This is a genomic window from Streptomyces sp. NPDC091972 (genome assembly GCF_044756385.1).
GTDB lineage: Bacteria > Actinomycetota > Actinomycetes > Streptomycetales > Streptomycetaceae > Streptomyces.
Genome location: NZ_JBIVSV010000002.1, coordinates 269,443 through 384,785, shown reverse-complemented (window position 1 = coordinate 384,785; position 115,343 = coordinate 269,443). Strand labels below are relative to the sequence as shown.

Genomic DNA, 115,343 nt, shown 5'->3' with positions numbered 1-115,343 from the left:
GGCCTTGCCGAGCTGCGCCTTGAAGGCGGCGAACGACCCGAACGACTCGGCGATGGCGTCCGCGAGCTCGCCCACGCCGTCGGCCTCCCGCGGCTCGCCGCCCCCGTCACCGGACATGTTCCGCCAGTAGATCGAGTGCAGGATGTGCCCGGAGAGATGGAAGGCGAGGCTCTTCTCCAGCCCGTTGACCGCTCCCCACGCCTCCTTGTCCCGTGCTTCCGCCAGCTGCTCCAGGGTGTCGTTCGCGCCCTTCACATAGGCCGCGTGGTGCTTGTCGTGATGCAGCTCGACGATCTCGGGGCTGATCACGGGCGCGAGCGCCGTGTAGTCGTAGGGCAGCTCGGGCAGCGTGTAGACGGGCATGCGGGGGTCCCCTCCGACCTCTTATTGCGAAGAGCTTGCAACTACAAGCTAGCAACAAGAAGGCGCTTCTGTCGCGCGTACCCCACGCCCGCCAGCACCAGAGTCATGCCGCCCGTCCAGTACAACTGCACCCGCGTGCCCGGCTCGCGGGCCATCAGGACGAGGATCGCCGCCATGCCCGCCAGGGCGAACCAGGTCAGATACGGAAACGCCCACATGCGGACGGCCGGCTGCCCGGCGGCCTCGCGCTCCAGCGCCCGGCGCAGCCGCAGCTGGGAGACGGCGACGAAGCCCCAGACGACCAGGACGACCGCGCCGATCATGTTGAGGAGCCAGGGGAAGACGTCGTCGGGGCGCCAGCGGCTCAGGACCACGCAGCCGAAGCCGAACGCGCTGGAGGCGAGCACCGCGACACGCGGCACCCCGCCGGAGACCCGGCCCAGGAAGCTCGGCCCCATGCCCCGCTCCACCAGGGAGTAGGCGATCCGGGAGGAGCCGTAGACGTTGGCGTTCATCGCGGACAGGAGCGCGATCAGCACGATCACGTTCATGAGCTGTCCCGCTCCCGGGATGCCCAGTTCGTCGAGGGCGGCGACGTACGGGCCCTTCTCCACGACCGCCTTCGCGTCCCAGGGGACCAGGGTCACGATCACCGCCATCGAACCGACGTAGAACAGCGCGATCCGCCACATCGCCGTACGGACCGCGCCCGCCACGCCCCGCGCCGGGTCCTCGGACTCGGCGGCCGCGATGGTGACCGTCTCCAGGCCGCCGTACGCGAAGACGGACGCGAGCAGGCCGACGACCAGGCCCTCGCCGCCGCCCGGGAAGAAGCCCCCGTGGCCGGTGAGGTTCGCGGTGCCGGGGGCGGCCGTGCCCGGCAGGAGCCCGGCGATCGCGAGCACCCCGAGGACCAGGAACAGGACGATCGCGCCGACCTTCAGGGCCGCGAACCAGAACTCGAACTCGCCGAAGCTGCGCACCGCGGCCAGGTTCGTGCCGCAGAAGACCAGCATGAACAGGGCCACCCAGGCCCACTCGGGCGTGCCCGGCAGCCAGCCGGTCACGATCTTCGCGGCGCCGATGCCCTCCAGGCCGACGGCCGTGCACAGCAGCACCCAGAACGACCATCCGGCGGTGAAACCGGCCCAGGGGCCGATCGCCCGCTCGGCGTGCGCGGAGAAGGAACCGGAGGAGGGGTGGGCGGCCGACATCTCGCCGAGCATCCGCATCACCAGCATCACGAGGAGTCCGGAGAGCGTGTAGGCGAGGACGATCGACGGTCCGGCGGCGGCGATCCCCGCGCCGGAGCCGACGAACAGTCCGGCGCCGATGACCCCGCCGAGGGCGATCATCGACAGGTGGCGCTGCTTGAGGCCGTGGGTCAGGGAGGCGTCGGACCCCTGCGGGGCCTTGACGGCGGTGCTGGGCATGGGCGCGGTTCGTCCAGTGCGTGAGACGGGCAAAAACGCCCACAGTCTGGGCGGTCTCCCCAGGTCAGAGGGGAGACCGCCCACGATGCGGACGCCTCGCGCACCTGCGGTGACTACGCGGCTACGGCCGTGTAGTGCGAGGCGTCGCCCTCGATCGACCAGCTCTCCTTGCCCTCGACACCCACCGGGACGTCCCCGGCGACGGTCACCCGGTGCAGCCGGCGCGGCAGACCGTCGTAGTTGTCGACGGCGTAGTGCTGGGTGATGCGGTTGTCGAAGAGCACGAGCTGGTTCTCCGACCAGCGGTGGCGCAGCAGGTTCTCCGGCCGGGTCACGTACGACTGGAGGATGTCGAGCAGCTTGCGGGACTCGCCCGCCGACAGTCCCACGATGCGCTGGGCGAAGCCGCCGATGAACAGCCCGCGCTCACCGGTCAGCGGGTGGACCCGGACCACCGGGTGGGCCGTGCGGTAGGTGATCGAGGTGAACTGGGCGCGCCGGGCGGCCTGTTCGTCGTCGACGGTCTCCTCCGGGACGGCGTAGTCGTAGTCGTTGGTGTGCTCGGCCCACAGCTCGTCGGCGAGGCGCCGCAGGGGCTGCGGCAGGTCCCGGTAGGCGGCCGCCGCGTTGGCGATCAGGGTCTCGCCGCCGTACGGCGGGATCGTCAGGCTGCGCAGGGTGCTGGCCTGGGGCGGGTTGAGGACGAAGGTGACGTCGGTGTGCCAGTGGTTGGCGGCCCGGCCGCCCTCACTGTCCACCGGCAGCACGTTCGGGGCGCCGTCGACGGCGGGCACGGTCGGGTGGGCGGTGGTGAGTTCGCCGAAGTGCCGGGCGAAGGCCTGCTGGCCCTCGTCGTCGAGGTGCACGTCACTGAAGACCAGGGCCTTGTGGGTGTTGAGGGCCTCACGCAGGGCCGTGGCCGTCTTCTCGTCGAGCGGCGCGGCGAGGTCGACGCCGGACACGTGGGCGCCGATGCGTGCGGTGATCCTGCGGATCTCGATACCGGACATGAGGGGGTCCTTCCTAGGCGTAGGCGGGCTGGACGTGCTGGTTGGCGGGGCGGGGGAGGCCGTAGCGCTCCCGGAGGGTGGTGCGGGGCCCGTACTCCGTGCGGAGCAGGCCGCGGGTGCGCAGGATCGGGACGACGTGGTCGACGAAGGCGTCGAGCCCGGAGGGGAGCACCGCGGGCATGATGTTGAAGCCGTCGGCGGCGCCCTGCGTGAACCACGTCTCGATCGCGTCGGCGACCTGTTCGGGGGTGCCGGCGAAGGTGAGGTGGCCGCGTCCGCCACCGAGGCGTCCGATCAGTTGCCGCACGGTCAGCCGGTCGCGCCGGGCGAGCTCCACCACGAGGGTGTAGCGGCTCTTGGCGCCCTCGACGGCGGACTCGGGCGGCAGGTCGGCGGGCAGAGGGCTGTCCAACTCCAGGGTGCCCGAGGGAAGTTGCAGCAGCCGCTCCAGGTTGGCCACGCCGTGCCGGTGCACGATGTGGTCCTCCAGTTCCTGCTCCTTCGCGAGCGCCTCGGCCTCCGTGGCGCCGATGACGGGGACGATGCCGGGCAGCACCTTGATGCGCCCGGGGTCGCGGCCGGCCCGTGACGTCCGTGCCTTGAGGTCGGCGTAGAAGGCCCGCGCGTCCTCGATGGTCTGCTGGGCGGTGAACACCGCCTCGGCGTACCGGGACGCGAACTCCTTGCCGTCCTCGCTCGAACCCGCCTGCACGAGCAGGGGGTAACCCTGCGGGGTGCGCGGCACGTTGAGGGCGCCCGCGACGCTGAAGTACGTCCCCCGGTGGCGCGGCGGGTGGATCTTCGCGTCGTCGCCCCAGACGCCGGCCGCCTTGTCGCCGAGGACCGCGTCGTCCTCCCAGCTGTCCCAGAGCTTCAGGGCCACGTCGAGGAACTCCGCGGCCCTGGCGTACCGCTCCGCGTGCGCGGGCTCCGCGTCCAGGCCGAAGTTGCGGGCGGCCTCGGCGCCGGCGGTGGTGACGATGTTCCAGCCCGCCCGGCCGCCGCTGATGATGTCCAGCGAGGCGAACTTGCGGGCCAGGTTGTAGGGCGAGTTGTAGGACGTGGACGCGGTCGCGATCAGCCCGATGTGCTCGGTGGCCGTGGCCAGCGCGGTCAGCAGCGTGAGCGGCTCCAGCGCGCCGGCCGGCCGCTGGGCGAGGTTGCTCCAGAGCTGCGGCCCGTCGGCCAGGAACAGCGAGTCGAAGGTCCCGCGCTCGGCGATCCGGGCGAGGTGCACGTAGTGGTCGAGCGAGACGTGCGCCAAGGGGTCGCTCTCGGGGAGCCGCCAGGAGGCCTCGTGGTGGCCGGTGTTCATCAGGAAGGCGTTGAGGTGGAGCTGTCTTGCGGTCATGCGTGGTCCTCCGTGACGCCGAGCGCGGCCAGCAGTCGTTCGCGGTACTCGCCCAGCAGGGGGTCCCGGTAGGAGCGCGGGTGCGGGCGGTCGATGGTCAGGTCGAGGCCGATGCGGCCCTGTTCGAGCACGAGCACGCGGTCGGCGAGCACGATCGCCTCGTCCACGTCGTGGGTGACGAGCAGGACGGACGGCCGGTGGCGCTTCCACAGCTCCCGCAGCAGCGCGTGCATCCTGATCCGCGTCAGGGCGTCGAGGGCTCCGAACGGCTCGTCCGCCAGCAGGAGTTCGGGCTCGCGCACCAGGGAGCGGGCGAGTGCGGCACGCTGGGCCTCGCCGCCGGAGAGCTCGTTCGGCCAGGCGCGTTCGCGGCCCTCGAGGCCCACCTCGGCGAGTGCCTGCCGGCCCCGGTCCACGCCGTCCGTCCCCAGCAGGACGTTGTCCAGCACCCGCCGCCAGGGCAGCAGCCGCGAGTCCTGGAAGACCACGGACACCCGTTCCGGAGCCGTGAGCTCCCCGCCGCCCGCCACCTCGTGGTCAAGGCCCGCCACCGCCCGCAGCAGCGTGCTCTTGCCGGAGCCGCTGTGCCCGAGCAGGGCGACGAACTGTCCGGGCGGGATGTCGAGGTCGATGCCGTCGAGGACGGTCCGCCCGTCGAACGACCGGGTCAGGCCCCGCAGCCGTACGGCCGGCCGGGTCAGTTGCTCAGTGTGCGGCGCCATGACAGCACCCTCCGTTCGACGAGACGGACCGCGCTGTCGGAGACCAGGCCGAAGACGCCGTAGACGACGAGACCGACGAGGATCACGTCGCTCTGGCCGTAGTTCTGGGCCTGGAACATCATGTAGCCGAGCCCGCTGGTGGCGTTGATCTGCTCCAGGACGACCAGGCCCAGCCAGGAGCCGGTGACGCCGAGCCGGAGTCCCACGAAGAATCCGGGCAGCGCGCCGGGGATGACGATCTGCCGTACGAAGGCGAACCTCGACAGCCCCTGGACCTCGGCGAGTTCGACGTAGCGGTGGTCGATGCCGGCCAGCGCGGCATGGGTGTTCAGATAGATCGGGATGTAGACGACGATCGCGATGATGGCGACCTTGAAGGACTCGCCGATGCCCAGCCAGAGGATGAACAGCGGGATCAGACCGAGGGTGGGGATCGCCCGGTTGAGGTTCACCGTCCCGTCGATCAGCGCCTCGCCGACCCGGCTGAGCCCGGCGGCCAGGGCCAGCAGGACACCGGCGGTCAGACCGATCGCGAAGCCGGACGCGGCCCGCTGGAGCGAGGTCAGGACGTCGGTGGGCAGCGTCCCGGCGGTCCACAGATGGGCGCCGGTCTCCACCACGGTCCAGGGCGCGGGGATCGCGGCCGGGTCCAGCCGTCCCGCGGCGGAGGCGGCCGCCCACAGGGCGAGGAGGAGGACAGGACCGACGAGCCGCGCGGCGGGCAGCCGCCTGCCGGGGGAGAGCCGGCGGCGCCTGCGGACCTCCGTGCCCGCCTCGGGAGCGGCGACGGCGACCGTCGTGGTCACGGCGCTCACCGCCGGTACTCCGCCGGTGCGGACTTCGCGGCGATGCCCTCGAAGCGGTGGTCGAACAGCTCGCCGACGTCGAACTTCTTCACGAAGCCGCCCTCCGCCAGCAGATCCGCGGTCTCCTGCTCCCACTTGATCGCCTCGTCCCAACGCGGAGGGAAGAAGGGCTTGTTGGCGAGCGCGGTCACCGCCTTCGCCTGGGCGGGGGTCAGGTTCTGCGTCTTCACGTAGAACTCCTCGTTCCAGATGTCGGGGTTCTCGTACGTCCACACCTGGCCCTTGGCCCAGTACGGGATGTACGCGGCGACCGCGGCCGCCTTCGCGGGGTCGCCCAGCACCGAGGTCGGCGCCCACAGCAGGTTGAGCAGGTCGACCACGTCGGTGGTGATGGCGTGCGCCCCCTTCGCCTCGTACTGCTGGAGGTAGGCGGGTGCCTGGCTGTTGGCGAGCGGCGCCACGTCCACCTGGCCGGACTGGAGCGCGGTGAAGAACTGGTTGCTGGTCAGCGGGACGAGCTTCACCTCGTCGTACGAGAGCCCGGCCTTCTTCAGCGCCCGCAAAAGGACCACGCCCTGCGCCTGTCCCTGGGAGAACGCGAGCTTCTTCCCCCTGAAGTCCTCGACCGTGCGGATGTCACTGCCCGGCTTGGTGGCGAAGAGGTAGTTCGGCTTGCGGGTGATGTTGATCGCGACGATTTTCGCGTCGTATCCCTGGAAATGCGCCTGGATCGGCGGGATTCCCGCGTTGTTGGCGACGTCCAGGGAACCGGCACGGAAGGCGTTGATGACGTCCGGGCCGGCACTGATATTCGCCCAGCTCGATACCTTGAAAGGTGGTTCACCCAGCTTTCCGAGTTTGAGCTGGAGTTGCTGGGTGCCGGAGTACGAGGCGATCTTCAGGCTGGTGCCGGCCGGGACCTTGGCGGCGAGCGGGGCGGAGAGGGCGTCCTTGCCGTCGGCGGCGGCACTGCTGCCGGCGCAGCCGCTGAGGCCGGCGACACCGGCCGCGGCGCCGAGGACCGAGGAGAGGAACAGCCGCCGGTCGATGCCGGACGACCCGGCGGCGGACGTGCGGAAATTGCGCATGGGAAGACTCCCTGAATCAGTGCAGGAGAAAGTCACGAAGAAATGCGTTCATGCAGGGGAAATGAGCGCGTCACGCGGGGCAACGTGTCAGCAACAAAGGGCGCGACAGTACAGGTGCGGGCTCATGAACAGGATGTTCCCGGTTCCGCGGAAGCCCTGTCAACATTCGGAGTTTCTGAATTAAATAGCCTCAGGTGACGCGGCCAGCGGATCCCGGTACAGCACGTCGAGCGCCACCGCACCGCCGGCCACCGCGAGGACCGAATCCGGGAAACCCGACGGAACGACGGACGCCGCGCGGTCGTCGCCCACACCCTCGCGCAGGGCCGCCAGGCAGTCCTCCCGGTGCAGGATGCCGACCTCGGTGACCACGACCGTCTCCGGGTTCAGCACGTCGAGGAGCAGCCGCGCGGCCCGCCCCACGGCACCCGCCCGCTCCGCCAGCAGCCGCGCCGCCACCGGGTCGCCCGCTGCCGCCGCGGCGACCACGTGCATCGGGTTCACGCCCTCGACGATCCCCGCCCGCCGGGCCCGCCGGCACAACGTCCGCTCGCTCAGTTCCACCTGGAGGCATCCGGTCCGCCCGCACTCGCAGGGCTCGGTACCGCCCGGTACCGGGAGATGGGCGATCGCGCCCGCCTGGGAGCGCGGCCCGTGGTGCACCTCGTCGTTGGTGGCGAACGCCGCGTCCACCACGTTGCCGACGAACAGGTGCAGCACGCTCCGGCTGCCGCGGGCCCGCCCGAACAGCCGCTCGGCGTTGACCAATGCCCGCGCGTGCCCGTCCACATGGACCGGCAGACCGGTGCGGACGCCGAGCAGCTCCCGCACCGGCACCTCGTGCCAGCCCAGCAGGGGGTGCTCGACCACGGTCCCGGAGTCCCGGTCCACCCAGCCGCCGGCCGCGAAGCCGACCCCCAGGCAGCGCAGCCGCGGGGACCGGGCGAGGAGCGCGGAGAGGGCGTCGGCGGCCCGTGCCAGGACCGCGTCGGCGTCGGCGCCGTCGGCCCCCTCGTGCCGCAGCTCCCGCGCGGCCACCACCCGGCCGCGCAGATCCAGCAGCGCAACGGTCGTGTAGGGGACGGCCACATGGATCCCGCCCACGACGAAGCGTGACTGGTCGAGGTCCACGGGCACATGGGGGCGGCCCACGCCCTGGGAGCGCCGGGGCGTCTCCGACTCACGGATCAGGCCGAGTTCGGTGAAGCGCGAGCAGTAGTCCGTCACGGACGCCGGGGACAGCCCGGTCAGCCGGGCGATGGTGCTGCGCGCCACCGGCCCGTGCTCCAGCACGGACCGCAGGACGACGCTGGCGCTGCTCCGGCGCCGGGACGTGGAAGGGGAAGGGGGACGGGAGGGGACAGGGGGTGCCACGGAAGGGGGCATGGAGGACCGTCCTCGGAACGGGGGCCGACACGTCTCGGAGGATGAGGCGGGCCGGAGCCCGCCTCACACCGGACGGCGACAGACGGCCGTGCCCACGCGTCGCAGGTCGACGTGGCGACGCGAGGAGAAGTACCGGGACTGGGCGACCATGTCCGGAAGGGTAGGCCAGGAACGGTGAATCCGACCAGACCACTGGGGTTCGTTTGGTGGTTCCCCACAGCGGGATCGATGGCGCGCGCTGTATCCCGCACCACCTCACCTCAGTGACAGGCATCACGCCGTACCGGGTGTGGCTTCCCCTCTTTGTCCGGAGTCCACCAAGCCGCCGTTCGAGGCTTTGTCGACCGTTGACGGTGGTCGGCTCGAGGGCGCCGGGATAGCGTCACGATGTCCCCCGCCGTTCACACCCTCGCGGAGTCCCCATGAGCACCGCCGTCGCCCCCGCCCGCACCGGTCAGGTCCTCGCCGACCTGATCCCCGCCTCCCGCGTCCGGGACGTTGCGCTCGTGGTGGGCGGCGCCGCGCTCACCGGGCTCGCCGCCCAGCTCTCCGTGCCCGTGCCGGGCTCCCCGGTGCCGGTGACCGGCCAGACCTTCGCCGCGCTGCTCGTCGGCACCACCCTCGGCGCCCGCCGCGGTGTCGCCTCCCTCGCGCTGTACGCGCTGGCGGGCATCGCCGGGCTCCCGTGGTTCGCCCAGGGCACCTCCGGGTTCTCCGTCTCCTTCGGCTACATCCTCGGCATGATCCTGGCCTCGGCCGCCGTCGGCGCCCTGGCCCGCCGCGGCGCCGACCGGAGCGTGTGGCGGACGGCCGGTGCCATGCTCGCCGGCGAGGCGATCATCTACGCGATCGGCGTCCCGTACCTCGCCTACGCCGCCGACATGTCGCTGTCCGCCGCCGTCGCGGCCGGCCTGACCCCCTTCCTCCTCGGCGACGCCCTCAAGGCGGCCCTCGCGATGGGCGTCCTGCCCACCGCCTGGAAGCTCGTCAAGCGCTGACGTACAGGCGCCGACCTGCATGACGGAGGCATGACCTGACGGGTTTCGTCAGGTCATGCCTCCAGTCGTTCTCCCTCGCGGATCAACCGGTGCGCCGCGGCCGCCGTTGCGACCACCACAGCCCGGCCACGCCCGCCGACATCAGTGCCGCGCCCGCGGTCCCGAGGGGCAGCAGGTCACGCGCCACGCCGGTCTTCGGCAACTCGCGCGGGGTGTCCCCGCCCGGTGCCACCGGCTTGTTGTCGGTGCCCAGCAGCAGCGGGGTGGCCGGGGCGTTCGGCGACGGGTTCGTCGTACCGAACGGAACCGGGCCCTGCTGCCAGAACGTCTTCTTCCCGTCGCCGGTCTGTACCGGCAGACAGATCTTTCCGGTCTTCTTGAGATCGAATGTCGCATCGACGGCGTACGACTTCGACTTCCCGGCCGCGAGATTGTCGATCGGGCAGGCGAAACCGCTGTTCGAACCCTCCGGCAGATCCTTTTCTTCGATCGGAGAACAGCCTTGAACGTTTGTGACCGTCATGCCGTCGAATCCGACGACCAAAAGCCTGATCTTTCCGCTGTCCTTGCTCCCGTCGTTCTTCACGGTGGCCGTGAGATCGGTCTTCTGCGAGCTGTTGTCGACCGAGATCGTCCCGGGCAGTGTCGTCGTCAGCTCCACACCGGCCGGCGCCTTGTCGACGGCCTTTCCCCCCTTGCTGCTTGCCGGTCCCTCCTCCGCGCTCGCGGTGAAGGAAAAGATCATCACCGTCGAGAAGGATGCCGTGACCAGCGATCCGGCGATGGTCGTCATACGACGAGAACTCATGTTCGTCCCCCTTGGCTGCGCCTGAATTCGCAGTACTTGAAGAGGTACCACAAGATTTCTCCGCACTATGCTGGTACGGCGCGAAGTGTGACCATTGTGTTCCACTCGGGGCGTCGTTGAGGGGGTGCAGCGGATTGCCGGGGAATGCGGGAGAGACGGGAAATGCGAGGCGCGGCGGAGTTCCAGGGCTCCTGGTGACAGGACGCTATCGCCTGGTCGAAAGCATCGGCCAGGGGGGAATGGGGCGGGTGTGGCGGGCCGCCGACGAGATGCTGGACCGGCAGGTCGCGGTCAAGGAGATGCGGATCGACGGCCTCGACGCGGAGGACGCCCGGACCCGCCGTGAACGGACCCTGCGCGAGGCCCGGGCCACCGCCCGGATCGACCACCCCAACGTCGTGCGGGTCTACGACGTCGTGGACGAGGGCGAACGCCTGTGGATCGTCATGGAGTTGGTCAAGGGCCGTTCCCTGGAACGGATGACGGCGGAGGACGGCCCGCTGGACCCGCGCGAAACCGCGCTGCTCGGCCTGGGGCTGGTGCAGGCCCTGCGCCAGGTCCACGCGCGGGGCGTCCTGCACCGGGACATCAAACCCGGGAACGTCCTGGTCGAGACCGGCGACCGCACCGGCCGGCGCATCGTGCTGACGGACTTCGGCATCGCCGCGATGCAGGACGCCGAGGCGCTCACCATGGTCGGCATGCTCGTCGGCTCCCCCGACTACATGGCCCCCGAGCGGATCTCCGGGCGCCCGCAGGGGCCGCCGTCGGACATCTGGTCCCTCGGGGCGACGCTGAGCGCGGCCCTGGGCGGCCGTTCCCCGTTCTCCCGCGACACCACCCTGGCCACCCTGCACGCCGTCCTCTACGAGGAGCCCGAACTCCCCGCGGCGGCGGGTCCGTTGACCGACGTCCTGACCGCCCTGCTGGAGAAGGACCCCTCGATACGCCCGGGCCTGGACGAGGTGGAATCGGCCCTGCGCGAGGTCGCGCTCCCCGCGCCCACGCCGACTCTTCGGATGGAGGCGGGCGAGGAGGCGCGGGCGGGGGAGGAAGCTCGGGCGGGGGAGGAGGCGAGCGGTTCCGGAGCTCCCGGGACCGCGGGGGCTCCAGGAACGCCGGGCGACGCGGACGCCCCAGCGGCGGAGGCCGTGGCCGAGGAGACCGGGTCGCCGGGCGTTCCGGGAACAACGGCCGCGGCGGACACGTCCGATGCCGCGCCGAAGGCCCCGGAGCCCTCGTCCCTGCCGTCGACACGACGGGAGTCACCCACGACGGCCTACCTGGGACCCCCGCTCGTGCGGGCGGTACGGGACCCGAGGGTGCCGGACCCGCCGGGCGAGGCCGTTGCCGAGAGCGCGGAGACGGGACCTGAGGGGACCGGGGCCGTGGCCGAGCACGCCGAGGCGGCCGTACGACTGCCGGCGGGGGACCGTACTGTCGGGGAGCCGTCGGACGCCGTGCCGCCGACGGGGGACGGGGGCGCCGCCGAGGCCGGGGAGCCGTCGGACGCCGTGCCGGGGCAGGGCGGGTCGGCGGAGGAGGAGGGAGCCGGGGAGACGGGGCCCGACGAGCGCGGTGCCGAGGATGCGGGCGGCGCCGGGGATGCCGGCGGTGCCGCGGAGGAGGGCGGCGCCGGGCAGGAGGACGGCGCCGAGGGCGTCGGCGCGCAGCCCGCGTCCCGCTCCACCGCAGGGACTCGTACGACTCGTACGCCCCCCACCCCCCATGCCGCCTCGGCCGATCACATCGCCAGTGCCTCCACCGAGGCCGTCTCCGAGGAGCCGTCGGAGGTGCGGTCGGAGGCGCCGTCGGGGAACTCGGTGGGAGCCGTGCTCCGGGCAGGGGCCACCACGACCAGTACGCCCCTCGCGAGCGCCCCCACCCAGGACTCCCTCACGGCCGGCGCCCCGACCGAGCACTTCCCGGTGCCGGACGCACCGACGCGGGACAACGCCACGCGGGCCGCCTCCGCCCCCACCCGTGTCGGCCAGGCACCGACCACCCCGCGGCGGCCCCACCACTCCGGCGTCTCCCTGATCCGCGGCGATGGGGCCGTACCCGGTCGGCAGTCCGAGGCCGCCGTCGGCCACGGCTCCGGCAGCGACACGGGTCCCGACCCTGCCCCGGTGCTCGGTCCGCACCCCGACCGCACACCCCCGGGCGAACTCCCCGGCCCGGTCCGCCCCGCCACCCCCCACCGCGGCCGGCGCCGCACTGTCCTGGCCGCCGCCGGGACCGTGGTCGCCGCGGCTGCCGCCGTGGTCGCGGTCATCCTCGCCACCGCGTCCGACCCGCCCGGCGACGACAAGGCAGGAGGGTCCTCGTCCGCCTCCGCCCCGGCCTCCGAAGCCGGGGCCTCCACCCCCGGCGGCACCCCGTCCGCCACTGTCGAGGGCACCTCCCGCCCCCGTTCGCTGCCGCCGGGCGCGCACGAGGAGGCCGGCGGATTCGCGTGGGCCACCCCCACCGGCTGGCGGCGGGACGTGAAGACGGGGGCCGAGGTCCACTACACCTCTCCCGACGGGAAGCAGGAGCTCGCGGCCAAGTCCTCCCTGGCCCGGGGCGACTTGATGGAGACGTGGCGGACCTCCGAGCAGAACGCCCACCAGGGCCAGGACTACCGCAAGATCCGCCTGGAGGAGACGACGTTCCGCGATCACCCCGCGGTCGTCTGGGAGTACACCTTCACCCTCGACGGCGTCCCGTGGCACGCCCGGCTGCTCGGCTTCAACGCCGGCGACAAGTCGTACCAGATCAACACCTGGTACCAGCCGGACATCGAGGAGCAGGCCCTGGACACGTACGAAGAGGTGAAGGAGAGCTTCACCGTCCTGTGAGCCGTACCGTCCGGTGAACACGGGAAGGGCCCCGCGGCACACGCCACGGGGCCCAGCTCACACGTCTGTTCAGCCGACGGAGACCTTGTCCGTCGTCTCGCCCGCGGGGGCGGCACCCGCCCGACCGCGTCCGGCCTTCTCCTTCACCACGGCGATGACCAGCACCACCGCGGCGACGAGCAGCGACAGCAGCACGGTCTCGCGCCCGTCGTGCTCCGTGTCGGTCAGCATGTACCCGAGGACGAACACGATCAACGCGGCCGTCGCCCAGGTCAGATACGGGTACAGCCACATCCGCACGACCAGCTTCTCCGGCGCCTCGGCCTGGATGATCTTCCGCATCCGCAACTGCGAGAAGCAGATGACCAGCCACACGAACAGGGCCACCGCACCGGAGGAGTTGACGAGGAAGAGGAAGATCTTGTCGGGGGAGAGGTAGTTGAAGAACACGGCGACGAAGCCGAACACCACCGACGCGAGGATCGCGGCCATCGGCACACCCCGGCTGTTGACCCGGGCGAACGCCTTCGGCGCGTCTCCCCGCTCGCCGAGCGAGAACGCCATCCGGGAGGCCGTGTAGAGGCCGGAGTTCAGGCAGGACAGCACCGACGTCAGCACGATGAAGTTCATGATCTGACCGGCGTGCGCGATCCCGAGGGAGTCGAGCGCGGCGACGTAGGAGCCGTCGTCCTGGATGGACTTGGCGTCCCAGGGCAGCAGGGTGACCACGACGAAGATCGAGCCGAGGTAGAAGACCGCGATACGCCAGATGATGCTGTTGGTCGACTTGGTCACGGCCCGCTGCGGGTCCTCCGACTCACCGGCCGCGAGCGTGGCGATCTCGCTGCCCATGAAGGAGAAGACGACGAGCAGCACACCGGTGAGGATGGCGCCGGGCCCGTTGGGCAGGAAACCGCCGTGGTCGGTCAGGTTGGACAGGCCGGCCTGGTCGGCGTCGACGCCCGGCAGGACGCCGAACACCGCGAGCAGGCCGATGACGATGAACGCGCCGATGGCCACGACCTTGATCCCGGCGAACCAGAACTCGAACTCGCCGTAGGAGCCGACCGAGACCAGGTTGGTGGCGGTCAGCACCACCATCACGATCAGCGCCCACCCCCACTGCGGTACGGCGGGTATCCACCCTTCGAGGATCTTGGCGCCGGCGGTCGCCTCGACGGCGAGGACGACGACCCAGAAGAACCAGTACAGCCAGCCGATGGAGAAACCGGCCCAGCGCCCGAGCGCGCGGTCGGCGTGCGCCGAGAAGGAACCGGAGTTCGGATTCGCGGCGGACATCTCACCGAGCATCCGCATCACGAGGACGACCAGCGTGCCGACGAGGGCGTACGACAGCAGGATGCCGGGTCCGGCGGTGGCGATACCGGAGCTGGAGCCCACGAAGAGGCCCGCTCCGATGACACCGCCGATGGCGATCATCGAGAGGTGACGGTTCTTGAGTCCGGCCTGGAGACCAGTCATACGGGGAATTCCTTCGTGCCTGGTGTGGGGATTTCCGTACGAGCGGTGTACGGGTCGGTCCAGTGAAACGGAGGCAAAGGAATTCGTGAACCTTTGAATCCAGATCGTTACTTGAGGTTTCCTTGAGGTTCCAATGCCGTACTGACGGTTTCCCTGTCTGACACCCGGGGCTGCTGCCCTGAAACAGCCGTGTCACACTCGTCCCATGCGCGTGTATCTCGGCTCCGACCATGCGGGCTTCGAACTCAAGAACCACCTCGTCGACTGGCTCAGGGCGGCCGGCCACGAGCCGGTCGACTGCGGCCCCCACATCTACGACGCCCAGGACGACTACCCGCCGTTCTGCCTCCGCGCCGCCGAGCGCACCGCCGCCGACGCCGACTCCCTCGGCATCGTGATCGGCGGCTCCGGCAACGGCGAGCAGATCGCGGCGAACAAGGTCAAGGGCGTCCGGGCGGCTCTCGCCTGGAGCGAGGAGACCGCGGCGCTGGGCCGCCAGCACAACAACGCCAACGTCGTCGCGGTGGGCGCCCGCATGCACTCCACCGAGGAGGCGACGAAGTTCGTCGAGACCTTCCTCGCCACCCCGTTCTCCGGCGACGAGCGCCACCAGCGCCGCATCGACATGCTGTCCGCCTACGAGACCACGGGCGACCTGCCGGAGATCCCGGCGCACCACCCCCAGCAGTAGCACGCAATCCAGCCCCTCCGGCGTTTGAGGAGCGGGGGTCCGGGGGCGGAGCCCCCGGAGGACGGGACGGGCAGGGGCGGCGGGGGCGAAATACCCATGGCCCGCCCCACCGATGTACACGGAAGGAACCACCGTGCCTGAGGGGCACACGATCCACCGACTGGCACTGGACTACGCGGACCGCTTCTCCGGTACCACCCCCCGTGTCACCAGCCCCCAGGGCAAGTTCTCCGACGCCGCCGCCCTTCTCACCGGCTCCGAACTCACCCGCACCGAGGCCCACGGCAAGCACCTCTTCCTCGGCTTCCGCGACACCGACTGGGTCCACATCCACCTCGGCCTCTTCGGCAAGGTCACCTTCGGCGCGGCCCCCGCACCCCCGCCCACCGACACGGTCCGCCTGCGTCTCGCGAACACCACGGCCTACGTCGACCTGCGCGGCCCGACGACCTGCGCCCTGATCACCCCCACCGAGAAGCAGTCGATACACGACCGCCTCGGCCCGGACCCCCTCCGCGAGGACGCCGACCCGCACGCCGCGTACCGGCGGATCTCCCGCAGCCGTACGACGATCGCCGCCCTGCTGATGGACCAGAAGGTCATCGCCGGGGTGGGCAACGTCTACCGGGCGGAGGTCCTCTTCCGGCACCGCGTCGACCCGTACCGCGCGGGCCGGGACATCACCCCCGCCGAGTGGGACGCGATCTGGGGCGACCTCGTCGGCCTCATGCGCGAGGGCGTGCGCAACAACCGCATCGACACCGTCCGCCCGGAGCACACCCCGGAGGCGATGGGCCGCCCGCCCCGCGTAGACGACCACGGCGGCGAGGTCTACGTGTACCGCAGGGCCGGCCTGCCCTGCCACGTCTGCGGCGGCGAGATCCGCACCGCCGATCTCGCCGCCCGCAACCTGTTCTGGTGCCCGGCCTGCCAGAGCGGTTGAGACCGGGGCCCTAGAAGCCGTGCGGCAGCCAGGGCGCCACCGCCGACCCGAAGCCCACCGCCGCCTCGGCCAGCGCCCCCCGCCGCACCTCCCGCACCAGCCCGGCCCCGGCCAGCGCGGCGAGGCTCACCCCGCCGAGATAGGCCGCGCCCAACTCCCTTACGGACAGGGCGAGATCGGCCGGGTCCGTCGTACGCTCGCACGAGGCGCCCTTCGCGTCCCCGCTGAGCCGCCAACGCCCGCTGTTCCAGGGGCAGAAGGTGTCCTCGACGTCCAGCACCACGTCCACCTGCGTCTGGTAGGTCCGGGCCTCCAGGGCGGCCCCCACGTCCACCAGCCGTACGTGCAGCGAGTCCCGCACCAGCAGGGAGCAGCGCCGTACGTCCGAGACGAGGTACTGCCAGGCCTCGTCGACCGGCCGCCGCCGGGCGTCGATGCGCGAGGTGAGGTCGAGGTCGAACAGGAACCGCCACAGCGCGCCGTGGACGGCCGGATCCAGCGCCTCCAGGTCGGAGAGCACCACCGTGCCCTTGGGCCCGGCCGGCTCCCAGTCCGCCTTGACCCGGTACCGCGCGAAGCCGACGACCTCGCCGTCCCGCTCGGCGACCACGCACTGCAGCGGAGAGGCACCGCCCCGGTCGCTCTCCGGGTCGAGCAGCCCCAGCCGCTCCCAGCCGGGGATCCGGGCGACCATCCCGGGCCGCAGGGGCACGAGCCGGGCGTACACCGCCTCGCACGCGTCGAGCACGTCGGCGGGCGCCGCGTAGCGCAGCCGTACGTCGTCGGTACCGGGCGGCAGGGACAGCCGCACCCGGGTCGTGTCGATGTCGGCGTTGAGGTGGTAGGTGCCGACGCCGTACCCGAAGCGGCCGTAGATCGCCGGTTCGGAGGCGGTGAGCACGGCCAGCGGCTCGCCCCAGGAGCGCACGTCGTCCAGTTGCCGGCGCATCATCGAGGTCAGCAGCCCGCGCCGCCGGTGCGTGCCGGCCACGCCGACCATGGTGACGCCGGCCGCGGGCACGGCGGCCCCGCCCGGCACGGTCACCCGGAAGCTGAACGCCCCCGCGGTGCCCACGCACCGCCCGTCGTCCCAGACGCCGATGGAGCGCTCGTACTCGGTGAGCTCACGCCACAGCTCCCGCTCCTCGGCCGACTCCGGAACCCCGCCGAAGGCGCGGATCAGGCTGCCGTACCACTCGTCCCAGTCGTCCTGCCGAAGCACCCGCAAGTCAGTCCCCATGAACCATGCCTACCAGGGCACCGCGGGACGGGCGAGGGAATTACGCCCGGCCCGTCGTGAGCCGGCGTGAGCACGGCCCTTGAACCGCTGTGAAGTTGGCCCTCGCACGGGGGACAAGTCGTACCTCCTGTGCCAAGCAGGGGGTTCGACGGATAAGGTCCCGAACTAATGGCAGCAGGACGAGAGCGGCGCGCGGAAGCCGAGACGTTCACGGCCCGGTTGAGGATGCAGTGGCACCGGGTCCGCGTCGGCCTGCGCAGAAGCGCCGTGGACTACTTCCGGGGCGACGGCTCGGACTGGGTCGCGCTGGCGGGCCTGCTCCTGACCGTCCCGGTGATCGCGGCCGTGACCATGATGAACTCGGTGTGGTGCTCACCGGCCGCGCTGGTCCTCCCCATCGTCGCCGGCGGTCTGCTGCTGCGCCCGGCGAGCCTGCTCGGCCTGTACGCGGCCGCGGCGACCGCGCTGATCGTGGAGTCGGTGCAACTGGGCCCGTACACCGAGGGACCGTCCCGGGTCACCCCGGGCGTGGTCCTGGTCGTGGCCGCCTGCGGGTTCTTCGGCCTGCTGATCGCCCAGTTCCGCAGCCGGGTCGGAGTGCCCTGGCGACGCGGCGGCACCATGCTGTTCGACCTGCGCGAACGCATCCGCGTCCAGAGCAAGCTGCCGCACCTGCCGCACGGCTGGCACCGGGAGATGGCGCTGCGTCCCGCGGGCGGCCAGTCCTTCTCCGGTGACTTCGTTGTCGCGGCCCGTACCAACGGCGGCCGGACCCTGGAGGTCGTCCTCACGGACGTCTCCGGCAAGGGCATGGACGCGGGATCACGCGCCCTGCTGCTGTCCGGGGCGTTCGGCGGCCTGCTCGGTTCGCTGCCCCCGCACGCCTTCCTGCCCGCCGCGAACGGCTATCTGCTGCGCCAGGACTGGGACGAGGGGTTCGCGACCTCCATCCACCTGGTCCTGGACCTGGACTCCGGGGACTACGAGCTCTACTCGGCCGGCCACCCGCCGGGGCTCCAGCTCAGCTCCGGCAGCGGCCGCTGGGAGGAGAAGGCCGCGGAGGGACCGCTCCTCGGCGTCTACGACGGCGCCCAGTTCGACCCCGTGAAGGGCTCGCTGCGGCCCGGCGACGTCCTGATGCTCTTCACCGACGGTCTGGTGGAGACCTCCGACCGCGACATAGTCGAGGGCATCGACCGGCTGACGGGGGAGGCCGACCGGTATGTGGCCGGCGGTTTCCACGGCGCCGCCTGGCACCTGATCGAGGCGGTCGCGAAGGACGTCAACGACGACCGGGCGCTGCTGCTGATCTGCCGCGAGGGCCCGACGGCCCAGGCCGTCCCGCACTAGCCGTCCGCCGTGGCGGCCGGAATTCACCCCCGGTCCGACCGCCGACCGACCTGTGCCGGGGAACGGAACGCACGGAGGCCCCCGGCGTCACCGCGGAGCCGGGCCGCACCCCGGAGGCCGTACGGCTCCAGGTCCTGGACGTGCGGCAGGGCCGACTGCCGGCACAGCCGCGCCTCGTGGCGACGTACGGACACGGCCCCGGGGGGACAGGCGACCCTGGCCCGCGCCGCGCCGCGGCACGACACACTGGAGCCATGACCGACGAGTTGACCCTGGCCGAGGTCGAGGCCCTCGCCCGCGCCGCACACGAGGGCCAGACCGACAAGGCCGGCCGCCCCTACGCCGAACACCTGCGGGCCGTCGCGGAGGGCGTACGCGCGCGGGGCGGCGACGACGACCAGATCGCGGCGGCCTGGCTGCACGACTCCGTCGAGGACGACGCCCTCACCGAGCGGTGGCTCGACGAGGCCGCGCTCAGCAGCCGTACGAAGGACATCGTGCGGGCCGTCACCAAACGGGCCGGGGAGCCGCCGGAGGCGTACGCCGGGCGCATCCTGGCGACCCCGGGCGCGCTGCTGGTGAAGGAGGCCGACCTGGCGCACAACGCGGACCCCGCACGCCTGGCCGTCCTCGACGAGGCGACCCGGAGACGACTGACCGAGAAGTACGCGGGGATGCGCGCGCTGCTCGGTCTGGACGGCGGGTCCGTCTAGACGCCGGCCCTCTCGCGGGGAGCCGCCTGCTGCTCGCGCGCCCGGGCCGCGTCGGGAGCGTCCCTCTTGAACGCCCAGTCCATGTCGGGCTCCATCACGCACCGGAAGACCCGGCGCACCGGCGCGGCGCACAGCAGGGTGACGGCCACCGCGGCCAGAGCGCTCACGAAGAGCTCACCGGCCGGGCGGTGCAGCCAGGCGTGGTCGAACCAGCCCGCGAAACCGGCCCCCTTGATCAGGAAGCCGTGCAGGAGATAGCCGTACAGCGTGCCCGCGCCGAGCGTGGTGAACCACGTCCGCCGGCCCGGCACCCAGGCGAAGAAGCAGGCCGTCAGCAGCAGCGAACTGCCGAACATGGCCAGCACCATGACGGGCCCCGTCCACCAGGGCGCGCCCATCTCCTGGACGGCGTTGCGGTGGTAGAACCACTCGGTGTTCATCCGCGGCACCGCCCACCAGCCGACCGCGAGCGCGGCCGCGAACACCGGCACCGCGGCGATCCGCATCGAGCGCCGGCGCACCATCCGGAAGTGCTCCGGCTTCATGACCAGGCCCAGCACGAAGTACGGCAGGAACTGCAACACCCGCTGGAGGTCCAGGTCGTCACCGATGTCCGGGGTGACGGACGCCAGCATGGCGATGCCGAGCGCGAGCGGCAGCGGCCACCGCACCAGGTTCCAGACCGGCGTGGTCAGCCGCCAGACGAACAGCGCCACCAGGAACCAGGTCAGGAACCACGGGTCCAGGAGGCTGATCTCCATGCCGGGGTCGTGGTCGGCGTAGCGCTTGAAGAGGGAGTACGCCGTCTCGAAGACGACGTACGGCACCGCGACACCGGTGACGAGCCGCTTCAGCCGGTCCGGGCGCATGTCGAAACTGCGCGAGAAGAACCCGGAGATGAGGATGAACGCCGGCATGTGGAACGAGTACACCACCGTGTACACGCCCTCCAGGATCCGGCTGTCGCCCTTGAGCGGCTCCCAGGAGTGCGCGACCGCCACCAGGACGATCGCCAGGTACTTGGCGTTGTCGAAGAAGGCGTCACGCTGCTTGGCGGGCGGCGGGTCCTGCGGCGAGCGCGGACGGGGTACGGCGTCGGCGGCGGCTGGAAACATCTGAGGCACCCTAGTCCCGGCTGTGTGTTTCCGTGAAACTGGCTGTCTCGTTGCCGTTTGTTCACTTCTGACCCGCCCTCAACAGACCGGTATTGTCCGGATAAAAGCGCCCGAACAGTCACACGGTCACGCTCCTCGCACTCCTGTGCCGGTGCTTCGCGTTCCCTGCGGACGGGATGTGCGGACGCGGTGACCGTGGACCGAGAGGAACCGGCCAGGGGGTGCCGCGCGTGTATCGGCATGGCCAAACGTTGGCTCACCGGCCGCATATGCGGGCCGCGTTGGTGGCACGATGGTTCTGGCGGGGGTCGCGGGGTCGCGTCCCCGGGCCGGGAGAGCGGGACCGACCGAGGGTGTGATCAGTTGTGGCCATTTCGCTGTCAGTGGTGCTGCTGTTGGGGATCATCCTGGTGGTGTTGATGCGGGGAGGCTCCATCAAGGCCGGCCCCGCCATAGTCGCGGTGCTCTTCGGCTTCTTCCTCGCCTCGACCGGCATGGCCGACGACATCCAACGCTTCCTGGACTCGATAGCGGAGACCATCAACTCGATCCAGTTCTAGCCCCGGACGCGGGGCAGGCGCAGACACCGAAAGGCCTCCGGCCCGATCCCCTGAGGGACCGGGCCGGAGGCCTTCTCGGAGCGGGCGACGGGAATCGAACCCGCGTAGCTAGTTTGGAAGACTAGGGCTCTACCATTGAGCTACGCCCGCACAGCACGCGCCGCGGTCCGCTGACCGACGGCACGCAAGCATCGTACCGGGTCGTCACCCCTCGTCGCACACCCCTTCCGCCCGTGCGGCGCTCGGAGAGGGCTCGCGGGGGATCTCCGGGGCGCGTGCAGCCCTCCGCCCGGCCCCCGCACGCTCCGCGCACCCGGAAGCCCCACCGGTGTCTGCGGCCGCCCGCCGCCGGTCCGGCTCGGGTGCGGCCCGCCCTCGCGTCACCCGGACCGTCGGCCCCCGACACGGCCGGGCACGGCCCGCCGGGTCGAAGGGGGCCGCTTCCCTCCCGTCGGGGGCCGAGCGGCCGGCCGTACGCGACGCGCCCGGTGACCGAGCGGGACATCGTGCCCGGGCGTTCGCCGTCCGACGGCACGGCAGGCCCGCGCTTCGCCGTCCGGCGCCCGGGGCTGCCCGGAAGGACGGTGTCCCCGGCGCACGCCGGGGCGCTGAGGGCCGGGGCTCGTGAAATGCGGCAACCCCGCAGCCTGGGGGCATGTACCCTACGTGTCGCACCAGACGGGGTGTGGCGCAGCTTGGTAGCGCGTCCGCTTTGGGAGCGGAAGGCCGTGGGTTCAAATCCCGCCACCCCGACCACCTGCGCGATCAGCACGCGCGCCCGAGTCCGTGATCGCCTTTGGGGCGTGTCGCCGCTGCCGTTACTATGCAAGCTGCACGCCCGTGTGTCTCTCCTACTAGAAGTCCTCCGGGCGGCTATCCGCCGGAGCCGTTCTGGCCCCGGCAGAATCCGAGAAGTCAGCCACAAGGAGACCGAACCGTGAAGAGCGCCGTGGAGACCCTGAACCCGACTCGGGTTCGGCTCAGCATCGAGGTGCCCTTCGAGGAGCTCAAGGACAGCCTCGACGCGGCGTACAAGAAGATCAACCAGCAGGTCACGGTGAAGGGCTTCCGGAAGGGCAAGATCCCGGCCCGCGTCATCGACCAGCGGTTCGGCCGCGGTGCGGTGCTGGAGGAGGCCGTCAACGACGCGCTTCCGAAGTTCTACACCGAGGCGGTCAACGAGGCCGAGATCGACGTCCTGGGCCAGCCCGAGGTCGACATCACCGAGCTGAAGGACGGCGAGACGCTGAACTTCACCGCGGAGGTCGACGTCCGCCCGTCCATCGAGATCCCGGACTACTCCGGCATCGAGGTCGAGGTCGACGCCGTCGAGGTCACCGACGAGGACATCGAGAAGTCGGTCGAGCAGCTCCGTGAGCGCTTCGCCTCGACGTCCCCGGTCGAGCGTGCCGCCGAGGACGGCGACGTCGTGACCATCGACCTGGAGGCCAAGGTCGACGGCGAGGTGCTGGAGGACGGCGTCGCCAGCGGCGTCTCCTACACCATCGGCTCCGGCGAGCTGCTGGACGGCATCGACGACGCCGTGAAGGGCCTGGAGGCCGGTGGCGAGGCCACCTTCACCTCCGAGCTCAAGGGCGGCTCCGCGGCCGGCAAGGAGGCCGAGGTCACCGTAAAGGTCACCCAGGTCGCCGCCCGCGAACTGCCCGAGCTGGACGACGAGTTCGCGCAGCTCGCCTCCGAGTTCGACACCCTGGAGGAGCTGCGGGCGGACAGCCGCAAGCGCCTCGAGAACATGAAGCAGTACGACCAGGCCACCCAGGCCCAGGAGCGCGTCCTGGAGAAGCTCCTGGAGCTCGTCGAGGTGCCCGTCCCCGAGAAGCTGCTCGAGGACGAGATCAACACCCGCAAGCACAACCTGGAGCACCACCAGCTCGGTCAGATGGGCCTCGACCTCGCGAAGTACCTGGAGATCCAGGGCAAGACCGAGGAGGAGTTCGACGCCGAGACCAAGGAAGCCGCGGTCAAGGGCATCAAGACGCAGTTCGTGCTCGACGAGCTCGTCAAGCGCGAGAAGCTGAACGTCAACCAGGAGGAGCTCACCGAGCACCTCATGCGCCGCGCGGCCTCCTCCGGCATGTCCCCCGACCAGTTCGCCCAGGCGGTCGTCGAGGGCGGTCAGGTTCCGCTCCTCGTCGGCGAGGTCGCCCGCGGCAAGGCCCTGGCCGTCGTGGTCGAGGCCGCCACGGTCAAGGACACCAACGGCGAGGTCGTCGACCTGGACGACGACGAGGACGAGACGGCCGAGACGGTCGAGGCCTCCTCCGAGGAGACCCCGGCCGAGGCCGAGGAGAAGACCGAGGGCTGAGCCCACGGCACCTCCACGTCGTAGGAAGGGCCCCGGAGACCATGTCTCCGGGGCCCTTCCGGCACCCGGCCGCGGGACCGGGCCGGGAGCGCGGTGAGCCGCGCGGCGGGCCACCGATCGCGCGCGCCCGGCCGCTGCCCGGCGATACCACGGCGCTACGCCCCCGGCGAACACCCCCCTTACCGGGATTCCCCAAGGGGACCAGCGCGTTAGGGTCCATGAGTACCAGGGCAGGGAAGTCCCGCAAGCTGCCCAGCCCCCGGACGGGAACACGTGAAGACGGCCCGGCGCCGTCGTAAGACGAGCAGGTGGATACGTGACGAATCTGATGCCCTCCGCCGCCGGCGAGCCTTCCATCGGCGGTGGCCTCGGCGACCATGTCTACAACCGGCTGCTCAACGAGCGGATCATCTTCCTCGGCCAGCCGGTCGACGACGACATCGCGAACAAGATCACCGCACAGCTTCTGCTCCTTGCCGCCGACCCGGACAAGGACATCTACCTCTACATCAACAGCCCCGGCGGATCGATCACCGCCGGCATGGCGATCTACGACACCATGCAGTACATCAAGAACGACGTGGTGACCATCGCCATGGGCCTCGCGGCCTCCATGGGCCAGTTCCTGCTCAGCGCGGGCACCCCGGGCAAGCGCTTCGCCCTGCCCAACGCCGAGATCCTGATCCACCAGCCCTCCGCCGGCCTCGCCGGCTCGGCCTCGGACATCAAGATCCACGCCGAGCGGCTGCTGCACACCAAGAAGCGCATGGCCGAGCTCACCTCGCAGCACACCGGCCAGACGATCGAGCAGATCACCCGCGACTCGGACCGCGACCGCTGGTTCGACGCGTTCGAGGCCAAGGAGTACGGCCTCATCGACGACGTGATCGCCACGGCCGCCGGTATGCCGGGCGGCGGCGGCACCGGGGCCTGAGCCCCATGCAGGGGCCACGACGCCCCCGCACAGCCCCTCAGCCGACCGCCACAGCCCCTAGGAGACAGACAGTGAACGACTTCCCCGGCAGCGGCCTCTACGCCCGCACCGAGGCCGAGTACACCGGCCCGCGCGCCGAGTCCCGCTATGTGATCCCGCGCTTCGTCGAGCGCACCTCGCAGGGCATCCGCGAGTACGACCCGTACGCGAAGCTGTTCGAGGAGCGCGTGATCTTCCTCGGCGTGCAGATCGACGACGCCTCCGCCAACGACGTCATGGCGCAGCTGCTGTGCCTGGAGTCGATGGACCCCGACCGGGACATCTCGGTCTACATCAACAGCCCCGGCGGCTCCTTCACGGCGCTCACCGCGATCTACGACACCATGCAGTTCGTGAAGCCGGACATCCAGACGGTCTGCATGGGTCAGGCGGCCTCCGCCGCCGCGATCCTGCTGGCCGCCGGTACGCCCGGCAAGCGCATGGCGCTGCCCAACGCGCGCGTGCTGATCCACCAGCCGTACAGCGAGACCGGTCGCGGTCAGGTCTCCGACCTGGAGATCGCCGCCAACGAGATCCTCCGGATGCGCGCCCAGCTCGAGGACCTGCTGGCCAAGCACTCCACCACGCCGATCGAGAAGATCCGCGAGGACATCGAGCGCGACAAGATCCTCACGGCCGACGACGCCCTGGCGTACGGCCTGATCGACCAGATCATCTCCACCCGGAAGATGAACAACGCCGCCGTCCGCTGACGCGGACCCGTAGGATATGCCGCCCCTTGGTACAGCGCACGTCAAAGTGAACCCTGCCAAGGGGGGCCCGAACGGGGGGCCCGGCAAGGTACCGTCGGACATAAGGCAGCACCAGGAGCCGCTGGACCTAGGCGTCTCCCAGGCGAAGGGGAAGCACACCGTGGCACGCATCGGTGACGGCGGCGATCTGCTCAAGTGCTCGTTCTGCGGCAAGAGCCAGAAGCAGGTCAAGAAGCTCATCGCAGGGCCTGGTGTGTACATCTGCGACGAGTGCATCGACCTCTGCAACGAGATCATCGAGGAGGAGCTCGCCGAGACGAGCGAGGTGCGCTGGGAGGAACTGCCCAAGCCCCGCGAGATCTACGAGTTCCTGGAGGGCTACGTGGTGGGCCAGGAGGCGGCCAAGAAGGCCCTCTCCGTGGCGGTGTACAACCACTACAAGCGCGTCCAGGCCGGCGAGAACGGCGGCGGCAACGGCCGTGACGACGCGATCGAGTTGGCGAAGTCCAACATCCTCCTGCTGGGCCCCACGGGCTCCGGCAAGACGCTCCTCGCCCAGACCCTCGCCCGCATGCTGAACGTCCCGTTCGCCATCGCCGACGCGACGGCGCTCACCGAGGCGGGCTACGTCGGCGAGGACGTCGAGAACATCCTGCTCAAGCTGATCCAGGCGGCCGACTACGACGTCAAGAAGGCCGAGACCGGGATCATCTACATCGACGAGATCGACAAGGTCGCGCGGAAGAGCGAAAACCCGTCGATCACGCGGGACGTGAGCGGCGAGGGCGTGCAGCAGGCCCTGCTGAAGATCCTGGAGGGCACCACGGCCTCCGTGCCGCCGCAGGGCGGACGCAAGCACCCGCACCAGGAGTTCATCCAGATCGACACGACGAACGTCCTGTTCATCGTGGGCGGTGCCTTCGCGGGCCTGGAGAAGCTCATCGAGTCCCGGGCGGGCGCCAAGGGCATCGGCTTCGGGGCGACGATCCGCTCGAAGCGGGAGCTGGAGGCCAAGGACCAGTTCGAGGACGTCATGCCCGAGGACCTGGTCAAGTTCGGCATGATCCCCGAGTTCATCGGCCGCCTCCCCGTCATCACCTCGGTCCACAACCTGGACCGCGAGGCGCTCCTCCAGATCCTGGTCGAGCCGCGCAACGCGCTGGTGAAGCAGTACCAGCGCCTGTTCGAACTCGACGGTGTGGAGCTGGACTTCGAGCGCGAGGCGCTGGAGGCCATCGCCGACCAGGCCATCCTCCGCCAGACCGGCGCGCGCGGCCTGCGCGCCATCATGGAGGAGGTCCTCCAGGGCGTCATGTACGAGATCCCGTCCCGCAAGGACGTGGCCCGGGTCGTCATCACCGCGGACGTCGTCCACTCCAACGTCAACCCGACCCTGATCCCGAGGGACGCCCGCGGCCGGGGTTCGGGCGAGCAGAAGACGGCGTAGGCCCACCGCACACATCGAAGGGGCCCCCGGTCGACCGACCGGGGGCCCCTTCGTGCTCGGGCGGCGGAGGCCGTCAGGCCTTCACGCGCACGTCGTTGCGGAGCTTCGCGGTCAGTTCGGCCGCCTCCTCCATGGACGTGCTCTTGCCCTCCGCCAGGCCGGCGATGTCGAACGACAGCACATAGGTGACGGTGCTGTGATCCGCCCAGATACAGAACGGCATCGTCACGGTCTGTCCGGACTCGCTGGTCCTGACCTCCTGGCACTTCAGGACGCCGTTCTCGAAACCGGCGGGCGTGAACGCCTTGGGGCTGCCGACGAGTTCGCCCTCGCTGGAGTCCTTGGACGCCTCCGTCTTCATCTGGCCGAACATCGAGTCGATGACCTTCTCCGGGTCGTCGATGCTGCCGTACACACCGGCGAACGTCAGGTTCTTCGAGGTCAGGCCCGAGCCCGCGGTGTAACTCGCGCTGACGTCCTTGGGGTTGTCCACGCCCCAGGACTCCGCGTCCTTGATGTCGTCGTCGGTCATCCCCCCGGCCCCGGTGTCGGAGCCCTTCTTGTACTCCCCGTCGAGGACGGTCTCCGGCGCGGTCAGCTTGTGCGCCCCGTCGTCCGCGATGTCCGAGCCGCCGCCGCCCGATCCGTCCCCGGCGATCACCAGGTACGCGCCGACCGCGATCGCGGCCACGACCGCCACCGCGCCGATGACGATGCCGACCTTCTTGCCGTTGCCGCCGCCCGGCGGCGGAGGCTGGGGAACGCCGTAGGGCGCCTGGCCGTACGGCGGCTGCTGGCCGTAGGGGGCCTGCGGCTGGCCGTAGGGCGGCGGGGCCTGCGGCGGCACCCCGCCCTGCTGCGGGTAGCCGTATCCCGGCTGCGGGGGCTGCTGCGCGCCCTCCTGCGGGTAGCCGTACCCCGGCTGCGGGGGCTGCTGTCCGGGCTGCTGGGGAGGCTGCTGGGGGTAGCCGTAGCCGGGCTGGGGCGCCTGCGGGGGCTGGCCGTAGGGGCCCGGCTGGCCGTACGGCCCGGGCTGCGGCGGCTGCCCGGGCTGCTGGGGCTGCCCGTACGGGCCCGGCTGGTTGTGACTCATCTCTGGGTTCCCCTCCAGATGCTTATGTGTTCCCGACATCCTGGCCCAGGCTCGGGCGGCGCACCGCATCGGGGCCCCCACCGTTACAGAACAAACGCGTTTCGGGACACGCCCGGGACACCCCTAAACTGACCCCGTGACCGAGAACGCTCAGCAGCAGCCCACAGCGCCCAGCACCGAACTGCCGACCCAGTACGCGCCGGCCGAGGTAGAGGGGGCGCTGTACGAGCGCTGGGTGGAGCGCGGTTACTTCGCCGCCGACGCGAAGAGCGACAAGCCTCCGTACACCATCGTCATCCCGCCGCCCAACGTCACCGGCTCGCTCCACCTGGGCCACGCCTTCCAGCACACGCTCATGGACGCCCTCACCCGCCGCAAGCGCATGCAGGGCTACGAGGCGCTGTGGCTGCCCGGCATGGACCACGCCGGCATCGCGACCCAGAACAAGGTCGAGCAGCAGCTCGCCGAGGAGGGCAAGTCCCGCCAGGACCTGGGCCGCGAGGAGTTCGTCGAGCGGGTCTGGCAGTGGAAGGAGGAGTACGGCGGCAAGATCCTCGGCCAGATGCGGCGCCTCGGTGACGGCGTCGACTGGGACCGTGAGCGGTTCACCATGGACGAGGGCCTGTCCAAGGCTGTCCAGACCATCTTCAAGCGCCTCTTCGACGACGAGCTGATCTACCGCGCCGAGCGGATCATCAACTGGTGTCCGCGCTGCCTGACGGCGATCTCCGACATCGAGGTCGAGTACCAGGAGGACGACGGCGAGCTCGTCTCCATCAAGTACGGCGAGGGCGACGAGACCCTGGTCGTCGCCACCACCCGCGCGGAGACGATGCTCGGTGACACCGCCGTCGCCGTCCACCCCGACGACGAGCGCTACCGGCACCTCGTCGGCAAGCGGATCAAGCTGCCGCTGACCGACCGCTCCATCCCCGTCGTCGCGGACAGCCACGTCGACCCGGAGTTCGGCACGGGTGCCGTCAAGGTCACCCCGGCCCACGACCCGAACGACTTCGCCATCGGCCAGCGCCACGGCCTGGAGTCGATCACCGTCATGGACGAGCGGGCCGTCATCACGGTCCACGGTCCCTTCGAGGGCCTCGACCGCTTCGAGGCGCGCTCGGCGATCGTCGCCGCACTGCGCTCGCAGGGCCGGATCGTCGCCGAGAAGCGGCCCTACGTCCACTCCGTCGGCCACTGCTCGCGCTGCTCGACCACCATCGAGCCCCGTCTGTCCATGCAGTGGTGGGTCAAGGTCGGTCCGCTCGCCAAGGCCGCCGGTGACGCGGTCCGCGACGGCCGGGTCAGGATCCACCCCGAGGACATGTCGAAGCGGTACTTCGACTGGGTCGACAACATGCACGACTGGTGCATCTCACGGCAGTTGTGGTGGGGACACCGCATCCCGGTCTGGTACGGCCCCGACGGCGAGGTCGTCTGCGTCGGCCCCGACGAGCAGCCGCCCACGGGCGAGGGCTGGAAGCAGGACACCGACGTCCTCGACACCTGGTTCTCCTCCGGCCTGTGGCCCTTCTCCACGCTCGGCTGGCCCGAACAGACCGCGGATCTGCGGAAGTTCTATCCGACCGACGTCCTGCTGACCGGCCACGACATCATCTTCTTCTGGGTCGCGAGGATGATGATGTTCGGCCTCTACGCCATGGACGGCGAGGTCCCCTTCAAGACCATCGCGCTGACCGGTCTCGTCCGCGACGAGCGCGGCAAGAAGATGTCGAAGTCGTTCGGCAACGTGGTCGATCCGCTGGACTGGATGGACAAGTACGGCTCCGACGCCGTCCGTTTCACCCTGGCCCGCGGCGCCAACCCCGGCACCGACGTCCCGATCGGCGAGGACTGGGTCCAGGCGTCCCGGAACTTCGCCAACAAGATCTGGAACGCGACCCGCTTCGCCCTGATGAACGGCGCGACGGTCGACGGCCCGCTGCCGTCCCCCGAGCAGATGTCGGCGACGGACCGCTGGATTCTCTCCCGTCTCAACAAGACGGTCGCCCAAGTGGACGCGTTCTACGAGGACTTCCAGTTCGCGAAGCTCTCCGACGCGCTCTTCCACTTCGCGTGGGACGAGGTCTTCGACTGGTACGTCGAGCTGTCGAAGACGACCTTCCAGGCGGGCGGCGAGGGAGCCAAGGTCTCCCAGCGGGTCCTCGGCGAGGTCCTCGACGTCACCCTGAAGCTGCTCCACCCGGTCGTCCCGTTCGTCACGGACACCCTGTGGACCACGCTCACCGGCGGTGAGTCGGTCGTCGTCGCCGAGTGGCCGGGCGACAGCGGATTCCGCGACGGCGCGGCCGAGCGGGAGATCGAGACTCTCCAGTCCGTCATCACGGAGGTCCGGCGCTTCCGTGCCGACCAGGGCCTCCAGCCGGGCCAGCGGGTTCCGGCCCGGCTGACCCTGGACGGCACCGACCTCGCCCCCCACGAGGCCGCCATCCGCCAGCTCCTGCGCCTCCAGCCGGAGGGCGAGGACTTCGCGGCCACGGCGACCCTCCCGGTGGCGGGCGCCACCGTCGCGCTCGACCTCTCCGGCACGATCGACGTGGCGGCCGAGCGCAAGCGCCTCGCGAAGGACCTGGCGGCGGCCGAGAAGGAGAAGGCCCAGGCCAACGCCAAGCTGGGCAACGAGGCGTTCCTCGCGAAGGCCCCGGACAACGTCGTGGACAAGATCCGCGGCCGCCTGGCCAAGGCGGAAGAGGACATCGAGAGGATCCAGCAGCAACTGGAAAGGCTGCCTCAGCAGTAGGACACCTGAAGGGGCGCGGGGAACTGCGCGATCAGTGACAGACTCCCCGCGCCCGCCGAACGGGACCAGCCGTCCCTCCCGGTGGGCGCAGCCCTAAACTGGCCCTGTGAGCGACACCGACCCCTTCGACGAGATCATCGCCAACGAGACCGACCGTGACCCCGACCTCGCGGTCATCGAGGCCGGCAGCCGCACCCTGCGCACCCAGGGCGGCCCGCCGGAGGCCGACGTGCCCGCACGGCCCGCGGACCCCGAGGTCGACAAGGCTCTGCGCGAGGTCGAGGCGGAGCTCGCCACCCGCTGGGGCGAGACCAAGCTGGAGCCGAGCGTCAGCCGCATCGCCGCGCTGATGGACGTGCTGGGCGAGCCGCAGCGGTCGTACCCCTCGATCCACATCACGGGGACCAACGGCAAGACCTCGACCGCCCGCATGATCGAGGCCCTCCTCGGCGCCTTCGAACTGCGCACCGGCCGCTACACCAGCCCCCACGTGCAGTCGGTCACCGAGCGCATCAGCCTGGACGGCGCCCCGATCTCGGCCGAGCGGTTCATCGAGACGTACGAGGACATCAAGCCGTACGTCGAGATGGTCGACGGGCAGCAGGAGTACCGGCTGTCCTTCTTCGAGGTGCTGACCGGCATGGCGTACGCCGCCTTCGCGGACGCGCCCGTCGACGTGGCCGTCGTCGAGGTCGGCATGGGCGGCTCCTGGGACGCCACCAACGTCATCGACGGCGATGTCGCCGTGGTCACCCCCATCGACCTGGACCACACCGACCGGCTCGGCGGGACCCCCGGGGAGATCGCCGTCGAGAAGGCCGGGATCATCAAGCAGGACGCGACGGTCGTCCTGGCCCAGCAGCCGGTCGACGCGGCGCAGGTCCTGCTGAAGAAGGCCGTCGAGGTCGACGCGACCGTCGCCCGCGAGGGCCTGGAGTTCGGGGTCGTCTCCCGGCAGGTCGCCGTCGGCGGTCAGCTCCTGACCCTGCGCGGCCTCGGCGGTGAGTACGACGAGGTGTACCTGCCGCTGCACGGCCCGTACCAGGCGCACAACGCGGCCGTGGCGCTCGCCGCCGTGGAGGCGTTCTTCGGCGTGGGTGCCCAGCGACCCGACCCCCTGGACATCGACACCGTCCGCAAGGCCTTCGCCTCCGTCTCCTCCCCGGGCCGCCTCGAAGTCGTACGGCGTTCCCCGACCGTCGTCCTGGACGCCGCCCACAACCCGGCGGGCGCCCGCGCCACCGCGGAGGCGGTCGGTGAGGCCTTCGACTTCAGCCGGCTGATCGGTGTGGTGGGCGCGAGCGGCGACAAGAACGTACGGGGGCTCCTGGAGGCCTTCGAGCCGATCTTCGCCGAGGTCGTCATCACCCAGAACTCCAGCCACCGCGCGATGGACGCCGACGAGCTCGCCGCGATCGCCGTCGAGGTGTTCGGCGAGGAGCGTGTCCAGGTCGAGCCGCGGCTGCCGGACGCCCTGGAGGAGGCGATCACGCTGGCCGAGGAGGACGGCGAGTTCACCGGCGGCGGGGTGCTCGTCACCGGGTCGGTCATCACGGTCGGCGAGGCCCGGCTGCTGCTCGGAAGGGGCTGAACCGCGCCATGCGTACGCTGTGTGCATCGACCCTGATCGGCGAGTTCTTCGTCATCGGCTTCGCCGCGCTGGTCGCGATGAAGGACCCGGACCTCGCGACCGCCACGGTGTGGACGGTCAGCGGCATCGCCATGTTCCTGTGCCTCGCCCTGTGCGGGGTGGTGACCCGGCCCGGCGGCGTCGCCCTCGGCTGGGCGCTGCAGATCGCCCTGATCGCCTCCGGCTTCGTGGTGCCGACCATGTTCTTCATGGGCGCGGTCTTCGCGGCCCTGTGGTGGGCGTCGGTGCACTACGGCCGCAAGATCGACGAGGCCAAGGCCAGATTCGCCGCCCAGGCCGCCGAGGCCCCTCAGGCCGCCCAGGACCCCCGAACCGCCCAGGTGGACTCCACTACACCTGACGCTGTGTGACGAGCGCACCGACACGCCCTGTAATCTCGTCCCACCGCACATGTCAGCAGGTTAGGAGCCCCTCGTGAGCCAGCGCACCCTCGTCCTCCTCAAGCCCGACGCCGTCCGTCGTGGCCTGACCGGCGAGATCATCAGCCGTATCGAGCGCAAGGCCGGCTGGCAGATCACCGCGCTGGAGCTGCGCACCCTGGACCAGGAGACGCTGGAGCAGCACTACGGCGAGCACAAGGGCAAGCCCTTCTACGAGCCGCTGGTGGAGTTCATGGCCTCCGGTCCGGTCGTGGCGCTGATCGTCGAGGGCGAGCGGGTCATCGAGGGGGTACGCCAGCTGGCGGGTCCCACCGACCCGATCGCCGCCGCGCCGGGCTCCATCCGGGGGGACTTCGGGGTCATCGTCCGCGAGAACCTCATCCACGCGTCCGACTCGGAGGAGTCCGCCGAGCGCGAGGTGAAGATCTTCTTCCCTGGCCGCGCATAGGTCACGTGCACAGGTCGCGTGCGTAGGTTTCGTGGCAGTTTCTGAGGGCGTGTCAGCTCGCACTCCCGCCTGACCTGGGGCGGCCGTACTTTTTCGGCCGTCCTTCGGCATATGCGTGCCGATCGGGGGAACGAGTGGCCCTTATGGACCGTCTCCACAAGCGAGGCGGTGTTTGATCTGCTGACAATGGCGAAGACCCTCGCGCAGTGTTCGTGCAGGCGCGTCTACGATGGAAGCCTTCACGTCACAGCACCCACTTCGCCGACCTGAAAAGCCCTCAAAAGCTCCCAGGAAGGCCAGACGAATCCTGATGGGGAACTCAATGTCGTTCATCGGCCGTGACATGGCTGTCGACCTCGGGACCGCCAACACGCTGGTGTACGTCAGGGGTCGCGGGATCGTACTCAACGAGCCGTCCGTCGTCGCGATCAACACGAACACCGGTGGAATCCTGGCTGTCGGCGCCGAAGCGAAGAAGATGATCGGGCGGACCCCCGGCAACATCGTTGCCGTGCGGCCGCTGAAGGACGGCGTGATCGCCGACTTCGAGATCACCGAGCGGATGCTGCGCTACTTCATCCTGAAGATCCACAAGCGGCGGTATCTCGCGAGGCCGCGCGTCGTCGTGTGTGTGCCCTCCGGCATCACCGGCGTCGAGCGCCGCGCCGTCATCGAGGCGTCGTCCCAGGCCGGCGCCCGCCAGGTGCACATCATCGAGGAGCCCATGGCGGCCGCCATCGGCTCCGGCCTGCCGGTCCACGAGGCCACGGGCAACATGGTGGTGGACATCGGCGGCGGCACCACGGAGGTCGCGGTCATCTCGCTCGGCGGCATCGTCACCGCCCAGTCCATCCGCGTGGCGGGCGACGAGCTGGACAACGCGATCATCCAGCACATCAAGAAGGAGTACTCCCTCCTTCTGGGTGAGCGGACCGCCGAACAGATCAAGATCACGATCGGTTCGGCGTACGACCTGGACGCTGACGAACACACGGAGATCCGGGGCCGGGACCTCGTCTCCGGACTGCCCAAGACCGTCGTCATCTCGGCCGCCGAGGTCCGCAAGGCGATCGAGGAGCCGGTCAACGCCATCGTGGACGCGGTCAAGACGACCCTCGACAAGTGCCCGCCCGAGCTCTCCGGCGACATCATGGACCGCGGCATCGTCCTCACCGGCGGCGGCGCCCTGCTGCGCGGGCTCGACGAGCGGCTGCGCCGGGAGACCGGCATGCCGATCCACATCGCTGAGGACCCGCTGGACAGCGTGGCGCTCGGTTCCGGGAAGTGCGTCGAGGAATTCGAGGCGCTCCAGCAGGTGCTGGACGCCCAGCCGCGCAGATGACGCAACTCCTCGATTCCGCCGTACGAGATGATCTCCTCTCGTACGGCGGATCGTTGATATAGAGGCATAAGCTCCCACGAAACGCCACTCCGACAAGAAGGGCACGGCCGCCGCACGTGAGGGACACACGAGAGAGCCGGCTGCTCCTGGTGCTGCTGATCGCCGTAGCGTTCGCGCTGATCACGGTGGACATCCGCGGCGGGGAGGACTCGCCGGTCGACGGTGCCCGCCAAGGTGCGGCCGCCGTGTTCGGCCCCATCGAGGACGGGGTGTCCTCCGCGGTCGACCCGGTCGGCAACGCCGTCTCCGCCATCCGCGACTCCGGCGAGCGGCACGACCGGCTCGCCGCGCTGGAGAAGGAGAACGCCGCCCTCAAGGCGCGGCTCGGCAGCGACGACCGCAACACCAGCCGTCTCAAGCAGCTCGACAAGATGCTGAAGATCGCCGGGGCCGGGCAGTACGGCATCAAGGGCGCCCAGGTGATCGCCATAGGAGCGGCCCAGGGCTTCTCCTGGACCATCACCATCGACGTCGGCGCCGACGACGGCATCCGGCGGGACATGACCGTCCTCAACGGCGACGGACTGGTCGGGCGCGTCACCACCGTCGGCCCGAACACCGCCACCGTGCTCCTCGCCAACGACCCCGACTTCACCGTCGGCACCCGCATGGAGGCCGGCGACGAACTCGGCTTCGCCTCCGGGCAGGGCGACCGCCCGCTGCGCGTCGAACTCCTCAACGGCAAGGCCGAGGTGAAGAAGGGCGACCGCCTGGTGACCTTCGGCTCGCAGGCCGACAAGCCCTTCGTGCCCGGCGTCCCGGTCGGCGTGGTCTCCCGCGTCGACCCCTCCGGCGGCGACCTCACCCGCACCCTCTACGTCACGCCGTACGTCAGCTTCACCAAGCTCGACATCGTCGGCGTCGTCGTCGAGACCCCGAAGAAGGACCCGCGCGACACGGTGCTGCCCGCCAAACCGAAGCCGACGCCCACGCCGACCGTGACGGTCACCGTCACCCCGTCCGCCAATGCGCCGGTCGACGGCGAGATCCAGCAAGACCAGTAGGAGCTGTAGTCATGCGCGTCAACCGGATCCTGCTGTCCTCCGCCCTGATCGTGGTCGCCCTGGTGATCCAGGTGAGCGTCCTCGCCCGCCTCCACCTCCCGGGCGCCGTCCCCGACCTGCTGCTCCTGACCGTCCTCGGCCTCGCACTCGTCTACGGCCACGTCGGCGGCGCCCTCGTCGGCTTCGCCGCCGGCCTCCTCGCCGACCTGGCCCCGCCCGCCGACCACGCGGCCGGCCGCTACGCCCTGGTGCTGTGCGTCATCGGCTACCTCGCGGGCCTCGCCAAGCCGGAGAACGGCAGGCTCAAGTCGGCCACCGGCCCCATGGTCGTCGTGGTCGCCGCGGCCATCGGCACCACCCTGCTGTACGCCGGTGTCGGCGCCCTCGTCGGCGACACCGCCGCCCGCCATGTCGGCCTGCCCAGCCTGCTGTTCACCGCCGCCCTGTACGACATGCTGCTCGCCCCCTTCGTCGTCCCCGGCATCATGGCGCTCGCCCGCCGCGCCGAGAACGACCCGCTGGCCGAGACCGGTTCCGCGGCCAAGTCGGCGGACATCTCCTCGGGCTGGCTCTCCTCGGGCACCGGCCTGAAGATCGGCGGTCAGCGCGGCGGCCTCGGCAGCCTGAAGACCAAGGCACGCACCCGTACCGCGCGGGTGGGCCGCATCAAGGGGGTCAAGCGGCTGTGACCCCACGGCAGTCGGCGGACCCCGTTCACAGGTTCGCCGTATATGACACAGACACACACTGAGAGGGGGCGGCAGTGACCAACATCCCCGAGACCGGACGGACCCCACGGGTCCAGATCCGGCTCGTCGTCATCCAGATCCTCGTGCTGTCCCTCCTCGGCACCCTCGGCGGCCGCCTCTGGTACCTCCAGATCCGCGAGGGCGACGCGTACGCCAAGGAAGCCTCCGGGAACCACGTCCAGCAGGTCGTCGAGCCCGCCGTGCGCGGCTCGATCCTGGACGCCCGCGGAGTGGCCCTCGCGGACAACGAGACCCGCCTGGTGGTCTCCGCCTCCCGCACCGACCTGCTGAAGATGAAGGACGACGGCAAGGCCGTCCTCACCAAGCTGGCCAAGGTCCTCGGCATGTCCGCCAAGGACGTCATGCTCAAGGTCCGGCTCTGCGACGCGAAGACCCCCCAGCCCTGCTGGAACGGTTCGCCCTACCAGCCCATCCCGATCACCGACGAGGCCACCCCCAAGCAGGCCCTGCAGATCCGCGAGCGCGCCGAGGACTTCCCCGGCATCACCGCCGAGCCGGAGGCCGTGCGCCGCTACGCCGCCCCCGGCAAGTCCAACGCCGCCCAGGTCCTCGGCTACCTCTCCCCGGTCACCGACGAGGAGATCACCAAGGCCCAGGACACCGACTCGCCCTACCTGCGCTCCGACCAGGTGGGCCGCTCGGGCCTGGAGCGCCAGTACGACAAGGAACTGCGCGGCAAGGCCGGCGTGACCCGCTACGAGGTCGACAACCTCGGCCGGGTCATCGGCCAGGCCGAGGCCGACGAGGCCCAGCCCGGCGCCAACCTCGTCACCAGCATCGACGCCCGCGTCCAGCGCGTCGCGGAGTACGAGCTGAACGACGCGATGAAGGAAGCCCGCAAGCAGTTCGACGACAACACCGGCGAGAACTACAAGGCCGACTCGGGCGCGGTCATCGTCATGGAGGCCAAGACCGGCCGCATCGTCGCGATGGCGTCCAACCCGACCTACGACCCGAACGCCTGGGTGGGCGGGATCTCCGCCAAGGACTACGCCAAGCTCACCGGCAAGAAGTCCAATTACCCGCTGCTGAACAGGGCCATACAGGGTCAGTCCGCGCCCGGCTCCACCTTCAAGGTGATCTCCACGGCGGCCGCCGTCGAGGCCGGCTACGACTTCGACGGCCGCTACCCGTGCACGAGTTCGTACTCCGTCGGCGGCCAGGTCTTCAAGAACTTCGAGTCGGAGAACTTCGGCCCCATCAACCTCGGCCGCGCGCTGGAGGTCTCCTGCGACACCGTCTTCTACGGCCTCGCCCACCGGGAGTGGCAGCGCGACGGCGGGATCAACCCGAAGAAGGGCGAACCCAAGGACTACTTCTTCAAGGCCGCGCACCAGTTCGGCCTCGGCAAGGAGACCGGCATCGACCTGCCCAACGAGGTCACCGGCCGCGTCCCCGACCGCCAGTGGAAGCAGTCGTACTGGAACGCCAACAAGGACGCCTGGTGCAAGACCGGCAAGAAGGACGGCAGCTACGTCGAGAAGATCGCGTACGAGAACTGCCTCGAAGGCAACAAGATGCGCGCCGGTGACGAGATCAACTACTCCATCGGCCAGGGCGACACCCTCGTCACCCCGATCCAGATGGCGACGATCTACGCGGCCATCTCCAACGGCGGCACCCTGTACAACCCGACCGTCGGCAAGGCCGTCGTCAGCGCCGACGGCAAGAAGGTCGAGGAGATCAAGCCCACCTCGCACGGCAGGCTGCCCATAAGCCGCGCCACACTCAGCAAGATGGACGAGGCCCTCGCGGGTGTCGCCACCCGCGGTACCGCCGCCTGGCGCTTCGCCCAGGTCGGCTGGCCGCAGGACAAGATCCCGATGCACGCCAAGACCGGTACCGCCGAGGTCTACGGCAAGCAGACGACGTCCTGGTTCGCCACGTACACCAAGGACTACTCGATCGTCATGACGATCTCCCAGGGTGGTACGGGCTCCGGCGCCTCGGGCCCCGCCGTCCGCAACATCTACGACGCGCTGTACGGCGTCTCCGACGACGGCACCATCGACAAGAAGAACGCCCTGCTGCCGACCCCCCAGAAGAGCCTGCCGAAGGTCCGGACGGACGGGACCATCAAGTCCCCGAAGATCGCCAAGGACCCGGCCAAGGACCAGCGGGCGAGCCAGGAGGGCGCGCCCGAGCCGGACGAGACGCAGCAGGGCGCGACCGTGAACACGTCGACCGGCGGGAACCGTGACACCCGCAGGCGGCGCCGCAGGAGGGGAAGCCGGAGGATGCTCACATGACCGGGGCGAACAGCTTCCAGGTCTCCGGGTACGGCCCCGCACGCGCGGGCTGGACCCGGCTGCTGGCCCGCGACTCGCTCGCCCGCCGGCTGGACTGGCCGATACTGTTCTCGGCCCTGGCCCTGTCCATGATCGGCTCGGTCCTGGTCTTCTCGGCCACCCGCAACCGCACCGAGATCAACCAGGGCGACCCGTACTACTTCCTGATCCGGCACGTCATGAACACCGGCATCGGGTTCGCCCTGATGATCGGCACCGTGTGGGTCGGCCACCGCACCCTGCGCACCGCCGTGCCCCTGCTGTACGGCGCCTCGGTGTTCCTGATCCTGCTGGTCCTCACCCCGCTGGGCTCCACGGTCAACGGCGCCCACTCCTGGATCGTGCTCGGCGGCGGCTTCTCGCTCCAGCCCTCGGAGTTCGTGAAGATCACGATCATCCTCGGCATGGCGATGCTGCTCGCGGCCCGGGTGGACGCGGGCGACAAGCCCTACCCCGACCACCGAACCGTGCTCCAGGCCCTGGGCCTGGCCGCCGTACCGATGCTGATCGTGATGCTCATGCCCGACCTCGGGTCGGTCATGGTCATGGTCATCATCGTGCTCGGCGTGCTGCTCGCCTCCGGCGCCTCCAACCGCTGGGTCTTCGGTCTCCTCGGCGCGGGGACCGTCGGCGCGCTCGCGGTGTGGCAGCTCGGCGTGCTGGACGAGTACCAGATCGCCCGCTTCGCCGCCTTCGCCAACCCGAGCCTCGATCCGGCGGGCGTCGGCTACAACACCAACCAGGCGCGGATCGCGATCGGTTCGGGAGGACTGACGGGCGCGGGCCTGTTCCACGGCTCGCAGACCACCGGCCAGTTCGTCCCCGAGCAGCAGACCGACTTCGTCTTCACCGTCGCCGGTGAGGAACTGGGCTTCGTCGGCGCGGGCCTGATCATCGTCCTGCTCGGCGTCGTGCTGTGGCGGGCCTGCCGGATCGCCCGCGAGACGACCGAGCTGTACGGCACGGTCGTGGCCGCCGGGATCGTCGCCTGGTTCGCCTTCCAGTGCTTCGAGAACATCGGCATGACCCTCGGGATCATGCCGGTCACCGGTCTGCCGCTGCCGTTCGTGTCGTACGGCGGATCCTCGATGTTCGCGGTGTGGGTGGCCATAGGGCTGTTGCAGTCGATCAGGGTGCAGCGGCCGATGTCGGCGTAGGCGGGATGCCCCGGGTGGCCGCGGCCCCCTGCCACAACCGTGGTCCGACCACTAGATTCGAATCATGGCGGACACGAAACGGGAGATCGAACGCAAGTACGAGTCCGACGACAGCGGCCTGCCCGACCTGACCGGAGTCGCCGGCGTCGAGGCCGTCGTCGACAAGGGTGTCGTGCACCTGGACGCCACCTACTACGACACCCCCGACGAACGCCTCGTCGCGTCCTCGGTCACCCTGCGCCGCCGTACCGGTGGATCGGACGCGGGCTGGCACCTCAAGCTCCCCGTCTCCGAGGGCGTGCGCGACGAGATCCGGGCGCCCCTGTCCGACACCCTCCCCGGCGAACTCGCCGCCCTGGTCCGCTCCCGCGTCCGGGACGTCGAACCGGTGCCCGTGATCCGGCTGCGTTCGGACCGCGACGTGCGCCACCTCCTCGACGCGGACGGGCAGCTGCTCGCCGAGGTCAGCGTGGACGCCGTGCACGCCGAACGGCTCAGCGGCGGCGTCGGCGACGCCCAGTGGACCGAGATCGAGGTGGAACTCGCCGACGGCGGCGACCCGGCCTTCCTCGACAAGGTGGAGAAACGGCTGCGCAAGGCGGGCGTACGGCCCTCCCGGTCGGCCTCGAAGCTGGCCCGCGCCCTCGCCGAGACCGCGCCGAAGAGGAACCGCCCGGCCGGCAAGGACCCGGTGACCGCCGGCGACCACGTCCTCGCGTACGTCCGCGCCCAGCGGGACGCGATCGTCGCGCTCGACCCCGCCGTCCGCCAGGACGTCGAGGACTCCGTGCACGGCATGCGCGTCGCCACCCGCCGGCTGCGCAGCGCCTTCAAGTCGTACGGCAAGGTCCTCGACCGGGCCGTCACCGACCCGATCGGCGACGAGCTGAAGTGGCTGGCCGGCGAGCTGGGCGTGGACCGGGACCGCGAGGTGCTCAGCGAGCGCCTCTCGGCCGCCCTCGACGAGGTGCCCGGGGCGCTCGTCTCGGGGCCCGTGGCCGAGCGCCTGAGCGCCTGGGCGGGGGAGCGGCCCGGCGGGGCGAGCGCACGGCTGGTCGGGGTCCTGGACTCCCGGCGCCACCTCGCCCTGCTCGACGCCCTGGACGCGCTGATCGCGGACCCGCCGCTGCTCGGGGCGGCCGGGAGGAAACCGCGCAAGGTGATCGCCAAGGCCGTGCGGAAGGACTTCCGCAAGGTCGCCGGGCTCGTCGGCCGGGCCCTGGAGCTGGAACCCGGCACCGACCGGGACAAGGCGATGCACGAGGCCCGCAAGAAGACCAAGCGCACCCGCTACGCGGCCGAGGCGGCCCGCCCGGCCCTCGGCAAGCCCGCCAAGTCCATGGTCAAGTCCATGAAGGCGCTCCAGAACCTGCTGGGGGAGCACCAGGACGGCGTGATGGCCCGCCGGACGCTGCGCGAGCTGTCCGCGGTCGCCCACGCGGCGGGGGAGAGCGCCTTCACGTACGGGCTGCTGTACGGGCGCGAGGAGCAGCGGGCGGCGGCGGTGGAGGCCGAGCTGCCGGGCTTCTGGGACGGGATCAGGGGGGCGGCGGACGCCCTGTGACCTTCCGGGCGTACGGGGGGTGGCCGTGGCCGCGTTAGGCTAGATGGTCCCCCCTGTCCGTCCATGGAAGTGCGAGATGTCAGCCGAAACCGCCGCGTCGGTGTTCCCGCAGCTCGAAGCTCTGCTCCCGCATGTGCAGAAGCCGATCCAGTACGTCGGCGGTGAGCTCAACTCCACCGTCAAGCCGTGGGAGTCCTGCGACGTCCGCTGGGCACTGATGTACCCGGACGCGTACGAGGTCGGTCTGCCCAACCAGGGCGTCATGATCCTCTACGAGGTCCTGAACGAGCAGGAGGGCGTCCTCGCCGAGCGCACGTACAGCGTGTGGCCGGACCTGGAGGCGCTGATGCGGGAGCACAAGGTCCCGCAGTTCACCGTGGACAGCCACCGGCCGGTGGGCGCCTTCGACGTGTTCGGCCTGTCCTTCTCCACGGAGCTCGGCTACACCAACATGCTCACCGCTCTGGACCTGGCGGGCATCCCGCTGGAGTCCAAGGACCGCGGCCTCGACGACCCGATCGTCCTGGCCGGCGGCCACGCGGCCTTCAACCCCGAGCCGATCGCGGACTTCATCGACGCGGCGATCATCGGCGACGGCGAGCAGGCCGTGCTCGACATGACGCAGATCATCCGCGACTGGAAGGCGGAGGGCCGGCCGGGCGGCCGCGAGGAGGTCCTCTTCCGCCTCGCGAAGACCGGCTCGGTCTACATCCCGGCGTTCTACGACGTCGAGTACCTCCCCGACGGCCGTATCGCCCGCGTGGTCCCCAACAAGTCGGGCGTCCCGTGGCGTGTGTCCAAGCACACCGTCATGGACCTGGACGAGTGGCCCTACCCGAAGCAGCCCCTGGTCCCGCTGGCCGAGACGGTTCACGAGCGCATGTCCGTGGAGATCTTCCGCGGCTGCACCCGCGGCTGCCGCTTCTGCCAGGCCGGCATGATCACCCGCCCGGTCCGCGAGCGCTCCATCACGGGCATCGGCGACATGGTGGAGAAGGGCCTGAAGGCGACGGGCTTCGAGGAGGTCGGTCTTCTCTCCCTGTCCTCGGCGGACCACTCGGAGATCGGCGACATCGCGAAGGGCCTGGCGGACCGGTACGAGGAGGACAAGATCGGCCTGTCCCTCCCCTCCACCCGCGTGGACGCCTTCAACGTCGACCTGGCGAACGAACTGACCCGCAACGGCCGCCGCTCCGGCCTCACCTTCGCCCCCGAGGGCGGCTCCGAGCGCATGCGCAAGGTCATCAACAAGATGGTCTCGGAAGAGGACCTGATCCGCACCGTCTCCACCGCGTACGGCAACGGCTGGCGCCAGGTCAAGCTGTACTTCATGTGCGGCCTGCCCACGGAGACCGACGAGGACGTCCTCCAGATCGCCGACATGGCCACCAAGGTGATCGCCGAGGGCCGCAAGGTCTCCGGCCAGAACGACATCCGCTGCACGGTCTCGATCGGCGGCTTCGTCCCCAAGCCCCACACCCCCTTCCAGTGGGCCCCGCAGCTCTCCGCGGAGGAGACGGACGCCCGCCTGGAGAAGCTCCGCGACAAGATCCGCGGCGACAAGAAGTACGGCCGCTCCATCGGCTTCCGCTACCACGACGGCAAGCCGGGCATCGTGGAAGGCCTCCTGTCCCGCGGCGACCGCCGCGTCGGCGCGGTCATCCGGGCCGTCTACGAGGACGGCGGCCGCTTCGACGGCTGGCGCGAGCACTTCTCCTACGACCGCTGGATGGCCTGCGCGGACAAGGCGCTGGCCCCCTTCGGCGTCGACGTCCACTGGTACACGACCCGCGAGAAGACGTACGAGGAGGTCCTCCCCTGGGACCACCTGGACTCCGGCCTCGACAAGGACTGGCTCTGGGAGGACTGGCAGGACGCCCTCGACGAGACGGAGGTCGAGGACTGCCGCTGGACACCGTGCTTCGACTGCGGGGTGTGCCCGCAGATGGACACCCACATCCAGATCGGCCCCACGGGCAAGAAGCTGCTGCCGCTGACGGTCAAGAACGCGGCGCCGGCGCCCGCCGGGAGTGGTCACTCCCACTGACGTGAGCGAGGCGCCGCGGCGCGCTTCGGGCCCTCTGGGGCGGCGGCGGGGGATCGTGTGGGAGACGCTGTGAACGCCGTTGGCCGCGACCGGTTCCCCGTTCCGGTCGCGGCCTTGGCTGTCTGTACCTGCGGTCAGCAGCCACCGGACGTGGTGGGTGCGCCGGTACCGATCTGGAGCGTGGCCGGGGCTGCGCAGCAGCCGCCGCTGTCGGTGCTCTGTGCGGCCGCGGGGTCGTCGTAGAGGCCGGCGCCGCCGCACACCCCGGTCTCGGGCAGGGTCAGCTCGACGCGTTCGGCGGCCTCACGGTCCCCTGCGATCGCCGCGGCGATGGACCGGACCTGCTCGTACCCGGTCATGGCGAGGAAGGTCGGGGCGCGCCCGTACGACTTCATGCCGACCAGGTAGACGCCCTGTTCCGGGTGGGAGAGCTCGTTGACGCCGTGGGGGTAGACCGTGCCGCAGGAGTGGACGTTGGGGTCGATGAGCGGGGCCAGCGCGGTCGGGGCCTGAAGGCGTTCGTCGAGGCCGAGGCGGACCTCGGAGAGGAAGGACAGGTCGGGACGGAACCCGGTGAGCACGATGATCTCGTCGACCGGGTCCAGTCGGCGGCCGTCCTCGGCGACGAGGGTCAGCTTGTCGCCGGCACGCTCGACTGCCTGGGTACGGAAGCCCGTGACCGCGCCGGCGTGGCCTGCCTCGACGGCGGCCTTGGCGCGCAGGCCCAGGGCGCCGCGAGCGGGGAGCTGGTCGGCTTCGCCACCGCCGTAGGTGTTTGCACTGATGCCTCGGCGCCGGCGCAGGACCCATACGGTGTGCGTACCGGGCTCGTCCTCGGCCAGGTCGGCGAGATGGGCCAGTGCGGTGAAGGCGGAGGCGCCGGAGCCGATGACCGCGGTGCGCTTGCCCGCGTACCGGGCGCGGACGGCGGGATCCCTGAGGTCGGGGACGCGGTAGGAGGTCTGGTCGGCTGCGCTCCTCTCACCGAGGGCGGGAAGGCCGTCGGCACCCATCGGGCCGGGAACGGCCCAGGTGCCGGAGGCGTCGATGACGGCGCGGGCGGTGAGGCGCTCCTCGCGTCCGTCGGCCGTCCGGATGTGAACGGTGAACGGCTGCTCGTCGCGGTCGGCGTCGACCAGACGGTCCCGTCCCGCTCGCGCTACGCCGGTCACCGTCGCGCCGTAGCGGACCCTGTCGCCGAGGATGTCGGCGAGCGGCTGGAGGTAGTGCTCGGCCCAGTCGCCCCCGGTGGGGTAGGCGGCGCCGTCGGGGCGGGTCCAGCCGGTGGGGGCGAGGAGCTTCTCGGCGGCGGGGTCCGTGATCTCCGCCCACGAGGAGAACAGGCGGACGTGCGCCCAGTCGCGTACGGCGCTGCCGGCGGAGGGGCCTGCCTCTAGGACCAGCGGTTCGAGGCCGCGCTCCACCAGGTGAGCGGCTGCTGCCAGACCGACGGGGCCGGCTCCGATGACCACGACGGGTAGCTGACCGGTGGTGGGCGCGTTCACGGTGTTCCCCTTTGATTCGACGTCTGTCGATGTCCTGCCCGGCCAGGATCGCACCTGTATCGACAGGCGTCAACATAGACATCTGTCGAATCAGAGGGGTGGCGGGGTCTCGGTGCCTGATCGGCCGCCCTGATTTGATGTGTGTCAACATAGACGCATGTCGAACATGAAGGCCCTGCCGCTGCTTGAGTCCGAGGCGCCGGAGGGGGTGGCGCCGTGCTGTCCGCCGCTGACCGAGCGCCCGTTCAGCGCGGAGGAGGCCGAGACCGCCGCGCGGATGTTCAAGGCGCTCGGTGACCCGGTGAGGCTGAGGCTCTTCACCGCGGTCGCCTCGCACGAGGGGGGCGAGGCATGCGTGTGTGACATCTCCGACGTGGGTGTCTCGCAGCCGACCGTTTCTCATCATCTGAAGAAGCTCAAGGAGGCCGGACTGCTGACTTCCGAGCGGCGCGGCACCTGGGTGTACTACCGGGTCGAGCCCTCGGTGCTGGCGGCGATGGGCAGGTTGCTGACGATCGCGCCGGCTGCGGCCTGACGAGTGGCGCGGAAACCTGACAGTGAGCGCGCCGGAGGCGGCGGGGCCGGCCGGCCCTTGCCGATCACCGGCACCTCCCCACTCGGGGCTACAGGCCGAAGGCGCCTCCTTCGGCGAGGATGAGCAGGCCGAGGGCGATCAGGACCAGCGGGAGCACGATGTGTCCCCAGCGGCTGAGGGCCTTGGCGATGACGGGGCGAGTGGCGAAGAAGCGGCCCGCGAAGCACCAGACGGCCACCAGGATCAGGAAGACGCTCGTGTACACGCTCATGCCGCCGACGCCTGCGGTGGCGAAGACGGGCACGTAGACGCCGATGTTGTCGCCGCCGTTGGCGAAGGTGACAGCGGCGACCTCCAGCGCCTTCGCCCCGCCCTCGGCCGTCTGCTGCTCGTCGTCCTCGTCGTCACGGTGCTTCCATGCCTGCCAGGCCGCCTTGAGCCCCAGGGCGAGAGGCAGCAGGCCGAGGTACGGGATGGCCGACTCGGGCAGAAAGGTGGCGCCGAAGGCGGCGGCGATGGCCACGGCGAGGATGGCGGCGAAGCCCAGGTACTGGCCGAGGACGATCCGGCGCGCGGAGCCGCGGTGCCCGGCGCCCCGGGCGAAGAACAGGGACAGGATCAGGATGTCATCGACGTTCGTGACGGCGAACAGCCCGGCGGCCTGCCCGATGATGCCCAGGTGCACAGGAAGATTCCCCTCTGACGCGGCTGCCGGTGACCGTACCCGGCGTCACTCGGCCCGCCGCGGGACTTTCCGGAAATCCCCGTCCTTGGGAGGTGTGCGTCACTCTGCGGCGTTCTGCCTCGGCGGGAAGATGAGGGCGACCAGCGCCAGTCCGATCACTCCGCCGATCAGTTGCATGCCGATGAAGCCTGTCAGGGAGCCCGGAGCGATGCCCGCGAAGGTGTCGCTGAAGGTGCGGCCGATGGTCACCGCCGGGTTGGCGAAGGACGTGGAGGAGGTGAACCAGTAGGCGGCACCGATGTAGGAGGCGACCGCCACCGGAGCGAAGCGCAGTTGACCGGTACGGGCCAGGCCGAAGACCAGCAGGATCAGGCCCGCCGTGGCGACGGTCTCGCCCAACAGCAGATGTCCTGCGGACCGGTCGTGCGTGGACCATTCGACCAGCGGCTTGCCGAACATCGCGTCCGCCAGGACGGCGCCCGCGATGGCACCCGCGATCTGCGCGGGGACGTAGACGGCCGCCTCGCGGACGGTCACGCCTGCCCCGCCCCGTCGGCCCGTCCACCACTCGGCCAGCGTGACCACGGGGTTGAAGTGCGCGCCTGAGACCGGACCGAGCAGGAGGATCAGGACGCCGAGGCCGAAGACGGTGGCCAGGGAGTTGGCGAGCAGCTGCACCCCTGCGTCCTCCGTCAGTTCGGTGGCCTGGATGCCGGAGCCGACGACGACCGCCACGAGGGCGGCGGTGCCGATGAGTTCAGCGGCGGCGCGCGCGGCCAGCGGCCTGCGGGGTGGGTTGGCGCCCGGAGCGGGCTGCGGCCCGGCCGCTGGTGTCGGTGACTCGGCGGCGGCCTCGTGCGTGGCGGTCAACGAAGACTCCTCGTGCGGTCGCCGGGGCGGCGGGATCAGGGACAGGACCGCTTGTTGTCGGCGGCGGTACGAGCGGACTCGGCCAGGTCGGCGAACCGGCCGGCGAGCGATGCGATGACGTCCGCGCGCAGCTTGTAGTAGGTGAACCGGCCGCACGGCTCCGTCTCCACGATCCCTGCCTCGCGGAGCACTCTCAGATGGTTGGAGAGGTTGGTCTGCCTGGCGCCGGTCTCCGCCACGAGGTGAGTGGTGCACAGCGTCTCTCTGGCGAGCAGCGTGACGATCCGGAGCCTGAGAGGATCGGCCAGGACCCGGATCAGATCAGTGTCGACTGACGTCAGCATGCGCTGATACTTTCATATCAGTGCTGACTGATGCCACTGGCCGCTGGTGTGTGCGGACCGTCCTCCGCTGCCGTGCCGGCGCGACATCGAGAGAGATCGCTGATGACCGACAAGCCCTCCGTGCTCTTCGTCTGTGTCCACAACGCCGGCCGCTCGCAGATGGCCGCGGCGTGGCTGAGCCACCTGGCCGAGGGGCGCGTGGAGGTCCGCTCCGCCGGGTCCGACCCGGGCGACGAGGTGAACCCCGCCGCCGTTGCGGCCATGGCCGAGGTGGGTATCGACATCTCCGCCGAGATCCCGAAGATCCTGACCGTGGAGGCGGTCAAGGAGTCGGACGTGTGCATCACCATGGGCTGCGGCGACACCTGCCCTGTCTTCCCCGGCAAGCGGTACCTGGACTGGCAGCTGGACGATCCGGCCGGCCAAGGCGTGGACGCGGTCCGCCCGATCCGCGACGAGATCGAGCGGCGTGTCCGCGCGCTGCTGACCGAGTTGACGGGCTGACGGATCCAGTCGGGACGCGCTGGTGGGGTGTGAGGGGCTGAATCGGTGACGGCCTGCGGGGCGGCTCCGCGGTCATGACGCCGGTGATCTCTTCGGCGAGCCGTTGACCGTGCTACGTCCGGGGACGGAACGGATACAGCATGTCCGGACCCGGCTGGATGACGCCGTAGCTGCTTTCGGGGACTTCGTTCCAGGCGCCGGGGAGGTCGCCCAGGGGCTCGGAGACGACCAGGCGGGTCTCGTCCCCGATCTCCTGGAGGAACGTGGCGTCCGGGTGGAGGGCGCGCAGGGAGTCCACCGCGGTGCTGTAGAAGAGGGACCGCGACGCGCCCTCGCTGGAGTAGCGGAAGGCCCACAGACGCTCGCCGTCGGAGAGGGCGACGGTCATCTGGAGGGGATGCTCGACGCCGTGCCGGCGGCCGGTCTCCTCGACCAGGCCGGCCATGCGGGCCACGGCACCCGGCGGGTCCTCGGTGAGGCCGAAGGTCAGGGCCAGGTAGAACATCAGCTCGGAGTCGGTGGACCCCTCCATCTCGGGGAAGAGGGCGGGGTCGACGGCCAGGGCCAGGTCCCGGCGGAGCCGGTGGAACTCGCTGATCATGCCGTTGTGCATCCACAGCCAGCGGTCCCAGCGGAAGGGGTGGCAGTTGGTCTGCTGGACGGCGGTTCCGGTCGTCGCCCTGATGTGGGCGAAGAACAGACCCGAACGGACGTGGTGGGCGACTTCCTGGAGGTTCCGGTTGTTCCAGGCGGGGCCCACGTCCCGCAGCACCGCCGGCGTGGGGAGGTCCTGTGCGTACCACCCGATGCCGAAGCCGTCGCCGTTGGTGGTCTCCACCCCCATGCGGGAGTGCAGGCTCTGGTCGATCAGATTGTGCTGGGGATCGAACAGGACGCGGCTCAGCAGGACGGGCGTGCCCGAGTAGGCGATCCAACGGCACATGCGCGCACCCACCTTCCTCGGACGGGAGCAAGGGCGGCGACACTCCTGGGACCAGTATGGACTGCCGGGGCGCGGGGGGCAGGGCGAGGAGCTCGCGGCGCCCCCCGCCCCGGGCCCGCTCAGCGTGCGTCGGCGGCGCCGGGGCCGTAGCGCGCGGCGATGTCCTTGGAGGTGGCCCAGCGGCTGTAGGTGGGGGACTGGGGCCAGCCCTCGGGGGAGTCCTGCCACTGCTCCTGGCGGCCGTAGGGCAGGAGGTCGATCAGGGCGAAGGTGTGGGTGAGCTGCTCGGTGCCGCGGCCGTCGGTGTGCCAGGTGCGGTGGACGGTGTCGCCGTCGCGCAGGAAGACGTTGACCGCGTAGCCTCCGCCGGGCGGGGCGCCGACGTCCCCGCCGAAGGGGCTGTTCGCGGTGGAGTACCACGGCATTCGGTTGCCCACCCGCTCCCGGTAGGCGAGGGCCTCCTCGATCGGGCCCTGGGTGACGACGACGAACCGGGCGTCGTAGTCGTCCAGGAACTCCAGGCGGGTGAACTGCGCGGTGAAGCCGGTGCAGCCCGAGCACTGCCACTCCTGGCCGGCGGACCACATGTGGTGGTAGACGATCAGTTGCCGCTTGCCCTCGAAGACGTCCACCAGGCGTACGGGGCCGTCCGCGCCCTCCAGTGTGTAGTCGGGCATCTCGACCATCGGCAGGCGGCGCCGCTCGGCCGCGATGGCGTCGAGTTCGCGTGTCGCGGCCTTCTCCCGGGCTCGCAGTTCCCCGAGCCGGCGCTCCCACGTCGCGGCGTCGACGACGGGAGGCAGTGCGTGTGCGGTCATGGGTCCCCTCACAGAGTTCGGTTCTCTCGGAGGCAGACCCCGGCGGGCCCCGGAACTCATCGGTCGCGAGAGGAAGGGCCGCCGCGGTCATGGCCCTTCCCTCGGCAACTCGCTCCCGGTGCCCGCTACTTGCTCGCGGCGAAGCGCATCAGGGCCAGTTCGTCGCCCTGCTTGATCTTGCCCGTGACGTTGATGACCTCGAGCTTCCAGGTGGTGCCGACCCGGACCGCCTTGGCGACCGCGCAGCCGTTGTCCGTGGTGAGCATGGACGGCCAGATGTCGGCGACCTGCTGGGAGCTGCCGCCGGTGGCGTCGTAGACCTTGAAGCTGATGTTGCGGGCCTTCTGGAAGGAACTGCCCTTCTTGTAGGCGGCGGCGACGAAGACGATCGACGTGATGTGCGCCGGGAGCTTCGCGAACTCGACGGTGACCGTCTCGTCGTCGCCGTCCCCGTGGCCGGTCTGGTTGTCGCCGCTGTGCAGCAGGGAGCCGTTGCCGATGGGGTCGAGCGAGTCCAGGCCCGCCAGGCGCACCGGGTCGCCGTCGTGCATGGCGATGGCGATCAGGTCGAGGTCCGTGCCGGTCTTGCGGCGGAGCTTGCCGATCACCCCGCCGCTGGCACCCGCGGTGGGGTCCCAGGAGACCCCTATGGACAGATGGGTCACGCCGTCCAGGTCGGCGGGGCCGTCTTCCTTCGTAAGCGTAATCATGGGGACATACTGCACGGGCTCTCCCCGAGGTCCCAGAGCGGACCCGTGGTCGGGGCCGACGAGGCGCGTGCCGAGCCGCAACGGCCGCGCGGGCGTGGCGGGTTGTCGGTGACGGGTTGTCGATGACCCGCGACCGGCGTGCTCGCGTCCGCTCCGCGTCCGCCGTCAACTCGCCGCCGCCCGGCCCCCCGTCACCCGTGCCGCCACCGGCACCGCGTCTCGTAAGGTGAGCGCGGTCAGGGGCGGAGAATTCGAGGACCGGTGCGGAGCGGAGCCGCCGGGCCGGATCCGGACGGGGAACTGGGGCGTCTACGTCGTTATGGACCTGGAGAAGCAGCCCGCGCCGCAGGCACCCCCGCCCGAGGGATGTCTCACCGTCGCCATTCGCATCCCTGTACGCATCATCGTGCTCGTGCTGGTCGTGCCCGTGCGGATCGTGTGGGACGCGCTCGTCGTGCTGGGGCGCTTCCTGCGGGACAGCGTGCTGCGGCCACTGTGGCGGGCGCTCGTCGTCTGGCCCTGCACGGCCCTGTGGCGTTACGGGGTCGTGCCGCTCGCCAAAGCGATCGGCTGGCTCGGCAAGGTGCTCCTCGTCATCCCCCTGGTGTGGCTGTACCGGTCGGTGCTGACGCCGGTCGGGCACGGCGTCGCGTGGCTCGCGCGGGGGATCGTCGCCGGCCTGGTGTGGGTGTACGCGCGCGTGCTCACCCCGATCGGGCACGGGATCGTCGCCGGCCTGGTGTGGCTGTACGCGCGCGTGCTCACCCCGATAGGGCACGGGACCGTGTGGCTCCTCAAGGGCGTGGCCGCGGGGCTCGTCTGGATCTGCACGGTGACCGGGCGCGGCGTCGCGTGGGTCGTGCGGGGGATCGTGGCGGGACTGACGTGGGTGTACACGCGCATGTGCACCCCGATCGGGCACGCGATCGTGTGGCTCCTCAAGGGCGTCGGAGCCGTGCTCCTGTGGATCCTCACGCCGGTCGGACGCGCCCTCCTCTGGTGCGCCCAGGGGGTCGCGTGGTGCGCCAAGGGGATCGCCTGGCTGGTGAGCGCCGTCGTCACCGGCATCGGTGTGGCCCTGTACTGGATCGCCCGCGTCCTGTTCGTCCTGCCCGCCGTCGCCCTGTGGCGCTGGGTCCTCGCGCCCGTGGGGCGGGCCCTCGCCGTGGTCGGCCGGGAGGTGTGGGACGCGCTCGGGCACGCCTGGCGGATCGCCGGGCACATCTCCCTCGCCGTCGGCCGGTTCCTCGCGACCCTCTTCCGGTGGGTCTTCGTCGAGCCGGTGCGCTGGGTGTACCGCGAGGTCCTGACCCCCGTCGGGCACGTGGTCCGGGACGCGGTGCTGCGGCCCGTCGCCGAGGCCGCCCGCAGTGTGGGCCGGATCACCCGGGCCACGCTCGCCTCCGCCCGGGAGTCCGTACGGCAGGCCCGCGCCGACGTCCGCAGGGTTCTTTTCGGCGATTCCGGGGGAACCCGTGAGCGTGAGGCGGTGGCCCGGCGGGAACCGCAGGGCGCCGACACACGTACTCTTGGTAGCAGTACGACCGCACTCACGAAGGACTGAGCGACACTGGGCAAGCGACAGCCCGAAGGCCCGCCGCCCGCACCGGCGGTGCAGCGCATCCGACTGCGCTACACCAAGCGCGGCCGCCTCCGGTTCACCAGCCACCGTGACTTCCAGCGCGCCTTCGAGCGGGCGCTGCGCCGCGCCGAGGTGCCCATGGCGTACTCGGCGGGGTTCACGCCGCATCCGAAGGTGTCGTACGCCAATGCCGCACCCACCGGCACGGGCAGTGAGGCGGAGTACCTGGAGATCGCGCTCACGCAGGCGCGCGACCCGGAGAAGCTCCGGCTCCTCCTCGACGAGTCGCTGCCCGCCGGGCTCGACGTCGTCGACGCGGTCGAGGCCCGGACCTCGGGACTCGCCGACCGGCTCACCGCTTCCGTGTGGGAGCTCAGGCTGGACGGCGTGGAGACGGCCGAGGCCGAGCGCGCGGTCGCCGCGTTCAACGCCGCCGAGGCGGTCGAGGTCCAGCGCACCACCAAGAACGGCCTGCGGACCTTCGACGCCCGCCCCGCGGTCGTACACCTGGAAACGCACAGTGAACCCGCTGATAGGCCGACCGACCAGCCCTGTGCGATACTGCGGCTGGTTGTTCGGCACGTGACGCCTGCCGTACGACCCGACGACGTCCTGTCCGGTCTCCGCGCCGTGGCCGACCTGGCGCCGCCGGTCCCCGCTGCGGTGACCAGGCTGGCGCAGGGGCTGCTCGATGAAGAGACCGGCACGGTGACCGACCCGCTCGCGCCCGACCGCGAGGCAGCCGAGGCCCACTCAACGGCCGAACCGACTGCCGCCGCGAAGGCGCCGGCGTAAGGAAGGTCCCGCGAAGGACGGGCGTCGTAGCGCAGCCCTCGTACTCGGGAGCCACCTGGGTCGGGCAGCGCACCGACCACAAGACTTTCGCCAGGCCGTACCCAGCAAGGGCGTACGGAACCGGCGAGACAGGACACAGAGAGCTCCCGTGCGGCGCCCGCGCCCCGGACGGCGGCACCGCGCATCGCGCGAGCCGCGGACGTCACCGGCATCCTCGCCGGACCAGGCGCGGCGCCCGGGAGCCTGACGGGAGACAAGCCCGCATGCTCGAACCGACCGAACCCATCGAGGGTTCCGAACAGAACACCCCCAGCGACACCCTGCCGCCGCGTCGTCGGCGCCGTGCCGCGTCCAGGCCGGCGGGACCGCCGGTCGCCGCCGCCCCGGGCGGCGAGGAGGTCGTCGCTCCGGCCATACCGGCCGCGGAGGCCGAGGACCTCGTCACGGACGAGGAGGAGAAGCTCGACGAGAACGTCGAGACCGTCGAGACCGCCGTGGCGGAGGAGCCGGCCGAGGCCGCCGCGCCCGCCGCGCGTCCGCGTCGCCGTGCGACCCGCCGGGCGTCGGCCCCTGCCGGGGCCCCCGCGGCGGCCGAGGCCGCCGAGACCGTGGTGCCGGTCGCAGCCGCCGAGACGCCCGCACAGATCGCGGCCGAGGACAGCGCGCCCGCCGTCGAGACCGAGGACGCGGCTCCGCCCGCCGCGCGTACCCGTCGGCGCGCGACCCGCCGGGTGACCGCGCCCGCCGCGACCCCCGCGCCCGAGGAGCCGGCCGAGACCGAGGCGCCGGTGACCACGGGGACGCCTGCCGAGACCGAGGCACCCGCGGCCGAGACCGCCGCCGCACCCGCTCCGCGCACCCGTCGCCGTGCCACCCGCAGGGCCGCCGCGCCCGCCGGTGCTCCGGAGGCCGCGGAGACGGCCGAGGCCGCGCCCGCCACGGAGGTGGCCGAGCCGGTGACCGAGGAGCCGGTGGCCGCCGAGGCGCCCGCCGAGACCGCCGCGCCCGTCGGACGCACGCGTCGCCGTGCCACGCGTCGCGTCTCCGCGCCCGTCGGCGCCCCCGAGAGCGAGACCGCCGAGGCCGCGCCCGCCACGGAGGTGGCCGAGCCGGTGACCGAGGAGCCGGTGGCCGCCGAGGCGCCCGCCGTGCAGGAAGCCGCCGCCGAGGCCCCCGTCGAGGAGGCCGCCCCGCGCCGTGCCCGTCGCCGGTCCGTCCGTCAGGCCGCCACCGGGTTCTCCGAGCCCGCGCGGCGCGGTGCCGCTGCCGGCGCCGACGACGAGGACGGATCGCCGCGTCGGCCCGCGCGACCCGCGGTCGCCGTGTTCCAGGCCCCCGTCTTCACCGAGCCGCAGTTCCAGACCCCGCAGCGGGCCGCCGCCGAGGCCGCCGCGGAGGCGGAGGCCGGGCAGAGCGAGCCGGCCGAGGCCGTCGAGCCGGTCGAGGAGACCGCCGTCGAGGAGCAGACCGGGTCGCGCCGCCGCCGCCGGCGCCGGGGTGCCGGTGACGAGCCCGAGGCGCAGGAGACCGCCGCCGTGACCGCCGTCGAAGCCGTCGATGAGGACGAGACGGACGAGGCCGCCGAGGACTCCGCCGACGACGACGCCGAGGAGACCGGGTCGCGGCGCCGCCGCCGGCGCGGTGGCCGCCGCCGTCGCCGGGGCGAGTCCGCCGAGGCGTCCGGTGACGAGGAGCCGGACGACTCCGACGAGCCCGCCGAAGAGGCCGGGCGGTCCGCGCACTCCGCGCAGGACGAGGACGACGCCGAGCACGACGACGAGGACGACGAGGACGCCCGTTCGGACGAGTCCGGCGGCTCCAGCTCCAGCAGCCGTCGCCGCCGTCGCCGCAGGCGCCGGGCCGGAGACTCCTCCGCCGACACCGAGCCCGGTGACGGCGACCCCGAGCGGACCGTCGTCAAGGTGCGCGAGCCGCGCCCGAAGGCGGAGCCGTCCGACGAGGTGCAGTCCATCAAGGGCTCGACCCGTCTGGAGGCCAAGAAGCAGCGCCGCCGCGAGGGCCGCGAGCAGGGCCGCCGCCGCGTCCCGATCATCACCGAGGCCGAGTTCCTGGCCCGCCGCGAGGCCGTCGAGCGCGTGATGGTCGTCCGGCAGAGCGGTGAGCGCACCCAGATCGGCGTCCTCGAGGACGGTGTGCTCGTCGAGCACTACGTCAACAAGGAGCAGGCCACCTCGTACGTCGGCAACGTCTACCTGGGCAAGGTCCAGAACGTCCTGCCGTCGATGGAGGCCGCCTTCATCGACATCGGCAAGGGCCGCAACGCCGTGCTGTACGCCGGTGAGGTCAACTTCGAGGCGCTCGGCATGGCCAACGGGCCGCGCCGCATCGAGTCCGCGCTCAAGTCCGGCCAGCCGGTGCTCGTCCAGGTCACCAAGGACCCGATCGGGCACAAGGGCGCGCGTCTGACCAGCCAGGTCTCCCTGCCGGGCCGCTACCTCGTGTACGTGCCCGAGGGCTCCATGACCGGTATCAGCCGCAAGCTGCCCGACACCGAGCGGGCGCGGCTGAAGACCATCCTCAAGAAGATCGTCCCCGAGGACGCGGGCGTCATCGTGCGCACCGCCGCCGAGGGCGCCAGCGAGGACGAGCTGCGCCGCGACGTCGAGCGGCTCCAGGCGCAGTGGGAGGACATCCAGAAGAAGGCGAAGAGCGGCAACGCCCCGACGCTGCTCTACGGCGAGCCGGACATGACCGTCCGGGTCGTCCGCGACATCTTCAACGAGGACTTCTCCAAGGTCGTCGTCAGCGGTCAGGAAGCCTGGGAGACCGTCCACGGATACGTCTCGCACGTCGCGCCCGACCTCGCCGAGCGGCTCCAGAAGTGGACCTCCGAGGTCGACGTCTTCGCCACGTACCGGATCGACGAGCAGCTCGCCAAGGCGCTGGACCGCAAGGTCTGGCTGCCCAGCGGCGGTTCGCTGGTGATCGACCGGACCGAGGCGATGGTCGTCGTCGACGTCAACACCGGCAAGTTCACCGGCCAGGGCGGCAACCTGGAGGAGACGGTCACCAGGAACAACCTGGAGGCGGCCGAGGAGATCGTGCGTCAGCTCCGGCTGCGCGACCTCGGCGGCATCATCGTGATCGACTTCATCGACATGGTCCTGGAGTCCAACCGGGACCTGGTGCTCCGGCGTCTGCTGGAGTGCCTGGGCCGGGACCGGACCAAGCACCAGGTCGCCGAGGTCACCTCGCTGGGCCTGGTCCAGATGACCCGCAAGCGGGTCGGACAGGGCCTGCTGGAGTCCTTCTCGGAGACCTGCGTGCACTGCAACGGCCGCGGTGTCATCGTGCACATGGAGCAGCCGACCTCCGCCGGTGGCGGCGGCAAGCGCAAGAAGCGCGGGCGCGGCGGCGACGGGCACGAGCACACGCACGAGGCCGTGGCCGCCGTGGAGGCGCCGGAGGAGATCGAGGTCGAGACCGAGGCGGAGGTCGCCGCGGAGGTGGCCGAGCCGATCGCGCTGGCCCCGGCCGAGTTCGCGCCGGACGAGGAGCTGTACAGCAGCGTCGCCGAGGCGGAGGCCGCGGCCACGCGCGGGCGTGGCCGTCGCAGGACGAGCCGCCGGGCGTCCGCCCCGGCCGGTGCCCCGCGCGGCGGGTCGCGGAGGTCGGGTGGTGCCGAGGCGCCGGCCGACCAGGAGAGCCCGGTGTCCGAGGACGTCGAGGTCCCGACCGCCCAGACCGTGCCGGCCGAGGCGGAGGTCGAGCGTCCGGTGCAGCCGGAGTCGGCCGCCGAGGCGCAGGCCGAGCCGGTCGCGGCGGAGGACCCGGTGGTCGAGGCCGCGTCGGCCGCGCCCGAGCCCGCTGTCGCCGAGCCCGCTGCCGACGAGGCCGCCCCCAAGGGCCGTACGCGTCGCCGGGCCACCCGCAGGGCGTCGGCTCCGGCCGGTTCCCCGGCGGGCGCCGAGGCGGCCGTGGTGACGGTCGCCGAGGCCGCGCCGGTGGTCGAGGCGCCGGCGGAGGAGGCACCCGTGGTGTCGCCCGAGCCCGAGGCGGCCCCCGAGAGCGCCGCCCCGGCCCGTCCGCGCCGGCGTGCCGTCCGCAAGGCCACCGCGCCCACCGCGCCCGAGGAGGCGGCCGTCGTGGTCGTGCCCTCGGCCGAGGCGCCGGCCGACGCGGAGGAACCCGCCGACGAGGCGGTTCCGGCCAAGAAGACGGCCCGCAAGACGGCCAAGAAGGCCACGGCGAAGAAGGCGGCGACCAAGAAGACCGCCGCGAAGAAGACGGTCGCGAAGAAGACCACCGCCAAGAAGACGACCGCGAAGAAGGCGGCGTCGAAGAAGACGGTGGCGGCCGAGCAGAAGGCGCCGCGTTCCGCCTCCACCCCGGCGGAGGACTCCTGACGGTCCACCCGGCCTGACGGACGGTCACCGAATGGATTCGGCCGTCCGAAGATCGAAATCCGCTCCTGGTTCGCCGGGAGCGGATTTCGTGATTCTGTGGGTATTGCGTCCGAACGGAAAGTTGTCAACCGGTGATCCATCGTGTGAATGGCCGGTGAATCCCCGGCCTGTCCTCAGGGTTATGATGTGAGCCGAGATTGACGCTTAATTTAGACAAATAGGGATTTTCGTGAAGGCTCTCGTGCTCTCCGGGGGAGCGGGCACCCGCCTCCGCCCGATCACCCACACCTCCGCCAAGCAGTTGGTGCCGGTCGCCAACAAGCCGGTGCTGTTCTACGGCCTGGAGGCGATCGCCGAGGCCGGGATCAGCGAGGTCGGCATCGTCGTCGGCGACACCGCGGACGAGATCCGGGAGGCGGTCGGTGACGGTTCCCAGTTCGGGATCAAGGTCACCTACATCCCGCAGGAAGCGCCGCTGGGCCTCGCCCACGCCGTTCTCATCGCGCAGGAGTTCCTGGGCGACGAGGACTTCGTCATGTACCTCGGCGACAACTTCATCGTCGGCGGTATCACCGGTCTGGTGGACGAGTTCCGCGCCGAACGGCCCGACGCGCAGATCCTGCTGACCCGCGTCCCCAACCCCACCTCCTTCGGTGTCGCCGAACTCGACGCCGACGGCCGCGTGGTGGGCCTGGAGGAGAAGCCGAAGCAGCCCAAGAGCGACCTCGCCCTCGTCGGTGTCTATCTCTTCACCCCGGCCATCCACGAGGCCGTGCGCTCCATCGAGCCGTCCTGGCGCGGCGAGCTGGAGATCACCCACGCCATCCAGTGGCTGATCGACCAGCAGCGCGACGTCCGCTCCACGACCATCTCCGGGTACTGGAAGGACACCGGCAACGTCACCGACATGCTGGAGGTCAACCGCTCGGTCCTGGAGACCGTCGAGCCGGTGAACGAGGGCACGGTCGACGAGTCCAGCGAGATCATCGGCCGGGTCCGCATCGAGGCGGGTGCCAGCGTCAGTGGCAGCCGGATCGTCGGTCCTGCCATCATCGGTGCCGGCACGGTGGTCAACGACGCCTACATCGGTCCGTTCACGTCCGTCTCCGAGGACTGCCGGATCGAGGACAGCGAAATCGAGTACTCCATCGTGCTGCGCGGCTCGTCCGTGACCGGCGTGCGCCGCGTGGAGGCCTCGCTCATCGGACGTGACGTGGAGGTCACGCCCGCGCCCCGTAACCCCAAGGCACACCGGCTCGTGCTCGGTGATCACAGCAAGGTGCAGATCTCTTCATGACCACTCGGATTCTGGTGACCGGCGGTGCCGGCTTCATCGGCTCGCACTACGTCCGTACCGTGCTCGGCCCCCAGGGCCCCGGTGACGTCTCGGTCACCGTCCTGGACAAGCTGACGTACGCGGGCAACCCGGCCAACCTCGACGAGGTGCGCGAGCACCCGGGCTTCGCCTTCGTGCAGGGCGACATCTGCGACCCCGAGCTGGTCGGCAAGCTGATGGCCGAGCACGACCAGGTGGTGCACTTCGCCGCCGAGTCGCACGTCGACCGTTCCATCGACGGCGGCGCCGAGTTCGTGCGCACCAACGTGGTCGGCACCCACACCCTCATCGACGCGGCCCACCGCGCGGGCATCAAGACCTTCGTGCACATCTCCACCGACGAGGTCTACGGCTCGATCGACGAGGGCTCCTGGCCCGAGACGCACCCGCTGGAGCCCAACTCGCCGTACTCCTCGGCGAAGGCGTCCAGCGACCTGATCGCGCTGTCGTACCACCGCACCCACGGCCTGGACGTGCGCGTGACCCGCTGCTCCAACAACTACGGGCACCACCACTTCCCCGAGAAGGTCATCCCGCTCTTCGTGACCAACCTCCTCGACGGCAAGAAGGTCCCGCTGTACGGCGACGGCGGCAACGTCCGCGACTGGCTGCACATCGACGACCACGTCCAGGGCATCGAGCTCGTGCGCACCAAGGGCCGCCCGGGCGAGGTCTACAACATCGGCGGCGGCACCGAGCTCTCCAACAAGGAGCTCACCGAGCTGCTGCTGAAGGCGTGCGGCGCCGACTGGGAGACCAGCGTCGAGTACGTCGAGGACCGCAAGGGCCACGACCGCCGCTACTCCGTCGACTGCACCAAGATCCGCGAGGAGCTCGGCTACGAGCCCCGCAAGAGCTTCGAGCAGGGCCTCGCGGAGACCGTGCAGTGGTACCGCGACAACCGCGCCTGGTGGGAGCCGCTGAAGGAGCGGGCCGCGCTGTGACCGACAACCGCACCTGGCTGGTCACGGGCGCGGGCGGCATGCTGGGCCAGGACGTCCTGGCCCGGCTGGACCGGTCGGGTGAGCGGTACGTCGCGCTCGACCGCAAGGCGCTGGACCTCACCGACGCCGACGCCGTGCGCGCGGCTGTCGAGGAGCACCGGCCCGCCGTGGTCGTCAACTGCGCCGCCTGGACCGCCGTCGACGACGCCGAGACCCGTGAGGACGAGGCGCTCGCCATCAACGGCGACGGGCCGCGCCACCTCGCCGAGGCCTGCGCCCGCACCGGCGCCGTCCTGCTGCACGTCTCCACCGACTACGTCTTCGCCGGGGACGCCGCGGAGCCGTACGCCGAGGACGCGCCCACCGCGCCCCGCAGCGCCTACGGCCGCACCAAGCTGGCCGGGGAGCAGGCCGTGCTGAAGGGGCTCCCGGAGCGCGGGTACGTCGTGCGCACCGCCTGGCTCTACGGCACCGGCGGCCCCAACTTCGTCAAGACGATGATCAAGCTGGAGGGCGTCAAGGACACCCTCGACGTCGTCGACGACCAGCGCGGCCAGCCCACCTGGAGCGCCGATCTCGCGGGCCTGCTGGTCGAGTTGGGCCTCGGCGCCCTGGCCGGCACCGCCCCGGCCGGCGTCTACCACGGCACCAGCTCGGGCGAGACCACCTGGCACGGCTTCACCCAGGAGATCTTCCGGCTGCTCGGCGCCGACCCGGACCGGGTCCGCCCCACCACCAGCGACGCGTTCGTACGCCCCGCTCCCCGTCCCGCCTACAGCGTCCTCGGTCACGGCCGGTTCGCCGAGGCCGGCATCGAGCCGCTGCGCGACTGGCGCACGGCTCTCACCGAGGCCTTCCCGGAGATCCACCGGGTCCATCTGAAGGAGAACACGGCGTGACGGTCAAGGTCAGCGTCGTCATCGCGGTCTACAACCCCGGCAAGTACGTCGAGGACTGCATCACGGGCCTGCTCCGGCAGAGCCTGACCCCGGACGAGTTCGAGGTCTTCTTCGTCGACGACGGCTCCACCGACGAGACCCCGGCCCGCCTGGACCAGCTCGCCGCCGAGCACCCGCACTTCCACGTCATCCACCAGGAGTCCTCCGGCTGGTCGGGCAAGCCCCGCAACACCGGCATCGAGGCCGCCCGGGGCGAGTACGTCATGTTCGTCGACCACGACGACTGGCTGGGCGACGAGGCCCTGGAGCGGATGTACGACTACGGCAAGGCCAACGACGCCGACGTGGTCGTGGGCAAGATGGCCGGCATCGGACGCCCGGTGCCGCAGGAGCTCTTCCGGGTCAACCGGCCGCGCGCCACCGTGGAGAACGCGCCGCTGATCGACAGCCTCACCCCGCACAAGATGTTCCGGCGGGAGTTCCTCAACGAGCACGGCATGCGCTTCAAGGAGGGCCGCCGGCGCCTGGAGGACCACGTCTTCGTCGCCGAGGCCTACCTGCGCGCCAAGAGCGTCGCCGTGCTCAGCGACTACCTGTGCTACTACCACATCACCCGTGACGACGGCTCCAACGCCGGCTTCCAGCGCTTCGACCCGGTCGGTTACTTCGGCAACCTGCGCGAGGCCCTCGACGTCGTCGAGTCGCTGACCGAGCCGGGCGCGCTGCGCGACAAGCTGTTCAGCCGCTGGCTGCGCAACGAGATGGTCGAGCGGCTGCGCGGCAAGCGGCTGCTCAAGCTCCCCGAGGACTACGCCGAGGAGCTGTACACCGAGATCCACAAGGTGGTCACCGAGCGCTTCGGCCCCGGTGTCGTCGCCCGCCTCGGTCTCACCCAGAAGGTCGTCGCCGGGCTGGTCTTCGCCGACCGGTACCAGGACATCCGCACGCTCGCCGAGTGGGAGGCCGGGATCAGACCCACCGGCGAGCTCACCTCGCTGGAGTGGCAGGACGGCACCCTCCACGTCGGCTTCGACGCCGAACTGCACAACGGCGACGAGCCGATGACCTTCCGCCGCGACGGCGAGCGCCGCCTGCTCGACCTGCCGCTGTCCGAGGAGGCCCTGGGGGCGCTCGACGACCAGGGCATCAAGCTGGACGCCCCGCTCGCCAAGAGCGACGTGGACCTGGTGGTCCGGCACCGCGAGGACGCCCGGCAGTTCTACCTGCCCGTCAAGAGCGAGCCGCACGAGATCGAGGCCGGCGACGGTGTCCTGCGGCAGCGGATCTCCGCCCGCGCCGAGCTCGACCCCGAGACCGCGGCCTCCGGCGCCCCGCTCGACAAGGGCATCTGGGACCTGCACCTGAGGATCAAGTCCTGCGGCTGGAGCAAGGAGACCCGGCTCGGCGCGGTGCGCGGCGAGGACGTCGAGGCCGGCCGCCTGGCCGCCCTCACCGGCGACCCCAAGCGGCTCGTCCTGCCGTACTGGACCGACGGCCCCGGCAACCTCTCGCTCGACGTGGACCAGCACACCAACAAGCTGGAGGGCGAGGCGGTCGCGTTCATGCCGCCCGCCGAGGCCGCGGTCGAGGGCGACACCGTACGGCTGTCCCTGCCGCTGCACATCGCCGCGACCGGCGGGGACTCCGTCCAGCTGCGCTTCGAGCGCAAGAACGTCGGCAAGTACCCGGCCGACGCCGTCCTGGACGGCCGTGTCGCCACCGCCACGCTGCCGCTGGAGAAGCTCACCGGGATGCGCTGGGCGGTCCGGGTGGGCGTGCCGTCCGCGGCCCGCGGCGAGCGCAAGTGGACGCGGCTGCCCGTCGACGTCGTGGTGGACGCCTCCGGGGCCGCCAAGGTGATCGACCGGCACACGCCGTCCGCCACCAAGAAGGCGGCTCCGAGCGCCCCCAAGAAGAAGGCCGCCGCGCCGCGCCCGCTGTGGCGCCGGGCCGCCGGGCGCATCAAGCGCGCCCTGACCAACCAGAAGAAGGGCTGAGAACCCCGCGATGCGACCCCTTTCCATCTCCGGTGCCTGGGTGTTCGAGCCGAAGGTCTTCCCCGACGGCCGGGGCAGCTTCCACGAGTGGTTCAAGGCCCCGGTCTTCGCGGAGGCGGCGGGCCACCCGCTGAGCCTGGCCCAGGCCAACATGTCGGTCTCCAGCCGGGGCACCCTGCGCGGCATCCACTTCGCCGACGTGCCGCCCGGACAGGCCAAGTACGTCAAGTGCGTGCGCGGCGCGGTCCTCGACGTGATCGTGGACATCCGGGTGGGCTCGCCCACCTTCGGCCAGTGGGAGATCGTCCGCCTGGACGACCAGGACCACCACGCCGTGTACCTCTCCGAGGGGCTCGGCCACGGGTTCATGGCGCTCACCGACGACGCCACCGTGGTCTACCTCTGCTCGGAGGGCTACGCGCCCGAGCGCGAGCACGGCATCCACCCGCTCGACCCGGAGATCGGCATCGAGTGGCCCGAGGGGGTCGCCCCGCTGCTGTCCGCCAAGGACGAGCAGGCGCCCACCCTGGCCGAGGCCCGCGAGCAGGGGCTGCTGCCCTCCTACGAGGCCTGCGTGGCCTACCGGGAGAGCCTCGGCTCCTGACGCGTGGGTTTGAACGCGACGGGGCCCGGTTTGACCCGTTCGGCCGTGGCCCCGTAACCTAGACCGTCGGCGTGTCCACTGGTGACACGCCACATCCCCGTAAACCTCTTCCTCTCGGGTCTTCAGTTCTGGCCGGGAGAGGCCGTTCGCTCTGCCGGGCGGCTGGACTGCGGGGGTGCCGTTCCCGAGCGAGAGAGTGAGATCCGCGTGTACGCCATCGTGCGCAGCGGTGGTCGCCAGCACAAGGTTGCTGTCGGCGACATCGTTGAGGTTGACAAGATTTCCACTGCCAAGGTTGGCGACACGGTCGAGCTCTCGACCCTGCTCGTTGTCGACGGCGACGCTGTGACCAGCGACCCGTGGGTCCTGGCCGGCATCAAGGTCCAGGCCGAGGTCGTGGACCACCACAAGGGCGTCAAGATCGACATCCTTCGCTACAAGAACAAGACCGGCTACCGCCGTCGTCAGGGCCACCGCCAGCAGTACACGGCGATCAAGGTCACTGAGATCCCCGCGGCTGCGAAGTAAGGGACTGAGGAGAGATGGCACACAAGAAGGGCGCATCGTCCACCCGTAACGGTCGTGACTCCAACGCTCAGCGCCTCGGCGTGAAGCGCTTCGGTGGTCAGGTCGTCAACGCGGGCGAGATCCTGGTCCGCCAGCGCGGCACCCACTTCCACCCGGGTTCGGGCGTCGGCCGTGGCGGCGACGACACGCTGTTCGCGCTGAACGCCGGTGCGGTGGAGTTCGGTACCCACCGTGGCCGCAAGGTCGTGAACATCGTTCCGGTCGCCTGAGCCCAGGCTCCGACCGAACTTTTCGCGAGGCGGACCTCACTTCCCTGGTGGGAAGGCGGGTCCGCCTTTCGCGTGTTAGGCCAGTAGTACCCATGACGTTTTTGGAGGCACCGAACCATGACCACCTTCGTGGACCGCGTCGAACTGCATGTCGCCGCGGGTAACGGAGGTCACGGCTGTGCCTCCGTCCACCGGGAGAAGTTCAAGCCGCTCGGCGGTCCCGACGGCGGAAACGGCGGGCGGGGCGGCGACGTCATCCTGACCGTCGACCAGTCCGTGACCACGCTGCTCGAGTACCACCACTCCCCGCACCGCAAGGCCACCAACGGCAAGCCCGGCGAGGGCGGCAACCGCTCCGGCAAGGACGGCCAGGACCTGGTCCTGCCGGTCCCGGACGGCACCGTCGTCCTCGACAAGGCGGGCAACGTCCTCGCCGACCTGGTCGGCCACGGCACCTCCTACGTCGCCGCCCAGGGCGGCCGCGGCGGCCTCGGCAACGCGGCCCTGGCCTCCGCCCGCCGCAAGGCCCCCGGGTTCGCGCTGCTCGGCGTGCCCGGAGACCTCCAGGACATCGTCCTGGAGCTCAAGACAGTGGCCGACGTGGCGCTGGTCGGCTACCCGAGCGCGGGCAAGTCCTCGCTGATCTCGGTGCTGAGCGCGGCCAAGCCGAAGATCGCCGACTACCCCTTCACCACCCTGGTCCCGAACCTGGGCGTGGTCACCGCCGGCGACACCGTGTACACCATCGCCGACGTGCCGGGCCTGATCCCCGGCGCCAGCCAGGGCAAGGGGCTGGGCCTGGAGTTCCTGCGGCACGTCGAGCGGTGCAGTGTCCTCGTGCACGTCCTGGACACCGCCACGCTGGAGTCCGACCGCGACCCGGTCTCCGACCTCGACATCATCGAGGCGGAGCTCAGGGAGTACGGCGGCCTCGACAACCGTCCCCGCGTCGTCGTCCTGAACAAGATCGACGTACCGGACGGCAAGGACCTCGCCGAGATGGTGCGCCCGGATCTGGAGGCGCGCGGCTACCGCGTCTTCGAGGTGTCCGCGGTCGCCCACACGGGGCTGAGGGAGCTGTCCTTCGCGCTCGCCGACCTGGTCGGCCGGGCGCGGGCCGCGAGGCCCAAGGAGGAGGCGACCCGCATCGTCATCCGGCCCAAGGCCGTGGACGACACCGGCTTCACCGTGGTCCGCGAGGAGGACGGGCTGTTCCGGGTGCGTGGCGAGAAGCCGGAGCGCTGGGTGCGGCAGACCGACTTCAGCAACGACGAGGCCGTCGGCTACCTCGCCGACCGCCTCAACCGCCTCGGTGTGGAAGAGGAGTTGATGAAGGCGGGCGCCCGTTCGGGCGACGGCGTCGCCATCGGCCCCGAGGACAACGCGGTCGTCTTCGACTGGGAGCCGACCGTGATGGCCGGCGCCGAGATGCTCGGCCGGCGCGGTGAGGACCACCGCTTCGAGGCACCCCGCCCCGCCGCCCAGCGCCGCCGCGACAAGCAGGCCGAACGGGACGAGGCGGCCCAGGAGTTCGACGACTTCGAGCCGTTCTGATCCGAGGCGCGGACCGGCCGCGAGACAACCAACCGCCCTTCCTGTGAGTCGTACCGGGCAATCCGTACGACCGGCACAGGAAGGGATGCGGCATGCGCGTACAACGAAGAGGGTGGCGCACGGCGCTCGCGGTCACCCTGGCGCTCGGCGGGGCCGTCGCCGTTCCCGCCACCACCGCGACGGCGGCGCCGCACCAGGTGCGGGACGACTTCAACGGGGACGGGTACGCCGACCTCGCGGTGGCGGCGCCCGACGGGACCGTGGCCGGCCGGGGGAAGGCCGGGTTCGTCGGTGTGCTGTACGGCTCGGCGAGCGGCCTGAAGGCTTCCACCAAACGCGTGTTCAGCCAGAACACGGCGGGCGTCCCGGGCGGTTCCGAGGCCGGCGACCGGTTCGGCAGCGCGCTCACCGCCGCCGACCTGGACCGGGACGGGTACACCGACCTGATCGTGGGAGTGGGCGGTGAGAACGGCGGTGCCGGTCTGGTGCAGGTCGTCTGGGGCGGCGCCCGCGGCCTGTCCGGGGCCGCCTCCCTCGCCTCCGGCGCGGCCCGCGACGGCCTCGGCGCCCAGGGCCGGCTCGCGGTCGGCGACGTCGACGGGGACGGCGCGACCGATCTGCTGACCGTGGTGGACCAGCACGACCTGGTGGCCACCGGCGGCCCCTTCACCCGCTCCGGCTCGGCCACCGGCGAGCGCCAGGTGGTGAAGGACAGGTACGACAGCCGGGTCCTCGACCTCGACGTGGGCGACCTCAACGGCGACGGGATCACCGACGTCGTGGCCGCCCAGACCGGCACCGACACCTTCGACTCCCGGCGCATCGCGTACTGGTGGGGCACCAAGGACGGCCTCATGCCCTGGACCCTGGTCTGGGACATCGACGGCGCCCAACTCCAGGGCGGCGAGAACCTCGCGGTCGGGGACGTGAACCGGGACGGCTACGCCGACATCGTGGTGGGCCGGACCGTCGAGGGCTACGACAGCGACACGGACACCTACCTCGCCAAGGGCGGTCGGGTCACCTGGATACCCGGCACTTCGGGCGCTCCTGACGGAGCGTCGGCCCAGTTCGTCAACCAGGACAGCCCCAGCGTGCCCGGCACCGCGGAGAAGGGCGACGGCTTCGGCACCGACGTCCAGCTCGCCGACGTCGACGGGGACGGTTACCTCGACGTGGTCACCGGTGTGCCCGGCGAGGACCTGGGCCCGATGACCGCACCGAACTCCGTCAAGGACGCCGGCGCGGTGGTGGTGCTGAGCGGCCGGGCCGACGGGCTGACCGGGGTGGGCTCCCACGAGGTGGTCACGCAGGACACTCCGGGGGTGCCCGGCGCCACCGAGAAGGGCGACGTCTTCGGCAAGGCCGTCCATGTGGGTGACGCGAACGGCGACGGCCTCGCCGACGTCGCGGTCGGCGCGCCCGGTGAGAACTCCGGCGCCGGGTCCGTGTGGTCCTTCCGCTCCAGGGGGGAGTACGTCGTCTCGCCCGGTGGCCTGCCGATTCCGGCCACCGTCCTGGGGCCGGACGGCACGCTCACCTTCGGCCACACCCTGCTCGGCACCACCGCGGCGAACGCCCGTCTGGGCTCGTACTTCGCCAACTAGAACCCAAAAGATCGTCAGTCGGCGGTGTCCTGAAGGCCGTTGCGCCGGGATCACGTTCATCATGTGATACCCGAGTCGCAACGGCTCTTCTGTTGTCTACCTATTTGTCATGCACGCGAACACTCTGGTTCAACGCACGGATCACCCCGAAGCGTGAGCTTCCAGGGTGCCCAAGAGGTCAGCGACGCAAGGGAGTTCGCCCATGTACGGAGCAGCATCACCCGGCCGACGCCGCTTTCTGACCGCCGGTGCCGCCGTGCTCGGCGCCGCCGCCTCCGCCCAGCTCTGGCTGCCCGGCACCGCCCGGGCGGCGGAGACCCCGCTGCCCGACGGGGTGTTCGGTCTCGGCGTGGCCTCCGGCGACCCGCTGCCGGACGGCATCGTGCTCTGGACCCGGCTCGCCCCCGATCCGCTGAACGGCGGAGGCATGCCCGACAGGGTGGTGCCGGTCGAATGGGAGCTCGCCGAGGACGAGCGCTTCAGAAAGGTGGTCCGGCGCGGCACCGCCCAGGCCCAGCCCGCGTACGGACACAGCGTCCACGTCGACGTACGGGGCCTGCGCGCGGGCCGTGCGTACTGGTACCGCTTCCGCGCCGACGGCCAGCTCTCGCGCACCGGCCGCACCCGCACCGCCCCCGCCCGGCACAGCTCCGGCGGCAGCCTCCGGGTCGCGCTCGCCTCCTGCCAGAACTGGCAGCACGGCTACTTCACGCCGTACGCCGACATGCTGGACCAGGACCCCGACGTCGTGCTGTTCGTCGGCGACTACATCTACGAGTCGGCGCCGTCGTCGGCCGGTCCGCGCCGGCACGAGGGCACGGGGGAGCCGTACACCCTCACCCAGTACCGCAACCGGTACGCCCAGTACCGCACCGACCCGGACCTCGCCGAGATCCACGCCAGCGCGCCCTGGGTGGTCACCTTCGACGACCACGAGGTCGACAACGACTGGGCCGGCGAGATCCCGCAGGACCCCGACAAGCAGCCGCACGACGCGTTCGTGGCCCGGATCACGGCGGCCTTCCAGGCGTACTACGAGCACATGCCGGTGCGCGCCACCGCGGTCCCGAACGGCCCGCACATCCGGATGCACCGGCGGCTGGACTTCGGCCGGCTGGTCCGGCTGAACGTGCTCGACACCCGGCAGTTCCGCAGCGACCAGGTCACCAGCCAGGCCGCCGCCCAGGACCCCTCGCTCACCATGCTCGGCGCCGAGCAGAAGCAGTGGCTGCTCGACGGGCTGCACGGCTCACCGGCCCGCTGGAACCTCATCGCCTCGCAGATCATGATGGCCGAGACCGACATCCTGCCCGGCGAGGGCAAGCTCTGGTACTACGACGCCTGGGACGGCTACCAGGTCGAACGCAACGCCCTGCTGGAGGAGTTCAAGCGGGTGCGCAACCCCGTCGTGCTCTCCGGCGACCGCCACCTCACGATGATCAGCGACCTCAAGGAGGACTACGCCGACCCGTCCTCCCGGGTCGTCGGCGCCGAGTTCGTCGGCACCTCCATCTCCAGCAACGGCGACCAGGACCAGGCCGCCTTCCACGCCCAGTGGGACCCGCTGAGGGCCGACAACCCGCACTGGAAGTACATCGACGCCCACCGCGGCTACCACCTCTTCGACATCGACCGGCACGGCATCGACGCGCAGGTCAGGGCCGTCGACACGGTGGTCAGGCCGCAGGCGACGACCACCACGCTGGCGCAGTTGCGGGTGGACGCGGGCAAGCCGGGGGTCCGGCCCGCGTGAGACGGGCGGCCTGAGAGGGGCGGGTGGCTGAGAGGGGCACGGTCCTCATCGCAGTCCCACGCTCCTCTCAGGCCACACTCAGGCACCTCTCTTACCGTCCTCTGACCATGGAGACGGACTGTACGAGAGACGACCTTCCGGTGAACGGCGTGACCGCACCGCTGCCCGCCGGCACGCGCCTGCTGCACATCGGCCCCCACAAGACCGGCACGACCGCCGTCCAGGGCGCTCTGTTCGCGGCGAAGGACCTGCTGCCCGAGCACGGCGTCGTCTTCCCGGCGCACACCAGACACCCGATGGAAGCCGTCCTGGCCGCGTGCGCGAGGCCCGCGATGATGGGGGACACCGCGCCCACCGGGAAGCACTGGACACGCCTGCTGGAACAGGTCCGGGCCGCCGGCGCCAGGACCGCGGTGGTCAGCAGCGAGTTCTTCGCCGACGCCGAGGACGACGAGACGGTCGCACGGATCGTCGAGCAGCTCGGCGGGGAGCTCGTGCACGTCGTGGTCACCCTGCGGCCGCTGTCGAGGATCATGCCCTCGCAGTGGCAGCAGTACGTGCAGAACGGCCTGCGCATGGGCTACGAGGACTGGCTCACCCACATGCTGCGGAAGGCGCCGTACGAGCAGCCCAACCCCAGCTTCTGGCGCCGCCACCGGCACGACCGGCTCGTCGAGCGCTGGGCACGGGCGGTCGGTCCGGAGCGGATCACCGTCGTCGTGGTCGACGACCGCGACCGCGGCGGTCTGCTGCGCACTTTCGAACAGCTCCTCGGACTGCCCGGGAATCTCCTCCAGCCCGTTCCCGACACCGCGAATCGTTCTCTTACTCTCGCCGAGACCGAAATGCTGCGAAACCTTAACAAGGAATTCCGCGGCAATGGACTGCCGGACGAGTTGTATTCCAGGCTCGTCCGCAACGGCGCCGTCATGCATATGAAGAACGCGTGCAGCCCGTCACCCGACGACGTGAAGATCCTCACCCCGGAGTGGGCCCTCGAAGCCGCGGCCGGGATCACCGCCGAGATGACCCGGAACATCGGCGCCGCGGGTGTGCGGATCATCGGTGACCTGCGTCTCCTGTCCGCCGTACCGAAGGCGCCCGTCCCGGACGGCGTGCCCGCCCCGCGGATCTCTCCCGAGGTGGCGGCGCGGGCGCTGTACGGGGCGCTGGCCGCGGCGGCCGAGGCGCCGGTGCGGCACACCTCGCCGGCCAAGGCGCGCACGGTGCACCAGACGTCGTCGAGGGAACTGATGCGGGTGCTCGGTCACCGGTGTCTGAAGAAGCTGCGCCGACGCTGAACTCCCGGACCCCCGCCGTTACCGGCAGTGCAAGATGAATGACAGGTAGCGCGTACATATGCGGCGAACGGCGGTCACCTTGCACAGCGGTAACCGCAAGTGGGACCATTTCCCCGTTCCCTGTCGCCCCGAGGTAGGTCTTCTGTGTCCCAGCACATCGCCAAGCCCCGTACCACCGCAGTGATCCTGGCCGGTGGCACCGGTCAGCGCGTGGGTCTCTCGATCCCCAAGCAGCTGCTGAAGATCGCCGGCAAGGCAGTCATCGAGCACACCCTGACCACCTTTGAGAAGGCCGACTCCATCGACGACATCATCGTCCTGATGGCGCCGGGCTACGTACCCGACATAGAGAAGATCGTCGCCAAGGCCGGGTTCACGAAGGTCAAGAAGATCATCGAGGGTGGCTCCACCCGGAACGAGACCACCGAGCGCGCCATCGCGGCCCTAGGCGAGGGCCTGGCCGAGGGCGAGGACCTCAACGTCCTGTTCCACGACGCCGTCCGCCCGCTGCTGTCCCGGCGCGTCATCGACGACTGCGTGGTGGCCCTGGAGCGCTACCAGGCCGTCGACGTGGCGATCCCGTCCGCGGACACCATCATCGTCACGCGCACGCACGGCCAGGACGGCGAGTTCATCACCGAGATCCCGGACCGCTCCCGGCTGCGCCGCGGCCAGACCCCGCAGGCCTTCAAGCTGTCCACCATCAAGCGCGCCTACGAGGTCGCCGCCGGTGACCCCAACTTCCAGGCCACGGACGACTGTTCGGTCGTGCTCAAGTACCTGCCGGACGTGCCGATCCACGTCGTCGCGGGTGACGAGTACAACATGAAGGTCACCCAGCCCGTCGACGTCTTCATCGCCGACAAGCTCTTCCAGCTCGCCTCGACGGCCGCGCCCGAGCAGGTCGGCGACGAGGCCTACCGCGAGCTGCTCACCGGCAAGACCGTCGTCGTCTTCGGCGGCTCCTACGGCATCGGCAAGGACATCGGCGAACTCGCCGAGTCCTACGGCGCCAAGGTGTACGCGCTCGGCCGCTCCACCACCGGCACCCACGTCGAGAACCCGGAGGAGGTCGACGACGCGCTGTCCAAGGCGTACGCCGAGACCGGGCGCATCGACTACGTCGTCAACACCGCGGGCGTGCTGCGCATCGGCAAGCTCGCGGAGACCGACAACGCCACCATCGAGGAGGCGCTGAAGGTCAACTACCTGGCCCCGGTGCAGATCGCGCGGTCGAGCTACAAGTACCTGGCGGAGACCAAGGGACAGCTGCTGCTGTACACCTCCAGCAGCTACACCCGCGGCCGCGCCGAGTACAGCCTGTACTCCTCGACCAAGGCCGCGATGGTCAACCTGACGCAGGCCCTGTCCGACGAATGGGCGGGTGACGGCGTCCGGGTGAACTGCATCAACCCGGAGCGCACCGCCACGCCCATGCGCACCAAGGCCTTCGGCCAGGAGCCCGCGGGCACCCTGCTGTCCTCCGAGGCGGTGGCCCGCACCTCGCTCGACGTGCTGCTCTCCGAGCTGACCGGCCATGTCATCGACGTCCGCCAGCAGGACCCGACGGCCTCCGCGGGCCAGGCGTCCGGTTTCGAGGCCGCGCTCGCCAGTGTCCTCGACCGTCAGGACGGCGTGGCATAATCAAGGCAAATAGCCTCTCGTAATTCAGGCCTCTGTGGCTGCCCGTTCATGGTGCATTCGCAGGGGCCTGAATCCGTAAACAACCGGCATCCCTCCCAGAGCAGGTTTTCAGTGATAAGCACCGCTATTCGCGTCGCCCGGGTGGGCAGCGCGGCCGAGCTGGCCGCGGCGGTCCTCATGCTGGCGGGCTTCCCCGCCATAATGGTGGCCGCGCTCATCCCGAGCGTCCCCGCCTTCGCGGCCGCGACCGCCGTCACGTACCTTGCGGACCACTATCTGCACCGCCAGGGCAGCTATCTGATCAACCGCCTCAGCAAGGTCCGCGCCGGTCTGTCGATCCGCTTCCTGATCAGACAGCTCCTGCTGATCCTGCTGCTGGCCCGGCTGGACCTCTCCGAGAACCTGATCTTCTACGGGGCCACCGCCTGCTTCATCGCCTTCTACGGCCTCCAGGCTCCGCACGGCGCGCTGGTCACCCTGATCCGCAACCGCCGCCGGCTCCCGGTCGCCACCCGCAACGTCGACCTGGCCTCCCGCATCCGCATCCCGGACGCCCCGCCGATGGGACTGCTGAACCGGTCGGCCGAGAAGATGCTGCACCTCGACCTCGCGGCCGTGGTCGGCATACTCGTGGCCGCCGCGACCGACACGGCACTGCCGGGCTTCATCGGCATCGGCGTGACGATAGTGCTCGGCACCCTGTACGTCCTGGCGCTGACGCCGTACGTGCGCGGCAGGAAGATCCCGCCGAACGCCGACAAGGTCCTCGCCGCGGTCGACGAATGGCTGCGCGAGTACAAGCCGGAGACGGTGCTGTACTTCTCCGGCTCCAAGGACTCCGCCTACCAGGTCAACATGTGGCTGGAGACCATGGAGCAGCTGGACTCCCGGCCGCTGATCATCCTGCGTGAGCGCGTCATCCTCCAGAACCTCGCGCCCACCACGGTCCCCGTCATCTGCGTGCCCGGAGGGGTGCACCTGATGAACATGGACCTGTCCACGGTGCGGGTCGCGCTGTACGCGGCGAACGTCGGCAAGAACATCCACCTGCTGCGCGTGCCCACCATGAAGCACGTCTTCATCGGTCACGGCGACAGCGACAAGCTGGCGAGCGTCAACCCGTTCAGCAAGGCGTACGACGAGGTGTGGACCGCGGGCCGGGCGGGCCGCGACCGGTACGCCATCGCCGACGTCGGTGTCCGCGACGAGGACATCGTCGAGGTGGGCCGTCCGCAGCTCGCGCCGATCCAGAACTGGCAGGGCGTACCCGAGGGCCGGATGCCGACCGTGCTCTACGCGCCCACCTGGGAGGGCTGGGACGGCAACCCGGGCAACACCTCGCTGATGCTGGCCGGCGAGAACATCGTGAGGCACCTGCTGGCGGCCGACCCGCCGGTCCGCGTCCTCTACAAGCCGCACCCCTTCACCGGCACGGTCCTGCCCAAGGCGGGCGCCGCGCACCTGAGGGTCAGCGCGCTGATCGAGAAGGCCGCCGCCGAGCGCGCCGCGGACCCCCGCTTCCAGGCCGACGCGACCGCGCTGGCCGCGGCCAAGGCCGAGCTCGCCCGGATCGAGGCGCGGCTCGCGGTCCTCGCCGGCAGCGGCGGCGAGAAGGGCGACGAAGCCGAGGCCACCCGTGACGGCGTGGTCGACGTGGCCAGGTACGAGGAGATCGCCCGGCTGCGCGGCGAGTGGAACGACGCGTACTGGCGCGCCTTCCCGACGTGGGAGCACCGGGTCATCACGGGCGCCGAACCGCGGCTGTACGACTGCTTCAACGTCTCCGACGCGATGGTCTCCGACATCTCCAGCGTGGTGTCCGACTTCATCGCGAGCGGCAAGCCGTACGCCGTCACCGACTCCGCCGAGCTGGGTGTGGAGGAGTTCAAGCGGCAGAACACCGCGGTGCGGGCCGCCACGATCCTGTCCAACGGGGCCGGCGAGCTGGGCGAGCTGCTGGACGCGGTCCGCGACCCGGCGGCCGACCCGCTGGCCGAGGACCGCACGGAGCTCAAGCAGTACCTGCTCGGGCCGGACGAGCCCACCTCCATCGAGCAGTTCAACACCGCGGTGGCGAACCTCGCGATCAAGGCCGAGGCGCGCAACGTCGGCCAGGAGTCACGGGCGGCGGCCTCCGCGGCGGAGACCGTGGTCTGACCTCGGGTCGGTGAGGAAACGGCCCGGTTCTCGGCGGTGATCCCCGAGAACCGGGCCGTTTCTTGTGGACCGGTTGCCGCGCCGGGCGGTCCACACGGCGCGCAGGGTGCTCACCCCGGCAGCGTCAGTGTCCCGGAGGCGCACACGGTCCCCTCGTCCCGCCGCTGCCCCGGCAGCCTGCGCTCCCGGGCCGCCGCGCACAACGCCTGAACGGCCATGTCGAACCGTTCCTGCGACGTCGGTTCGTCCGGCCCCAGCAGCCGCCGCTTCAACTCGGCCCGCGCGCCCGCGAGTTCGTCCCGCTCCGGGTGCCGTACCGCGTCCAGCAGCGCGGCCGTGCCCGCCGCGTCCGGCGTCAGCACGGTCGCCGCCCCGGCCGTGGGGAAGGCCGCGCGGAACGCGGCCTCGTCCAACCCGCTGGTGTTCGCCACCGCGTAGGGCTTCCCGCTGGCCAGGAAGTCGCTGACCACGCTGGACACATCGCTGATCAGCAGGTCGGCCCGGTTGAAGCAGGCGTACAGCGCGGGCCGGGCGTCGGTGACGACCTGGTGCTCCCACTCCGGCAGCGAGGCCCAGTACGCCCGTTCCCAGGCGGCCGTCGCCCGCGCCACCGCCTCGGCCCGGCCCGGTTCCGGTGTGGACTGGAGCAGCATCCGCTCCGCCGAGTCCGCGGCGGCCCGGAAGGACGCGGTGGTGAGCCGGTCCAACTCCCGTGTCCTGCGGGACAGTTCACCGTCGTCGGCGGGCCGTTCCCCGGTCCGCTCCCGGTTCGCCGCCCGGACCAGCTCACGGATCCTCAGGTCCGCCTCGCCGGCCCTCGGGTCCACCGAACCGGTCAGCGGGTGCGGTTTGTACAGCAGCCGCACGCCGGGATCAGCCAGCAGCGCCCGCACGATGTTCTCGCCGGCCTCGATCACCGAGGTGTTGCCGGGGTTGCCGTCCCAGCCCTCCCAGGTCGGGGCATAGAGCACCGTCGTGTACGGCCCGGTCGGCGGCCCCTCGTACGGCCGTACGGCGTCCAGCTGCGGGCGGCCGATCTCCACCACGTCCTTGTCCTCGACACCGACCCGGGCCGCCGCGTACCGCTCGCGGGCCGCGGGACCGGCCACCCACACCTCGTCGTAGGCCTTCGCGTACGGGTTGCAGGAGGACAGCTTGTCGCTCTCGCCGTGGTTGACGAAGGTGTGCTTGATCGTCGGGATGCGCAGGACCTGGGAGGTCTTGCCGGAGTTCGACGGGTGGATGAGGACCTGGAGCGTGGACTGCTCCAGGCGCAGCAGCGTGGACACCTTCGGCAGGCAGACGATCGGCACGTCGGTCGCGGCGATCCTCTGCATCATGAACCGCTCGCGCAGGATGATGACCGGCTTCCCGTCGAGCTTGGCGAGCGGCTCCAGCCACATGTTGGCCTGGTAGGCGGAGGAGACCCCGCCGGAGAAGTACAGGCCGACGGTCGGCCGGTACGCGGCGAGCCACGCGTCGAACCAGTCCAGCACCTCCTGCTCGCCCGCCGGACGCCGGCTCGGCAGCAGTCGTACGGCAAGGTCCGCCAGGCCCATGAGCGCGAGCCCGAGGGACATGGCGATGCCCAGGGCCGCCCAGCGGGGTTCGCCGGTGGCCGCCGTGACCAGCAGGCCGGCCGTGGCGGGCAGGCCGTACACCAGCAGCCGGGGACCCGGGCGGCGCAGCAGGGCGGGCGGGGCCGGGGTCAGGCGGAGCGCGGAGGCGTCGATGTTGCGGGTGACCACCGGGAGGGTGCGGGTGCGCCGGACCAGGACGGAGGCCGCCTGGATCGCGCAGTGCAGCGCGTAGAAGGCGAGGAGGCCGGCCACCAGCACGGTGTACGCCGTCTCCTCGTCCTCCGGGGTCAGCCGCAGCAGGCCGAGGACCAGCAGCAGGTCGCGCAGGACGTGCCGCACGGTGATGTCCGCCTGGGACTTGGCGAACAGGGACACCATGCCGCGCTGCCAGCGGTGCAGGACGCCCTCGACGGCCAGGGAGGCGGCCGTCGCGGCGAGCAGCAGCGGGACGTGCGGACGCAGCGCGGCGGTGGCCTGGGCGACGACGGCGGCCGCCAGGACGGCTGCGACGAGCGCTCTCGTCGCGGTCTGCCGGCCCGGCAGCCGCAGCGCGGACCGGAGGCGGGGGAGGCGTTTTCGCACGGGGACACTCCAAGGTCGTCGCGAGACGGACGCCCTGGTTAACGCGTGGTGACCTCCGGACGACACGCGCGTGTCCGCTGTGCTGCGGACCGGACAGGTGCTATGCGCCCGTCCGGTCCGGACGCCCTAGGCGACGACCTCGGCCAGCAGGTCCTCCGCCTGTTCCGCCGCCGCCCGGTCGGCCAGGTCGTTGACGGCCGCGTTGAAGCGCTCCATCGAGGTCGGGCGGTCCGGGCCGAGCACGTACTCCTTGAGGGTGCGGCGCTGCGCGGCCATCGGGTCGTGGCGGGGTTCGCGGACCGCGCGCAGGATCTCCGGCAGCCGGGTGCAGGCCCGGTCGAGCAGGTAGGCGCCGCCCGCGGTGGTGTAGGCGGCCCGGAACTCCTCGTCGGGCAGGTCCCGGGCGTTGGTCAGGACGTACGGCTTGAGGCTGGCCACGAAGTCGGCGACCACCGAGGAGACGTCACTGATGAGGAGGTCCGCCTGGTTGAAGCACTCGTACAGGGTGGGGAGCTGTTCCAGGATCACGTGGTGGCGGGCACCGCTGCGGCTCGCCCAGAAGATCCGGTGCCACTCGTCCCGCAGCTCCTGCCACTCGCTCGCGCCGTCCGCGTCCGGGATCCGGGCGTCCCTCAACTGCTGGGCGTCGTCGCCCTCGTGGCGTCCGGACAGCTCGTCCAGACGGGCCCGGATCTCCCCCAGCCGGGCTCTCGCCGCCTCCGCGTCCTTCCCGCTCCTCTCCTCGTCCTCCCGCAGCAGCTCCCTGATGGCCCGGTCCGCGGCGGCCGCCTCGGCCGAGCGCTTGCCGGTGAGCGGGTGCGGCTTGTAGATGATCCGCACGTTCTCCGCCAGGAGCCTCTCGATCAGCGGTACGCCCATGGGGATCAGCGAGGTGTGGCAGTCGTCGTCGCTCCAGCCCTCCCAGGTGGGCGCGTAGAGGACGACGGGCACCGGCCCGGGGACGTGCTCGGCGTGCGAGCGGACCGGGGCGAGCTGCGGGCGGCCCACCTCGACGATGGCCCCGTCGCTGATGGCGTGCCGCACCCGCCGGTAGCGGTCCCGGCCGGCCCGTCCGGCCACCCAGATCTCGTCGTACACCTTGCTGACGCGGTTGCTGCTGGCGAGCTTGTCGCTGTCGCCGTGGCCGATGAAGACGTGCTTGGCCTCGGCGATCCGCAGCATGTGGACGTTCTTGCCGGCGTTGCCGGGGTAGAGCACGACCCGGACGCCGGACAGCTCCAGCTCGGCCAGGTCGTCCGCCTTGGGCACGCAGACCACGGGGATGCGGGTGCGGGCCAGGAAGCGGAACGAGGCCCGCTCGCGCAGCACGATCACCGGGCGCCGGTCGAGCTGCTCCAGCGTCTCGATCCACATGTTGACCTGGTACATGAAGTCCCGGGACACCGCGGCGAAGCTGAAGTACAGGGCCACCTCGGGCCGGTACCCGGCCAGTTGGCGGTTGACCTCGCCGATCACGGCGTCCCGGCCGGGCATCCGGCGGACCGCGCGGAACCGGCCCAGCAGGGCTGCCAGGGCGGCCACGGCGGTGCCGATCGTCAGCGCGTAACCGGCGTAGGCCGCGTACCAGGTGCCGGTCGCCAGCGCGACGATCAGGCCGGCGTGGGCCGGCAGGTCGAGGTGGAGCAGCTTGCGCAGGAAACGCCGGTACAGATAGGCGGGCGGGCGTTCGGGTATCTCGATCCCGCTCATGTCGAGATTGCGCACGATCACCGGCAGTACGCGGCGCCTGCGGATCGCGTGGTGCAGCGCCGAATACATCATCACCAGCAGGAAATGGGCGCTCAGGACGGCCAGCCCGATGATCAGCACCGCGTCCGGGGCGTCCATCCGGTCCGCCAGCGCGAGCAGCATCACCGTGCGCACGGCGAACCGCATCGTGCGGCTGAGCTGCAGTGTCGCCAGGCGGCGGACGAATCCCGGGGCCCTGCTGTGCAGGGCCTCGTCGGCCAGGTACGTCACGGCCCACGCCGCTGTGAACCCCCACAGGGACGGCAGCAGCGCCAGGACGGGGAGCGCCGCGAAACCGGCGGCGAAGAGGAATACCAGGAGAAGTTCGGTTTTCCCGCTGACGCGCAGGACGGCGCACAACCGACGGATCGTCATGGGCAGGGCTTTCTCGAGCTACGGCGATGACCTTGATGTCGGCCAGTTCGACACGAGGAGGAGGCGAAAGGTTGTACATCCGGAGTCCGGAAAGAATTCACTTCCGATTAACGGGAGGGTGTAATTCCGTTTTCTCGGGAACGGGAACCGGCACGGCCCCCGGAGGCGTCCGGTACCGGGTCCGGCCACTGGACGGATGCGCGGCGCCGCGTCCCCTTCGCGTACATTGCGGACGAGGTACCCACACATGGCGCGAGGGGACAGGACACAAGGTGGCAGGGGCAAGGCAGGCCGTGGGCGAGGCCCGCAGGATCGTCGTCAAGGTCGGTTCCTCGTCGCTGACCACCGCCGCCGGCGGCCTCGACGCCGATCGGGTCGACGCGCTCGTCGACGTCCTCGCCAAGGGCCGCAGCGGGGGCGAGCGCGAGATCGTCCTCGTCTCCTCCGGAGCCATCGCCGCCGGACTCGCCCCGCTGGGCCTGCGCCGCCGCCCCCGGGACCTCGCCCGCCAGCAGGCCGCCGCCAGCGTCGGCCAGGGCCTGCTCGTCGCCCGCTACACCGCCTCCTTCGCCCGCTACGGCGTCCGCGTCGGCCAGGTGCTGCTGACCAGCGACGACATGAGCCGCCGCGCCCACCACCGCAACGCCTCCCGCACCCTCGACAAGCTCCTCGCGATGGGCGCCCTCCCGGTCGTCAACGAGAACGACACCGTCGCCACCGACGAGATCCGCTTCGGCGACAACGACCGGCTCGCCGCCCTGGTGGCCCACCTGGTCCACGCCGACCTGCTGGTCCTCCTCTCCGACGTCGACGGCGTCTACGACGGCGACCCGAGCAGGCCGGGCACCTCGCGGATAGCGGAGGTACGGGGGCCCGAGGACCTGGCGCACGTCGAGATCGGCAGCGCCGGCAAGGCGGGCGTCGGCACCGGCGGCATGGTCACCAAGGTCGAGGCCGCCCGGATCGCGGCCGCCGCCGGCATCCCCGTGGTGCTGACCAGCGCGGTCCACGCGGGCGAGGCGCTGTCCGGCGGTGACACCGGCACCTACTTCCACCCCGCGGGCAAGCGCTCCGCGGACCGGCTGCTGTGGCTCCAGCACGCGTCCACGCCGCAGGGCTCGCTGACCCTGGACGACGGCGCGGTGAAGGCGGTCGTGGACCGCCGCAAGTCGCTGCTGCCCGCCGGGATCGCCTCCGTCGAGGGGGAGTTCGTGGCGGGCGACCCCGTCGAACTGCGGGACGGCGCCGGCCGGGCCGTGGCCCGCGGGCTCGTCAACTTCGACGCGAAGGAGATCCCGCGGCTGATCGGCCGCTCCACCCGGGAACTCGCCCGCGAGCTGGGACCGGGCTACGAGCGCGAGGTCGTCCACCGGGACGATCTGGCGATCCTGCACCCCTGAGGCACCCTCGGGCCCCCTTGAAGGCACCTTTGCGGGCCCAACCGGCGTCCTGCGGGGACCGGGCCGCCCGAAAACGGGGTGAACGCCCTGCCAAGACCGTCGCCCTCAGGTGGACGTTCCGCAAAACCGCCCCACGAGCCCTTGCGGCCTGCTCAACTTTGTCCCAGGGACACATTCCGCCGACCCCCGGGGTCGACCTGTGCATGAAGGAGGCCGTCGTGAGACGAGTGCGCCCTGGGGCGGCGGCGTCCCGCGCTGGTACGGCGGCTTCCCGCGGCGGCTCCGATCCCTCCGCGGGGACCGTGGCACGGGCCGCGGGCGAGGCGGGTGGGCCGGCCGCGCGGGCGGCCGGTGAGGAGCGGACCCTGACGAGCGTCCCGGCCGGCGAGGAACGGACCCTGACGAGCGTCGCGGCCGGTGACCGCTACCAGGGCGAGGAGCCCCGGGACCTGCCGCGCCTGTGGCATGTCACCCTCAGCGTCTCCGGCGAGGAGGCCCCGCTGAAGGAGGTCCGGCGCGCCCTGGAACAGCTCGCCCACGACCACCCCTTCCTGCTGACCAGCCGCTACGCAAACGACCACGCGGAGATCCGGTACTGGGAGGAGGCCCGCGACCTGCACGACGCGGCCGCCGTCGCCCTGCGCCTGTGGGGCGAGCACCGGCAGACCGCGGGCCTGCCGCCCTGGGAGATCGTCGGCCTGGAGGTCATCGACCGCCAGACCTACCACCAGCGCATCGCCGAGGGATACGGGCCGCCGCCCGCCTCACCGGTCGGCGCGCACCCCTTCTGAGACGTCACCGTCGGCTTTGCGCGGTCTGGGGGTTCTGCGGGGCTTGTCTCGGGGTGTGGAACACGCCGTGAACGGTCCGGCGCGGCGCACTACCCTTCCCGTATGACCTCGCTCTCGCCGTACGACTCCATGACCCCGGTCATCCAGGCCGCCTACCGGGCCAAGGCCGCCGCCGCCGACCTCGCCCCGCTGCCCAGGGCCGAGAAGGACGACGCGCTGCTCGCCATCGCGGACGCCCTGGAGGTCCGCACGAGCGAGATCGTCGAGGCCAACGCCAAGGACATCGCCAAGGCCCGCGAGGCCGGCACCAGCGAGACGGTCATCGACCGGCTCACCCTCACCCCGGAGCGGGTGCGGGCCATCGCCTCCGACGTCCGGGACGTGGTGGCGCTGCCCGACCCGGTCGGCGAGGTCGTGCGCGGCTCGACCCTGCCGAACGGCATCGACCTGCGCCAGGTGCGCGTCCCGCTCGGCGTGGTCGGCATCATCTACGAGGCCCGCCCGAACGTCACGGTCGACGCCGCCGCCCTGTGCCTGAAGTCCGGCAACGCCGTCCTGCTGCGCGGTTCGGCCTCCGCCTACGAGTCGAACACCGCCCTCGTCCGGGTCCTGCGCGACGCCGTGGGCGGCGCCGGACTGCCCGCCGACGCGGTCCAGCTCGTGCCCGGCGAGTCCCGCGAGAGCGTGCGCGAGCTGATGCGCGCCCGCGGCCTGGTCGACGTGCTCATCCCGCGCGGCGGCGCCTCCCTGATCCAGACCGTCGTCACGGAGTCGATCGTCCCCGTCATCGAGACCGGCACCGGCAACTGCCACGTCTACGTCGACGCCCAGGCCGACCTCGACATGGCGATCGACATCCTGATCAACTCCAAGGCCCAGCGGCCCAGCGTCTGCAACGCCGCCGAGACCCTCCTCGTCCACCAGGACATCGCCCCCGAGTTCCTGCCGCGCGCCCTGGACGCCCTGGCCGAGGCCGGCGTGACCGTCCACGCCGACCAGCGGGTGCTGGCGTACGCGAAGGACACCAAGGCGACCGTCGTCGAGGCCACCCTGGAGGACTGGGACACCGAGTACCTCTCCTACGACATCGCCGCCGCCGTGGTCGACTCGCTCGACAAGGCCGTCGAGCACATCCGGCTGTGGACCTCCGGCCACACCGAGGCCATCGTCACCACCTCCCAGCAGGCCGCCCGCCGCTTCACCCAACTGGTCGACTCCACGACCGTCGCGGTCAACGCCTCCACCCGCTTCACCGACGGCGGCCAGTTCGGCTTCGGCGCGGAGATCGGCATCTCCACCCAGAAGCTGCACGCCCGCGGTCCCATGGGCCTTCCGGAGCTCACCAGCACGAAGTACATCGTCACCGGCGACGGCCACGTCCGCCGCTGAGCCGGGCGCCGGGGGGCGCGCGGCAGGCGTCTCACAGGGCGGATGAATTTCCATACCGTCTGCCCAAATTGACCCCCCAGGTCTACTCTGGATTCGTGCCGGAGGACGTGGGGGGCACGCCGTTCCCTGACGGCTGGGAGCCCGACGACGACCACGACCGCGGGGTGTCGGACGAAGAGTTCGCCTCCGTGGTCTTCGACGAGGCCTTCGTGCGGGCGGCCGTGGTGCACGAGCCGACCGCCGTCGAGCGCCTCCTGGCCGCTGCCCAGGCGAGAGCGGAGGCCTCCGAGGCCGAGGCCCGCCGCGCCGGCCCCAGAACCGAGCGGTACGACGACGGCTGGGGACCCGGTGGTTTCGGCCATGATCCCGACCTCGACGACCTGGACGACACCGAGGTCCTCCAGGGCCGCTACGGCGCCCCCGGGACGTACGGCAAACAGGTCCGCTGGCACCGTCCCGTCGCCTGGATGCTCGCCCTCGTCATGGGCGTCGGCATGGTCGCGCTGGCCTTCACCGCGGTCTACCGGGGCGCCTCCTCCGGCAGCCGCGACCGGGTGCCGCCGCCCGCCTCGACCGGCCTGGAACAGGGGAGCACGGTGACGCCCAGCGCGTCCGCCGACTACTCCCAGCCAGCCGTCTCCGCGGTCCCGCGCACGCCCTGACAATCCTGGTGAGAACCTGTCAGAACTTGTCGTACGGCCGGGCGTTTACCTGAGCTTCCTGAGACCTACCCTGAAGATATGGGAGGGCCAGGAGACCCACCCGAGGGGACACCCGAGGGCGGCCCCGTGGGTGGTGAGGACGAGTACCGATCCGTCGTCTTCGACGAGTCGTTCGTCCGCGCTGCCCGCCTCCAGGAGTACTCCGCGCGCGAGCGCATGTCCGACCACGCGCCCGCCGTCCGCCGCCGGCCGCCGCTGCGCCGGGGGCTGTCCCGGCAGGTGCTGGTCCTGGTCCTGCTGATCGCCGTCGCCTTCGGCACCGCGATCTACATGGGTGTACGACACCCCTACCAGCCCTCCGCGATCCGGCAGCCCGCCGAACCGCTGCGGATGACCGTCATCCCGCTGGCCCCCGCGGGCGAGGTCCCGGGGCACGCCGACGCCGAGTACCTGTACGCGCACAGCCCCGCCGCCCAGTACCGCGTCGGCGCCGAGGGCATCCCGCTGCCGGCCTCCCGCCGCACGGCGCACTTCTCCGACAGCCAAGTGGTGTCCGCGCTGACCACCGCCAAGGACTACATCGTGCGCTCCTCGCTCGACCCGGACGTCCTCGCCGGCGACCAGGTCCGTAGCGTGCGGGTCCTCCTCGACACGGACCAGCTCGACCAGTTCGACCAGAGCTTCGCCCACCCCGCCGCCGACGGCCGGCACGCCCCGACCGGATGGCTGGTCCGCTTCGACCCCGCCCAGGCGAAGCTGGCCGACGGCAGGATCCGGGTGCAGGGCAGTCTCCAGGCCGCCGAGACCGACGCGTCGACGCTGGAGGTCACGGCGGACCACACGTTCGTGTACGCCCTGCGGGCCGTGCGCGCCGGTGCCCCGAAGGAGGCGTCGCTGTTCACCGTCCGGCGCGAGCTGCACTTCCGCTTCGACCGCGACGATCTGCGGATGCACACGGCCCAGCTCGTCGTCTCGTACGTCCAGGCCGGGCCGCTGTCCTGCGCGGAGGACTCCACGAACCGGCTGCACCCCCTGCTGGCCGGGCAGACCGCGAGGGCCGGCGGGCCGGCGGGGACGGACCCCTATGCCACCGGCAGCGCCCCGGCGCTGTGCGGGTCGCTGGCCACCAGCGCGCAGCCGCGGGTGTGACGGCGGCCAGGACCCCTGACCGGCCGCCCGTCCCGTGCCCGGAGAGGGTCAGCCCCCGCGTGGTCCCGCGGGGGGTCAGCCGCCCGCGTTGTCCCGCGGGGTGTCCGTCGGCGGCTCATCCTGCCGCGGGGCGGAGCCCGAGAAGCCGCCGAAGCCCCTGCGCACCCTGCCGCCCAGGTCGCCCGCACCGCCCGCGATGTCGCTGACCAGCTTCATCAGGGGGTCCTTGGAGCTCTTGACGTTGGTCGCGTAGCTCGACGCCGACTCACGGAAGGAGTCCGTGACCGAGGTGTCCTTGTCCTCGCTGCGGCGCGGGTAGTGGCCGTCCATGATCCGCTGGTGGTCGCGGGACTCGGCCCACTTCTTCAGCTCAGCCGCCCGCACGGTGGTGAACGGGTGGGAACGCGGCAGGACGTTCAGGATCTTCAGCACGGAGTCGCGCAGGTCGCCACCGGCCTCGTACTCCTCGGCCTGCTTCAGGAACGCGTCCACGTTCATCTCGTGCAGGTGGTGACCGCCGGCCAGCTTCATCAGGCCGCGCATCGAGGCCCGCAGGTCCTGGCCGACCAGCAGACCCGCCCGGTCCGCCGACAGCTCCGACTTGCGGAACCACTCGCGCAGCGCGGTGACGATCGCCATGATCGCGATGTTGCCCAGCGGGATCCACGCCACCCTGAGGGCGAGGCTGGTCAGGAACAGCAGGATGGTCCGGTAGACCGAGTGGCCGGACAGGGCGTGGCCCACCTCGTGGCCGACGACCGCCCGCATCTCCTCCTCGTCGAGCAGGTCGACCAGACCCGTGGTGACGACGATGATCGGCTCGTCCAGGCCGATGCACATCGCGTTCGGCTGCGGGTCCTGGGTGACGTACATCGGCGGGACCTTCTCCAGGTCCAGGATGTAACACGCGTCCCGCAGCATGTCGTTGAGGTACGCGAACTGCTGGTCGGAGACGCGCACCGAGTCGGACAGGAACAGCAGCCGCAGACTCCGCTCGGGGAGCAGACCGCTGAGCGCCTTGAACACCGTGTCGAAACCGCTCAGCTTGCGCAGCGCCACCAGGGCGGAGCGGTCGGCGGGGTGCTCGTACGCACGCGAGGAGATACCCGGGAAACGCCTGCGCTGCCTGCTCGGCACGTGCTCGTGTCCGTTGTTGTGGTGGCCGTCGTCGGACATGTCTTCCCCCATGTGCGTCTTTGGCTGTGCCGTCTGTGGCTGTGCCTCTTCGACCGCTGTGATCCTTTGCGGACCCTTGTGCGGCCCTTTGCGCCCCCGAAGCAGAGCCCAGCCTAGGCGGAGATAGCGTGGACGGGCAGTACAGCGAAGGAGTCCGTCATGGAGCACACCCGGGCCGCCTGGCTCACCGAGGCCGCGAGCGCCGCCGAGCAGCAGGGGGCCGGAAATCTGCTCCGGGTGGTACTGGTCGTGATGTTCGTGGGCTGTGCGTTCACCGCGTGGTTCCTGCTGCGGGGGTACAAGCGGAAGGACGAGTGAGCGAGGGCGAAGGTTCCCCGCCGTCCCCCAACGGTGGAGTCGGCGTGATGGCCCTCACCGCGCCCGCTTACGATGGGCCGACACTCTGTCCCGCCCACCGGATAGGTCCTGACGAAGATGAGCTTCCACAGCACCGCTGCCCAGTTGGTCACCCTCGCCGCCGAGGGCGAGGAGCACGGCGGCAACCACGAGAGCCTCGACCCCCTGGTGACCGGCGGCGCCGCCTTCATCATCCTGCTGCTCCTGCTGTGGATCACCACTCGTTTCAACCGCGACCGCTGAGGCACCGAGTGCCCAAAGCGGGGCACTCCGGGCCTGCGCCGGCCGGGGTCCTCAGGACGGGCCGGTAGGGTCTGCACGCATGGGAGAGCAGGACATGCCTACCGGCCCGGGCAACGCCCCTTCGAGCCCCGGCAAGCGCCGACTGGGCGTCATGGGCGGAACGTTCGACCCGATCCACCACGGGCACCTCGTGGCGGCCAGCGAGGTCGCAGCGCAGTTCCACCTGGACGAGGTGGTGTTCGTACCCACGGGCCAGCCGTGGCAGAAGACCCACCGCAGCGTCTCGCCGGCCGAGGACCGCTATCTGATGACGGTCATCGCGACCGCCGAGAACCCGCAGTTCTCCGTCAGCCGCATCGACATCGACCGCGGTGGCGCGACCTACACCACGGACACCCTGCGCGACCTCAAGGCCCTCAACCCCGACACCGACCTCTTCTTCATCACGGGCGCCGACGCCCTCGGCCAGATCCTCACCTGGCGGGACACGGAAGAGCTGTTCGCCCTCGCGCACTTCATCGGAGTGACCCGGCCCGGCCACACCCTGGCCGACCCCGGACTCCCCGAGGGCGGCGTCTCGCTCGTCGAGGTCCCCGCCCTCGCCATCTCCTCCACCGACTGCCGGGCGAGAGTCGCCAAGGGCGACCCCGTCTGGTACCTGGTGCCGGACGGCGTCGTGCGTTATATCGACAAGCGCGAGCTGTACCGCGGCGAGTGAGCCGAGAGGGGCACCGGTGAACGACCGATACGACGCGGGCTACGGCGACGACCAGGACAACCAGTACGCACTGGTCGGCTACGACGAATACGGCCGGCCGGTGTACCGGCAGGTCCCGCCGCAACAGCCCCCGCAGCAGCAGTACGACCCCTACGCCCAGCAGGGCTACGGCTACGACCCGTACGCCACGGACAGCCGGCAGGCCGCGCCCTACGACACGGGCGCCCAGCACCCGCCCTACGACCCCTACGGAGCCGGTGACACCGGTCAGCAGGCGCCCGTACCGCCCTACGACCCCTATGCCGACGGCGGCCGGCAGGACGGCGGCCCGGCGACGGCGTACGACCCCTACGGCCGGGCCGCCGCGAGCGGCCGGCAGCCCCGGGTCGCCGAGCAGACCGCGTACATCCCGCAGCAGGGCGGACCGGCCACGGGGCCGGAGGCGGGGCAGGGATACGCGGCGGGTCCTCAGGCCGGCCAGGGGTACGCCGCCGGCTCGGAGGCCGGCCAGGGGTACGCCGCCGGTTCCGAGGCCGGTGCGGAGGCCGGTGACGGGGACGAACGGCAGTACCACACCGCGCAGTTCGCGTTCGTCGAGGAGCCCGACGGCGACTCCGAGGACGTCATCGACTGGCTCAACTTCACCGAGAACCGCACGGAGCGCCGCGAGGAGGCCAAGCGCCGCGCCCGCAGCCGGCTCGTCGCCCTGGTCGTCGTCCTCGCCCTGGTCGCGGTGGGCGGGGTCGGCTACCTCTGGTACGCCGGGAAGCTGCCCGGCCTGTCGGACCAGGAGAGCAAGAAGGACACCACGATCGCGGCGAGCGCCCAGAAACGCGACGTGATCGTCGTCCATCTGCACAACACCACCGAGGGCGGCACCTCCACGGCGCTGCTCGTCGACAACACCACCACCAAGCAGGGCACCACCGTCCTCATCCCCAACTCCCTCAACCTGACGGCCGACGACGGCTCCACGACGACCCTCGCCAAGTCCGTCGACGACGACGGCTCCTCCGGGACCGTCGACTCCCTCGACACCGTGCTCGGCACCGACATCGAGGGCACCTGGCGCCTCGACACCCCCTACCTGCAGAACCTCGTCGATCTCGTCGGCAACATCGACGTCGACACCAACGCCGCGGTGCCCGACCCGGACGCGAAGAAGAAGGGCCAGGCGCCGCTGGTGGGCAAGGGGAAGGACCAGACCCTCAGCGGCAAGATGGCCGTCGCCTACGCCACCTACCGCGGCGCGGGCGAGGCCCAGAACGCCCAGCTCGAGCGGTTCGGCCAGGTCCTTCAGGGCGTCCTGCGCAAGCTGTCCTCCGACCCGACGGCCGCGACCACCACCGTGCAGACGCTGGCCCAGATCCTCGACCCGTCGCTGACGGACAAGGACCTCGGCACCTTCCTCGCCAAGCTCGCGGACCTCGCCAAGAGCGGCGACTACAAGACCGCGCTGCTGCCCGTCCAGCAGGACGGCACCCTCAGCGCGGCGGCCAGTGCGAGCGTGGTCAAGGACGTCCTCGGCGGCAAGGCGAAGAGCCCCGACAAGGACGCGGCCGTGAGCGTCTCGGTCCAGAACGCCACCGGCACCAGGGACAACACCGAGAAGGCCCGCGTCGTGCTCCTCAACGGCGGCTTCACCTTCATCGACGGCGGCACGCCCGCCTCGGCCCGGGCCACGTCCAAGGTGGTCTACGCCGACGCCGCCGACAAGGCGAACGCCACCGAGGTCGCCAAGACCCTGGGTCTGCCCACCGGCGCCGTGAGCAAGGGCACGATCGCGTCGAGCGCGAACGTCTTTGTGGTCCTCGGCCAGGACTACGAGCCGGACTCCTCGTCCTAGGCCCGGCGCCGCGCCCGGTACGGCCGCCCCGCGTGATCTCCGTCATCACGCGGGGTGCCGTCGGCGGTCCGTGAGACCCTTGATGTCAAGTGACCACCGACCGAAAGCCTTGTAGTGACCGCCACTGACCGTTCCCTCGAGCTCGTCAACACCGCCGCGCAGGCGGCCGCCGACAAGCTCGCCCACGATGTGATCGCCTACGACGTCAGCGACGTCCTCTCGATCACCGACGCCTTCCTGCTGGCGTCCGCACCCAACGACCGCCAGGTCAAGTCCATCGTCGACGAGATCGAGGAGAGGCTCTCCAAGGAGCTCGGCGCCAAGCCGGTGCGCCGCGAGGGCGACCGCGAGGCCCGCTGGGTCCTGCTCGACTACGTCGACATCGTCGTCCACGTCCAGCACAGCGAGGAGCGGGTCTTCTACGCCCTGGAGCGGCTGTGGAAGGACTGCCCCGAGCTGGAGCTGCCGGCCGACGCCAAGGCGACCCGCGGCAAGGGCGAGGAGCACGCGAAGCTCCGGGCCGAGGAGGACGACGCCGAGTACGGGGAGCAGCGGTGACCGCTCCCGCCCACCGCAAGGGCCGGGGCCGCCGCATCATCCTGTGGCGGCACGGCCAGACCTCGTGGAACGTGGAACGCCGTTTCCAGGGCACCACCGACGTCGAGCTCACCGAGACCGGCGTCGGCCAGGCCCGCCGCGCCGCCCGGCTGCTGGCCTCCCTCCAGCCCGACGCGATCGTCGCCTCCGACCTCCAGCGGGCCGCGAACACCGCCGCCGAGCTCGCCGCGCTCACCGGCCTGGACGTGGCTCTCGACGAGGGCCTGCGCGAGACCTACGCCGGCGTCTGGCAGGGGCTGACGCACGAGGAGATCATCGCCCGGCACGGTGCGGAGTACGCCGCGTGGAAGCGCGGCGAGCCGGTCCGCCGCGGCGGCGGCGAACTCGAGACCGAGGTGGCCGACCGCGCCGCCCCCGTGGTGCTCCGGCACGCCGAGAAGCTCCCCGAGGACGGCACGCTCGTCGTGGTCAGCCACGGCGGCACGATCCGCACCACCATCGGCCGGCTGCTCGGCCTGGACGCCCGGCACTGGGAGAGCCTCGGCGGCCTCTCCAACTGCTGCTGGTCCGTCCTCGGCCAGGGCGCGCGCGGCTGGCGCCTCCTGGAGCACAACGCCGGCACCCTCCCGGAGCCGGTGCTCGGCGACGACGACTGAGGGCTCCGGACCGGATTTCACTTTCCGGCAGGTCGCAGGCTAAAGTTCTTCTTGTTCGCCCGCGGAGCGGGAAGAACGCAAGGGGCTATAGCTCAGTTGGTAGAGCGCCTGCATGGCATGCAGGAGGTCAGGAGTTCAATTCTCCTTAGCTCCACTCGACGAAGATCCCGTCTCCCTCAGGAGGCGGGATTTTTCGCGTGTCTCCTCGTCCTCCGGTGAGTAGACCACGATCCGGCACTCGGGCATCCCGTCGATCGACAGCGACTGGGAGGTCATCCGCAGTTCGCCCACGGCCCGGTGGCGGAACGTCTTCACCCGGGGCCCCGGCGGCACCACCTCCCCGCCGGCCCAGAGCTCGGCGAAGTACGGGCTGGCCGCCGACAGTCCGCGGACGAACTCCTCCCAGGCCGGCTCGCCCACATGTCTGCCGTACGAGGACCGCAGGGTCGCCACCATCACCGGCAGCTCGCGCTCCCGGTGCATCAGCGGGCAGGCCTCGTCGGACACCGTGAACAGCGTCCACAGGGCGTTCGCCACCCCGATGTCGACGATCTCCGGTATCAGGAACAGGTCGCGGTAGCCGGCGTTCGTGGCCAGGATGTCGTAGCGCGAGTTGTAGACGACCGCCGGGAGCGGGTCGAGGGCGTCGATGATGCCCTGCACCTCCGGGCCCGTCGACCGCGTCAGCCGCTCCGGGTCCGGGGCGAACGGCACCCGCGCCAGGCGGTACAGATGCTCCCGCTCCGGCGGGTCGAGCCGCAGGGTGCGGGCCACGGCGTCCAGGACCTGCGGGGAGGCGTTGATCGGCCGGCCCTGCTCCAGCCACGTGTACCAGGTCACACCGACGCCGGAGAGCTGGGCGACCTCCTCGCGGCGCAGTCCCGGGGTGCGGCGCCTGAGGCCAGGGGGCATCCCCACGTCGGCCGGGGTCACCCGGGCCCGTCTGCTGCGCAGGAACGAGGCCAGCTCGGGCCGCCGTCGCTGTGCCGTGCTCCTCGCCGTCGTCGTCCCCATCGTCGCGTCCCCCCTCGTCACGTCCCCCATCGCCACGTCCCCTCGTCACGACCATCCTCGGTGCCGTACCCGGTGCTTGCCAGGTGCTGGCAGTACCAGCATCGGCGGGCTCTCGGCACCCGTACCCAGACGTCCTCATGCTCGGCGGCATGACCACAACACCACGCACGGGACCGGGTCCCGCGTCCGTCTCCCCACCTGTCAGCAGTGAAGCACCCGCCACTGACAACCGGCCCCGGCCGCTGCTCGCGCTCGTGCTCGCCGCCCAGTTCATGGCACTGCTCGACGTGTTCATCGTGAACGTCGCGGCTCCCACGATCGGCACGGAACTGCACGCCTCGGGCGCCCAACTCCAGCTCGTCGTCGCCGGGTACGCCATCACGTACTCGGTGCTGCTGATCACCGGCGCCCGGTTCGGCGAACGGTTCGGGCACGGCCGGGTGCACCTCGCCGGGCTCGCCCTGTTCACGGCGGCCTCGCTCGCCTGCGGTCTCGCACAGGGCGCCACCGAGCTGATCGCCTTCCGGCTGGTGCAGGGCGCCGGTTCGGCGGTGATGATCCCGCAGGTGCTCAGCCTGATCCAGCGCAACTTCACCGGCGAGGCCCGGATGAGGGCGCTGGGCTCCTACTCCGCGGTCCTCGCGGTCGGCGCCGCCGCCGGGCAGGTCGTCGGCGGAGTCCTGGTCAGCGCCGACCTGTTCGGCACGAGCTGGCGGCCGGTGTTCCTCGTGAACGTGCCGGTCGGCCTCGTCCTGCTGGCCGTGGGCACGCGCGTCCTGCTGCCCGGGGACCGCCCGACGCCCCGGGACCGGGCGCGCGGTCTCGACCTGCCCGGCCTGGTGCTGCTCGGCGCGGCCGTGTCGCTGTGCACGGTGCCGCTCGTGCTCGGACAGGAGGAGGACTGGCCGCTGTGGTCCTGGCTGTCCATGGCCGCCGCCGCGGTCCTGTTCGCCGTCTTCTGCGGCTACGAGTCCCGGCTGGCCGGGCGCGGCGGTGCCCCGCTGATCACGCCGAGCGTGCTGCGCCACCCGGGCATGGGGCTCGCCGTCTTCAGGATCACGGCGGTCATGGCCGTCAACGGGGGCTTCCTGTTCGTGCTCACCCTCCATGTGCAGGGCGGCCTCGGCTACAGCCCGTTGCGGGCCGGGCTCTCCTTCGCGCCGACCGCGGTGGTCTTCGGCCTCGTCGGACTGACCTGGCGCCATTGGCCGGCTTCCTGGCAGCGGCTGCTGACGCCCGTCGGGTTCGTGATCACCGGCCTGGCCGCGCTGGGCGTCGGCCTGGCGCTGAAGGACGGCGGCGAGGGCGGTGCCGCGCTGTACGCCGCGTACGCCGGCGTGGGCGTGGGGCTCGCGCTCGCCTTCAGCCCGACGCTCACCGGGGCGCTGGCCACGGTGCCGCCCCGGCACGCGGCGGACGCCAGCGGGCTGCTCGCCACGGTCACCCAGCTCGGCCAGCTCGTGGGCGTGGCGGGCTTCGGCACACTGTTCTTCAACCGACTTGAGTCACTCGGCCCCTCTGAGGCGTATACCTCTGCGGAGGCGCTGTGGACGTGCATGTTCGCGCTGGCCGGGACCGCCGCGGTGGGCGCCGTGTCCGGACTGGTACTCAGGCGTCGCTGACCGTATTGGTCCGGCCGTGGCAGAATCAAACGGCCGGAAGGGGGCGCGGCCCGACGGGAGGGAGTAGTGATGCCTGCGAGCATCCTCGTGGAGGTCGGCCACCTCCGCGACGCGGCGTCGACAAGGGACACGACAGTCCGACTCATCTGCCCTTCCTGCGGTTCTGTCCACGTGGCGCAAGTACTCGGCGACAACGGCGGAATCTCCTACGTGTGCACGGCCTGCGGCCACTGCTGGAGCTGATTGATGGGTGCACACAGGCGAAAGTGCGACTGGTGCGGCAGCGGGACACCGATCGTGCGCGACATGGAGCCGGTCAATCCCGACTACCAGTACTGGTGCGAGGAGTGCGCGCGGGCGCTGATCATAAAAGGCGACCCCATCGAGACGTACCGGGAACTGGAGGGTGAGCCGATCTACGGCCGCCTCCTGGAGGAGCACTGCACGCTCAAACGGTTCTACTCGTTCGTCACTGCTTGAGCCGGGAAACGATTTGGTGTTCCACCCGGGTGACCGTGTAATGTTGGCACCGCCGCCGGGGAAACCGGGCGGAACACCAAGCAAGGGGCTATAGCTCAGTTGGTAGAGCACCTGCATGGCATGCAGGGGGTCAGGAGTTCAAATCTCCTTAGCTCCACAGAAAGATCCCGCCGGGTCGTCTCGATCCGGCGGGATTTTGTTGTTTTAGAGGGCAGTTACGACTGAGGGGGGCCACCCGACCCGGGTGGCCCCCTCCGCCGTCCGTCTCAGCGGCCCAGCGCCCGCCTCCCGCGGCCCTGGGAGAGGACCGGCAGGTTGCGGGTGGGCCCCTTGTCGCGGGGGCTCTCCTCCTCCAGGCGCAGGGCCAGCGCGGGGCAGCGGCGCACCGCGCGTAGAGCCTTCGCCTCGGCGTAGCGCGGCACCTGGGCCTGGGCGACGGTCGGGAAGCCGTCGGCGCCGAGCTCGAACACCTCGGGAAGGATGTCGGCGCACAGGCCGTGCCCCCGGCACAGCGTCCAGTCGACGTAGATCTTCTGACGGCTGGGGCCGGTCTCCTCGGCCTCGCCGCCGCCCGGGATGCCGGTGGGCATCCGCCCGCCCTCGAAGAGCGGCAGAACGCCCTCCACGGGCCGTCCGCAGCCGTTGCCGAGGACGTGGGCGGCCAGGTCGTCCGTGAAGGCCTTGATGGTCGACTCCAGGAACATCGCGGAGCCGTCCGGGTGCGAGCACGCGCCGCGCCGCTTCACGTTCTTGGCGACCTGCTTGAGCGCCTCCAGGGCGGCCGGACCGCCGCCGTTGAGGATGTCCTCCATGCCGCGCGCGGCGGCCGGCAGACCCAGGTAGCAGGGACCGCACTGGCCCGCGCTCTCCTCGGCCAGCCACTGCGCCACCCGCAGCGACTCGCCCAGCGGGCACGTCTCCTGAGTGATCGGCAGGATCGCGCCGGCGCCGAGCGCGCCGCCCACGGCGTCCAGGGAGTTGCGGGAGACGATCGCCTCGTTGACGGTCGCCGCGTCGATCCACTTGCCGTGGTAACCACCTGTCAGCACACCCTGCGGGACCGGCGGGGCGCCGGCCAACTGCAGGACGTAGCGCAGCGGTACGCCCGTGGGGACCTCGATCACCATGGGGCGCGCGACGGCGCCGGAGACCGTGAGCATCACGGTGCCCGGCTCGTCGTACAGCCCGGTGTTGCCGTAGCGCTCCGGGCCGATGCGCGCGGCGATCGCCAGCTGCGCGAAGGTCTCGGCGTTGGAGAGCAGGGTCGGCGCGCCGCCCACGCCGCTCTGGGAGGCGCTGATCTTGCGGCCGGGCGGGATGGCCGGGCCGCCGTCGATGGAACGGATCAGCGACGCCGCCGCACCGGTGACCATACGGACGGGATTGCGCTGCACGCGTGCGCGTAGCGCCGATCTGCGGCCGTTGCTGAGGCCGCGCTCGGCGAGGGCGGCCTCCATGGAGCGCTGGGTGGACTCCCTGGTGACCCCCACCACGAGCGTGCGGGCACCCAGGGCTTCGGCGGCCAGGAGGGCGCCGTCCAGGATGAGGTGCGGGGCGCGGTTGATGAGCACCGTGTCCTTGCGGCAGGCGGGTTCGTCCTCGCTGCCGTTGACGACGACGACCGGCCGGACGCCGCGCTTGATCGCCGCCTCGGCGACCGAGCGCAGCTTCTTGTGGAAGGGGAAGCCGGCTCCGCCGCGTCCCTTCAGGTTGATGGCTTCGGAGAGCTTCGCGAGCTGCTCGCCGCCCATGGGTTCGAGCGGCCCGTGCACCTTCAGGTGCATGGGCAGGTCAAGTCGTTCGACAAGGTCGAAGCCCGACGTGAGCTGGGGAAGACCGACCACGCGGACTTCTGGTACGTCGGGCAGGGCCTCGTTCACCTATAGCCTCCGGAAGGCGTGTTCCAAGGTTCGCCCGGACCCGGTGAGTCGAAGTCGTACGACTGACCGGGCGTTGGTTCAGTGGCGGGACCGCTGTTGTACGTGTCGTTCAGGTTGTACGTGCCGTAAAGGGTGTTCGTCTCACTGGTGTCGCGCACATCACCTGAGAGATAACCGGCGGTGCCTGTATTGCCGCCATATGTGGGGATGTTGTAACCCGTGTCCTGGAGCGGGTCGTAGGCGGAGGGGGGCGCTTCGCCTACCGGCGGCGGGGACGGGACCGGCCAGCTGCCGGAGGTGCTGCTGTCCATGCGGGCGATGGGGTCCGTGGCGGCCTGCATGTCCATCGGCATGTCGATGCGCGCGGTCTGGCCGGTGTCGAAGGACGGCTGGGCGCCGGGGGACATGGCGCGGTAGGCGGCGGCGAACCCGCTGCCCGCGGGGTCCGGGGCCGCGGGGGCCTGGTAGGCGGGTATGGACCCGGTCTGGCTCAGGCCCTCGTAGCCCGGCAGGGACGACTCGGAGCGCCGGCCGGCGGGCTCGGGTGCCCTGCGGCCCTCGCGGCCCGGTGCGGCGCTCTCCGCGGCCCTCCTCGCCCGGCTGGCCTCCAGGCCCTCACGGCCCGGCCGCTCCTCGGCGCCCAGGAGCATGGCGACCCGGTCGGTGATCTTGCGCTTGAACGGGCGCGGAGCCGAGCGCAGGGCGAGAGCCACGATCACGCCGAGCACGCAGAGCGCGTACATGTAGGTGAAGATCGGGGCCTTGACCGCGCGCCCCGCGTACAGGCCGTGGATCAGCCCGGCGCACCAGGCCGGGTAGGCCAGCATGTGCATCGCGCGCCAGCGGGCCGCGACCGGGGCGGGGGACGCGAAGCGGTTGCGCAGGGCGCCGGTGATGCCGACGAAGATCATGAGCTGGCCGGCCAGGGTGCCGAGGCCGATGAGGCCCCCGCTGCTGGAGAAGCCGAGCCCGAACGGGATGAACGCGGCGATCCACGTCGTGTGCTCGAGGGTGAGTTTGATTCCGATGTGCAGCAGAAGGAACGCGATCGAGCCCACGGCGGTGATCCGGTGCACACCCTGGGCGACGATCCGCTGCCGGGTGTTGAGGATCAACCGGTCCTGCGCGACCAGCCCCCAGATCACGGAGCAGGTCAGGAGGACAAGCGTCACCACGCCCGCCCCGAAGTTGAGGAAGTCCTGGAGCCAGACGCCTCCGTACACCACGACCAGAGGGATGGCCAGCAGGAAGACGGCCGTCGCCACCCCGTAGGCCGACCGGCCCGTCCTGGGGAGCGTGTTGTTGCTACTGCGAGGGTTCATGGGGGCAACTCCGAGCGGTTCGGGAAGGCGGTCCCGCTGCCGCACTCTAAGTGGCGCCATACCGGTGGGTACGGCGTTTGAGTTATTGCGTTGTTATCAAACGGCCGTGGGGCTGCTGTGATGCCCCTTAGTAGCTGTTACGCGAAGTAATCATTGACCTTGGTTCAGTTCCTGTCGGGTCGGACGGTGCGCTCGACTGCGGCGGCGAGTGCGGCACCCGGTGCCGAAGAGGCATACGTAAGCTCGTCGCGGCTTGCTCAACGGCTGCGGTACTCTGACGCCATGCGTGCCGTACGCCTTCTGCTTAGCGAGCCGCGCTGATCAGTCCCGACCACCGGTGAAGACGTGGTCGGAATCGGCGCGGCGTCCCCTCCTGTGCGAGGGGATTTTTCGTTTCCGGACGACACAGCCGCTGGCAGAGACGATCGATGGAGCTTTGAGGACATGAGCGAGACGAACCCCGCTGCCCCCGCCGAGGTGGCCGCGCCGCACCGCTACACGGCCGCCGTCGCGGCCGAGATCGAGGCACGCTGGCAGGACTTCTGGGACGCCGACGGCACCTACGCCGCGCCGAACCCCAAGGGCGACCTGGCGGGCGACCCGGAGGTCGTCGCCCGGCCCAAGAAGTTCATCATGGACATGTTCCCGTATCCCTCGGGTGCGGGCCTGCACGTCGGCCACCCGCTGGGCTACATCGCCACCGACGTCTTCGCGCGCTTCCAGCGGATGACGGGGCACAACGTCCTGCACACCCTGGGCTTCGACGCCTTCGGCCTGCCCGCCGAGCAGCACGCCGTGCAGACCGGCGAGCACCCGCGGATCACCACCGAGGCCGCGATCAACAACATGAAGTCCCAGCTGCGCCGGCTGGGCCTGGGCCACGACAAGCGCCGGTCGTTCGCCACGATCGACCCGGACTACTACAAGTGGACCCAGTGGATCTTCCTGCAGATCTTCAACTCCTGGTACGACGACGAGGCGAAGAAGGCCCGCCCGATCGCCGAGCTGGTCGCCGCGTTCGAGTCCGGTGAGCGCGCGGTCCCCGGCGGCCGCTCCTGGTCCGCCCTGACCGCCGCCGAGCGCGCCGACGTCCTGAGCGAGTACCGCCTGGCCTACGCCTCCGACGCGCCCGTCAACTGGTGCCCCGGCCTGGGCACCGTGCTGGCCAACGAGGAGGTCACCGCCGACGGCCGCTCCGAGCGCGGCAACTTCCCGGTCTTCAAGGCCAAGCTGCGCCAGTGGAACATGCGGATCACCGCGTACGCCGACCGCCTGCTGGACGACCTGAACGAGCTGGACTGGCCCGAGGCCATCAAGCTCCAGCAGCGCAACTGGATCGGCCGCTCCGAGGGCGCCCGTGTCGACTTCCCGATCGACGGCGAGCGCATCACCGTCTTCACCACCCGCCCCGACACCCTGTTCGGCGCGACCTACATGGTGCTGGCGCCCGAGCACCCGCTGGTCGAGAAGTTCACGCCGCAGGAGTGGCCCGAGGGCACGCACGACGTGTGGACCGGCGGCCACGCCACGCCCGCCGAGGCCGTCGCCGCCTACCGCGCGCAGGCCGCCTCCAAGTCCGACGTGGAGCGGCAGGCCGAGGCCAAGGACAAGACCGGCGTCTTCATCGGCGCGTACGCCACCAACCCGGTCAACGGCGAGCGGATCCCCGTCTTCATCGCCGACTACGTCCTGATGGGCTACGGCACCGGCGCGATCATGGCCGTCCCGGCGGGCGACCAGCGCGACTTCGAGTTCGCGCGCGCCTTCGAGCTGCCGATCCACTGCATCGTCGAGCCGACCGACGGCCGCGGCACCGACACCTCGACGTGGGAGGACGCCTTCTCGTCCTACGACGCGAAGATCATCAACTCCACCGGCCGGGGCGTCTCCCTGGACGGCCTGGGGGTCGCCGAGGCAAAGGCGCGCATCACCGAGTGGCTGGAGCGCGAGGGCATCGGCGAGGGCACCGTCAACTTCCGGCTGCGCGACTGGCTGTTCAGCCGCCAGCGCTACTGGGGCGAGCCCTTCCCGATCGTCTACGACGAGGACGGCATCGCCCACCCGCTGCCCGAGTCGATGCTGCCGCTGGAGCTGCCCGAGGTCGAGGACTACTCGCCGCGCACCTTCGACCCGGACGACGCGGACACCTCCCCGGAGACCCCGCTGTCCCGCAACGAGGACTGGGTCAACGTCACCCTGGACCTGGGCGACGGCCCCAGGAAGTACCGGCGTGAGACCAACACCATGCCCAACTGGGCCGGATCCTGCTGGTACGAACTGCGCTACCTGGACCCGCACAACGACTCCGCCCTGGTCGACCCCGAGATCGAGCAGTACTGGATGGGCCCCCGCGCGGGCCAGCCGCACGGCGGTGTCGACCTGTACGTCGGCGGCGCCGAGCACGCCGTGCTGCACCTGCTGTACGCGCGCTTCTGGTCCAAGGTCCTGTACGACCTGGGTCACGTCTCCTCGGCCGAGCCGTTCCACAAGCTGTTCAACCAGGGCATGATCCAGGCCTTCGTGTACCGGGACAGCCGGGGCTTCCCGGTGCCGGCCGCCGAGGTCGAGGAGCGCGACGGGCAGTTCTTCTACGCGGGCGAGCCCGTCAGGCGCGAGCTGGGCAAGATGGGCAAGTCCCTGAAGAACGCCGTCACCCCCGAGGCGATCTGCGAGGAGTACGGCGCCGACACCCTGCGCCTGTACGAGATGGCGATGGGCCCGCTGGACGTCTCACGGCCGTGGGACACGCGCGCGGTGGTCGGCCAGTACCGCCTGCTCCAGCGGCTGTGGCGCAACGTCGTCGACGAGGCCACCGGAGAGGTGACCGTCGTCGACGCCGAGCCCGACGAGGCCACGCTGCGCGCCCTGCACAAGGCGATCGACGGGGTCCGCCAGGACCTGGAGGGCCTGCGCTTCAACACGGCCATCGCCAAGGTCACCGAGCTGAACAACCACCTGACCAAGACGGGCGGCCCGGTCGCGCGTCCGGTCGCCGAGGCGCTGGTGCTGCTGATCACGCCGCTGGCCCCGCACATCGCCGAGGAGCTGTGGCACAAGCTGGGCCACGGCGACTCGGTCGTCCACCAGGACTTCCCGGTCGCCGACCCGCGGTACGTCGTGGACGAGACCGTGACCTGCGTGGTCCAGGTGAAGGGCAAGGTCAAGGCCCGCCTGGAGGTCTCGCCGTCCATCTCCGACGACGAGCTGGAGAAGGTCGCGCTGGCCGACGAGAAGGTCGTGGCGGCGCTGGACGGGGCGGGCATCCGCAAGGTGATCGTGCGGGCGCCGAAGCTGGTGAACATCGTTCCGGCGTGACGCCTGTGCGGGTTCCGGCGTGACGCCCGTCCGGCGTCACGCGCCGGATGCGCCCCGCCCCCTAAGGGTCTCGTGCGGGCAGGTTCGGGGTTCCTCCGGAACTCCGGGCCTGCCCGTCGCGTTTACCTTGGAGGAACGGCAGGCAACGGCCGGCCGGGTGGAGGAGGAGTTTCGTGGAAGCAGTGATCGCGATCGTGGCCCTGCTTTTCGTGCTCTTCGTGGCGCTCGGCGCCTACGCGACGGTGAAGGTGGTCGGCGCCGCCAAGCGCGGGGTGGACCGCACCATCACCCAGGCCCGGCGCACGGTCGAGGACCACACCCTGCGCGCCAAGTCCTTCGCCCAGCTCGGCCCGGCGGGCGAACTGGCCCAGCTGCGGCTGAAGCTGCGCACCTCGATGCGGGCCACCCAGGACGCGCTGCACGCGGGCGCCGCCGAGGACGAATCGCTGAAGGAGTCCCTCGGCCTCTTCCAGCGACTCAGCGCGCACGGCCACGAACTGGACGGCGAACTCAAGCGCCTGGAGTCCGAGCCCGACCGGGCAACGCTCGCCGAGCGCCTGCCCGGCCTGCGGGAGCGCACCGAGCGCATCACACAGTCGGCTGACGCCCTGCGCTGGGCGGCCCGTGACCGTGCCCGCCGCTTCGCCGACGACGACCTGGACACCCTGAGCGCGCAGATCGACGTCGAGTCGGGAGCCCTGCGGCACTGGACGAAGACCGAGCCCGCCGCGACTCCGCCCCCGTGGCCCGAGGCGCCCGCCGCCGACGCCAGTCCCGAGCAGCAGACCTGGCCCGAGACGCCCCGCTCCCGCACCGCCGAGGAGCCGACGCGGCCCGCGATCACCCCGCCGGGCCCTCGCCCCGCCTATCCCTGGCAGAAGAAACCCCGTCCCGAGAGCACCACTTGATCCGCACACGGCAGCCCCGGGCGACAGGGGCCGGGCTGCCACCCGGACGCTACGGCAGGTAACCTCCAGCTCATGTCCCGCCATGTCGCGATCGTCACGGATTCAACGGCCTACCTGCCGCAGGGGACGATGGAGCGGCACGGCATCACAGCGGTACCCCTGACCGTGGTCCTCGGCGACCGCGCGCTGGAGGAGGGCACCGAGATCACGGCCCGCTCGCTGGCCCAGGCGCTCCAGAAGCGACGCCCCGTCACCACCTCGCGCCCCAGCCCCCAGGCCTTCGCGGAGCACTACCGCAAGGTCGCCGAGTCCGGCGCGACCGGCATCGTGTCGCTGCACCTGTCCGCCGAGCTCTCCGGCACCTACGACGCGGCCGTCCTGGCGGCGCGGGAGTCGCCGGTGCCGGTACGGGTGGTCGACACCGGCATGATCGCCATGGCTCTCGGGTTCTGCGCACTGGCCGCAGCCGAGGCCGCGGAGACCGGCGGCACCGTGGACGAGGCGGTCACGGCGGCGGAGAAGCGGGCCGCGGGCACCTCCGCCTACTTCTACGTCGACACCCTCGACTATCTGCGCCGCGGCGGCCGCATCGGAGCCGCGCAGGCCCTCCTCGGCTCCGCGCTCGCCGTCAAGCCGCTGCTGAAGCTCGCCGGCGGGCGGATCGAGCCGCTGGAGAAGGTGCGGACGGCGTCCAAGGCCATCGCCCGCCTGGAGGAGATCGCGGCCGACCGGGCCGGCAGCGCGCCGGTCGACATCGCGGTCCATCATCTGTCCGCCCCCGACCGGGCGTCAGCCCTCGCGGACCGGCTGCGGGCGCGGGTGACGGGACTCGCCGATCTGCATGTGAGCGAGGTCGGGGCGGTGATCGGGGCGCACACGGGGCCCGGGTTGTTGGGGGTCGTGGTCTCGCCTCGGTGATCCGGGGGAACGAACTCGTGGGCGGGGCCGGGCCGGGGTCGAGGTTGGGTTCGGGCTCGGGACGGAGAGGTGGGTCTGTCGCGTCCGTCACTCGTCCGGGTGGCGGGGTTTTCCACAACCGGTGGGTAGTCCCCGGGAATTGACCAAGATCATCGCGACTGTGCGGACCTGTCCCATCCTCGGCGCATGGCACTTCGATCAGGCACACGTACAGCGACGACGACCAGCGGGCCGGGCCGCGGCCCCCGATCCGACGGCCGCTCACGACACCGCCGGCCATCTGTCACCCGGGGGCGGGGCCAGAGCCGAGGTCACGGCCAAGGTCAGAGCCAGGGCCGGGTCCGGCATCGGCATGCCGCCTCGGCGGACGAACTCCGGCGACGGGCGGAGGTGCTGTTCGCCGAACGGGCGGGGGAGCGGAGGGACTCGGGGAAGGGGCCACCGGGCGGCGAGGAGGCGGGGGTCGCGGAGGAGATTCCGCCGGGGGAGCAGGTGGCGGGGGCTGCAGAGGAGCTTCTGCCAGAGGAGCTTCTGCCGGACGGCGTTCCTCACAGCCTTCCTCGCAGCCTTCTTCAAGATGTTTCTCACGGCGTTGCTCACGACCTTCGTCACGGCGTCTCCCATGACGTTCCGCTGGGCGGGAGTTGGGGAGAGGCTGCCGACAGGCCCGGCGTCTGGCGGGAGCGGGCCGGGGCGGCTCTGCGGGAGCGGATGCCGGTCTGGTTGCAGGCGCGGTGCGGTCTGGAGCGGCGGAACGTGGTCGCGCTCTCCGTCCTGCTCGTCGTGGCCGCCGTATTCGCCCTGCAGCACTTCTGGACGGGCCGGACACAGTCCGTCCAGGCGCCCCAAGTGGTGCGCGCGGCAGCTCCGTTCGGGGACAGCGGCGCGGACAGCGGGCGGACCGGCGCCGACGGACGGCAGGAGGCGGCCGGGGCGGCCGTCCCGGGCGGGAGCTCCGGCACGACGGGGTCGCCAGGGGCCGAGATCGTGGTGGACGTCAGTGGCAAGGTCCGTGAGCCGGGGATCCAGCGGCTGCCGGCCGGATCACGGGTCGCCGACGCGTTGAAGGCGGCCGGTGGCGTGCGGCCGGGCACGAACACCGACACGCTCAACCGGGCGCGGTTCCTCGTGGACGGCGAGCAGGTGGTCGTCGGCGGCCCGGCCGCACCGGCACCGGCCCCCGTGCCCGGCGTGGGCGGCTCCGTCGCGGGAGGTCCGGCCGGTACGGCGACCGCCCCCGTCTCCTTGAACACGGCCACCGTGGACCAGCTCGACACCCTGCCCGGCGTCGGCCCCGTGCTGGCCCAGCACATCGTCGACTACCGCACCCGGCACGGCGGCTTCCGCTCGGTGAACGAACTGCGCGAGGTCAACGGCATCGGCGACCGCCGCTTCGCCGATCTGCGGAATCTCGTACAGCCATGAGGCGCGGTTCACGGGTGCCGCGACGGCACGAGGACGAGGCGCGGGCACGGGCACGGGCACGAGCCACTGTGCACGCCGCTTCGGGGACGCGGCTCGGGAATGCCCACCCGCGGCAGGAAGGGCCCGTGGATCTGCGGCTGGTACCGGCAGCGCTCGCCGCCTGGGGCACGGCCGCGGTGACTCTGGACGTGTCCTCGGAGTGGGTCACGGGACTGGTGGCCGGCTGTGTGGTGCTCGCCGGCGTGCTGCTGTCCGGACGGTGGCGGGGGACGCGAGGCACCGGTGAGGGGGGCCGGGTGCCGGCCGCCGCCGTGCTGCTCTGTGTCGCGGCGGCCGCCGTGTCGGCCGGACTGCACGGCGCCGATCTGCGGCGCGGGCCGGTGCCCGCGCTGGCCCGGCAGTACGCCACCGTGACCGCCGAGGTCCAGGTGACCGCCGATCCCCGGCTGACCCGCCCCCGGATCACGGGGGACCACGTGGCCCCGACCGCCGTCGTCGTCGAGGCCGATGTCCGGCGGGTGGAGACGGAGGACGGGGCAGTGGTGGCGACACGGGCGCCGGTGCTGTTGATCGTCGACGCGCGTGCTGGGGCGGGTTCGCGAGCGGAGCCGGCGGCCACCGGCCGTTCGGGGAACGGCGGGGCCACGCCCGCCGCCGAAGGTCCCGCTCGGTCGCCCTGGCTCGGGTTGTTGCCGTCCACGCGCGTGCGGGTCACCGCGCGTGCCGCGCCGGCGTTGGTCGGGGGCGACCGGGTCGCGGCCGTCCTGCGGGTGCGGGACCGGGGAGGCCCCGAGGTCGTCGGGGAGGCGTCCGGGACGCAGAGGTTCGCGGGGCGGTTGCGGGCGGGGCTGCGGGCGGCCACCGACGGGTTGCCGGCGGACGCGCGGGCCCTGTTGCCGGGGCTGGTCGTCGGGGACACCGCGCGGATCACGCCCGAGTTGGACGAGGCGTTCAAGGAGACCGACCTCGCGCACACGCTCGCCGTCTCGGGCAGCAACCTCACGATCCTGCTCGCCCTGCTCATCGGGCCGCCCGGACTCGCCCAACTCGTCGAACGACGAGGCCTGGCGCCCCGCCTCGGGGTGTCCCTGCGGGCGACCGCGCTGCTCGGCGGCGGGCTCACCCTGGGGTTCGTCGTGGTGTGCCGACCGGACCCGAGCGTGCTGCGGGCCGCTGCCTGCGGAGCCGTCGCCCTGCTCGCCCTCGCGACCGGACGCCGTAGATCCCTGATCCCGGCGCTGGCGACGGCCGTCCTGCTGCTGGTGCTGTACGACCCGTGGCTGGCCCGCAGCTATGGTTTCCTGCTCTCCGTGCTGGCCACCGGGGCCCTGCTCACGCTCGCGCCGCGCTGGAGCCTGGCGTTGCGCAGACGCCGGGTGCCGCCGCGACTCGCGGAGGCGTTGGCCGCCGCCGCTGCCGCGCAGGCCCTGTGCGCGCCGGTGGTCGCCGTGCTGTCGGCGCGGGTGAGCCTGGTGGCGGTGCCGTGCAACCTGCTCGTGGAGTTCGCGGTCGCCCCGGCCACGGTGCTGGGCTTCGCGGCGCTGGCGACGGCACCCGTGGCGATGCCGGTGGCCGAGGGGCTGGCCTGGTGCGCGAGCTGGCCCGCCGGATGGATCGCGGACGTCGCCCGGACAGGGGCGTCGCTGCCCGGCGGCGGAGTGGACTGGCCGGGCAGTTGGGCGGGGGCGGGGCTGCTCGCGCTCGTCACCGGGTTGCTGCTGCTCGTCGGGCGGAGGTTGCTGAGACATCCCTGGTGGTGTGCCGTCTGCGCGCTGGTGTTCGTGCTCGCGGTCGTGCAGCCGCCGCCGCTGACCCGGGTGATCACCGGGTGGCCGCCGCCGGACTGGCGGTTGGCGATGTGCGACGTGGGCCAGGGGGACGCGATGGTGCTGGCGGCCGGTGAGGGGGCGGGTGTGGTCGTGGACGCCGGACCCGATCCGGGACTCGTCGACGGCTGTCTGCGCACACTCGGCATCACCAGGGTGCCTCTCGTGGTGCTGACCCACTTCCACGCCGACCATGTGGCGGGCCTGGCCGGGGTGTTGCGGGGGCGGTCGGTGGGGGCGATCGAGACGACGGGGCTGGAGGAGCCGGCCGACCAGGCCGAGTCGGTACGGCGGGAGGCGGCCGCCCGGGGCGTTCCGGTGACGCGTGCCGCGGCCGGGGAGGAACGGCGTACGGGACCCCTGGCCTGGGAGGTGCTGTGGCCGCCCGCGGATGCGGCGGCGGTCACGGCGGACGGGCCCAACGACGCCAGCGTCACGATGCTCGTACGGTCCGCCGGGCTGCGCTTCCTCCTGCTCGGGGACCTCGAACCCCCCGCACAGCAGGAGCTGTTGAGATCGCCGGCGGGTGCGCGGCTGGCCGGGGTGGACGTCCTCAAGGTCGCTCACCACGGTTCGGCGTACCAGGACCCGGAGCTGATACGCCGGGCCGCCCCGCGGCTCGCGCTCATCTCCGTCGGCGCCGGCAACACGTACGGCCACCCGGCTCCGGCCACGGTCGCCGCGCTGCGGGCCGGGGGTGCGGTCGTGATGCGGACGGACCGGGACGGGGCGCTGGCGGTCGCGGGGACGGCCGGCGAAGACGGAGACGGAAGGGGCGGGGGAGCGGACCGTGGGGGTCTGTGGGTGGCGCGAGACTGGAGGCATGAAGCCCACACAGGTTGACGCGTATCTCCGCCGTCTGGGAGTCCAGCACCCGGCGTGGCCCACCGTGGAGGTCCTGCGGGAGCTGCATCTGCGCCATCTGCAGACCGTGCCCTTCGAGAACCTGTCGGTCCACCTCGGCGAGGAGATCGTGCTGGAGGAGGAGCGGCTGGTGCAGAAGGTGGTGGGAGCCCGGAGGGGAGGGTTCTGCTACGAACTGAACGGGGCGTTCGGGGCCTTGCTGGCCGCGCTCGGCTTCGACGTCACGCTGCTCGCGGGCCGGGTGTACGGGGAGGAGGGGCGGCTCGGGATCCCGTACGACCATCTCGCGCTGCGGGTGCGTTCGGTGGACGGGGGCGAGTGGCTGGCCGACGTCGGGTTCGGGGCGCACAGCCACTATCCGCTGGCGTTCGGGGCGCGGGGCGAGCAGGAGGATCCCGGGGGCACCTTCCGGATCGTGGAGGCGGGGCCCGACGCGGCCGGGGTGCGGGGCGGGGACGGTTCGGTGACGAAGGGAGGGGGTGACGCCGCGGACCTGGATGTCGTCGTGGGCGGCAGGAGCCAGTACCGGCTGGAGGTGCGGCCCCGGGTGCTCGGTGACTTCGTGGCCGGGGCCTGGTGGCACAGCACCTCGCCGGCCTCGCACTTCACCCAGTCCCTGGTGTGTTCGAGGGTGACGGAGGACGGCGGGCGGATCACGCTCAGCGGGCGGGTCCTCAAGACGACGACCGCCGACGGGGCGAGGGAGGAACGGGAGTTGGGGACGGACGAGGAGGTGCTGGGGGTGTACCGGGAGAAGTTCGGCGTCGAGCTCGACCGGGTGCCGACGGTGCGGGACGGCGGCCGTCGCGGCTGAGCGGGTCCGGGATCGCGGCTGTCGCGGCCGAGCCGGTCCGGGCTCCCCCGGGGCCGGGAGGGGCCACCGGGCGCGGTACGGAGTGCCCGGCCTGGAAAATGGTGCCGTGAGCGATGTGAGACACGTACTGGTGCTGCCTGATCGGGATGCCGCGGAGGAGGTCGTCGAGGCGCTCTCGGAGCGGTTCGGGGTGGATGAGGAGCCGCAGGTCGTGCGGGACGCGTTGGCGGGGGAGGACGACGCGGAGGACGCGCAGTGGCTGGTGGTGCTGCGGGACGAGGCGGGGCGGCTGGACGCGGCGGAGCTGGAGGAGTTCGTGGGGGAGTGGGACGGGTGGCGGGAGGAGCCGTGATGCTCCTCGCGGACGACCACCGAGGGCTGAGTGCCGCTGGCTGAGGGCCGAGTGCCTGAGTGCTGAGTGCCGGGGGAAGGGTGGCGCGGCCGCGTCGGCGCCCGCGGCCACGACGCTGTCAGTGCCCCGTGCCATGCTGTAGGCGATGGCCAAGAAGACTGCTCAAGACGACCTCCTCGCCTCCGTGACCCTTGCCGTGGGGCAGGAGGAACTCCTGCTCGACCGGGCCGTGCAGGAGGTGGTCGCCGCCGCTCGGGCCGCTGACGCGGACACCGACGTGCGGGACCTGACTCCGGACCAGTTGCAGCCGGGGACGCTCGCGGAGCTGACCAGCCCGTCGTTGTTCGCGGAGCGCAAGGTCGTGGTCGTGCGCAACGCGCAGGACCTGTCCGCCGACACCGTCAAGGACGTGAAGGCGTATCTCGGGGCGCCCGCCGAGGAGATCACCCTGGTGCTGCTGCACGCGGGGGGAGCGAAGGGCAAGGCGCTGCTCGACGCCGCCCGTAAGGCGGGGGCGCGAGAGGTCGCCTGCCCGAAGATGACCAAGCCGGCGGACCGGCTGGCGTTCGTGCGGCAGGAGTTCCGGGCGACCGGGCGGTCCGCCACACCCGAGGCGTGCCAGGCGCTGGTCGACGCGATCGGGAGCGATCTGCGGGAGCTGGCGTCGGCCGTGTCCCAGCTGGTCGCCGACGTCGAGGGGACGATCGACGAGGCCGTCGTGGGGCGGTACTACACCGGGCGGGCCGAGGCCTCCAGCTTCACCGTCGCCGACCGGGCCGTGGAGGGGCGGGCCGCGGAGGCGCTGGAGGCGCTGCGGTGGTCGCTTGCGACGGGGGTCGCGCCGGTCATGATCACCAGTGCGCTGGCCCAGGGCGTGCGGGCGATCGGGAAGCTGTCGTCGGCCCGGGGCGGACGCCCCGCCGATCTGGCCCGTGAGCTCGGCATGCCGCCGTGGAAGATCGATCGGGTGCGGCAGCAGATGCGGGGGTGGACGCCCGACGGGGTCGCCTTCGCGTTGCGGGCGGTGGCCGAGGCGGACGCCGGGGTGAAGGGCGGTGGGGACGATCCCGAGTACGCCCTGGAGAAGGCCGTGGTGGCGATCGCCCGGGCGGCTCGGTCCCGGGGGCGGGGCTAGGGAGTCCCGCTCACCCTCACCGCCGAACAACCTCGCCCCGCCCCCGGACCGCGCAGTCTGGACCCGGTCGCGGACCCCGAGGAGAATCGGACACGTCAGCCGAACATCGCCGGAACACGGAAAGGTGGCGGTCGTCATGGCTGAGCATCCGCATGCAGTGCTTGTTCGTAAGGGGTTCGAGGCGTTCAGCCGCGGGGATCTCGACACGCTGCGGGAGTTGATCGCGAAGGATGCCACGCATCACGTGCCCGGCAGTCACCCGCTCTCCGGGGACTTCAAGGGGCAGGACGCGATCATCGACATGTATCAGCGGCTCGGTCAGGAGACCCAGGGGTCGATGCGGCTCGAGATGCTCGGGATCGCCGTCGACGGACGGGGACACGCCGTCGGGATGTGCCGGGTCACCGCCGAGCGCAAGGGCCGACGCCTGGACGACACCGGATGCATCGTCTTCCGGATCGTAGGGGACAAGGTCACCGATCTCGACGAGTGCGTCGCGGACATCGACAAGAACGACGAGTTCTGGTCGGACTGACGCCCACCGGCACCGACACGCACATGCCGAAGGCCCCGGTCGCCCCACCCTGGGGAAGGGTGCGGCACCGGGGCCTTCGGTCCAAGCTTTCGGAGACCACGCCCGCGTGGCGAACGCAGGCCGCGCGTGGCTCCTGGGATGCCGGTCGGGAGCGGATGAGAGAGGGCCCGCTCTGGGTCCTTCCGGCGGCTCGGCCCCGTGGACGGGACCGGTCAGATCAGAGAAAGACAGGCTTAGAGGCCCGCGACCTTCGAAGCAAGCGCCGACTTCTTGTTGGCGGCCTGGTTCTTGTGGATGACGCCCTTGGAGACGGCCTTGTCGAGCGCACGCGCAGCAGCGCGCTGGTACTCGGTGGCCTTCTCGACGTCACCCGCGGCAGCGGCCTCGCGGGCCTTGCGGATCGCGGTCTTCAGGGAGGACTTGACGGCCTTGTTGCGCAGCCGGGCCTTCTCGTTGGTCTTGATCCGCTTGATCTGGGACTTGATGTTCGCCACGAATGAGCCTCTACAGGTTCAGGCACGGGGCCAGGGGGATTCCGGACAGGAGGTCCCCGGCTTTCCGTACCGGGTGATTTCTTGAAGGTGTGCCTCGCGCTGAGAGGGCATGAGACACAGCCACCCAGGCTACCAGTGGCTCCGCGAGTGGCCCAAACCGGTCGCCGGTCCCCGCCCGTGGGACCATGGAGGCTACGTATCGATCCGACCCGAGACCGCAGACACTGCGGACGCCTCAAGAATCAGGACCCTGCGTGCCCGCGATCCCCAGCCACGTGCCCGAGCCGAGCCGTACCGACCCGGCTCTGATCCGCAACTTCTGCATCATCGCGCACATCGACCACGGCAAGTCCACGCTCGCCGACCGGATGCTCCAGCTCACCGGTGTGGTCGAGCAGCGCCAGATGCGTGCTCAGTACCTCGACCGCATGGACATCGAGCGTGAGCGCGGAATCACGATCAAGTCGCAGGCGGTGCGTCTGCCGTGGGCCCCCACCGGCGACAAGAGCACCACGCACATCCTCAACATGATCGACACCCCGGGGCACGTCGACTTCACCTACGAGGTCTCGCGGTCGCTCGCCGCGTGCGAGGGCACCGTCCTCCTCGTGGACGCCGCCCAGGGGATCGAGGCCCAGACTCTCGCCAACCTGTACCTGGCGATGGAGAACGACCTCACGATCATCCCGGTGCTCAACAAGATCGACCTGCCGGCCGCACAGCCCGAGAAGTTCGCCGAGGAGCTCGCGAACCTCGTCGGCTGCGACCCCGACGACGTCCTCAAGGTCTCCGCGAAGACGGGACTGGGCGTCGACGCGCTCCTCGACCGGGTCGTCAAGGACGTCCCGGCCCCGGTCGGTGTCGCCGACGCCCCCGCCCGCGCGATGATCTTCGACTCGGTCTACGACTCCTACCGCGGTGTCGTGACGTACGTCCGTGTCATCGACGGCCAGCTCAACAAGCGCGAGCGCATCAAGATGATGTCGACCGGCGCCACCCACGAGCTGCTGGAGATCGGGACGAACTCGCCCGAGATGCTGGGCGCCGACGGCCTGGGCGTCGGTGAGGTGGGTTACCTCATCACCGGCGTGAAGGACGTGCGCCAGTCCAAGGTCGGTGACACCGTCACCAGCCAGCAGAAGGGCGCCACGGAAGCCCTGGGCGGGTACAAGGACCCCAAGCCCATGGTCTTCTCCGGCCTGTATCCGCTGGACGGCTCCGACTACCCCGAGCTGCGCGAGGCCCTCGACAAGCTCCAGCTCAACGACGCCGCGCTCGTCTACGAGCCGGAGACCTCCGCCGCGCTCGGCTTCGGTTTCCGTGTCGGCTTCCTCGGCCTGCTCCACCTCGACGTGATCCGTGAGCGCCTGGAGCGCGAGTTCGGGCTCGACCTGATCGCGACCGCGCCGAACGTGGTCTACCGGGTCGTGATGGAGGACGGCACCGAGCACACCGTCACCAACCCGAGCGAGTTCCCCGAGGGCAAGATCAACGAGGTGTACGAGCCCGTCGTACGCGCCACGATCCTCGCCCCGACCGAGTTCATCGGCTCGATCATGGAGCTGTGCCAGACCCGGCGCGGCACCCTGCTCGGCATGGACTACCTCTCCGAGGACCGGGTCGAGATCCGCTACACGCTGCCGCTCGCGGAGATCGTCTTCGACTTCTTCGACCAGCTGAAGTCGAAGACGCGCGGGTACGCCTCGCTGGACTACGAGCCCACCGGCGAGCAGACGTCCTCCCTGGTCAAGGTGGACATCCTGCTGCACGGCGACAAGGTGGACGCCTTCTCCGCGATCACCCACAAGGACGCGGCCTACGCCTACGGTGTGCGGCTGGTCGCCAAGCTGCGCGAGCTCATCCCGCGGCAGGCCTTCGAGGTGCCCATCCAGGCCGCCATCGGCTCCCGGGTCATCGCCCGCGAGACCATCCGCGCCATCCGCAAGGACGTCCTCGCCAAGTGCTACGGCGGTGACATCTCCCGGAAGCGGAAGCTGCTCGAGAAGCAGAAGGAAGGCAAGAAGCGGATGAAGATGGTGGGTTCCGTGGAGGTTCCGCAGGAGGCCTTCATCGCGGTGCTCTCCAGCGATGACAGCGCGGGATCGGGCAAGGGCAAGAAGTAACCGCGGGTTACAGCCGGTTGCCGGCTGAATCGGACGGAAAGGGGGCCCGTCGTGCGAAAGTGCGACGGGCCCCTACGCATGCGTAATGTCGCGCTCTGTAGGAAGTGACAGGCCGCCGCCCCTTACCAACGGGTCGGTCGCGCTTTACTCTGATCTCTGCTCGATAGTTACTCGCGAGTTAAACAACAGCCGCAAACCTGAGAGCCAGCCGCACTGTCGCGGGCCCGGAGGATGTCGTGAGCGACACACAGACACTGATCGAGAACCGCCCGCCGAGTGTGGCGACCCTCTTCCTGGAGCGCGTTGCGAGCACACCCGACGCCGAGGCGTACCGCTACCCGGTGCCGGCGGCCTCCGGCCAGGGCCCGGACGAGTGGAAGTCGCTCAGCTGGGCGCAGGCCGCGGAGCGGGTGCACGCCATCGCGGCCGGTCTGATCGAACTGGGAGTGCAGCCCGAGCAGCGGGTCGCCCTCGCCTCCTCCACCCGGATCGACTGGATCCTCGCGGACCTCGGCATCATGTGCGCGGGCGCCGCCACGACCACGATCTACCCGCAGACCAACGCCGACGAGTCGGCGTTCATCCTCTCCGACTCCGAGAGCCGGGTGCTGATCGCGGAGGACGCGGCCCAGCTCGCCAAGGCCGTCGAGAAGCGCGGCGAGCTGCCCGCGCTGACGAACGTCGTGGTGATCGACCCGGCCGGTGTCGAGACCGGTGACTTCGTGCTCACCCTCGCCGAGCTGGAGGCCCGCGGCGCCGCCCGCCTGGAGAAGGACCCCGACCTGATCAAGGAGCGGGTCGGCGCGATCACCAAGGACCAGCTCGCGACGCTGATCTACACCTCCGGCACCACCGGCCGCCCCAAGGGCGTGCGGCTGCCGCACGACAACTGGGCGTACATGGCGAAGGCCATCGCCGCGACCGGGCTGGTCGGCCCGGACGACGTGCAGTACCTGTGGCTGCCGCTGGCGCACGTCTTCGGCAAGGTGCTCACCTCCGGGCAGATCGAGGTCGGCCACGTCACCGCCGTCGACGGCCGCGTCGACAAGATCATCGAGAACCTGCCGGTCGTGCAGCCGACGTACATGGCGGCCGTCCCGCGCATCTTCGAGAAGGTCTACAACGGCGTCGCCGCGAAGGCTCGTGCGGGCGGTGGCGCGAAGTACAAGATCTTCCAGTGGGCCGCCGAGGTGGGCCGCGAGTACGCCAAGGCCACCCAGGACAACTTCCGGCGCACCGGGGTCGCCTCCGCGCCCTTCGGGCTGAGCGCCAAGCACAAGGTGGCCGACACGCTGGTCTTCGCGAAGATCCGGGAGGCGTTCGGCGGGAACCTGCGGGCGTGCGTCTCCGGCTCGGCCGCGCTCGCGCCCGAGATCGGCTACTTCTTCTCCGGCGCCGGCATCCACATCCTGGAGGGCTACGGCCTCACCGAGTCCTCCGCGGCCTCCTTCGTGAACCCGGGCGAGGCGTACCGCACCGGCACGGTCGGCAAGCCGCTGCCCGGCACGGAGGTCCGTATCGCGGACGACGGCGAGATCCTGCTGCGGGGCCCCGGGATCATGGAGGGCTACCACGGGCTGCCCGAGAAGACCGCCGAGGTCCTGGAGGCCGACGGCTGGTTCCACACCGGCGACATCGGTGAGCTCTCGCCCGACGGCTATCTGCGGATCACGGACCGCAAGAAGGACCTCATCAAGACGTCCGGCGGCAAGTACATCGCCCCCGCCGAGGTCGAGGGGCAGTTCAAGGCGGTCTGCCCGTACGTGTCGAACATCCTGGTGCACGGGGCGGACCGCAACTTCTGCACGGCGCTCATCGCGCTGGACGAGGTGTCGATCCTGGAGTGGGCCAAGGAGAACGGGCTCGAAGGGAAGTCGTACGCGGAGGTCGTCGCCGCGCCCGCCACCGTGTCCATGGTGGAGGGGTACGTGAAGCAGCTCAACGAGGGGCTTCAGCGGTGGCAGACGATCAAGAAGTTCCGTCTGCTGCCCCGGGATCTCGACGTGGAGCACGGTGAGATCACGCCGAGCCTGAAGCTGAAGCGGCCTGTCGTGGAGCGGGAGTACAAGCACCTCATCGAGGAGATGTACGCGGGCTCTCGCGAGGCGTAGAGGGTGGCCGGGGGGCGTGCGCGGCTGCCGGTGCGTCGTGGCTGGTCGCGCGGTTCCCCGCGCCCCTGGAAAACCACCTCACCGTTTCCCCAGAAGGTGCCGTAGTTCCTTCACCTGCAAGCGCTGGGATTCCGTCAACTCGTCCTCCAAGGCCGCCAGTCTCCTGTTCACCTCCTCGTAGTCCGCCCGCTGCCGTGCCAGCAACCGCTCCAACTGCTGGTTCTTGCGGTGCAGTTCCAGGAACACGCTCACCTTCGCGCGCAGCACCCACGGGTCGAACGGCTTGGTCAGGTAGTCGGCGGCCCCGGTGGCGTAACCCCGGAACGCGAACCCGGAGTCGTCGTCCGTGCCCGTGAGGAAGATGATCGGGACGTCCTTCGTCTGGTCCAGGCGTTTGATGTTGGCCGCCGTCTCGAAGCCGTCCATGCCCGGCATGCGGACGTCCAGGAGCACCAGCGCGAACCGGCGGCGGAGCAGGGCCTTCATCGCCTCCTCGCCGGAACGGGCGCGGACGAGCGGTTCGTTGAGGGACCCCAGGACCGCCTCCAGCGCGATCAGGTTGTCCTCCATGTCGTCGACCAGGAGGATGCCGGCACTGTCGTCGGTCCTCGCCTCAGCGTTCATGTGACTGCCTCATTCAGTCGTCGGTGGGCGGTACCACCGCCTCCTCGGCGCCGGCCCCCTCCCGCGTCGGAGCGCCCTCGGGGTCCAGGAGCGCGCACACGACGGTCAGGAGCTGGTCGACGTCCACCGGCTTGGGTACGTAGTCGTTGGCGCCGCGCGCGATCGACTTCTCCCGGTCCCCCGGCATCGCCTTCGCGGTGAGCGCGACGATGGGCAGACCGGTCCAGCGCGGGGTGCGGCGGATGGCGGCGATGGTCTCGTAGCCGTCCATCTCCGGCATCATGATGTCCATCAGGACGAGTTCGACGTCCGGGTTGCGCTCCAGGGTCTCGATGCCCTCGCGGCCGTTCTCCGCGTACAGGACCGGCATGCCGACGCGGCCCAGCACATGGGTGAGGGCGAAGACGTTGCGGATGTCGTCGTCGACGATCAGCACCCGCCTGCCGGACAGCACCTGGCCCGCCCGGCCCGACTTCCACGCCTCCAGCCTGGTGGGCGCCGGCCACGAGTCCTCGGCGTCGTGGGCGGTCGGATAGGGCTCGGTGGACAGGTCCGCCGGGGCCGGCCGGGGGTGGTCCTCGGTGGTCGGGCCGGTCGCGGCATGGCCGGGGCTGACGACCGGGACGTAGAGCGTGAAGGTGGAGCCCTTGCCGGGTTCGCTCTCGGCGACGATCCGGCCGCCCAGCAGGCCGGCGATCTCCCGGCTGATGGACAGGCCGAGTCCCGTGCCGCCGTACTTGCGGTTGGTGGTGCCGTCGGCCTGCTGGAACGCCTCGAAGATCACCGGGAGTTTCTCCCGCGCGATGCCGATGCCGGTGTCGGAGACGGCGAAGGCGACCACGTCCTCGGTGTCGCGGACTCCGCCGCCCTCGCCCTCGCTCGCGTGGGAGGACCCCCATCGGTGCTCGGGGTCCTTGACGCGGGTCACGCGCAGTTCGACCCGGCCGCTGGCGGTGAACTTGATCGCGTTGGAGAGCAGGTTGCGCAGGATCTGCTGGAGGCGCTGCTCGTCCGAGTACATCTCACGCGGCACGTCCTCGCCGACCGCCACCTCGAAGGCGAGCCCGCGGTCCAGGGTGAGCGGGCGGAAGGTGGCGTGGACGTAGTCGAGCAGCTTGATGAGCGGCAGCTTCTTCGGGCGTACGTCCATCCGGCCGGCCTCGATCTTCGACAGGTCCAGGATGTCGTTGATCAGTTGCAGGAGGTCGGAGCCCGAGCGGTGGATCGTCGTCGCGAACTGCACCTCCTGGTCGGAGAGATGGCCGTCCGGGTTGTCGGAGAGCAGCCTCGCCAGGATCAGCAGGGAGTTCAGCGGGGTGCGCAGCTCGTGGGACATGTTCGCCAGGAACTCCGACTTGTACTGGGAGGAGGTGGCCAGCAGGGCCGCCTTCTCCTCCAGTTCGGCGTTGGAGCGCTGCAACTCCGCCTGCTGCATCTGGAGTTCGTCCGAACGCTCCTGGAGCTGCCTCGCCAGGCGCTGCGACTCGCCGAGCAGGGACTCCGTGCGGGAGTTGGCGATGATGGTGTTGATGGCGACGCCGATGGTGTTCACGAACTGGTCGAAGAACGCCAGGTGCACGTCGGAGAAGCGGGAGAAGGAGGCGAGCTCGATGACGCCGAGGAGCTTGTCCTCGAAGAGGATCGGGATGATGACGACGCTCGCCGGAGCCGCCTCGCCCAGACCACTGTTGATCTTGATGTAGTCCGGCGGGGCCTCCTCCACCAGGATCCGCTTCTTCTCGCGGGCCGCCTGCCGGACCAGACCGTGCACCGGCATGCCGCCGGTGTCGACGGTCGCGCCCTGCGCCGAGCCGTAGCCGGCGATGAACGCCAGGCCCTTTGCCGGCACGGTCGTGTGGAGAGCGGCGCCGTCCTCGTCCGGGTCGGCCAGGAAGAACGCCCCGTACTGGGCGTTCACCAGCGGGGTCAGCTCACGCAGGATCAGGTCGGCGACCTCCATCAGGTCCCGGTGGCCCTGCATCAGGGCGGCCAGGCGGGCCAGGTTGGACTCCAGCCAGTCCTTGGCCCGGGTCGTCTCGCGGAGGTTGGCCACCATCAGGTTGATGTTGTCCTTGAGTTCGGCGACCTCTCCCTGCGTCTCCACGGTGATCGAGCGGGACATGTCGCCCTGGGCCACCGCGGAGGCCACCTCGGCGATCGCGCGGACCTGGGTGGTCAGGTTCGACGCCAGTTCGTTCACGTTGGTCGTCAGCCGCTTCCAGGTGCCGTACACACCCTCCACCCGGGCCTGGCCGCCGAGTTGGCCCTCGCTGCCCACCTCGCGGGCCACGCGGGTGACCTCGGAGGAGAACGAGGAGAGCGTGTCGACCATGGTGTTGATGGCGGTCTTCAGCTCCAGGATCTCGCCGCGCGCGTCGACGTCGATCTTCTTGGAGAGGTCGCCGTTGGCGACGGCCGTGGTCACCTGGGCGATGTTGCGGACCTGCGAGGTGAGGTTGTCGGCCATGTAGTTGACGTTGTCGGTCAGGTCCCGCCAGACCCCGGAGACCCCCAGCACCTGGGCCCGCCCGCCGAGCCGGCCGTCGGTGCCGACCTCGCGGGCCACGCGCGTCACCTCGTCGGCGAAGGCGCGCAGCTGCTCCACCATCGTGTTGACGGTGTCCTTCAGTTCGAGGATCTCGCCGCGGGCGTCGACCGTGATCTTCTTCGACAGGTCGCCGTTGGCGACGGCGGTCGTCACCTGCGCGATGTTGCGGACCTGTGAGGTCAGGTTCAGGGCCATGAAGTTGACGTTGTCGGTGAGGTCCTTCCAGACGCCCGACACCCCGCGCACCTGCGCCTGCCCGCCGAGGTTGCCCTCGGTGCCGACCTCGCGGGCCACGCGGGTGACCTCGTCGGCGAAGGCGGAGAGCTGGTCGACCATGGTGTTGATGGTGGACTTCAGCTCCAGGATCTCGCCCTTCGCCTCCACCGTGATCTTCTTGCCGAGATCGCCCTGGGCCACGGCCGTCGACACCAGGGCGATGTTGCGGACCTGAGAGGTCAGGTTGTCGGCCATGAAGTTGACGTTGTCGGTGAGGTCCTTCCAGACGCCCGACACCCCGCGCACCTGGGCCCGCCCGCCGAGGTTGCCCTCGGTGCCGACCTCGCGGGCCACGCGGGTGACCTCGTCGGCGAAGGCGGAGAGCTGGTCGACCATGGTGTTGATGGTGGAC

General features: G+C 71.0%; 93 protein-coding genes and 4 tRNA genes (1 of these 97 running past the window's edge). 67 read left to right on the top strand and 30 right to left on the bottom strand.

The genetic code is table 11. The features are described 5' to 3' along the window. The 8 genes from ACIQJT_RS07005 to ACIQJT_RS06970 all read right to left on the bottom strand — a co-directional run. Positions 1-363, bottom strand: the 5' portion of a protein-coding gene (locus ACIQJT_RS07005) for a superoxide dismutase (RefSeq protein WP_402640554.1). It extends 279 nt beyond the left edge of the window; only the first 363 of its 642 coding nucleotides appear in the window; its start codon is at positions 361-363; its stop codon lies beyond the left edge, outside the window. A 41-nt stretch (positions 364-404) separates the two neighbouring features. Continuing rightward, positions 405-1,796 carry an amino acid permease gene (locus ACIQJT_RS07000; RefSeq protein WP_365450280.1) on the bottom strand — a complete coding sequence of 464 codons (1,392 nt, stop codon included), beginning with the start codon at positions 1,794-1,796 and terminating at the stop codon, positions 405-407. Between the two features lie 113 nt (positions 1,797-1,909). Continuing rightward, positions 1,910-2,806 (bottom strand): TauD/TfdA dioxygenase family protein, encoded by an 897-nt coding sequence (locus tag ACIQJT_RS06995; RefSeq protein WP_402640551.1) that lies wholly within the window; start codon positions 2,804-2,806, stop codon positions 1,910-1,912. A gap of 13 nt (positions 2,807-2,819) precedes the next feature. After that, positions 2,820-4,157 (bottom strand): LLM class flavin-dependent oxidoreductase, encoded by a 1,338-nt coding sequence (locus ACIQJT_RS06990; RefSeq protein ID WP_402640548.1) that lies wholly within the window; start codon positions 4,155-4,157, stop codon positions 2,820-2,822. Continuing rightward, a complete protein-coding gene (locus ACIQJT_RS06985) occupies positions 4,154-4,879 on the bottom strand; it encodes an ABC transporter ATP-binding protein (protein WP_402640545.1) in 726 nt (241 codons plus the stop codon). The genes ACIQJT_RS06990 and ACIQJT_RS06985 overlap by 4 nt, the downstream gene beginning before the upstream one ends. Continuing rightward, on the bottom strand, positions 4,855-5,694 hold the full coding sequence (locus ACIQJT_RS06980; protein WP_365450288.1) for an ABC transporter permease: 840 nt from the start codon (positions 5,692-5,694) through the stop codon (positions 4,855-4,857). Before ACIQJT_RS06980 ends, ACIQJT_RS06985 begins: the two co-directional genes overlap by 25 nt. Then, the gene (locus ACIQJT_RS06975; RefSeq protein WP_402640541.1) at positions 5,691-6,773 is read right to left on the bottom strand and encodes an ABC transporter substrate-binding protein; all 1,083 of its coding nucleotides are present in this window, start codon (positions 6,771-6,773) and stop codon (positions 5,691-5,693) included. Before ACIQJT_RS06975 ends, ACIQJT_RS06980 begins: the two co-directional genes overlap by 4 nt. A gap of 180 nt (positions 6,774-6,953) precedes the next feature. Then, entirely contained in the window at positions 6,954-8,159 is a 1,206-nt protein-coding gene (locus ACIQJT_RS06970) for an ROK family protein (RefSeq protein WP_402640538.1), read from the bottom strand. 422 nt (positions 8,160-8,581) lie between these two features. Here ACIQJT_RS06970 and ACIQJT_RS06965 point away from each other — a divergent pair, with 422 nt between their 5' ends. Beyond that, positions 8,582-9,157: a biotin transporter BioY gene (locus tag ACIQJT_RS06965; protein ID WP_402640535.1), complete on the top strand. Its 576-nt coding sequence runs from the start codon at positions 8,582-8,584 to the stop codon at positions 9,155-9,157. Positions 9,158-9,239: 82 nt separating this feature from the next. On the opposite strand, the gene ACIQJT_RS06960 is transcribed toward ACIQJT_RS06965, so the two are convergent. Next, on the bottom strand, positions 9,240-9,965 hold the full coding sequence (locus tag ACIQJT_RS06960) for a hypothetical protein (RefSeq protein WP_402641331.1): 726 nt from the start codon (positions 9,963-9,965) through the stop codon (positions 9,240-9,242). A 239-nt stretch (positions 9,966-10,204) separates the two neighbouring features. Here ACIQJT_RS06960 and ACIQJT_RS06955 point away from each other — a divergent pair, with 239 nt between their 5' ends. Next, positions 10,205-12,805 carry a protein kinase gene (locus tag ACIQJT_RS06955; protein ID WP_402641328.1) on the top strand — a complete coding sequence of 867 codons (2,601 nt, stop codon included), beginning with the start codon at positions 10,205-10,207 and terminating at the stop codon, positions 12,803-12,805. A gap of 69 nt (positions 12,806-12,874) precedes the next feature. Here ACIQJT_RS06955 and ACIQJT_RS06950 read toward each other — a convergent pair whose 3' ends face one another. Further along, complete coding sequence (locus ACIQJT_RS06950) at positions 12,875-14,287, bottom strand: amino acid permease (protein ID WP_402640532.1); 1,413 nt, start codon at positions 14,285-14,287, stop codon at positions 12,875-12,877. Positions 14,288-14,492: 205 nt separating this feature from the next. Here ACIQJT_RS06950 and ACIQJT_RS06945 point away from each other — a divergent pair, with 205 nt between their 5' ends. Both ACIQJT_RS06945 and ACIQJT_RS06940 read left to right on the top strand, forming a co-directional pair. Next, positions 14,493-14,978: a ribose-5-phosphate isomerase gene (locus tag ACIQJT_RS06945; protein WP_365450300.1), complete on the top strand. Its 486-nt coding sequence runs from the start codon at positions 14,493-14,495 to the stop codon at positions 14,976-14,978. A gap of 133 nt (positions 14,979-15,111) precedes the next feature. Then, positions 15,112-15,921, top strand: coding sequence for an Fpg/Nei family DNA glycosylase (locus ACIQJT_RS06940; protein ID WP_402640529.1), 810 nt, complete (start codon positions 15,112-15,114; stop codon positions 15,919-15,921). Positions 15,922-15,931: 10 nt separating this feature from the next. On the opposite strand, the gene ACIQJT_RS06935 is transcribed toward ACIQJT_RS06940, so the two are convergent. Further along, positions 15,932-17,161, bottom strand: coding sequence for a GNAT family N-acetyltransferase (locus ACIQJT_RS06935; protein ID WP_402640526.1), 1,230 nt, complete (start codon positions 17,159-17,161; stop codon positions 15,932-15,934). Between the two features lie 168 nt (positions 17,162-17,329). Here ACIQJT_RS06935 and ACIQJT_RS06930 point away from each other — a divergent pair, with 168 nt between their 5' ends. Further along, positions 17,330-18,511, top strand: coding sequence for a PP2C family protein-serine/threonine phosphatase (locus ACIQJT_RS06930; RefSeq protein WP_402640524.1), 1,182 nt, complete (start codon positions 17,330-17,332; stop codon positions 18,509-18,511). A 254-nt stretch (positions 18,512-18,765) separates the two neighbouring features. Then, positions 18,766-19,224, top strand: coding sequence for an HD domain-containing protein (locus tag ACIQJT_RS06925; protein WP_402640522.1), 459 nt, complete (start codon positions 18,766-18,768; stop codon positions 19,222-19,224). On the opposite strand, the gene ACIQJT_RS06920 is transcribed toward ACIQJT_RS06925, so the two are convergent. Then, positions 19,221-20,339, bottom strand: coding sequence for an acyltransferase family protein (locus tag ACIQJT_RS06920; RefSeq protein ID WP_402640519.1), 1,119 nt, complete (start codon positions 20,337-20,339; stop codon positions 19,221-19,223). The two genes, ACIQJT_RS06925 and ACIQJT_RS06920, sit on opposite strands and share 4 nt — an antisense overlap. 365 nt (positions 20,340-20,704) lie before the next feature. Here ACIQJT_RS06920 and ACIQJT_RS06915 point away from each other — a divergent pair, with 365 nt between their 5' ends. Continuing rightward, positions 20,705-20,899, top strand: coding sequence for a hypothetical protein (locus ACIQJT_RS06915; protein WP_007382026.1), 195 nt, complete (start codon positions 20,705-20,707; stop codon positions 20,897-20,899). 79 nt (positions 20,900-20,978) lie between these two features. Here the strand turns inward: ACIQJT_RS06915 and ACIQJT_RS06910 are convergent. Further along, positions 20,979-21,049, bottom strand: a tRNA-Gly gene (locus ACIQJT_RS06910). Between the two features lie 529 nt (positions 21,050-21,578). On the opposite strand from ACIQJT_RS06910, the gene ACIQJT_RS06905 reads away from it, so the two are divergent. The 5 genes from ACIQJT_RS06905 (at position 21,579) to clpX (ending at position 26,358) form a co-directional block, all read left to right on the top strand. Beyond that, positions 21,579-21,655 (top strand) — tRNA-Pro (locus tag ACIQJT_RS06905). Positions 21,656-21,836: 181 nt separating this feature from the next. Beyond that, positions 21,837-23,225 carry a trigger factor gene (tig, locus tag ACIQJT_RS06900; RefSeq protein WP_053846475.1) on the top strand — a complete coding sequence of 463 codons (1,389 nt, stop codon included), beginning with the start codon at positions 21,837-21,839 and terminating at the stop codon, positions 23,223-23,225. Between the two features lie 328 nt (positions 23,226-23,553). Continuing rightward, positions 23,554-24,159, top strand: coding sequence for an ATP-dependent Clp protease proteolytic subunit (locus tag ACIQJT_RS06895; protein WP_053846476.1), 606 nt, complete (start codon positions 23,554-23,556; stop codon positions 24,157-24,159). Between the two features lie 71 nt (positions 24,160-24,230). Then, complete coding sequence (locus ACIQJT_RS06890) at positions 24,231-24,911, top strand: ATP-dependent Clp protease proteolytic subunit (protein ID WP_020136160.1); 681 nt, start codon at positions 24,231-24,233, stop codon at positions 24,909-24,911. Positions 24,912-25,071: 160 nt separating this feature from the next. Continuing rightward, positions 25,072-26,358 carry an ATP-dependent Clp protease ATP-binding subunit ClpX gene (gene clpX, locus ACIQJT_RS06885; protein WP_053846477.1) on the top strand — a complete coding sequence of 429 codons (1,287 nt, stop codon included), beginning with the start codon at positions 25,072-25,074 and terminating at the stop codon, positions 26,356-26,358. A gap of 73 nt (positions 26,359-26,431) precedes the next feature. Here the strand turns inward: clpX and ACIQJT_RS06880 are convergent, their stop codons facing one another. Next, the gene (locus tag ACIQJT_RS06880; RefSeq protein WP_402640517.1) at positions 26,432-27,451 is read right to left on the bottom strand and encodes a hypothetical protein; all 1,020 of its coding nucleotides are present in this window, start codon (positions 27,449-27,451) and stop codon (positions 26,432-26,434) included. A 136-nt stretch (positions 27,452-27,587) separates the two neighbouring features. On the opposite strand from ACIQJT_RS06880, the gene ACIQJT_RS06875 reads away from it, so the two are divergent. The 11 genes from ACIQJT_RS06875 (at position 27,588) to ACIQJT_RS06825 (ending at position 42,923) form a co-directional block, all read left to right on the top strand. Beyond that, positions 27,588-30,212, top strand: coding sequence for a valine--tRNA ligase (locus ACIQJT_RS06875; protein ID WP_402640514.1), 2,625 nt, complete (start codon positions 27,588-27,590; stop codon positions 30,210-30,212). Positions 30,213-30,318: 106 nt separating this feature from the next. Then, positions 30,319-31,803 (top strand): folylpolyglutamate synthase/dihydrofolate synthase family protein, encoded by a 1,485-nt coding sequence (locus ACIQJT_RS06870; protein WP_365450320.1) that lies wholly within the window; start codon positions 30,319-30,321, stop codon positions 31,801-31,803. 8 nt (positions 31,804-31,811) lie between these two features. Then, positions 31,812-32,213: a DUF4233 domain-containing protein gene (locus ACIQJT_RS06865; protein ID WP_402640510.1), complete on the top strand. Its 402-nt coding sequence runs from the start codon at positions 31,812-31,814 to the stop codon at positions 32,211-32,213. 64 nt (positions 32,214-32,277) lie between these two features. Further along, positions 32,278-32,691: a nucleoside-diphosphate kinase gene (gene ndk, locus ACIQJT_RS06860; protein WP_053846482.1), complete on the top strand. Its 414-nt coding sequence runs from the start codon at positions 32,278-32,280 to the stop codon at positions 32,689-32,691. A 322-nt stretch (positions 32,692-33,013) separates the two neighbouring features. Further along, entirely contained in the window at positions 33,014-34,033 is a 1,020-nt protein-coding gene (locus tag ACIQJT_RS06855) for a rod shape-determining protein (protein ID WP_004931372.1), read from the top strand. Between the two features lie 116 nt (positions 34,034-34,149). Beyond that, entirely contained in the window at positions 34,150-35,097 is a 948-nt protein-coding gene (gene mreC / locus ACIQJT_RS06850; protein WP_053846483.1) for a rod shape-determining protein MreC, read from the top strand. A gap of 11 nt (positions 35,098-35,108) precedes the next feature. Next, on the top strand, positions 35,109-35,786 hold the full coding sequence (mreD, locus tag ACIQJT_RS06845) for a rod shape-determining protein MreD (RefSeq protein ID WP_402640506.1): 678 nt from the start codon (positions 35,109-35,111) through the stop codon (positions 35,784-35,786). A gap of 74 nt (positions 35,787-35,860) precedes the next feature. Next, entirely contained in the window at positions 35,861-38,116 is a 2,256-nt protein-coding gene (mrdA, locus tag ACIQJT_RS06840) for a penicillin-binding protein 2 (protein WP_365450328.1), read from the top strand. Next, positions 38,113-39,312, top strand: coding sequence for a rod shape-determining protein RodA (gene rodA, locus ACIQJT_RS06835; RefSeq protein ID WP_365450330.1), 1,200 nt, complete (start codon positions 38,113-38,115; stop codon positions 39,310-39,312). The genes mrdA and rodA overlap by 4 nt, the downstream gene beginning before the upstream one ends. A 64-nt stretch (positions 39,313-39,376) precedes the next feature. After that, a complete protein-coding gene (locus ACIQJT_RS06830) occupies positions 39,377-40,876 on the top strand; it encodes a CHAD domain-containing protein (RefSeq protein ID WP_402640504.1) in 1,500 nt (499 codons plus the stop codon). 76 nt (positions 40,877-40,952) lie between these two features. Next, on the top strand, positions 40,953-42,923 hold the full coding sequence (locus ACIQJT_RS06825; protein WP_402640502.1) for a TIGR03960 family B12-binding radical SAM protein: 1,971 nt from the start codon (positions 40,953-40,955) through the stop codon (positions 42,921-42,923). Positions 42,924-43,057: 134 nt separating this feature from the next. On the opposite strand, the gene ACIQJT_RS06820 is transcribed toward ACIQJT_RS06825, so the two are convergent. Further along, positions 43,058-44,428, bottom strand: coding sequence for an FAD-dependent oxidoreductase (locus ACIQJT_RS06820; protein ID WP_402640499.1), 1,371 nt, complete (start codon positions 44,426-44,428; stop codon positions 43,058-43,060). Between the two features lie 157 nt (positions 44,429-44,585). On the opposite strand from ACIQJT_RS06820, the gene ACIQJT_RS06815 reads away from it, so the two are divergent. After that, a complete protein-coding gene (locus ACIQJT_RS06815; RefSeq protein ID WP_402640497.1) occupies positions 44,586-44,963 on the top strand; it encodes an ArsR/SmtB family transcription factor in 378 nt (125 codons plus the stop codon). Between the two features lie 88 nt (positions 44,964-45,051). Here ACIQJT_RS06815 and ACIQJT_RS06810 read toward each other — a convergent pair whose 3' ends face one another. The 3 genes from ACIQJT_RS06810 to ACIQJT_RS06800 form a co-directional block, all read right to left on the bottom strand. Beyond that, a complete protein-coding gene (locus tag ACIQJT_RS06810; protein ID WP_402640495.1) occupies positions 45,052-45,648 on the bottom strand; it encodes a cadmium resistance transporter in 597 nt (198 codons plus the stop codon). Positions 45,649-45,747: 99 nt separating this feature from the next. Beyond that, a complete protein-coding gene (locus ACIQJT_RS06805; protein WP_402640492.1) occupies positions 45,748-46,518 on the bottom strand; it encodes an aquaporin in 771 nt (256 codons plus the stop codon). Between the two features lie 35 nt (positions 46,519-46,553). After that, complete coding sequence (locus tag ACIQJT_RS06800) at positions 46,554-46,862, bottom strand: metalloregulator ArsR/SmtB family transcription factor (RefSeq protein ID WP_365450348.1); 309 nt, start codon at positions 46,860-46,862, stop codon at positions 46,554-46,556. Between the two features lie 102 nt (positions 46,863-46,964). Between ACIQJT_RS06800 and ACIQJT_RS06795 the strand changes: the two genes are divergently transcribed. After that, complete coding sequence (locus ACIQJT_RS06795) at positions 46,965-47,366, top strand: arsenate reductase ArsC (protein WP_402640488.1); 402 nt, start codon at positions 46,965-46,967, stop codon at positions 47,364-47,366. Positions 47,367-47,478: 112 nt separating this feature from the next. Here the strand turns inward: ACIQJT_RS06795 and ACIQJT_RS06790 are convergent, their stop codons facing one another. From ACIQJT_RS06790 to ACIQJT_RS06780, 3 genes are all read right to left on the bottom strand, one after another. After that, positions 47,479-48,309: a class II glutamine amidotransferase gene (locus tag ACIQJT_RS06790; protein WP_365450352.1), complete on the bottom strand. Its 831-nt coding sequence runs from the start codon at positions 48,307-48,309 to the stop codon at positions 47,479-47,481. Between the two features lie 119 nt (positions 48,310-48,428). Next, positions 48,429-49,127 (bottom strand): DUF899 family protein, encoded by a 699-nt coding sequence (locus ACIQJT_RS06785; protein WP_365450354.1) that lies wholly within the window; start codon positions 49,125-49,127, stop codon positions 48,429-48,431. Between the two features lie 125 nt (positions 49,128-49,252). Further along, positions 49,253-49,837 (bottom strand): TerD family protein, encoded by a 585-nt coding sequence (locus ACIQJT_RS06780; protein WP_086723893.1) that lies wholly within the window; start codon positions 49,835-49,837, stop codon positions 49,253-49,255. A 319-nt stretch (positions 49,838-50,156) separates the two neighbouring features. On the opposite strand from ACIQJT_RS06780, the gene ACIQJT_RS06775 reads away from it, so the two are divergent. The 16 genes from ACIQJT_RS06775 (at position 50,157) to ACIQJT_RS06700 (ending at position 73,174) form a co-directional block, all read left to right on the top strand. Beyond that, the gene (locus ACIQJT_RS06775) at positions 50,157-51,401 is read left to right on the top strand and encodes a hypothetical protein (protein ID WP_402641325.1); all 1,245 of its coding nucleotides are present in this window, start codon (positions 50,157-50,159) and stop codon (positions 51,399-51,401) included. 48 nt (positions 51,402-51,449) lie between these two features. Next, a complete protein-coding gene (locus tag ACIQJT_RS06770) occupies positions 51,450-52,214 on the top strand; it encodes a TIGR03936 family radical SAM-associated protein (protein WP_365450357.1) in 765 nt (254 codons plus the stop codon). A 263-nt stretch (positions 52,215-52,477) separates the two neighbouring features. Next, on the top strand, positions 52,478-56,581 hold the full coding sequence (locus ACIQJT_RS06765) for an Rne/Rng family ribonuclease (protein WP_402640483.1): 4,104 nt from the start codon (positions 52,478-52,480) through the stop codon (positions 56,579-56,581). A 229-nt stretch (positions 56,582-56,810) separates the two neighbouring features. After that, positions 56,811-57,878: a glucose-1-phosphate thymidylyltransferase gene (locus ACIQJT_RS06760; protein ID WP_365450361.1), complete on the top strand. Its 1,068-nt coding sequence runs from the start codon at positions 56,811-56,813 to the stop codon at positions 57,876-57,878. Beyond that, positions 57,875-58,861 carry a dTDP-glucose 4,6-dehydratase gene (gene rfbB, locus ACIQJT_RS06755; protein ID WP_365450364.1) on the top strand — a complete coding sequence of 329 codons (987 nt, stop codon included), beginning with the start codon at positions 57,875-57,877 and terminating at the stop codon, positions 58,859-58,861. The genes ACIQJT_RS06760 and rfbB overlap by 4 nt, the downstream gene beginning before the upstream one ends. Next, the gene (gene rfbD, locus ACIQJT_RS06750; protein ID WP_402640480.1) at positions 58,858-59,760 is read left to right on the top strand and encodes a dTDP-4-dehydrorhamnose reductase; all 903 of its coding nucleotides are present in this window, start codon (positions 58,858-58,860) and stop codon (positions 59,758-59,760) included. The genes rfbB and rfbD overlap by 4 nt, the downstream gene beginning before the upstream one ends. Then, positions 59,757-61,757, top strand: a complete 2,001-nt coding sequence (locus ACIQJT_RS06745; protein WP_402640477.1) for a glycosyltransferase family 2 protein — start codon at positions 59,757-59,759, stop codon at positions 61,755-61,757. Before rfbD ends, ACIQJT_RS06745 begins: the two co-directional genes overlap by 4 nt. A 10-nt stretch (positions 61,758-61,767) precedes the next feature. After that, entirely contained in the window at positions 61,768-62,361 is a 594-nt protein-coding gene (gene rfbC / locus ACIQJT_RS06740; RefSeq protein ID WP_053847273.1) for a dTDP-4-dehydrorhamnose 3,5-epimerase, read from the top strand. 207 nt (positions 62,362-62,568) lie between these two features. Next, complete coding sequence (gene rplU / locus ACIQJT_RS06735) at positions 62,569-62,889, top strand: 50S ribosomal protein L21 (RefSeq protein WP_007381993.1); 321 nt, start codon at positions 62,569-62,571, stop codon at positions 62,887-62,889. A gap of 14 nt (positions 62,890-62,903) precedes the next feature. Beyond that, the gene (gene rpmA, locus ACIQJT_RS06730; RefSeq protein WP_019063244.1) at positions 62,904-63,158 is read left to right on the top strand and encodes a 50S ribosomal protein L27; all 255 of its coding nucleotides are present in this window, start codon (positions 62,904-62,906) and stop codon (positions 63,156-63,158) included. Between the two features lie 117 nt (positions 63,159-63,275). Next, positions 63,276-64,712, top strand: coding sequence for a GTPase ObgE (gene obgE / locus ACIQJT_RS06725; protein WP_365450370.1), 1,437 nt, complete (start codon positions 63,276-63,278; stop codon positions 64,710-64,712). A 92-nt stretch (positions 64,713-64,804) separates the two neighbouring features. Further along, positions 64,805-66,319, top strand: coding sequence for an FG-GAP and VCBS repeat-containing protein (locus ACIQJT_RS06720; protein WP_402640473.1), 1,515 nt, complete (start codon positions 64,805-64,807; stop codon positions 66,317-66,319). Between the two features lie 202 nt (positions 66,320-66,521). Beyond that, the gene (locus ACIQJT_RS06715) at positions 66,522-68,072 is read left to right on the top strand and encodes an alkaline phosphatase D family protein (RefSeq protein ID WP_365450375.1); all 1,551 of its coding nucleotides are present in this window, start codon (positions 66,522-66,524) and stop codon (positions 68,070-68,072) included. Positions 68,073-68,179: 107 nt separating this feature from the next. After that, on the top strand, positions 68,180-69,373 hold the full coding sequence (locus tag ACIQJT_RS06710) for a hypothetical protein (protein ID WP_402640470.1): 1,194 nt from the start codon (positions 68,180-68,182) through the stop codon (positions 69,371-69,373). A gap of 144 nt (positions 69,374-69,517) precedes the next feature. Continuing rightward, on the top strand, positions 69,518-71,017 hold the full coding sequence (locus ACIQJT_RS06705) for a bifunctional cytidylyltransferase/SDR family oxidoreductase (RefSeq protein WP_365450381.1): 1,500 nt from the start codon (positions 69,518-69,520) through the stop codon (positions 71,015-71,017). 111 nt (positions 71,018-71,128) lie between these two features. Beyond that, a complete protein-coding gene (locus tag ACIQJT_RS06700) occupies positions 71,129-73,174 on the top strand; it encodes a hypothetical protein (protein ID WP_365450383.1) in 2,046 nt (681 codons plus the stop codon). Between the two features lie 110 nt (positions 73,175-73,284). Here ACIQJT_RS06700 and ACIQJT_RS06695 read toward each other — a convergent pair whose 3' ends face one another. Continuing rightward, a complete protein-coding gene (locus ACIQJT_RS06695) occupies positions 73,285-75,303 on the bottom strand; it encodes a hypothetical protein (RefSeq protein WP_402641322.1) in 2,019 nt (672 codons plus the stop codon). Positions 75,304-75,462: 159 nt separating this feature from the next. Beyond that, positions 75,463-77,460: a hypothetical protein gene (locus ACIQJT_RS06690; protein WP_402640465.1), complete on the bottom strand. Its 1,998-nt coding sequence runs from the start codon at positions 77,458-77,460 to the stop codon at positions 75,463-75,465. A 293-nt stretch (positions 77,461-77,753) separates the two neighbouring features. Between ACIQJT_RS06690 and proB the strand changes: the two genes are divergently transcribed. From proB to ACIQJT_RS06665, 5 genes are all read left to right on the top strand, one after another. After that, positions 77,754-78,860, top strand: coding sequence for a glutamate 5-kinase (gene proB, locus ACIQJT_RS06685; protein ID WP_365450673.1), 1,107 nt, complete (start codon positions 77,754-77,756; stop codon positions 78,858-78,860). Between the two features lie 218 nt (positions 78,861-79,078). Then, positions 79,079-79,651, top strand: coding sequence for a hypothetical protein (locus ACIQJT_RS06680; protein ID WP_365450387.1), 573 nt, complete (start codon positions 79,079-79,081; stop codon positions 79,649-79,651). A 102-nt stretch (positions 79,652-79,753) separates the two neighbouring features. After that, positions 79,754-81,040, top strand: a complete 1,287-nt coding sequence (locus ACIQJT_RS06675) for a glutamate-5-semialdehyde dehydrogenase (protein WP_365450389.1) — start codon at positions 79,754-79,756, stop codon at positions 81,038-81,040. Positions 81,041-81,135: 95 nt separating this feature from the next. Further along, positions 81,136-81,702 carry a hypothetical protein gene (locus tag ACIQJT_RS06670; protein WP_053849600.1) on the top strand — a complete coding sequence of 189 codons (567 nt, stop codon included), beginning with the start codon at positions 81,136-81,138 and terminating at the stop codon, positions 81,700-81,702. A 78-nt stretch (positions 81,703-81,780) separates the two neighbouring features. Beyond that, positions 81,781-82,851 carry a hypothetical protein gene (locus ACIQJT_RS06665; protein ID WP_365450391.1) on the top strand — a complete coding sequence of 357 codons (1,071 nt, stop codon included), beginning with the start codon at positions 81,781-81,783 and terminating at the stop codon, positions 82,849-82,851. 75 nt (positions 82,852-82,926) lie between these two features. Here the strand turns inward: ACIQJT_RS06665 and ACIQJT_RS06660 are convergent, their stop codons facing one another. After that, on the bottom strand, positions 82,927-84,027 hold the full coding sequence (locus tag ACIQJT_RS06660; RefSeq protein ID WP_402640460.1) for a M48 family metallopeptidase: 1,101 nt from the start codon (positions 84,025-84,027) through the stop codon (positions 82,927-82,929). A gap of 159 nt (positions 84,028-84,186) precedes the next feature. On the opposite strand from ACIQJT_RS06660, the gene ACIQJT_RS06655 reads away from it, so the two are divergent. From ACIQJT_RS06655 to ACIQJT_RS06625, 7 genes are all read left to right on the top strand, one after another. Continuing rightward, entirely contained in the window at positions 84,187-84,345 is a 159-nt protein-coding gene (locus ACIQJT_RS06655; protein WP_086723901.1) for a hypothetical protein, read from the top strand. Between the two features lie 117 nt (positions 84,346-84,462). After that, positions 84,463-84,627: a hypothetical protein gene (locus tag ACIQJT_RS06650; protein ID WP_020136208.1), complete on the top strand. Its 165-nt coding sequence runs from the start codon at positions 84,463-84,465 to the stop codon at positions 84,625-84,627. Between the two features lie 79 nt (positions 84,628-84,706). Further along, positions 84,707-85,345 carry a nicotinate-nucleotide adenylyltransferase gene (gene nadD, locus ACIQJT_RS06645; protein ID WP_053849603.1) on the top strand — a complete coding sequence of 213 codons (639 nt, stop codon included), beginning with the start codon at positions 84,707-84,709 and terminating at the stop codon, positions 85,343-85,345. Between the two features lie 16 nt (positions 85,346-85,361). Then, positions 85,362-87,191 (top strand): LCP family protein, encoded by a 1,830-nt coding sequence (locus tag ACIQJT_RS06640; RefSeq protein ID WP_402640456.1) that lies wholly within the window; start codon positions 85,362-85,364, stop codon positions 87,189-87,191. 114 nt (positions 87,192-87,305) lie between these two features. After that, positions 87,306-87,749 carry a ribosome silencing factor gene (gene rsfS, locus ACIQJT_RS06635; RefSeq protein ID WP_053849605.1) on the top strand — a complete coding sequence of 148 codons (444 nt, stop codon included), beginning with the start codon at positions 87,306-87,308 and terminating at the stop codon, positions 87,747-87,749. Further along, positions 87,746-88,405 (top strand): histidine phosphatase family protein, encoded by a 660-nt coding sequence (locus ACIQJT_RS06630; RefSeq protein WP_053849606.1) that lies wholly within the window; start codon positions 87,746-87,748, stop codon positions 88,403-88,405. The genes rsfS and ACIQJT_RS06630 overlap by 4 nt, the downstream gene beginning before the upstream one ends. 81 nt (positions 88,406-88,486) lie before the next feature. Then, a tRNA-Ala gene (locus tag ACIQJT_RS06625) sits at positions 88,487-88,559 on the top strand. On the opposite strand, the gene ACIQJT_RS06620 is transcribed toward ACIQJT_RS06625, so the two are convergent. Next, positions 88,541-89,419: a helix-turn-helix transcriptional regulator gene (locus ACIQJT_RS06620; protein WP_402640452.1), complete on the bottom strand. Its 879-nt coding sequence runs from the start codon at positions 89,417-89,419 to the stop codon at positions 88,541-88,543. The two genes, ACIQJT_RS06625 and ACIQJT_RS06620, sit on opposite strands and share 19 nt — an antisense overlap. A gap of 254 nt (positions 89,420-89,673) precedes the next feature. Between ACIQJT_RS06620 and ACIQJT_RS06615 the strand changes: the two genes are divergently transcribed. The 3 genes from ACIQJT_RS06615 (at position 89,674) to ACIQJT_RS06605 (ending at position 91,678) form a co-directional block, all read left to right on the top strand. Then, positions 89,674-91,041 carry an MFS transporter gene (locus tag ACIQJT_RS06615; RefSeq protein ID WP_402641318.1) on the top strand — a complete coding sequence of 456 codons (1,368 nt, stop codon included), beginning with the start codon at positions 89,674-89,676 and terminating at the stop codon, positions 91,039-91,041. 246 nt (positions 91,042-91,287) lie between these two features. Further along, positions 91,288-91,521: a hypothetical protein gene (locus ACIQJT_RS06610; RefSeq protein WP_003976229.1), complete on the top strand. Its 234-nt coding sequence runs from the start codon at positions 91,288-91,290 to the stop codon at positions 91,519-91,521. Between the two features lie 84 nt (positions 91,522-91,605). Further along, a tRNA-Ala gene (locus ACIQJT_RS06605) sits at positions 91,606-91,678 on the top strand. Positions 91,679-91,787: 109 nt separating this feature from the next. On the opposite strand, the gene ACIQJT_RS06600 is transcribed toward ACIQJT_RS06605, so the two are convergent. Together ACIQJT_RS06600 and ACIQJT_RS06595 are read right to left on the bottom strand one after the other, a co-directional pair. Then, entirely contained in the window at positions 91,788-93,401 is a 1,614-nt protein-coding gene (locus ACIQJT_RS06600; RefSeq protein ID WP_053849607.1) for an NADH-quinone oxidoreductase subunit NuoF family protein, read from the bottom strand. After that, complete coding sequence (locus ACIQJT_RS06595) at positions 93,398-94,723, bottom strand: cytochrome b/b6 domain-containing protein (protein ID WP_402640449.1); 1,326 nt, start codon at positions 94,721-94,723, stop codon at positions 93,398-93,400. The genes ACIQJT_RS06600 and ACIQJT_RS06595 overlap by 4 nt, the downstream gene beginning before the upstream one ends. 444 nt (positions 94,724-95,167) lie before the next feature. Between ACIQJT_RS06595 and leuS the strand changes: the two genes are divergently transcribed. The 9 genes from leuS (at position 95,168) to ACIQJT_RS06550 (ending at position 106,815) form a co-directional block, all read left to right on the top strand. Then, positions 95,168-98,038, top strand: a complete 2,871-nt coding sequence (gene leuS, locus ACIQJT_RS06590) for a leucine--tRNA ligase (protein WP_365450402.1) — start codon at positions 95,168-95,170, stop codon at positions 98,036-98,038. Between the two features lie 173 nt (positions 98,039-98,211). Next, positions 98,212-98,946 carry a hypothetical protein gene (locus ACIQJT_RS06585; protein ID WP_402640445.1) on the top strand — a complete coding sequence of 245 codons (735 nt, stop codon included), beginning with the start codon at positions 98,212-98,214 and terminating at the stop codon, positions 98,944-98,946. A gap of 72 nt (positions 98,947-99,018) precedes the next feature. Continuing rightward, entirely contained in the window at positions 99,019-99,864 is an 846-nt protein-coding gene (locus ACIQJT_RS06580) for a DegV family protein (protein ID WP_037716968.1), read from the top strand. A 186-nt stretch (positions 99,865-100,050) separates the two neighbouring features. Next, complete coding sequence (locus ACIQJT_RS06575; protein ID WP_402640442.1) at positions 100,051-101,289, top strand: helix-hairpin-helix domain-containing protein; 1,239 nt, start codon at positions 100,051-100,053, stop codon at positions 101,287-101,289. A gap of 68 nt (positions 101,290-101,357) precedes the next feature. Further along, complete coding sequence (locus ACIQJT_RS06570; RefSeq protein ID WP_402640439.1) at positions 101,358-103,958, top strand: ComEC/Rec2 family competence protein; 2,601 nt, start codon at positions 101,358-101,360, stop codon at positions 103,956-103,958. Continuing rightward, positions 103,939-104,793 carry an arylamine N-acetyltransferase gene (locus ACIQJT_RS06565; protein ID WP_402640437.1) on the top strand — a complete coding sequence of 285 codons (855 nt, stop codon included), beginning with the start codon at positions 103,939-103,941 and terminating at the stop codon, positions 104,791-104,793. Before ACIQJT_RS06570 ends, ACIQJT_RS06565 begins: the two co-directional genes overlap by 20 nt. 106 nt (positions 104,794-104,899) lie before the next feature. Further along, positions 104,900-105,145: a hypothetical protein gene (locus ACIQJT_RS06560; RefSeq protein ID WP_402640435.1), complete on the top strand. Its 246-nt coding sequence runs from the start codon at positions 104,900-104,902 to the stop codon at positions 105,143-105,145. A gap of 145 nt (positions 105,146-105,290) precedes the next feature. After that, positions 105,291-106,280, top strand: coding sequence for a DNA polymerase III subunit delta (holA, locus tag ACIQJT_RS06555; protein WP_402640433.1), 990 nt, complete (start codon positions 105,291-105,293; stop codon positions 106,278-106,280). A 136-nt stretch (positions 106,281-106,416) separates the two neighbouring features. Next, positions 106,417-106,815, top strand: a complete 399-nt coding sequence (locus ACIQJT_RS06550; RefSeq protein ID WP_365450416.1) for a nuclear transport factor 2 family protein — start codon at positions 106,417-106,419, stop codon at positions 106,813-106,815. 233 nt (positions 106,816-107,048) lie between these two features. Here ACIQJT_RS06550 and rpsT read toward each other — a convergent pair whose 3' ends face one another. Beyond that, complete coding sequence (rpsT, locus tag ACIQJT_RS06545) at positions 107,049-107,309, bottom strand: 30S ribosomal protein S20 (RefSeq protein WP_007381959.1); 261 nt, start codon at positions 107,307-107,309, stop codon at positions 107,049-107,051. 254 nt (positions 107,310-107,563) lie between these two features. Between rpsT and lepA the strand changes: the two genes are divergently transcribed. Further along, the gene (gene lepA, locus ACIQJT_RS06540; RefSeq protein ID WP_280851560.1) at positions 107,564-109,432 is read left to right on the top strand and encodes a translation elongation factor 4; all 1,869 of its coding nucleotides are present in this window, start codon (positions 107,564-107,566) and stop codon (positions 109,430-109,432) included. Between the two features lie 236 nt (positions 109,433-109,668). Beyond that, positions 109,669-111,543, top strand: coding sequence for an AMP-dependent synthetase/ligase (locus ACIQJT_RS06535; protein ID WP_402640429.1), 1,875 nt, complete (start codon positions 109,669-109,671; stop codon positions 111,541-111,543). Between the two features lie 78 nt (positions 111,544-111,621). On the opposite strand, the gene ACIQJT_RS06530 is transcribed toward ACIQJT_RS06535, so the two are convergent. Together ACIQJT_RS06530 and ACIQJT_RS06525 are read right to left on the bottom strand one after the other, a co-directional pair. Beyond that, the gene (locus ACIQJT_RS06530; RefSeq protein WP_365450423.1) at positions 111,622-112,167 is read right to left on the bottom strand and encodes a response regulator; all 546 of its coding nucleotides are present in this window, start codon (positions 112,165-112,167) and stop codon (positions 111,622-111,624) included. Positions 112,168-112,180: 13 nt separating this feature from the next. Continuing rightward, on the bottom strand, positions 112,181-115,343 hold a 3,163-nt coding region (locus tag ACIQJT_RS06525; RefSeq protein WP_402640426.1), incomplete at its 5' end, for a HAMP domain-containing protein.

Coding starts and splice junctions, on each gene's coding strand:
- ACIQJT_RS06655 (WP_086723901.1), top strand. CDS start 84,187: ATGGAGCACACCCGGGCCGCCTGGCTCACCGAGGCCGCGAGCGCCGCC.
- rfbC (WP_053847273.1), top strand. CDS start 61,768: ATGCGACCCCTTTCCATCTCCGGTGCCTGGGTGTTCGAGCCGAAGGTC.
- ACIQJT_RS06995 (WP_402640551.1), bottom strand. CDS start 2,806: ATGTCCGGTATCGAGATCCGCAGGATCACCGCACGCATCGGCGCCCAC.
- leuS (WP_365450402.1), top strand. CDS start 95,168: ATGAGCGAGACGAACCCCGCTGCCCCCGCCGAGGTGGCCGCGCCGCAC.
- ACIQJT_RS06595 (WP_402640449.1), bottom strand. CDS start 94,723: ATGAACCCTCGCAGTAGCAACAACACGCTCCCCAGGACGGGCCGGTCG.
- ACIQJT_RS06795 (WP_402640488.1), top strand. CDS start 46,965: ATGACCGACAAGCCCTCCGTGCTCTTCGTCTGTGTCCACAACGCCGGC.
- nadD (WP_053849603.1), top strand. CDS start 84,707: ATGGGAGAGCAGGACATGCCTACCGGCCCGGGCAACGCCCCTTCGAGC.
- rodA (WP_365450330.1), top strand. CDS start 38,113: ATGACCGGGGCGAACAGCTTCCAGGTCTCCGGGTACGGCCCCGCACGC.
- mreD (WP_402640506.1), top strand. CDS start 35,109: ATGCGCGTCAACCGGATCCTGCTGTCCTCCGCCCTGATCGTGGTCGCC.
- ACIQJT_RS06790 (WP_365450352.1), bottom strand. CDS start 48,309: ATGTGCCGTTGGATCGCCTACTCGGGCACGCCCGTCCTGCTGAGCCGC.
- ACIQJT_RS06765 (WP_402640483.1), top strand. CDS start 52,478: ATGCTCGAACCGACCGAACCCATCGAGGGTTCCGAACAGAACACCCCC.
- ACIQJT_RS06550 (WP_365450416.1), top strand. CDS start 106,417: ATGGCTGAGCATCCGCATGCAGTGCTTGTTCGTAAGGGGTTCGAGGCG.
- ACIQJT_RS06945 (WP_365450300.1), top strand. CDS start 14,493: ATGCGCGTGTATCTCGGCTCCGACCATGCGGGCTTCGAACTCAAGAAC.
- ACIQJT_RS06660 (WP_402640460.1), bottom strand. CDS start 84,027: ATGTCCGACGACGGCCACCACAACAACGGACACGAGCACGTGCCGAGC.
- ACIQJT_RS06715 (WP_365450375.1), top strand. CDS start 66,522: ATGTACGGAGCAGCATCACCCGGCCGACGCCGCTTTCTGACCGCCGGT.
- ACIQJT_RS06720 (WP_402640473.1), top strand. CDS start 64,805: ATGCGCGTACAACGAAGAGGGTGGCGCACGGCGCTCGCGGTCACCCTG.
- ACIQJT_RS06935 (WP_402640526.1), bottom strand. CDS start 17,161: ATGGGGACTGACTTGCGGGTGCTTCGGCAGGACGACTGGGACGAGTGG.
- ACIQJT_RS06830 (WP_402640504.1), top strand. CDS start 39,377: ATGGCGGACACGAAACGGGAGATCGAACGCAAGTACGAGTCCGACGAC.
- ACIQJT_RS06965 (WP_402640535.1), top strand. CDS start 8,582: ATGAGCACCGCCGTCGCCCCCGCCCGCACCGGTCAGGTCCTCGCCGAC.
- ACIQJT_RS06960 (WP_402641331.1), bottom strand. CDS start 9,965: ATGAGTTCTCGTCGTATGACGACCATCGCCGGATCGCTGGTCACGGCA.
- rpmA (WP_019063244.1), top strand. CDS start 62,904: ATGGCACACAAGAAGGGCGCATCGTCCACCCGTAACGGTCGTGACTCC.
- ACIQJT_RS06855 (WP_004931372.1), top strand. CDS start 33,014: ATGTCGTTCATCGGCCGTGACATGGCTGTCGACCTCGGGACCGCCAAC.
- ACIQJT_RS06665 (WP_365450391.1), top strand. CDS start 81,781: ATGGGAGGGCCAGGAGACCCACCCGAGGGGACACCCGAGGGCGGCCCC.
- ACIQJT_RS06985 (WP_402640545.1), bottom strand. CDS start 4,879: ATGGCGCCGCACACTGAGCAACTGACCCGGCCGGCCGTACGGCTGCGG.
- ACIQJT_RS06895 (WP_053846476.1), top strand. CDS start 23,554: ATGCCCTCCGCCGCCGGCGAGCCTTCCATCGGCGGTGGCCTCGGCGAC.
- obgE (WP_365450370.1), top strand. CDS start 63,276: ATGACCACCTTCGTGGACCGCGTCGAACTGCATGTCGCCGCGGGTAAC.
- ACIQJT_RS06650 (WP_020136208.1), top strand. CDS start 84,463: ATGAGCTTCCACAGCACCGCTGCCCAGTTGGTCACCCTCGCCGCCGAG.
- ACIQJT_RS06920 (WP_402640519.1), bottom strand. CDS start 20,339: ATGTTTCCAGCCGCCGCCGACGCCGTACCCCGTCCGCGCTCGCCGCAG.
- ACIQJT_RS06610 (WP_003976229.1), top strand. CDS start 91,288: ATGGGTGCACACAGGCGAAAGTGCGACTGGTGCGGCAGCGGGACACCG.
- ACIQJT_RS06565 (WP_402640437.1), top strand. CDS start 103,939: ATGAAGCCCACACAGGTTGACGCGTATCTCCGCCGTCTGGGAGTCCAG.
- ACIQJT_RS06955 (WP_402641328.1), top strand. CDS start 10,205: ATGGGGCGGGTGTGGCGGGCCGCCGACGAGATGCTGGACCGGCAGGTC.
- ACIQJT_RS06825 (WP_402640502.1), top strand. CDS start 40,953: ATGTCAGCCGAAACCGCCGCGTCGGTGTTCCCGCAGCTCGAAGCTCTG.
- ACIQJT_RS06620 (WP_402640452.1), bottom strand. CDS start 89,419: ATGGGGACGACGACGGCGAGGAGCACGGCACAGCGACGGCGGCCCGAG.
- ACIQJT_RS06815 (WP_402640497.1), top strand. CDS start 44,586: ATGTCGAACATGAAGGCCCTGCCGCTGCTTGAGTCCGAGGCGCCGGAG.
- ACIQJT_RS06930 (WP_402640524.1), top strand. CDS start 17,330: ATGGCAGCAGGACGAGAGCGGCGCGCGGAAGCCGAGACGTTCACGGCC.
- ACIQJT_RS06580 (WP_037716968.1), top strand. CDS start 99,019: ATGTCCCGCCATGTCGCGATCGTCACGGATTCAACGGCCTACCTGCCG.
- ACIQJT_RS06710 (WP_402640470.1), top strand. CDS start 68,180: ATGGAGACGGACTGTACGAGAGACGACCTTCCGGTGAACGGCGTGACC.
- ACIQJT_RS06690 (WP_402640465.1), bottom strand. CDS start 77,460: ATGACGATCCGTCGGTTGTGCGCCGTCCTGCGCGTCAGCGGGAAAACC.
- ACIQJT_RS06880 (WP_402640517.1), bottom strand. CDS start 27,451: ATGAGTCACAACCAGCCGGGCCCGTACGGGCAGCCCCAGCAGCCCGGG.
- ACIQJT_RS06780 (WP_086723893.1), bottom strand. CDS start 49,837: ATGATTACGCTTACGAAGGAAGACGGCCCCGCCGACCTGGACGGCGTG.
- holA (WP_402640433.1), top strand. CDS start 105,291: ATGGCCAAGAAGACTGCTCAAGACGACCTCCTCGCCTCCGTGACCCTT.
- ACIQJT_RS06675 (WP_365450389.1), top strand. CDS start 79,754: ATGACCTCGCTCTCGCCGTACGACTCCATGACCCCGGTCATCCAGGCC.
- ACIQJT_RS07000 (WP_365450280.1), bottom strand. CDS start 1,796: ATGCCCAGCACCGCCGTCAAGGCCCCGCAGGGGTCCGACGCCTCCCTG.
- ACIQJT_RS06800 (WP_365450348.1), bottom strand. CDS start 46,862: ATGCTGACGTCAGTCGACACTGATCTGATCCGGGTCCTGGCCGATCCT.
- ACIQJT_RS06530 (WP_365450423.1), bottom strand. CDS start 112,167: ATGAACGCTGAGGCGAGGACCGACGACAGTGCCGGCATCCTCCTGGTC.
- rfbB (WP_365450364.1), top strand. CDS start 57,875: ATGACCACTCGGATTCTGGTGACCGGCGGTGCCGGCTTCATCGGCTCG.
- ACIQJT_RS06990 (WP_402640548.1), bottom strand. CDS start 4,157: ATGACCGCAAGACAGCTCCACCTCAACGCCTTCCTGATGAACACCGGC.
- ACIQJT_RS06975 (WP_402640541.1), bottom strand. CDS start 6,773: ATGCGCAATTTCCGCACGTCCGCCGCCGGGTCGTCCGGCATCGACCGG.
- ACIQJT_RS06785 (WP_365450354.1), bottom strand. CDS start 49,127: ATGACCGCACACGCACTGCCTCCCGTCGTCGACGCCGCGACGTGGGAG.
- ACIQJT_RS06775 (WP_402641325.1), top strand. CDS start 50,157: ATGGACCTGGAGAAGCAGCCCGCGCCGCAGGCACCCCCGCCCGAGGGA.
- ACIQJT_RS06575 (WP_402640442.1), top strand. CDS start 100,051: ATGGCACTTCGATCAGGCACACGTACAGCGACGACGACCAGCGGGCCG.
- ACIQJT_RS06970 (WP_402640538.1), bottom strand. CDS start 8,159: ATGCCCCCTTCCGTGGCACCCCCTGTCCCCTCCCGTCCCCCTTCCCCT.
- ACIQJT_RS06865 (WP_402640510.1), top strand. CDS start 31,812: ATGCGTACGCTGTGTGCATCGACCCTGATCGGCGAGTTCTTCGTCATC.
- ACIQJT_RS06925 (WP_402640522.1), top strand. CDS start 18,766: ATGACCGACGAGTTGACCCTGGCCGAGGTCGAGGCCCTCGCCCGCGCC.
- ACIQJT_RS06950 (WP_402640532.1), bottom strand. CDS start 14,287: ATGACTGGTCTCCAGGCCGGACTCAAGAACCGTCACCTCTCGATGATC.